General features: G+C 67.1%; 106 protein-coding genes and 1 pseudogene (2 of these 107 only partly in view). 43 read left to right on the top strand and 64 right to left on the bottom strand.

The genetic code is table 11. The features are described from left to right. Positions 1–3,548, bottom strand: partial view of an AAA domain-containing protein gene (locus J2S53_RS06135; protein WP_456240166.1) — the 5' portion only. The gene continues 1,870 nt to the left of window position 1, outside the view; only the first 3,548 of its 5,418 coding nucleotides appear in the window; its start codon is at positions 3,546–3,548; its stop codon lies off the left edge, out of view. Positions 3,549–4,029: 481 nt separating this feature from the next. On the opposite strand from J2S53_RS06135, the gene J2S53_RS06130 reads away from it, so the two are divergent. After that, on the top strand, positions 4,030–4,272 hold the full coding sequence (locus tag J2S53_RS06130) for a hypothetical protein (RefSeq protein WP_456240165.1): 243 nt from the start codon (positions 4,030–4,032) through the stop codon (positions 4,270–4,272). A gap of 119 nt (positions 4,273–4,391) precedes the next feature. Here the strand turns inward: J2S53_RS06130 and J2S53_RS06125 are convergent, their stop codons facing one another. Both J2S53_RS06125 and J2S53_RS06120 read right to left on the bottom strand, forming a co-directional pair. After that, positions 4,392–4,883: an Imm1 family immunity protein gene (locus J2S53_RS06125; protein ID WP_456240164.1), complete on the bottom strand. Its 492-nt coding sequence runs from the start codon at positions 4,881–4,883 to the stop codon at positions 4,392–4,394. 14 nt (positions 4,884–4,897) lie between these two features. Further along, a complete protein-coding gene (locus J2S53_RS06120) occupies positions 4,898–5,353 on the bottom strand; it encodes an Imm1 family immunity protein (RefSeq protein ID WP_456240163.1) in 456 nt (151 codons plus the stop codon). A 684-nt stretch (positions 5,354–6,037) separates the two neighbouring features. On the opposite strand from J2S53_RS06120, the gene J2S53_RS06115 reads away from it, so the two are divergent. Next, positions 6,038–6,451, top strand: a complete 414-nt coding sequence (locus J2S53_RS06115; RefSeq protein ID WP_456240162.1) for a hypothetical protein — start codon at positions 6,038–6,040, stop codon at positions 6,449–6,451. Positions 6,452–6,540: 89 nt separating this feature from the next. On the opposite strand, the gene J2S53_RS06110 is transcribed toward J2S53_RS06115, so the two are convergent. Next, complete coding sequence (locus J2S53_RS06110) at positions 6,541–6,786, bottom strand: hypothetical protein (protein ID WP_456242714.1); 246 nt, start codon at positions 6,784–6,786, stop codon at positions 6,541–6,543. 23 nt (positions 6,787–6,809) lie between these two features. After that, a complete protein-coding gene (locus tag J2S53_RS06105) occupies positions 6,810–7,298 on the bottom strand; it encodes an NUDIX domain-containing protein (RefSeq protein WP_456240161.1) in 489 nt (162 codons plus the stop codon). Positions 7,299–7,321: 23 nt separating this feature from the next. Here J2S53_RS06105 and J2S53_RS06100 point away from each other — a divergent pair, with 23 nt between their 5' ends. Next, on the top strand, positions 7,322–7,504 hold the full coding sequence (locus J2S53_RS06100; RefSeq protein WP_456240160.1) for a hypothetical protein: 183 nt from the start codon (positions 7,322–7,324) through the stop codon (positions 7,502–7,504). A 75-nt stretch (positions 7,505–7,579) separates the two neighbouring features. After that, positions 7,580–8,431, top strand: coding sequence for a hypothetical protein (locus J2S53_RS06095; RefSeq protein WP_456240159.1), 852 nt, complete (start codon positions 7,580–7,582; stop codon positions 8,429–8,431). Positions 8,432–8,744: 313 nt separating this feature from the next. Here J2S53_RS06095 and J2S53_RS06090 read toward each other — a convergent pair whose 3' ends face one another. Genes J2S53_RS06090 through J2S53_RS06080 form a run of 3 tightly spaced genes read right to left on the bottom strand, consistent with a single transcriptional unit; the run spans position 8,745 to position 9,505 of the window. Further along, complete coding sequence (locus tag J2S53_RS06090) at positions 8,745–8,888, bottom strand: hypothetical protein (protein ID WP_175496884.1); 144 nt, start codon at positions 8,886–8,888, stop codon at positions 8,745–8,747. Further along, positions 8,885–9,181, bottom strand: a complete 297-nt coding sequence (locus J2S53_RS06085; RefSeq protein ID WP_456240158.1) for a hypothetical protein — start codon at positions 9,179–9,181, stop codon at positions 8,885–8,887. The genes J2S53_RS06090 and J2S53_RS06085 overlap by 4 nt, the downstream gene beginning before the upstream one ends. A gap of 6 nt (positions 9,182–9,187) precedes the next feature. Next, positions 9,188–9,505, bottom strand: a complete 318-nt coding sequence (locus J2S53_RS06080) for a hypothetical protein (RefSeq protein WP_456240157.1) — start codon at positions 9,503–9,505, stop codon at positions 9,188–9,190. Between the two features lie 36 nt (positions 9,506–9,541). On the opposite strand from J2S53_RS06080, the gene J2S53_RS06075 reads away from it, so the two are divergent. After that, positions 9,542–10,639 (top strand): XRE family transcriptional regulator, encoded by a 1,098-nt coding sequence (locus tag J2S53_RS06075; RefSeq protein WP_456240156.1) that lies wholly within the window; start codon positions 9,542–9,544, stop codon positions 10,637–10,639. 1,515 nt (positions 10,640–12,154) lie between these two features. Further along, positions 12,155–12,391: a hypothetical protein gene (locus tag J2S53_RS06070; RefSeq protein ID WP_456240155.1), complete on the top strand. Its 237-nt coding sequence runs from the start codon at positions 12,155–12,157 to the stop codon at positions 12,389–12,391. Positions 12,392–12,434: 43 nt separating this feature from the next. Here J2S53_RS06070 and J2S53_RS06065 read toward each other — a convergent pair whose 3' ends face one another. Together J2S53_RS06065 and J2S53_RS06060 are read right to left on the bottom strand one after the other, a co-directional pair. After that, on the bottom strand, positions 12,435–13,484 hold the full coding sequence (locus J2S53_RS06065; protein ID WP_456240154.1) for a trypsin-like serine peptidase: 1,050 nt from the start codon (positions 13,482–13,484) through the stop codon (positions 12,435–12,437). Positions 13,485–13,922: 438 nt separating this feature from the next. Continuing rightward, complete coding sequence (locus J2S53_RS06060) at positions 13,923–14,669, bottom strand: DUF427 domain-containing protein (protein WP_456240153.1); 747 nt, start codon at positions 14,667–14,669, stop codon at positions 13,923–13,925. Positions 14,670–15,112: 443 nt separating this feature from the next. Here J2S53_RS06060 and J2S53_RS06055 point away from each other — a divergent pair, with 443 nt between their 5' ends. Both J2S53_RS06055 and J2S53_RS06050 read left to right on the top strand, forming a co-directional pair. Continuing rightward, positions 15,113–16,030 (top strand): AurF N-oxygenase family protein, encoded by a 918-nt coding sequence (locus J2S53_RS06055; RefSeq protein WP_092972997.1) that lies wholly within the window; start codon positions 15,113–15,115, stop codon positions 16,028–16,030. A 3-nt stretch (positions 16,031–16,033) separates the two neighbouring features. Continuing rightward, positions 16,034–17,734 carry an FAD-dependent oxidoreductase gene (locus J2S53_RS06050; protein ID WP_456240152.1) on the top strand — a complete coding sequence of 567 codons (1,701 nt, stop codon included), beginning with the start codon at positions 16,034–16,036 and terminating at the stop codon, positions 17,732–17,734. Between the two features lie 46 nt (positions 17,735–17,780). Here the strand turns inward: J2S53_RS06050 and J2S53_RS06045 are convergent, their stop codons facing one another. Then, the gene (locus J2S53_RS06045; protein WP_456240151.1) at positions 17,781–18,425 is read right to left on the bottom strand and encodes a TetR/AcrR family transcriptional regulator; all 645 of its coding nucleotides are present in this window, start codon (positions 18,423–18,425) and stop codon (positions 17,781–17,783) included. A 94-nt stretch (positions 18,426–18,519) separates the two neighbouring features. On the opposite strand from J2S53_RS06045, the gene J2S53_RS06040 reads away from it, so the two are divergent. Next, positions 18,520–19,737 (top strand): FAD-dependent oxidoreductase, encoded by a 1,218-nt coding sequence (locus J2S53_RS06040; RefSeq protein ID WP_456240150.1) that lies wholly within the window; start codon positions 18,520–18,522, stop codon positions 19,735–19,737. Positions 19,738–19,769: 32 nt separating this feature from the next. Here J2S53_RS06040 and J2S53_RS06035 read toward each other — a convergent pair whose 3' ends face one another. Continuing rightward, on the bottom strand, positions 19,770–20,759 hold the full coding sequence (locus J2S53_RS06035) for a DUF4185 domain-containing protein (RefSeq protein WP_456240149.1): 990 nt from the start codon (positions 20,757–20,759) through the stop codon (positions 19,770–19,772). Between the two features lie 99 nt (positions 20,760–20,858). Between J2S53_RS06035 and J2S53_RS06030 the strand changes: the two genes are divergently transcribed. Continuing rightward, positions 20,859–21,863: a DUF2332 domain-containing protein gene (locus tag J2S53_RS06030; protein ID WP_456240148.1), complete on the top strand. Its 1,005-nt coding sequence runs from the start codon at positions 20,859–20,861 to the stop codon at positions 21,861–21,863. A gap of 325 nt (positions 21,864–22,188) precedes the next feature. After that, on the top strand, positions 22,189–22,821 hold the full coding sequence (locus tag J2S53_RS06025) for a DUF4360 domain-containing protein (RefSeq protein ID WP_456240147.1): 633 nt from the start codon (positions 22,189–22,191) through the stop codon (positions 22,819–22,821). Positions 22,822–22,857: 36 nt separating this feature from the next. Here the strand turns inward: J2S53_RS06025 and J2S53_RS06020 are convergent, their stop codons facing one another. Beyond that, positions 22,858–25,881 (bottom strand): alpha-mannosidase, encoded by a 3,024-nt coding sequence (locus tag J2S53_RS06020; RefSeq protein WP_456240146.1) that lies wholly within the window; start codon positions 25,879–25,881, stop codon positions 22,858–22,860. Positions 25,882–26,096: 215 nt separating this feature from the next. Between J2S53_RS06020 and J2S53_RS06015 the strand changes: the two genes are divergently transcribed. Beyond that, the gene (locus J2S53_RS06015; protein WP_456240145.1) at positions 26,097–26,564 is read left to right on the top strand and encodes a universal stress protein; all 468 of its coding nucleotides are present in this window, start codon (positions 26,097–26,099) and stop codon (positions 26,562–26,564) included. Positions 26,565–26,598: 34 nt separating this feature from the next. Here J2S53_RS06015 and J2S53_RS06010 read toward each other — a convergent pair whose 3' ends face one another. Both J2S53_RS06010 and J2S53_RS06005 read right to left on the bottom strand, forming a co-directional pair. Beyond that, positions 26,599–27,579, bottom strand: a complete 981-nt coding sequence (locus J2S53_RS06010) for an Acg family FMN-binding oxidoreductase (RefSeq protein ID WP_456240144.1) — start codon at positions 27,577–27,579, stop codon at positions 26,599–26,601. Positions 27,580–27,619: 40 nt separating this feature from the next. Further along, on the bottom strand, positions 27,620–28,450 hold the full coding sequence (locus tag J2S53_RS06005) for a universal stress protein (RefSeq protein WP_456240143.1): 831 nt from the start codon (positions 28,448–28,450) through the stop codon (positions 27,620–27,622). A gap of 207 nt (positions 28,451–28,657) precedes the next feature. Between J2S53_RS06005 and J2S53_RS06000 the strand changes: the two genes are divergently transcribed. Continuing rightward, positions 28,658–29,644 (top strand): Acg family FMN-binding oxidoreductase, encoded by a 987-nt coding sequence (locus J2S53_RS06000; protein ID WP_456240142.1) that lies wholly within the window; start codon positions 28,658–28,660, stop codon positions 29,642–29,644. Positions 29,645–29,742: 98 nt separating this feature from the next. Here J2S53_RS06000 and J2S53_RS05995 read toward each other — a convergent pair whose 3' ends face one another. After that, entirely contained in the window at positions 29,743–32,163 is a 2,421-nt protein-coding gene (locus J2S53_RS05995; RefSeq protein WP_456240141.1) for a glycoside hydrolase family 65 protein, read from the bottom strand. 126 nt (positions 32,164–32,289) lie between these two features. Then, complete coding sequence (otsB, locus tag J2S53_RS05990) at positions 32,290–33,855, bottom strand: trehalose-phosphatase (RefSeq protein WP_456240140.1); 1,566 nt, start codon at positions 33,853–33,855, stop codon at positions 32,290–32,292. A 172-nt stretch (positions 33,856–34,027) separates the two neighbouring features. Here otsB and J2S53_RS05985 point away from each other — a divergent pair, with 172 nt between their 5' ends. Genes J2S53_RS05985 through J2S53_RS05970 form a run of 4 tightly spaced genes read left to right on the top strand, consistent with a single transcriptional unit; the run spans position 34,028 to position 36,323 of the window. Then, the gene (locus J2S53_RS05985; RefSeq protein WP_456240139.1) at positions 34,028–34,345 is read left to right on the top strand and encodes an SAV_915 family protein; all 318 of its coding nucleotides are present in this window, start codon (positions 34,028–34,030) and stop codon (positions 34,343–34,345) included. After that, positions 34,342–34,629 (top strand): hypothetical protein, encoded by a 288-nt coding sequence (locus J2S53_RS05980; protein ID WP_456240138.1) that lies wholly within the window; start codon positions 34,342–34,344, stop codon positions 34,627–34,629. The genes J2S53_RS05985 and J2S53_RS05980 overlap by 4 nt, the downstream gene beginning before the upstream one ends. 3 nt (positions 34,630–34,632) lie before the next feature. After that, positions 34,633–35,796: a hypothetical protein gene (locus tag J2S53_RS05975; RefSeq protein ID WP_456240137.1), complete on the top strand. Its 1,164-nt coding sequence runs from the start codon at positions 34,633–34,635 to the stop codon at positions 35,794–35,796. 53 nt (positions 35,797–35,849) lie between these two features. After that, complete coding sequence (locus J2S53_RS05970; protein ID WP_456240136.1) at positions 35,850–36,323, top strand: GNAT family N-acetyltransferase; 474 nt, start codon at positions 35,850–35,852, stop codon at positions 36,321–36,323. Between the two features lie 7 nt (positions 36,324–36,330). On the opposite strand, the gene J2S53_RS05965 is transcribed toward J2S53_RS05970, so the two are convergent. The 4 genes from J2S53_RS05965 to J2S53_RS05950 all read right to left on the bottom strand — a co-directional run bounded on the left by J2S53_RS05965 (position 36,331) and on the right by J2S53_RS05950 (position 40,202). After that, positions 36,331–37,170, bottom strand: coding sequence for an SDR family oxidoreductase (locus J2S53_RS05965; RefSeq protein ID WP_456240135.1), 840 nt, complete (start codon positions 37,168–37,170; stop codon positions 36,331–36,333). 113 nt (positions 37,171–37,283) lie between these two features. Next, positions 37,284–38,039 carry an ANTAR domain-containing protein gene (locus J2S53_RS05960; protein WP_456240134.1) on the bottom strand — a complete coding sequence of 252 codons (756 nt, stop codon included), beginning with the start codon at positions 38,037–38,039 and terminating at the stop codon, positions 37,284–37,286. Positions 38,040–38,195: 156 nt separating this feature from the next. After that, the gene (locus J2S53_RS05955; protein WP_456240133.1) at positions 38,196–38,717 is read right to left on the bottom strand and encodes an STAS domain-containing protein; all 522 of its coding nucleotides are present in this window, start codon (positions 38,715–38,717) and stop codon (positions 38,196–38,198) included. Positions 38,718–39,989: 1,272 nt separating this feature from the next. Further along, positions 39,990–40,202 (bottom strand): transposase, encoded by a 213-nt coding sequence (locus J2S53_RS05950; protein ID WP_456240132.1) that lies wholly within the window; start codon positions 40,200–40,202, stop codon positions 39,990–39,992. 607 nt (positions 40,203–40,809) lie between these two features. Between J2S53_RS05950 and J2S53_RS05945 the strand changes: the two genes are divergently transcribed. Then, positions 40,810–40,971, top strand: coding sequence for a hypothetical protein (locus J2S53_RS05945; RefSeq protein WP_456240131.1), 162 nt, complete (start codon positions 40,810–40,812; stop codon positions 40,969–40,971). 31 nt (positions 40,972–41,002) lie between these two features. Next, a pseudogene (locus J2S53_RS05940) lies at positions 41,003–41,232 on the top strand (FMN reductase); the annotation flags it as partial. Positions 41,233–41,339: 107 nt separating this feature from the next. Here J2S53_RS05940 and J2S53_RS05935 read toward each other — a convergent pair. The 6 genes from J2S53_RS05935 to J2S53_RS05910 form a co-directional block, all read right to left on the bottom strand. After that, a complete protein-coding gene (locus J2S53_RS05935; RefSeq protein WP_456240130.1) occupies positions 41,340–43,115 on the bottom strand; it encodes an MAB_1171c family putative transporter in 1,776 nt (591 codons plus the stop codon). A 7-nt stretch (positions 43,116–43,122) separates the two neighbouring features. Continuing rightward, the gene (locus J2S53_RS05930) at positions 43,123–43,695 is read right to left on the bottom strand and encodes a hypothetical protein (protein WP_456240129.1); all 573 of its coding nucleotides are present in this window, start codon (positions 43,693–43,695) and stop codon (positions 43,123–43,125) included. A gap of 98 nt (positions 43,696–43,793) precedes the next feature. Next, positions 43,794–45,053, bottom strand: a complete 1,260-nt coding sequence (locus tag J2S53_RS05925; protein ID WP_456240128.1) for an amidohydrolase family protein — start codon at positions 45,051–45,053, stop codon at positions 43,794–43,796. A gap of 158 nt (positions 45,054–45,211) precedes the next feature. Next, positions 45,212–45,910 (bottom strand): hypothetical protein, encoded by a 699-nt coding sequence (locus J2S53_RS05920; RefSeq protein ID WP_456240127.1) that lies wholly within the window; start codon positions 45,908–45,910, stop codon positions 45,212–45,214. After that, positions 45,907–46,809, bottom strand: a complete 903-nt coding sequence (locus J2S53_RS05915; protein WP_456240126.1) for an ATP-binding cassette domain-containing protein — start codon at positions 46,807–46,809, stop codon at positions 45,907–45,909. Before J2S53_RS05915 ends, J2S53_RS05920 begins: the two co-directional genes overlap by 4 nt. Continuing rightward, positions 46,806–47,165, bottom strand: a complete 360-nt coding sequence (locus J2S53_RS05910) for a GntR family transcriptional regulator (protein WP_092928423.1) — start codon at positions 47,163–47,165, stop codon at positions 46,806–46,808. The genes J2S53_RS05915 and J2S53_RS05910 overlap by 4 nt, the downstream gene beginning before the upstream one ends. Before the next feature lie 326 nt (positions 47,166–47,491). On the opposite strand from J2S53_RS05910, the gene J2S53_RS05905 reads away from it, so the two are divergent. Beyond that, complete coding sequence (locus J2S53_RS05905; protein ID WP_092972960.1) at positions 47,492–47,923, top strand: ester cyclase; 432 nt, start codon at positions 47,492–47,494, stop codon at positions 47,921–47,923. A 134-nt stretch (positions 47,924–48,057) separates the two neighbouring features. Here J2S53_RS05905 and J2S53_RS05900 read toward each other — a convergent pair whose 3' ends face one another. Beyond that, positions 48,058–49,146: an LLM class flavin-dependent oxidoreductase gene (locus J2S53_RS05900; protein ID WP_456240125.1), complete on the bottom strand. Its 1,089-nt coding sequence runs from the start codon at positions 49,144–49,146 to the stop codon at positions 48,058–48,060. 141 nt (positions 49,147–49,287) lie between these two features. Continuing rightward, positions 49,288–49,500: an RNA-binding S4 domain-containing protein gene (locus tag J2S53_RS05895; protein ID WP_456240124.1), complete on the bottom strand. Its 213-nt coding sequence runs from the start codon at positions 49,498–49,500 to the stop codon at positions 49,288–49,290. Positions 49,501–49,956: 456 nt separating this feature from the next. On the opposite strand from J2S53_RS05895, the gene J2S53_RS05890 reads away from it, so the two are divergent. The 5 genes from J2S53_RS05890 to J2S53_RS05870 all read left to right on the top strand — a co-directional run bounded on the left by J2S53_RS05890 (position 49,957) and on the right by J2S53_RS05870 (position 54,453). Next, positions 49,957–50,454 carry a hypothetical protein gene (locus tag J2S53_RS05890; protein WP_456240123.1) on the top strand — a complete coding sequence of 166 codons (498 nt, stop codon included), beginning with the start codon at positions 49,957–49,959 and terminating at the stop codon, positions 50,452–50,454. Positions 50,455–50,743: 289 nt separating this feature from the next. Next, positions 50,744–51,550 (top strand): pyrimidine reductase family protein, encoded by an 807-nt coding sequence (locus tag J2S53_RS05885; protein ID WP_456240122.1) that lies wholly within the window; start codon positions 50,744–50,746, stop codon positions 51,548–51,550. Positions 51,551–51,684: 134 nt separating this feature from the next. Then, a complete protein-coding gene (folP, locus tag J2S53_RS05880) occupies positions 51,685–52,554 on the top strand; it encodes a dihydropteroate synthase (RefSeq protein ID WP_092972952.1) in 870 nt (289 codons plus the stop codon). An 80-nt stretch (positions 52,555–52,634) separates the two neighbouring features. Then, entirely contained in the window at positions 52,635–53,633 is a 999-nt protein-coding gene (locus tag J2S53_RS05875; protein WP_456240121.1) for a glucosyl-3-phosphoglycerate synthase, read from the top strand. A 73-nt stretch (positions 53,634–53,706) separates the two neighbouring features. Beyond that, positions 53,707–54,453, top strand: coding sequence for a class III extradiol dioxygenase subunit B-like domain-containing protein (locus J2S53_RS05870; protein ID WP_456240120.1), 747 nt, complete (start codon positions 53,707–53,709; stop codon positions 54,451–54,453). Between the two features lie 32 nt (positions 54,454–54,485). Here J2S53_RS05870 and J2S53_RS05865 read toward each other — a convergent pair whose 3' ends face one another. Next, on the bottom strand, positions 54,486–55,823 hold the full coding sequence (locus J2S53_RS05865; protein WP_456240119.1) for an NAD(P)/FAD-dependent oxidoreductase: 1,338 nt from the start codon (positions 55,821–55,823) through the stop codon (positions 54,486–54,488). A 317-nt stretch (positions 55,824–56,140) separates the two neighbouring features. Here J2S53_RS05865 and J2S53_RS05860 point away from each other — a divergent pair, with 317 nt between their 5' ends. Beyond that, on the top strand, positions 56,141–56,539 hold the full coding sequence (locus J2S53_RS05860; RefSeq protein WP_165400628.1) for a carboxymuconolactone decarboxylase family protein: 399 nt from the start codon (positions 56,141–56,143) through the stop codon (positions 56,537–56,539). Positions 56,540–56,543: 4 nt separating this feature from the next. Continuing rightward, on the top strand, positions 56,544–56,768 hold the full coding sequence (locus J2S53_RS05855; RefSeq protein ID WP_456240118.1) for a hypothetical protein: 225 nt from the start codon (positions 56,544–56,546) through the stop codon (positions 56,766–56,768). A 105-nt stretch (positions 56,769–56,873) separates the two neighbouring features. Here J2S53_RS05855 and J2S53_RS05850 read toward each other — a convergent pair whose 3' ends face one another. The 4 genes from J2S53_RS05850 to J2S53_RS05835 form a co-directional block, all read right to left on the bottom strand. Continuing rightward, positions 56,874–57,596, bottom strand: coding sequence for a YqeB family protein (locus tag J2S53_RS05850; RefSeq protein WP_456240117.1), 723 nt, complete (start codon positions 57,594–57,596; stop codon positions 56,874–56,876). Positions 57,597–57,650: 54 nt separating this feature from the next. After that, positions 57,651–58,910: a hypothetical protein gene (locus J2S53_RS05845; protein ID WP_456240116.1), complete on the bottom strand. Its 1,260-nt coding sequence runs from the start codon at positions 58,908–58,910 to the stop codon at positions 57,651–57,653. A gap of 217 nt (positions 58,911–59,127) precedes the next feature. Then, complete coding sequence (locus J2S53_RS05840; protein WP_456240115.1) at positions 59,128–60,225, bottom strand: carboxylate-amine ligase; 1,098 nt, start codon at positions 60,223–60,225, stop codon at positions 59,128–59,130. Between the two features lie 118 nt (positions 60,226–60,343). Beyond that, positions 60,344–62,263 (bottom strand): FUSC family protein, encoded by a 1,920-nt coding sequence (locus J2S53_RS05835; protein ID WP_456240114.1) that lies wholly within the window; start codon positions 62,261–62,263, stop codon positions 60,344–60,346. Positions 62,264–62,638: 375 nt separating this feature from the next. Between J2S53_RS05835 and J2S53_RS05830 the strand changes: the two genes are divergently transcribed. From J2S53_RS05830 to J2S53_RS05815, 4 genes are all read left to right on the top strand, one after another. Next, positions 62,639–63,307, top strand: a complete 669-nt coding sequence (locus tag J2S53_RS05830) for a trimeric intracellular cation channel family protein (protein ID WP_456240113.1) — start codon at positions 62,639–62,641, stop codon at positions 63,305–63,307. Between the two features lie 267 nt (positions 63,308–63,574). After that, positions 63,575–64,486, top strand: a complete 912-nt coding sequence (locus tag J2S53_RS05825; protein ID WP_456240112.1) for a metal ABC transporter solute-binding protein, Zn/Mn family — start codon at positions 63,575–63,577, stop codon at positions 64,484–64,486. After that, positions 64,483–65,244: a metal ABC transporter ATP-binding protein gene (locus J2S53_RS05820; RefSeq protein ID WP_456240111.1), complete on the top strand. Its 762-nt coding sequence runs from the start codon at positions 64,483–64,485 to the stop codon at positions 65,242–65,244. Before J2S53_RS05825 ends, J2S53_RS05820 begins: the two co-directional genes overlap by 4 nt. Continuing rightward, complete coding sequence (locus J2S53_RS05815; protein ID WP_456240110.1) at positions 65,241–66,077, top strand: metal ABC transporter permease; 837 nt, start codon at positions 65,241–65,243, stop codon at positions 66,075–66,077. The genes J2S53_RS05820 and J2S53_RS05815 overlap by 4 nt, the downstream gene beginning before the upstream one ends. A 142-nt stretch (positions 66,078–66,219) precedes the next feature. Here the strand turns inward: J2S53_RS05815 and J2S53_RS05810 are convergent, their stop codons facing one another. Both J2S53_RS05810 and J2S53_RS05805 read right to left on the bottom strand, forming a co-directional pair. Beyond that, positions 66,220–66,645, bottom strand: coding sequence for a pyridoxamine 5'-phosphate oxidase family protein (locus J2S53_RS05810; protein WP_456240109.1), 426 nt, complete (start codon positions 66,643–66,645; stop codon positions 66,220–66,222). A gap of 247 nt (positions 66,646–66,892) precedes the next feature. Next, positions 66,893–67,777, bottom strand: a complete 885-nt coding sequence (locus J2S53_RS05805) for a sigma-70 family RNA polymerase sigma factor (protein WP_456240108.1) — start codon at positions 67,775–67,777, stop codon at positions 66,893–66,895. A 76-nt stretch (positions 67,778–67,853) separates the two neighbouring features. Here J2S53_RS05805 and J2S53_RS05800 point away from each other — a divergent pair, with 76 nt between their 5' ends. Further along, entirely contained in the window at positions 67,854–68,306 is a 453-nt protein-coding gene (locus tag J2S53_RS05800) for a carboxymuconolactone decarboxylase family protein (protein WP_456240107.1), read from the top strand. A 195-nt stretch (positions 68,307–68,501) separates the two neighbouring features. Here the strand turns inward: J2S53_RS05800 and J2S53_RS05795 are convergent, their stop codons facing one another. From J2S53_RS05795 to J2S53_RS05785, 3 genes are all read right to left on the bottom strand, one after another. Then, the gene (locus J2S53_RS05795) at positions 68,502–69,713 is read right to left on the bottom strand and encodes an MFS transporter (protein WP_456240106.1); all 1,212 of its coding nucleotides are present in this window, start codon (positions 69,711–69,713) and stop codon (positions 68,502–68,504) included. Next, positions 69,710–70,420, bottom strand: coding sequence for a GntR family transcriptional regulator (locus tag J2S53_RS05790; protein WP_456240105.1), 711 nt, complete (start codon positions 70,418–70,420; stop codon positions 69,710–69,712). The genes J2S53_RS05795 and J2S53_RS05790 overlap by 4 nt, the downstream gene beginning before the upstream one ends. 81 nt (positions 70,421–70,501) lie before the next feature. Beyond that, a complete protein-coding gene (locus J2S53_RS05785) occupies positions 70,502–71,296 on the bottom strand; it encodes an IclR family transcriptional regulator (RefSeq protein ID WP_456240104.1) in 795 nt (264 codons plus the stop codon). 152 nt (positions 71,297–71,448) lie between these two features. Here J2S53_RS05785 and J2S53_RS05780 point away from each other — a divergent pair, with 152 nt between their 5' ends. The 3 genes from J2S53_RS05780 (at position 71,449) to J2S53_RS05770 (ending at position 73,683) form a co-directional block, all read left to right on the top strand. Continuing rightward, positions 71,449–72,147, top strand: a complete 699-nt coding sequence (locus J2S53_RS05780; protein WP_456240103.1) for a CoA transferase subunit A — start codon at positions 71,449–71,451, stop codon at positions 72,145–72,147. A 146-nt stretch (positions 72,148–72,293) separates the two neighbouring features. Next, complete coding sequence (locus tag J2S53_RS05775; protein WP_456240102.1) at positions 72,294–72,938, top strand: 3-oxoacid CoA-transferase subunit B; 645 nt, start codon at positions 72,294–72,296, stop codon at positions 72,936–72,938. Between the two features lie 136 nt (positions 72,939–73,074). Further along, positions 73,075–73,683, top strand: coding sequence for a dihydrofolate reductase family protein (locus J2S53_RS05770; RefSeq protein ID WP_456240101.1), 609 nt, complete (start codon positions 73,075–73,077; stop codon positions 73,681–73,683). Positions 73,684–73,807: 124 nt separating this feature from the next. Here the strand turns inward: J2S53_RS05770 and J2S53_RS05765 are convergent, their stop codons facing one another. The 9 genes from J2S53_RS05765 to J2S53_RS05725 all read right to left on the bottom strand — a co-directional run bounded on the left by J2S53_RS05765 (position 73,808) and on the right by J2S53_RS05725 (position 84,736). Next, the gene (locus J2S53_RS05765) at positions 73,808–74,362 is read right to left on the bottom strand and encodes a dihydrofolate reductase family protein (protein WP_456240100.1); all 555 of its coding nucleotides are present in this window, start codon (positions 74,360–74,362) and stop codon (positions 73,808–73,810) included. Between the two features lie 50 nt (positions 74,363–74,412). Further along, complete coding sequence (locus J2S53_RS05760; protein ID WP_456240099.1) at positions 74,413–74,895, bottom strand: helix-turn-helix domain-containing protein; 483 nt, start codon at positions 74,893–74,895, stop codon at positions 74,413–74,415. A 496-nt stretch (positions 74,896–75,391) separates the two neighbouring features. Then, the gene (locus tag J2S53_RS05755) at positions 75,392–75,892 is read right to left on the bottom strand and encodes a TspO/MBR family protein (RefSeq protein ID WP_456240098.1); all 501 of its coding nucleotides are present in this window, start codon (positions 75,890–75,892) and stop codon (positions 75,392–75,394) included. A 509-nt stretch (positions 75,893–76,401) separates the two neighbouring features. Beyond that, positions 76,402–77,637, bottom strand: coding sequence for a right-handed parallel beta-helix repeat-containing protein (locus tag J2S53_RS05750; protein ID WP_456240097.1), 1,236 nt, complete (start codon positions 77,635–77,637; stop codon positions 76,402–76,404). Positions 77,638–77,999: 362 nt separating this feature from the next. After that, a complete protein-coding gene (locus tag J2S53_RS05745; protein WP_092972914.1) occupies positions 78,000–78,644 on the bottom strand; it encodes a LutC/YkgG family protein in 645 nt (214 codons plus the stop codon). Next, complete coding sequence (locus J2S53_RS05740) at positions 78,641–80,095, bottom strand: LutB/LldF family L-lactate oxidation iron-sulfur protein (RefSeq protein WP_456240096.1); 1,455 nt, start codon at positions 80,093–80,095, stop codon at positions 78,641–78,643. Before J2S53_RS05740 ends, J2S53_RS05745 begins: the two co-directional genes overlap by 4 nt. Continuing rightward, positions 80,092–80,829, bottom strand: coding sequence for a (Fe-S)-binding protein (locus J2S53_RS05735; RefSeq protein WP_456240095.1), 738 nt, complete (start codon positions 80,827–80,829; stop codon positions 80,092–80,094). The genes J2S53_RS05740 and J2S53_RS05735 overlap by 4 nt, the downstream gene beginning before the upstream one ends. A gap of 154 nt (positions 80,830–80,983) precedes the next feature. Then, complete coding sequence (locus tag J2S53_RS05730; RefSeq protein ID WP_456240094.1) at positions 80,984–82,480, bottom strand: rhamnulokinase; 1,497 nt, start codon at positions 82,478–82,480, stop codon at positions 80,984–80,986. A gap of 105 nt (positions 82,481–82,585) precedes the next feature. Beyond that, complete coding sequence (locus J2S53_RS05725) at positions 82,586–84,736, bottom strand: bifunctional aldolase/short-chain dehydrogenase (protein ID WP_456240093.1); 2,151 nt, start codon at positions 84,734–84,736, stop codon at positions 82,586–82,588. Positions 84,737–85,030: 294 nt separating this feature from the next. On the opposite strand from J2S53_RS05725, the gene J2S53_RS05720 reads away from it, so the two are divergent. Both J2S53_RS05720 and J2S53_RS05715 read left to right on the top strand, forming a co-directional pair. Next, positions 85,031–86,077 (top strand): substrate-binding domain-containing protein, encoded by a 1,047-nt coding sequence (locus J2S53_RS05720; protein WP_092928387.1) that lies wholly within the window; start codon positions 85,031–85,033, stop codon positions 86,075–86,077. Positions 86,078–86,546: 469 nt separating this feature from the next. Next, positions 86,547–89,291 carry an exo-rhamnogalacturonan lyase family protein gene (locus J2S53_RS05715; protein WP_456240092.1) on the top strand — a complete coding sequence of 915 codons (2,745 nt, stop codon included), beginning with the start codon at positions 86,547–86,549 and terminating at the stop codon, positions 89,289–89,291. Between the two features lie 143 nt (positions 89,292–89,434). Here J2S53_RS05715 and J2S53_RS05710 read toward each other — a convergent pair whose 3' ends face one another. The 3 genes from J2S53_RS05710 to J2S53_RS05700 all read right to left on the bottom strand — a co-directional run bounded on the left by J2S53_RS05710 (position 89,435) and on the right by J2S53_RS05700 (position 92,909). After that, a complete protein-coding gene (locus J2S53_RS05710) occupies positions 89,435–90,445 on the bottom strand; it encodes a glycerate kinase (RefSeq protein WP_456240091.1) in 1,011 nt (336 codons plus the stop codon). Between the two features lie 476 nt (positions 90,446–90,921). Then, positions 90,922–91,749, bottom strand: coding sequence for a sugar phosphate isomerase/epimerase family protein (locus tag J2S53_RS05705; RefSeq protein WP_456240090.1), 828 nt, complete (start codon positions 91,747–91,749; stop codon positions 90,922–90,924). Beyond that, the gene (locus J2S53_RS05700) at positions 91,746–92,909 is read right to left on the bottom strand and encodes a dihydrodipicolinate synthase family protein (protein ID WP_456240089.1); all 1,164 of its coding nucleotides are present in this window, start codon (positions 92,907–92,909) and stop codon (positions 91,746–91,748) included. Before J2S53_RS05700 ends, J2S53_RS05705 begins: the two co-directional genes overlap by 4 nt. Positions 92,910–93,168: 259 nt before the next feature. On the opposite strand from J2S53_RS05700, the gene J2S53_RS05695 reads away from it, so the two are divergent. Further along, positions 93,169–94,200 (top strand): LacI family DNA-binding transcriptional regulator, encoded by a 1,032-nt coding sequence (locus J2S53_RS05695; protein WP_456240088.1) that lies wholly within the window; start codon positions 93,169–93,171, stop codon positions 94,198–94,200. Between the two features lie 201 nt (positions 94,201–94,401). Here J2S53_RS05695 and J2S53_RS05690 read toward each other — a convergent pair whose 3' ends face one another. The 12 genes from J2S53_RS05690 to J2S53_RS05635 all read right to left on the bottom strand — a co-directional run bounded on the left by J2S53_RS05690 (position 94,402) and on the right by J2S53_RS05635 (position 108,001). Further along, positions 94,402–95,490 (bottom strand): ABC transporter ATP-binding protein, encoded by a 1,089-nt coding sequence (locus tag J2S53_RS05690; RefSeq protein ID WP_456240087.1) that lies wholly within the window; start codon positions 95,488–95,490, stop codon positions 94,402–94,404. 37 nt (positions 95,491–95,527) lie between these two features. Then, a complete protein-coding gene (locus J2S53_RS05685; protein WP_456240086.1) occupies positions 95,528–96,679 on the bottom strand; it encodes a Gfo/Idh/MocA family protein in 1,152 nt (383 codons plus the stop codon). A gap of 74 nt (positions 96,680–96,753) precedes the next feature. Further along, positions 96,754–97,365 (bottom strand): hypothetical protein, encoded by a 612-nt coding sequence (locus J2S53_RS05680; RefSeq protein WP_456240085.1) that lies wholly within the window; start codon positions 97,363–97,365, stop codon positions 96,754–96,756. 7 nt (positions 97,366–97,372) lie between these two features. Then, positions 97,373–98,239 carry a carbohydrate ABC transporter permease gene (locus tag J2S53_RS05675; protein WP_456240084.1) on the bottom strand — a complete coding sequence of 289 codons (867 nt, stop codon included), beginning with the start codon at positions 98,237–98,239 and terminating at the stop codon, positions 97,373–97,375. Positions 98,240–98,241: 2 nt separating this feature from the next. Next, positions 98,242–99,219, bottom strand: coding sequence for a carbohydrate ABC transporter permease (locus J2S53_RS05670; RefSeq protein WP_456240083.1), 978 nt, complete (start codon positions 99,217–99,219; stop codon positions 98,242–98,244). Beyond that, on the bottom strand, positions 99,216–100,523 hold the full coding sequence (locus J2S53_RS05665; protein WP_456240082.1) for an ABC transporter substrate-binding protein: 1,308 nt from the start codon (positions 100,521–100,523) through the stop codon (positions 99,216–99,218). Before J2S53_RS05665 ends, J2S53_RS05670 begins: the two co-directional genes overlap by 4 nt. Beyond that, a complete protein-coding gene (locus J2S53_RS05660) occupies positions 100,523–101,266 on the bottom strand; it encodes a cupin domain-containing protein (RefSeq protein WP_456240081.1) in 744 nt (247 codons plus the stop codon). The genes J2S53_RS05665 and J2S53_RS05660 overlap by 1 nt, the downstream gene beginning before the upstream one ends. Before the next feature lie 9 nt (positions 101,267–101,275). After that, positions 101,276–102,196, bottom strand: coding sequence for a DUF6807 domain-containing protein (locus tag J2S53_RS05655; RefSeq protein ID WP_456240080.1), 921 nt, complete (start codon positions 102,194–102,196; stop codon positions 101,276–101,278). Further along, positions 102,193–103,284, bottom strand: coding sequence for a Gfo/Idh/MocA family protein (locus tag J2S53_RS05650; RefSeq protein WP_456242713.1), 1,092 nt, complete (start codon positions 103,282–103,284; stop codon positions 102,193–102,195). Before J2S53_RS05650 ends, J2S53_RS05655 begins: the two co-directional genes overlap by 4 nt. A 515-nt stretch (positions 103,285–103,799) precedes the next feature. Further along, positions 103,800–105,194 (bottom strand): alpha-amylase, encoded by a 1,395-nt coding sequence (locus J2S53_RS05645; RefSeq protein WP_456240079.1) that lies wholly within the window; start codon positions 105,192–105,194, stop codon positions 103,800–103,802. Between the two features lie 238 nt (positions 105,195–105,432). Continuing rightward, positions 105,433–107,265, bottom strand: a complete 1,833-nt coding sequence (locus tag J2S53_RS05640) for an NB-ARC domain-containing protein (protein WP_456240078.1) — start codon at positions 107,263–107,265, stop codon at positions 105,433–105,435. Positions 107,266–107,560: 295 nt separating this feature from the next. Continuing rightward, positions 107,561–108,001, bottom strand: coding sequence for an ArsI/CadI family heavy metal resistance metalloenzyme (locus J2S53_RS05635; RefSeq protein WP_456240077.1), 441 nt, complete (start codon positions 107,999–108,001; stop codon positions 107,561–107,563). 85 nt (positions 108,002–108,086) lie between these two features. Between J2S53_RS05635 and J2S53_RS05630 the strand changes: the two genes are divergently transcribed. The 3 genes from J2S53_RS05630 (at position 108,087) to J2S53_RS05620 (ending at position 110,106) form a co-directional block, all read left to right on the top strand. Beyond that, positions 108,087–108,449, top strand: coding sequence for an ArsR/SmtB family transcription factor (locus tag J2S53_RS05630; protein WP_456240076.1), 363 nt, complete (start codon positions 108,087–108,089; stop codon positions 108,447–108,449). Positions 108,450–108,617: 168 nt separating this feature from the next. Beyond that, entirely contained in the window at positions 108,618–109,676 is a 1,059-nt protein-coding gene (gene arsB / locus J2S53_RS05625) for an ACR3 family arsenite efflux transporter (RefSeq protein WP_456242712.1), read from the top strand. Positions 109,677–109,707: 31 nt separating this feature from the next. Then, the gene (locus J2S53_RS05620) at positions 109,708–110,106 is read left to right on the top strand and encodes an arsenate reductase ArsC (RefSeq protein WP_456240075.1); all 399 of its coding nucleotides are present in this window, start codon (positions 109,708–109,710) and stop codon (positions 110,104–110,106) included. A gap of 76 nt (positions 110,107–110,182) precedes the next feature. On the opposite strand, the gene J2S53_RS05615 is transcribed toward J2S53_RS05620, so the two are convergent. After that, positions 110,183–110,668: a DUF7144 family membrane protein gene (locus J2S53_RS05615; RefSeq protein WP_456240074.1), complete on the bottom strand. Its 486-nt coding sequence runs from the start codon at positions 110,666–110,668 to the stop codon at positions 110,183–110,185. A gap of 369 nt (positions 110,669–111,037) precedes the next feature. On the opposite strand from J2S53_RS05615, the gene J2S53_RS05610 reads away from it, so the two are divergent. After that, the gene (locus J2S53_RS05610) at positions 111,038–113,146 is read left to right on the top strand and encodes a glycoside hydrolase family 3 C-terminal domain-containing protein (protein WP_456240073.1); all 2,109 of its coding nucleotides are present in this window, start codon (positions 111,038–111,040) and stop codon (positions 113,144–113,146) included. 141 nt (positions 113,147–113,287) lie between these two features. Next, on the top strand, positions 113,288–114,061 hold the 5' portion of the coding sequence (locus J2S53_RS05605; protein WP_456240072.1) for an ROK family transcriptional regulator. The gene runs 477 nt beyond the window's last position; only the first 774 of its 1,251 coding nucleotides appear in the window; it begins with the start codon at positions 113,288–113,290; the stop codon falls past the right edge of the window.

Genomic DNA, 114,061 nt, shown 5'->3' with positions numbered 1-114,061 from the left:
GCGATGTACTGCCCCGCGAGCTTGCGCAGGTCCTCCTGATCCAGGCCCACGCCCATCGGCGAGACCTGCTTGTCGTCGCCGATGACGACCATCTTCGGCGCCAGGTACTGCAGGAACACCGCCTCCAGCCCGGCCTGCGAGGCCTCGTCCACCACGACCACGTCGAACATGTCCGGCTGGATCCGGAACTGCTCGGCGATCCGGTAGATCGGCATGATCCACACCGGCACGGACGGCCTGCAGCGCATCATGGCCTCGCGGATCTCCGAACGTCGCCGTTCGGCGTGCGTGCCGGTGCCCTTGCCCAGCCGCCGGACGAGGTTGGAGTAGTTCCGCAGGTCGGCCCGGGCGCTGCCCCCGAGGCGTTCCGGGGCGACCGCGTGGCTCCACGCCCGCGTGGCGCACAGCCGCTCGCTCTGCTCCCGGATCACGTTCTCCAGCCCGTTGATCCTGGCCTGCAGCTCGTTCTCGTCGACCGTGTGCTGCCGCAGCACCCAGTCCCGCACGGCCAGCCACCGCCAGGCCGCCTCGAAGTCCGCCAGCCGCTCGGTCCAGAGATCCGTCGCGGAATCGGCGGCCTCGACCTCCGCACGCAGCTCCGGCAGGGATTCGGTCAGCCGCTGTTCCAGCTCGTCGCGCCGCCGGACACGTCGCCTTATCTCCAGCAGGTGCAGCAGCCCGCGGTGGTGCGCGGCGTAGTTGTCGATGTCGCGTGCCCGCACGGCCTCCAGCAGCGCGTGCACGCATTCACCGGTGTCGGACCAGCGCGTCTCGCTCACCAGTTGGTTCTCGAGTTCCCGCAGCGGTGCGCTCGTCGCCGCCGTGGTTTCCACCGCTGCCGCGGCATCGGCCAGCGAGGCGTAGCGCCGCACCGACGCGAGGTCGCTCCAGTCCGGTTTCGGCAGTCCCTTCCGGGACAGGTGCTGTTCCTCGGTGGCCAGTTCGTCCCCGAGGCGCAGTACCCGCTTCAGCTGGTTGGCCTGGGCGACGTGCCAGTCCAGCCGTTCGCGGAACGTGTCCTCGGCGGTGATCGTCATGTCCTCGGGCCATGCCTTGTCCAGCGCGATCAGCGCTCGGTAGGACTCTGTCCAGTGCAGGAACGCCCGCAGCTGTTCGACCGTGGTGGGGGAGCGGCCGTTGAGCCGAACCTGCCGGAAGAGCGGTTCGGCGTGCTTGATCCACTTTGCGGTGAACATCCCGAGCTTGACGCTGCCGTCGGACCGGGTCTTGATCCTCCCACCGTTGTTCAGCTGTTCGAGTACTTCCGTGGCCAGGCTCGTCAGCGTGGGGATGTCGCCCGCGACCTGTACCTCGACCAGCGGGTCCAGCTGTTGCAACGCGGTTTCGCAGCGTTCGGCGAGTTCGTCGATCCGACTCGCGCGGGAACGCCAGACCTCACCACGGCCCGACAGCACGTCGTCCAGGGCGGTGTTCAGCCACGCATCCGAACCTCCCGCGATTTCGTCGGCGGTGTCGGCCAGCCCCCGCAGCCGCTGCCGCAGCGATTCCCGCGTCCCCTGGTCCAGCGCGCGCACCACGTCGAACGCGGCGTGCTCCTTGAGCTCGTCGTGCCGCTGTTCCTCCTCGCGTGCCTTCGACTCGGCGGCGACCAGGTCGGCGAACCTCTCGGGTGCGGCGATCCCGGCGGGATCGACCAGTCGTTGCCGTGCCCACGGTTCCTCCGCCGACGTCTCCCGGTCGTACAGCGCACCGCGCCACTCGTTGATCTCGGCGTTGTTCAGCGGTGGTGCGCTGTCGGCCGAGACCGAGGCGAACCCGGCCAGCCACTCGTAGCGTTCCGCGTCGGCGGCGTGCCGCTGGGCGATCGTCGACAGCGTGCCCTGATAGCCGCCCACGGAGTGTTCCCTGGTCTCGTGCTGCCTGGCCTCGACCAGCTCGTGGTGCAGCCTGGCGCGTTCGCGCCGCGCCTCCCCGATCCGGTTCGAGCACTCCGCGACGATCTCGGTGGCGCGCTCGTCGTCGTACTCCTCGGTGTTGTCGGCGATCGTGTCCACGGCCACCCGCAGGTCCGACATGTCCTGCCGCGAGTTTCCCACCACCGCCACCGACAGCGGTTTGATCTCCTCGGGGAGCTTGTCCCGCACCTCCTGCAGCGCACGGTCGGTGTGCGCGGTGACCAGCACGCGCTTGCCCTGCGCCAGCAGGTGTGCCAGCAGCGCGGCCGTGGTGTGGGTCTTGCCGGTGCCGGGCGGGCCCTGCACCAGGGTCTGCGGTTTCGAGTCGACGTGCCGCACCACCCGCAGCTGTTTCTCGTTGACCGGCAACGGGAGGAAGGTCTCCTCGTCGACGTTCTCCCGCCCGCCGGAGCCGGGGTTCTCGGAGCCGACGGGCTGCTGATCGGGATCGACCAGCGGACGCACTCCCGAGGGGACGACGCCGCTCTCGGCGAGCTGCTCGGCGATCGACTCGAAGATCCGCACGATCCCGCGCTGCGAGCGCTTCCGGGTGATGATCGCGGGGGCGAAGGTGGCGACGGGGTGGGACTGGGCTCGGGCGGGTTCGTCCTCGTCCCGGTACTGGCCGTCGGCGTCGAGGGTGTGCACGAACCGGCGGATCACTCCGGCCAGCTGTTCCAGGTCGAGTGGGTGCGCGTCCAGCGCGGCGGCCTCGGCGGCCAGTTCGTTGAGCTTCTCGGTGTCGGTGAGCAGCTCGGGTGCGAGCATGTCCCGTTCGAGGGTGAACTCGTCCGCGCCCTCCTCGGAACGGACGACGCTGAGCGTGCCGGAGTCGTCGTCGAGGTGGATACCGGCGGCGGTGGTCAGCAGGTGCCGTTTGATCCGGGTGCGGCTGTCGGGCTGCCAGCTCAGGCAGCCGATTCCCAGCACCAGTTCCAGCGACTCGGGGTTGTTGCCGATCTCGGTGTAGGTGCCGAACAGCTCGTTGTAGAGCTCCCGCACCGGTCGGTCGGCCAGTTCCCGCTCGGCCCAGGAGTTCCAGTCCGCGAGCCAGTCCTCGTGGTCCTCGTCGATCTCCGGGTGGTCCTCGCGTCGCAGTCGTTCCGCACCGCGTTCCTCGCTGCCGCGTTCGGTGGTCGGTGCGGCGGCGGCCGGAACCGTGTCGCGCGGCCTGGGCGTTTCCGCCGGGTCGTCGACCGAGCCGTCGAGCCACTCGGCCAGCCGCGTCGACGGCTGGGGCGGGTCCTGTTTGGGCAGCCGTTCGACGCTGAGCACGTGCTCGCTCTCGGCGGGGTCGCTGTCGCGTCCCGCGAGCGAGACGGCCGGGTGCTCGGGGACCTCACTCGTCCAGCGAACCGACTGGTACTTCTCGACGGTGTGGATCGGGGTGGTGCGTAGTCGTTGGGCCTCGCCGAGGAACTGGAACAGCCGCCGCGCGCGGTCGGCCAGCGGGTCGCTTTCCCGGATCGGCGGTTGCGCTCCGTCTTCGGTAATCGGGTCTTCGGTGTTCGGTTCCGCGGTCTTCGGGTCTTCGGTGCCCGAGCTCTCGGAGTTCGAGCCCTCGAAGATCGGTCCCTCGGTATCCGGTTGGTCGGGGGAGTCGGAGTTCGCTTGCTCCCTGCCGATTGTCAAAGTTGTTCTCCTCGCGGGGTTCGCGTCGTCGGGAAGGGCGGGCGACGTCCTGTCGCGCGGGTGCGTCGTCGATGCTCGGACGACAGTGCTTTCGAACTGGGCTTTCGAACGGGGCTTTCGAACGGGGCTTTCGAACGGGGAGCCGTCGATTTCCGGCGTATCGTGTTCCGCCGCTGTTCTAGCACCCGCCGTTCGGGTTCCGGCAGGGCAGGTGGGTTGTCGGCGTTCCGGGAGGGGCGGTTGCCCCGGGGTGAGCGAGCGGAACGGGCAGCCGCCGTGGGGCTCGACCGCCCGTTACCGGGTTGTCGCCTCGGGTCGCCCGGGCGGGTGCCGCTGTTTCCGTCGTCGGAATGGCAACCGAGCCCTGCCCTCCCGGATCGCGGTAGTCAGCCGTGATGGCCTGCGCGTTCGACCAGCCCGATCAGCTCGCGCACCTCGGATTCCGGTTCCGTCGTGCGCACCCTGGGAACGGATGCCCAGCGTGCGTCGACGCCGTGTACATCCCTCCAACCAGAAATCCAGGTCGGCACCTGCCTCGCCGTACAAGGTGATCGAACGCGGTGAGGACAACACCAAGTTCCTGCGGAAGTTCCTGGACGACCAGGAGGCGCGGGACGACTACATCCGAATGGCGCGGCGATTTCGCGAGAAATTGACGCCGCGCGGGAGTCGGGTGGTGGAATCTCACGGCTCGTCTCGCTGGGATTGCCCCGACATCGGGTAGCTACTGCGCGACCTCGGGCCTTCCTCGCGAGAGCCGCACGAGAGAATCCTCCGGCTCCGCAAGCGCTACACCGCTCGCGAACTCCTCCGAACACTGACCACCAGCACCACTCGACGTACCTAGGCGACGACGTCCGGCAACGGTTGCAGGATGGCACCGGTGAAATCGCCGCGTACCCAGGTCACCGACTGCGGTCGTGCGCCGCCTGTGCGGCAGAACTCTCGGACGGCGATGCGGGCCTGTTCGAGGGGGAGCGCGCTGTGTGGGTCATGGTCGTGCGGGTAGCCGGGATCGATGACCAGGCGAGGTGGGGTGCGCAACGGAGCGTCCGTGCCGAAGGAGACGAACGTTTCCATCGTGGCTTCCCCTCGGAAACCTACCCAGGTCAGCGCGGCATAGCCGGCGGAGGGGTCGCTGGCGAGCTGGAGGAAGTTGTCCGGCGCCCACTCACCGACCTCATCGGTCCAGGGCTGGGCGGCGCAGTAGAACTGGGCCACCTCACCGAGTGGAATCGGCGCCTCCGCCGATCCAGGCAGGGAGCGATCGATGGCCTCATCGATCACACGGTCAACATCGTCCCAGCGCTCCACGTGGTGGAACTGGTCATGCACGAGTGCGCTGATGATCATAATGAGTGAACAACAGAGGGGTTGACCTGCTCACGCCATGTGACTAGCTGAGGGAGTTCACCCGTCTCCAGGAATTCGGTGACAAGGCGTGTCAACGTAGGAAACGAGAGCCCGTTTCCGGCACGCATCGTGTGCGAACGGCTGGTGTGGTACTCCGGCGAGGCCGGGTCTCCCACTGCCTGGCACCAATGCCCCGGGCCGGTGTACTCGGCGTAGCCGTAGCCACCAGCGACCGCGATCTTGAGCGAGTGATCAGGGGTCAACCGGCCCGGCCGTGGGTGCTGTTTCATCGGTCGGGAATCGTGGGTCAGTATCGCTTCGTTCGCATTCGGGTCCGACAGCTCCGCCAGGAATGTCTCCACCTCGCTGTCCGTCACCAGAGTTGACTCGCGAAGGTTCTCAGTCACCGTGCTATCCGGTTCTAATTCGAAGTGCTTGGCACGAATTGTCACGACGGTTCCCTCCCCACGTAGCGCGCTCGTTCCCCGTTGTCGCATGGCGCGACGGTAGCGCCGCCAACCGACAGCGGAGGCGCTCCAATGGACGAAGCCGTTGCGAAAGATCCTCTCCCGCGTCAAAAGTCAGCCGATCGGGCCGGAATCGCCATCTAGGCAAGTCACGCCGGTCGCGGTGTAGTGCTGTCCGGTGTGGGCGATCAGCGCGTTGGGGCTCAGGAGCGCGGCCAGCACACGCTGCCCGTCCGGGGCGGTCCCAACCGCTGATTCGCCGTCTCACGCCGCCCAGCCGCGAGCCGCACCAGCGTCGACACTCCCGGCGACAGCACCTTCCGTTCGCGCACCCACGCCACGGCCGCATGAACAGCGCCTTCGGCCCCTCTCTGGTGGTCCAGGCGCGGACCTCGATCCACTCGCCCAGCTCGCCCTCGACGTCGGAGAACTCCCGCCACTTCAAACAAATGGCGGATCGTAATCACCCGTCCGAAGTATGTTTCTATGCATTTGACTGAATTGCATTTTCGCTTGGATGCTGTCAAATGAAAAATGGGCACTATGACGGCCGTCATAGTGCCCAGTGTGGATTGTGTGTGCGCTGTGGTTATCGTTCCTGCGATTACATACATCGATTGTGGTAAGGTTTTGGTGCAGTGAGTTGTGCCGGTAGTATCATCTGGAAATATGTCTGATACACAACACCGGAGTGTGGCTACGAAGTTCGAGGACTTCTTCGGCGGGCCACGTCTGGCCATCACGGGGATCGCTGTCGTTTTGGCACTGGCCGCGGTGATTGCGCTGGGCTGGGTCGGGGTGTCGGCGTTCGTGTGTGCCGCTGTATTCACCGGCGTGGAGGCGATCCTCGTGACAGGGTGGGTCGCGATCCGCTCGGGTGGGAGTGATGCGCTGCGTGTTGGCCTGGCGGGTCTTGGTGGGCTGATCGTCCTGTTCGCGTTCGGCGCTACCGGCATATTCACCTTCGCTGAACAGAATGTCTGGTCCGGGCTCAGCGGAGTTATCGGTATAGTGACCGCGACCTTGCTCCTGCGGGTATCTCTGCCCCGTCAGAACCACGGCATCCAGTCCCAACAGCGGTAGTTGGCCTCGTGCTCCCAAGACTGACCTGAGGCGGGTGCAGACAAGATACGCACGAAAGGCACATTGGGACCGGATAGGCCAGCCCGCACTCACGGGAACACGCGCCGGAACCCAAACAGTCCGGATCGTTCTACGGTGCCCGCAAAGCGACACTCAGCCTCTCTGGCTCTGTGAACAGCAGAAACGACCCATTCCTTTCCGGGTTTTCCCGGTCGGGAAGGGGTGTTTTCGTGTCTGCCGCCCAGAGCGGCATCGTTCAATTGTCCTGCCAGAAGGTCCAACACCGCAGCGGGAACCTCCAACGGATCCGCCAGAAACGTGCCCGAATAGTGCACCGTACCCAACCGCAGAGCAAACCCTAGCTGTAGGTGCTTGCGGGGTTGTTCAGTGTGTGTAGGCGGTGTGCGGGGTTGGCGAGGTGGGCGTCGATGAGTTGTTGTACTTCGGCGCTGACCGGATGCTGGTCGGTGGTGACCACCCAAGCGGACTCGTCGTGTTCGCTGAGGTGTACCTCGGCGGGGTTGGCCACGGTGACGGTCCAGGTGTGTTGGCGGGTGTGCTTGCCGGAGCCGGAGGTGTAGTCGAACGCGCCCAGGTAGCCGGTGATGGTCGAGATGGTCAGGCCGGTTTCTTCGGTGACTTCGCGGTGTAGCGCGGCATACAGGTCGGTATCAGTGGGTTCGACTTTGCCGGAGGGCAGTTCCCAGGTGCCGCCGCGGAAGTCGTCGGCGGGCCGTTTGAGCAGGAGGAGCGTGCCGCCGTGGTCGATGACGGCGCCGACGACGTGTTGGTCGACGCCGTCGGCGGTGTCGGCGCTGGTGAGTTCGTCCAAGCCGGGTGTGTTCATGCGAGTATGCCTTCTTTCAATTCGTGACGGTGGGTCCAGATTTCGTCGAACGCGGCGAGGTAGCACTCGGCGAGGGCATCATCGTCGTGGGGGACTGGCAATCCGAAGTGAACCCGATGAAGGCCGTAATCAAGCTCGGCTGCGCCGCCGTCGTTGCCACCATGTCGGCACCGACCGCTGGTGACGACCCGATCGACGCCCGGTGAGTCGCGTGCACCGCCACATGCTCCGACCTCCCCGAGGTGTCCGACGTTTGAGGGTGCGGTGGCTACAGTGCGGGGATGCACACCTCTGTGGCGGGTCCGGCGGTGACGGTGGATCTGCGTCAGCAGCCGCACGCGCACGCGCTCGAACGGGCCGAGCGATCCCTGGGAGTGGTCGTGGACCGGGAATCGGCCGTAGTCAAGCGGCGCTCCGTCGGCGCCCGCAGTGACCGGGAGACGTGGGTGCGTCTCGAGGTTCAACCACGTGAGTCGCTGGGCACGCGAGGGTGGAACGGGGTTGAAGCCGCCGAAGTGCTGCGGGGTGTGGCCAAACCCGCCTGGTACCGGGGAGTGTCCTGGCTCGACCGGGACGCGGGGCTGATGTGGCGTGCCGATGAGACGCAGCTGGTTACCGCAGCGCCGGTCCCGGCCGCAGGCGTGCTGCGACATGCCCCGGAACTGTCCGAGTCCTGGTGGGAGACGTTCAACGCCTCGTTGGACGCGCTGGCCACGCACCGTCCGGCGCATCCCGCGACCCGGCACACCGCGTTTTTGACCCAGCAGCGCATCACGAACCTGATCACGCGGATGTTCGGTGCCGATGTGGATACGACCATCGACGAGTGGGTGGCCGTCCACGGCGACTTCGCGTGGCCCAACCTCACCGCGCCGGAGTGCTGGCTGCTGGACTGGGAGGACTGGGGCGCGGGACCGCGCGGTTTCGATGCCGTGTGCCTGTGGATGGGGTCGCTGGCGGTGCCGGAGCTGGCCGAGCGGATCGCCGCCGAGCGCGCCGTCGATCTGTCCACGCGCTCGGGGCGACTGTCGTGGTTGTACGCCTGCGCCGGGATTCTGGACACCGAGACAGATCCGGTGTTCACCGAGCCTGCCCGGCACCGGGCCGAGACCCTGCTGGGCCGGCCTCGATAGTCGGCACCTGCCCCGTCCTCGGAGCGAGGGTCTCTCCGCTGTACGGGTCCACGCGGTTCCCGAGCCGAGATGTCGTCTGCGGCTCGCCAGGAAAGCCGGACGGCGGCCTGGTTCCGGGCTGCTGAAGGTTGTCGGTGATCGCGCTCCGAGAGCAGCATCGAATCGGCACAACCGGGGAACCATTGGAAAACCGCGATGGCCGACAGCTGATTCACAGCGGGTAAGACGGTGCCTTACCCGCTGGTTCGGTCGCTGTATCCAGGGTTGACGAGGACGCTCGCTTGTCGCGTGCTCGTTTCCCTGGCGGGCGTTCTCAGAGTTTGTGGAGCCCGTCGAGTACTCGTTCCAGGATCGAGTGCGGCACTGTTGTTCGTTTTCTCGGTGGTTCGTGCAGCTCGCCGGAGAAGGCGGGGACGTAGCCGCGTAAGCGGTTCGGCTCGCGGGGCTGTCTGGTCACTGTTCCCCCTCGGCGCTGCCGGTGTCCGATTGCTCGGGGCTCGCGGTGCGCGGCTGTTCGGTACTTCCGGTGTCTGACTGTTCGGCGATCAGGAGTTCGGTGCAGTCCGGGCAGGTGGGAGCTTGGAACCAGTCGAGTTCGCTGGGTTTGGCCATGGCGCAGGACTTGCCGCACACCGAGGTGTCGGAGGCTCGGCCGTCCCAGTACTTGCCCCGGAAGGCGTGCCGGTGCCACTTGAACCCTGTCCTGTCCGGCACGGGCAGCCAGTAGTGCTGTCGCTTGGTGGTTTCCACGCTCGTTCACCTGTTCCAGCTCGGTTGTCCACGGTCCAGCCGCGGGTATTCGTTGAAGCAGTCCTCGCAGCACGGCCGAACATGGTTCATGCGCCGGCCTTCGGCCGGGGGAGCTTCGGCGTAGTCGTGCCCGCCGAGCGTGCTCACCCCACCGCCCTCGGTCGGCAACGCGTCCACCGTGGCGTGCTGGTAGCGATCTCCTTCCGGGGTGAACCAGTACACCGCGATGCGCTCCGTCTCCGCACTGATCTCCACAAAGCTCCCCCGCTCCACGGCAGACCGGCCCAGATCGCGGCCGGGCTGCATGGCACTGCTCGCATTCATTACCCAAAGCATCGGCGTAGTTTCGTTTCGCGCACAGTGGCGGAACAGGGGTCACCTCAGGGGCAGCTCGGTGGCAGACTGGCGAGCATGGTCGGCAACGATCACCTCAAGGCCGCACGGCACGCGGCGGAGTCGGCTCGCGTGCCCGGTGAGCACATGAGCCGTGCCGAGTTGGCAGAACGGGTCAACGCGTGGCTACTCGACAACACCGGCAGGTCGGGGGCGCTGGACCGGCATTATCTCGGCAGGCTTGAGCGCGGGCAGGTTCAACGGCCGGGGCGGGACTACCGGGCGGCCTTCCGCGCGGTCCTACAGGCATCCGATCGCGACCTCGGGTTCGCACTCGACCCACGCACCGAGCGGCTTCGCCGGGCCGCACAGCATCCCCGCAGGGCCGACACCACGGCCCTGTCCCAAGCAGCCGACATGCTCTCGACCGTGCGCAGGCTCGAAGACGAAACGAGCGCGAGCGCAGTGCTGCCCAGCGTCGCGGCACACGCCGAACTCGTGAACCACCTGGCCGACCAGTCCAAGCACACGGCTGAGGCGGTGGGACTGGCCTCGGAGATCAGCCAGTATCTCGGCTGGCTCAAGATCGCACGGGACGAGTACGGCGACGCGCAAGCCCACTTGGACCGTGCGGCGCGGCTGGCGCTGGAAGCCGACGACCCGCAACGGCTCGCCACCGCGCTGAGCTTCGCCGCGTATCGCGCACTGCTGCTCGGAAACTACGGCCAGGCGGCCAACCTCAACCGAGCGGCGATGCGCGATAGCCGGGTCGATCCGGGACTACGCGCATACGGGCACTTGCAGGGTGCCGAGATTGCGGCCTACGACGGGGATTCCCATACCGCCACACGGATGCTCACCCAAGCCGACCGCCTGATCGAGAACGCTCCCGATCCCCAAGCACTACCGGACGGTTCGTACTGGCACATACCGCCTGTCCTCAACGGGCACAAAGGGTTCGTGCTCCACGCCCTCGGAGATACCGAGCAAGCCCGCCAGACCGCGAGGGAATCCTTGGAAGCCATGCCGGAAGCCTGGACCCGCGCCGAGTGGGCAGCGGACCACCGTGCCCTCGCCGGATGGGAGGGTGACGCTGCCACACAGCGGATTCGCGAACTCGACTGAACCCCGGTTCGACTGATCCTCAGCCGAACAGTTTCGCACCCTCGGATTCGTTCCGGGGGTGCTTTTTATGCGCGCACCCTCGGTCACGGACAAAAAGAGTCCCCTGATCGTGACCAGGGGACTCCGTGTTATTTTGTATCCGCCAAGAAGCAAAATAACAGTGCTGAGCGTAGCACGGAATACGCTTCCCGCCACGCGCACCCCAGGCAGCGTGTGGGTAGGGCCGTAAGTCCTGGCCACGGTTCACAGCCGTGCGGCTCCCGGTCAGAGCGGGTGAAGTCCGCGCGTCAGGCAACGCACGATCTAGGCGAACCCGGCCGTGTCCTTGGTAAGCCCTGGCGCTCATGCTCGTGCACCCCGGCCATCATCCCGGCACTGCGCGTAACCCCCGGCTCGGCGAGCCCTTAATCCGGCTCGCGGGGTGAAGCTCCAAAGTCACAATTCCGGTATACCGAGAAGCTTCACCTCCCCCTCGAACCCGGCAGAAGTGTGTCGAACACACGACACACCCGAGATCGAGGGGGACTCGCAGCCTTACGGGTCCACGCGGTACCCGAGCCCCGGCATCGCCTCCGGCTCAGAAGAAAAAACGGACGGCGACCTGGCACCGGGGTCGGGTGAGGCTGTCGGGGGCCGCGGTCCGAGACCAGCAACAGCCCCGATGCCTGGGAGGTCTCTGGACCCCAGAGGAGCCGGTGCGCCGCGAACTCGAAGCAGAGCCTCCGAGGTTCGGCTGAACAGCGTCCGGCGGTGGCTTCAGCCGAAGAGCTTGGCGATGAACCACCCGAGACGGCTCACCTTGCGGACACGGGGGTTGTCGGCGACACCGTGGATCTCCCACTGCTGCCCGCACTCCGCGCAGCGCCACAATCCCATTCGTGAAGTGTCCGGTTCGCACGGGTGCCCGTTGCGTCCTCGTCGCATACCCCGATCACACCACGGATCCAGCCGGATGTCCGGGGATTGGGGCTTGAGCCTGGTGAGCTCTTGTAATCGAGTGAGCTGAATTCGGTTGGGGTGTGGTGGGGGCACTGGTTGTGGTGGCTGGGGCGTAGCGGTTCCAGGTTCCTCCGGCTTCGCTAAGGACGCGGGTGGCGTGTTTGTCGTGGAAGCCGAGCATGGTGGCGACGACGGGTGCTGGGGCTTGAAGCATGAGGTGGCCCAGGGCTGAGGTGCGTCCGGTTTGGATGGGGATGCCGTTGTGGTGGAGGGACTCGCTGAGGCTGCGGTGCTGGAGAGGTTGGCCTGGTTTGCGGACGAAGGAGGCTGTGCGCCAGTCCGACAGTCCAGCCGGTGGACGCCGCAGTCGGGCACTCGTCCCGAAAGGCCGTCATCGATCTACTCGCATGCCTCGGCATGCTGGGTAAGTGATGCGTCACGTCCCCGCAGGAACCTTTTCGTCGAGTGCAGTCGAGTAAGAGCATTGGAAGATGGTCGGACTTACCGGCACGGACCGTTGTAACTGTGCAACCATGAGATGGTGGCGTCGCGTCCCTCTGAAGAGGAGGTAGTGCCATGCGACGTGGAATGTGGTTACTTGGCAGCGTAGTCGCTGTCGGGGTTCTGGTACTCGGAGGTTGGGGGGTCGTGCGTATGGATGGCTCCTCGTCCGAGTCCGAGCCACCGGGGGGAACCCCCGGAACGGGCGTGGTTTCCACCGAGGTGGAACGGAATGAGGGCGTTCCGTGGAGACGGTTGAAGGAAGAAGGAGCCACGTTCAAGGATCCCATCGAGGACCTGCGGGACGGCTGACCGTGCCATCCCGCGGACGTATCAGTACGAGCCGAGTGGGAGCTCAGTAGGTCGAGGCGTCCTCGTAGACATTTATCGCCGCGTCGCCGTGATTGGACGAGAAAAAGTAGTTGTTGATCAAATCGCCAGTGTCAGGGTCGGTTTGTCGGTGGCTTGAGGCCCCGATGACGTAGCCGAGACCGTTCGAGTTCATGTCGTCGATCCACGGTCCACCGCTTGCCCCGCTGTGCATGTCGCAGTCGGTGCGCACCTTTTCGTTCAGGGGGTTCCAGGAACTCGCATCGACTGTGTCGCCACGGCAATACCACAGCAGTTCACCATTGAAATCGGTGCGTTGGTAGCCCGCTGCGGGATAGCCGAACACACGCACATCCGTGAATTCCTGGCCCGCGTTGAATCGGTATCCTTGCGATCCGACTCTGTATTCGAGGTCGGAAGATTGCGGAAAGACAGCGAACGCGGCGATGTCGTATTCCCAGTCTCTGTTTTCGGCCCAGCCTGTGGTCGTCACCATGTAGCTGGCATTCCACTCACCGTGGGGTGCAGTCCCATTGTCATAGGCTGGCACAAACGTGATGTTGCTGTAGAACTGTCCGTTTCCGTCGTGGAGACAGTGCCCGGCGGTCCAGACCGTGTTCTGATTGTCGGCAGTGATTACTGAACCGCTGCACCGGTAAAGCTGACCCTGAGGACCTTCGGCGAACATCTTGCCCGTGGTCGAGGCCGGAATGCCGGACTCTGTCCACCGCTGAGCTCGGGATACCGCATTCGCCCGCAGATCGGTCGACGACTGCGGGGTAGAAACTCCTCGCGGGAGGCTTCCCCGCTCCGACTGCTGCGGCAGAACGTTTTCCTGCCCCTCCGGGCCGGAAACCTGGCCACCACTCGGCCGCGGCATCGGCGCCGGCACAGCCCGTCGCATCCGTTCCTTCGTCCAAAAATCAGCGGCATTCGAGGTGCTGACCACTTCCTTGGCCACCGTCTCAGTAGCTTCGGACGGAGCTCTCTCTGCTGTGGGGGGTTGATCGGCGACGGCGATCGCGTTGCTACCGATCGCCAGCGCAGAGACCGCAGTCACCAGCCCCGTGACCATGCGTCGCGTACGCATCTCACCCCGTGTCTTTCCTGCCTACTAGCGGCATTGTCGTCGTGCGATGTGCGCTTGTGATCATCGCGATTCACGAACGGGACAAACACCGCCAAGCGGCCAAACGTTCACAGCACCCAGAAGCAGGGTCCATCTGCCCACAACGGCTTATCGAAGCAGTGGTCGTTCGCATTAACGCCGCGCCGGCCGACATGCCTGCGGAAGGATCAGCGCAGCTGGTTACTCACAACGCTGTAGTAGTCAACAAGGCAGGAAGATCTGCAACGACTGCGGGAATGTCTGACGCCGCTGCTGGTCGGGGCTTGAGTCCGGTGAGCTCTTGTGATCGAGTGAACCGAATTCGGTCGGGGTTGTGGTGGGTGGTCACTGGTAGTGAGAGCCGCACGTCTCCGACCTCATCCGGCCACTGTGGTGGGTCCGCCGTCAGGAGAACGGAGTCTCGGGCCGCCGCTGCGGCTCGCCGTCGAGGAGGACATCCACGCGTTCGTCGTAGAAGCAGGCCAGCCCGGCGATCTTGTGGCTCTCCGGCAGCGGGGTGCGGTAGGTCCACACCGTGTCGGGGTGCTCGGCCTCGCCGGTGCGCACGTGCCAGTAGCCCGCGGTCCCCTTGTACGGGCATTGGGTCTCGTGGTCGCTGGGCCGCAGCAGGTCCATCCGCACGTCGGGCAGCGGCAGGTAGTAGCGGGGCGGCAGGCCGGTCTCGAACAGGATTCGCGAGTGGTGCGAGTCGGCCACGGTGACGCCGTCGAGCCGCACCTGCACGTGCCGCGAGCTCTCCAGGATGTCCACCCGCTTGTACGGGTCGCGCGGGTGGACGTAGACCGGCTCGTCCTCCTCGAACCACTCGTCCATCGAGTTCCAGTCCAGCCGGACCAGCTCCCGCAGCTCAGCGACCGGGGAGTTCCGGTAGCCGATCGCGGCCACAGGGGCCGTTGTCGAGTCGGTGACCACGTCGTGGATCGTGCCCTCGCCCAGCCGCCGCGAGTGCCGCACCTCGCCGGTGTCGGCCAGCTCGGCCCGCACGTCCGCGCGCGGCACGTAGTAGGTGGGGTAGTAGGGGTGCTCCCAGACCAGAACCGCCTGCCTGGTGTCGGCCACCACGTGCCCGCCGAGCATCGCGCGCACCCGTTTGCCGGAGGTCTCGACCCGGATCTCCTCGTCGCTGTGCATGGCTTTTCCGCCCCCGCGTGATAGCCGTGGCACCTCGGTCCCACCCCACTCTGCACCGTCGGGGCGAGAGCCTGAAACTCGGTGCGCCGGTATCGCTCCGGGTCGAGCTTTCCGGAACGTCCACCGACCGGGCTGAGGAGTGTGCGAGCCGGTGGTTTTCCGCTGTGATCACCCCTTCCGCCACGTTCTCGACCTGGCGCAGCGCGTGACGCTTCGGTGCCGGAGGTGTCCGGACTTTCGGCCGGGAGTTTCGTTTCGGCGTTCTCGCTCGTTGGGCACGAGAGACGCGTTCCTGTGTGCAGCGCGACGCGTTCGCTGTTGTGATATAAGTCACACATGTAGCGTATGTCGCACCCTCGCGGCTACCCATGAGTAGCTGTTACCTTCAGTAACACTATTTCGGCGGCACCGAGATATCGTCGTCATTTCGGTAGGGAGTGCCCATGACCAGCAGTATCACCGGATCCGACGCCACCGCGGCGGCGTCCGAGCGTGAGGACGTCGCCCGCAGGTTGCTGGACTCCTCGGAGACGCTGTCCTACGACCCGGCCCAGGAGGTCGACTGGGAGACACCGCTCGACACCGACCACCACGGTGCGAGTCCGGAGTGGAGCACGCTCTACGGCACCGCCTACTGGTCCGAGATGAGTCCGGAGCAGCAACGCGAGCTCACCAGGCAGGAAGCGGCCTGCGTGGCCAGCACCGGCATCTGGTTCGAGATGATCCTGCAGCAGATGGTGCTGCGGGACTTCTACGCCAAGGATCCGGCCGACCCCGCTTTCCAGTGGGCGCTGACCGAGATCGCCGACGAGTGCCGACACTCCATCATGTTCGGTCGCGGCGCCGCGAAGCTGCGCGCACCCGCTTATCGTCCGCCCCGCCCGGTGATCGAGCTCGGCCGCGCGTTCAAGACGCTCGCCTTCGGCGAGGCGGCATACGCCGCGATCCTGGTCGCCGAGGAGGTCCTCGACGTCATGCAGCGGGACTGGATGCGCGACGAACGGGTCGCCCCCTTCGTCCGCACCATCAACAACATCCACGTGGTCGAGGAGTCCCGGCACATGAAGTTCGCCCGGCAGGAGACCAAGGAGCGTCTCCGCGGTGTGGGGCCGGTGCGCAAGCAGATCCAATCCGTGGTGGTCGCCGCCGCCTCGTACTTCATCGTCACCAGCATGGTCAACAAGAAGGTCTACGAGAACGCGGGACTGGACGTGGACCGAGCCGTCCGCGAGGCCAAGGCGAACCAGCACTACAAGTCGCTGGTGCGTTCCAGCTGTGCCGGGCTGATGGAGTTCCTCGACTCGGCCGGACTGCTCACCAAGCCCGCCATGTGGTTCTACAAGCGAGCGAACCTGATCTGAGCCATGGCCTACGCGATCACCCAGACCTGCTGCACCGACGCCTCCTGCATCGCGGCGTGCCCGGTCAACTGCATCCATCCCACCCCGAACGAGCCGGACTTCGGCACCACCGAGATGCTCTACGTCGATCCGAGCACCTGCATCGACTGCGGAGCGTGTGCCGACGCCTGCCCGGTCGACGCGATATTCCCGGTGGACCGGCTGACCGGCTCGCTCCGGGCCTACGCCGACATCAACGCCGCGTACTATGCCGACCGTGACGCGGCCGCCGAACCGGATTCCGGTACTTCGGGGCTCGATCTCACTTCGGAATCCGACGGCCTGCCGGAGTCGAACGGTGCGGAATCGAACGGTGCGGAATCGAAGGAGGCGGGGCAGAACGGCGCGGAGTCCAACAGCGCCTCGGAGGCGGGCACCACCGGTTCCTCGCCCAACTTTCACTCCTGGGGACCGCCGGTGTTCGAGCACTCGATCCCCAGCGATCTCGCACCGCTGGACATCGCGGTCGTGGGCACCGGCCCCGCCGGGATGTACGCCGTCGAGGACCTGCTGCTGCACACCAACTGCCGGGTCACCCTGCTGGACCGGCTGCCCGTGGCGGGCGGTCTCGTGCGATACGGCGTGGCGCCCGATCACCCGTCGACGAAGCGGATCGGGGAGACCTTCGCGCGGTTCCACACCCACCCCCGGATGCGGATGCGACTCGGCGTGGAGGTCGGCAAGGACGTCTCCGTCGAGCAGCTGGGCACTCGGCACGACGCCGTGATCTACGCGGTCGGGGCCTCCTCGGCCCGAAACATCGGTGTTCCGGGAGAGGAGCTGGCGGGCAGCGTCAGCGCCACCACCCTGGTTTCCTGGTACAACGGCCATCCCGACGCCGTCGCCGAGGCAGTCGATCTGTCCGCCGAGCGGGTGGTCGTGGTGGGCAACGGCAATGTCGCGCTGGACGTGGCACGCATACTCAGCACCGACCCCGAACGGCTCGCCGACACCTCGATCTCGCCGCGAGCGTTGGACCTGCTTCGTTCCAGCAGGGTCCGTGAAGTGGTGCTGCTGGGACGTCGTGGTCCCGAGCACGCGGCCTTCACCAGGCCCGAGTTGCTCGAACTCACCCAGCGCGAGGACATCGAACTCGTGGTGGACACGCACGATCCGCGAATCGCACCCACCATCGACGCCGCCGGGGACGATGACAAGGCGGGGCTGCTGCGGGACGCCACCCGGCAAGCCGTCGACTGGTCCGCTCCGGCCGGGGAGACCGCGGTGAACGGGCGGAGCCGTATCGTGTTCCGGTTCCACTCTTCCCCGGTGGAGCTGGTGGGAGAGAGCGCGGTTCGGGGCATCCGCGTCGGCGATGCCAGCGCCGACGACGTCGAGATCCCCGCCGGACTGGTGGTGCGCGCGGTTGGTTACCGGGGAGCGCCGTTGCCCGGCCTGCCCTTCGACGAGGGAACCGCGACCGTGCCGAACTCCGGTGGCCGGGTCACCGACCGGCCCGGGACCTACGTGGTGGGCTGGATCAAGCGTGGTCCCTCCGGCGGGATCGGAGCCAACCGCAGCTGTGCCAAGGAGACGGTCGGGACCCTGCTGGACGACGCGGTGGCGGGTCGGCTGCCGGAGCCGAGCACCCGGGAGTCCGGTTCGGACGGACCGTTGGCGCGGCTGCGTGCGAAACTCGCCGACAAGGTCGGCAGCATCGGGTAGCGCTTTCGGCGGGTGGGTACCGTCGCCGGGATGAGCCGGCGCGGGCCTACCCGCTCTCCGAGCCACTGGCCAGCACGGAGTCAGGGGCCAGCATCCGGTGCAGCGTCCGCAGCTGCGCCCGGGCGAGCCGCTCGCGTTCCGGTGCCGAGTACTCCCGCAGCTGGTGCAGTGACCAGTCGTCCAGGGACCGCAGCACCGCGAACACCAGCGATGCCTGCAGCGAACTCGGCAGGTCGTCCCGTACCGCCCCGCATTCGCGGCCGGTTTCGAGCGCCCGAGCGAGCCAGTCCCGCACGGCCGCGATCGCGTCACGCAGGGCCGGACTGTGCTCGATCGGAGTGTCGGAGACGTAGAACAGTTTTCCGGCCTCGGAGGTCCAGGTTCCCCGCTCCGCGAGTTCCCGCAGCTGGGTGGCCAGTCGCGTGACCCGTTCCCAGAACTCGGGTCCCGCCAGCTCGCGCGGATCCGGCACGGCCAGCTCGCTGCCCAGTGCGCGCATCGCTTCGGTCACGACGGTGTCGAACAGCTCCGCCTTCGAGTCGAAGTAGTGGTAGAACGAGCTCTTGCTCATGCCGCACGTCCGGATGATCGAGTTCAGCGAGGCGTGTTCGTATCCCCGCCGGACGAACTCGCCGGTCGCCGTCTCCAGTACGCGCGTACGCCGTTCCTCGTCGAGGTCGTGCAGTGCCATAGCCGCACCCTAAATCATTGGACCGGCCGGTCCACAGGGTGTTACCGTTTCGAATGGACCAGCTGGTCCACTCGAAATCCGGAGGTAATCGGGAATGTTCGTTCCAACGGCCGTGACCGAGCAGCTCGCCGCAGTCGGTGAGCACGAACCGCGGGTGCTGATCGTCGGCGCCGGCGTGGCCGGTCTGACCCTGGCGCGGTCGCTGCGTGCCAAGGGGCTGCACCCGGTACTGGTCGAGCGTGCGGGACAGCGGCAGGACTCCGGGTACATGCTGGGTCTCATGCCGTTCGTCGACCCGGTGCTGGCCGAACTCGGTCTGGAACGGCACTACCTCGAGCAGAGCGTGGCGGTGCGTCACTACCGGCTGTGCTCCGCCACCGGCGCGGCGCTGCGGAACTACTCGGTGGACACCGCGCTGGGGGAGTTCGGCCACTATCGGGGGATCGAACGGGGCAGGCTGCTGGAACTGCTGGCCACCGGCGGGACACCGGTGGCCTTCCGAACCGCTCCGCACGCGGTCGAGCGAGCCGGGGAGACGGTTCGCGTCGACCTGACCGAGAACGGGACGGAGTTACGCGCGGAGTTCGACGCCGTGATCGCCGCGGACGGGGTTCACTCCACAACCCGCGACCTGGTACTCGACGCCGAACGGGTGCACACCCACGACACCACCTGGGGTGGTTGGGTCACGTGGGCCGATCCCGACGAGTGGCCCGACACCTACCAGGAGACCTGGGGACCGGGGTGCTTCGTGGGGCTGTACCCCGTCCCCGGCAGGATCGGCGTCTTCGTCGGCGGACCCCGTGCCGACACCACCCGCGGTCCAGCGGCGTTCGCCCGGCTCGTCCGCGACAGGCTGCACAACCTCGACCCTCGCTCCTCCCGTGCGCTGACCGAGCTGGCGAACACCCCGGAGAGCCACTACTGGCGCCTGTCCGACGTGCGGTGCGACGGTTGGACGGCGGGTCGCTTCGCGTCGCTCGGCGACGCGGCGGCCGGTTTCCTGCCGACGGCAGGAGTGGGCGCGGCCATGGCGATCGAATCCGCGGGTGCCCTGGCACGCCGCCTCGCCCCGGCCGACAGGAACACGGTGCCCCGGGCACTACGGGACTACGAACGCGCCCAACGGCCCCGAGTCGAATCGGCACAGCGCAACTCACGCCAGCTGGCGGCCCTGATGCTGCGTCGCGGCAGGTTGACCTCCCGCGCCCGGGATTTCGCCACCGCGCTGGTCGGGGTGAACACCGCACTCGGGCCGATCCGAAAACTGCTCGCGCAGCGGGACGACGAGCACACCGCGCCCGTCTCCTGACCGGCGGTTCATCCCGTCCGGTTTCCGAGTCCCTACCTGGCTTCGCGGGGCAGCGCCCCCGCGAACTGCATCGCCCGGTAGGGCCAGTTCCGCCCGGTGTTCCACTGGCTTATCACCAGATGAAGGTCGTCCAGCGTGGATCCCGGGACGATGTAGGCGCCGTATAGCTGGGCGACTCGCCCGGTCGCGTGGTTCTCCTCGTGCCAGGCCGTGCCACGCAGCACCGTGGTGCGCGGCACCTCGTAGAGATTCGAGGTGGGGTGGACGAGCGACAACACGTCGACGCGGTAGTCGCCCGCGTCGAACAGGCACAGCAACCACCGGTCCTCGACGCGACGCAGGCACAGCTCACCGTAAGCCCCGGTCAACGCGACCGTGGGCGGATTTCCCCAGGCCCACGCGCCCCGCCGAAAACCCCATCCCTGCCACGCACCGGGTTCGGTGATCAGCTCGGCCGGAACACGGTGCAGCAACAGTCCCTTGTCACGCTGGAAACCGGTGGAGAAGCAGTAGACGTAGCCGTCGTCCCCCGGCTCCCAGGTCAGCATCTGGAACAGGCCGCCGTGGTGATCGCCGGGCCAGCTCGCCCCGGTGCGGGTCCAGCTCTCCCCGTTGTCGGTGGAACGGTGTATCTCGGTCCAGTGCACCCTGCCGATACCGGCGCAGACCATCACGTGCAGATACATCGTCCCGCCGATCGTGATGACGTCGGTGGGAATCACGGTGCCCACCCGCCTGCCGCGAACGATCGAGTCGTGCCGATAGGGCAACGCCTGCTCGGCGTAGCGACCCCGGCCCGACGAACCGGTCCAGACGATCCCGGTGCGCGCCGTGGCCGGATCCCCGAAGAGCACCACCGGTGAACGCCACCCCTTACCACCCACACCGGCGCGTTCGAAGGTGTCACCGAAGACCGCCACCAACCGGCCGTCCGGCGCGGTGGTCATCACTCCCAGATCGGTGCCGCCGATCCCGAAATCGTCGGTCACGCCGGGGCCGGTCAGGTTTCGTATCTTGCGCACCGCTGTTCCTCCGTTCGCCGCCCTCCGATCGTGCTCCGGTGACGCGGGCGACGGAAATCGGTCATCGTCTTTCCCGCCGTTCTCGGGCATGCTTTCGGCATGAGCGACGGAAGCAAGGGCAGCGACTCGGGCGAGCGCGGCATGACCGGGCTCGAATCGGGGGTGAGCACCGCCGAGAACTACCGGAGGTTCGGGGTGGCGGTGGCCGAGAAATCCCCGCTGTACGGCGCGCTCGCCGAGGCGGTCGCCTCCGACGTGGAGATCCTGGGCCTGCTGGAGACACTGCCGAGCGAGAAACGCCAACCGAACCTGCTGTTCGCCGCCGCCCGGTACCTGCTCGGCCGCCCCGCCGATCCCGAAACGCTGCGCGAGCTGGTGCGGGAGCGTACCGCGGAACTGACCTCGGTACTGCTGGCCAGGCGCACCCAGACCAACGAGGCGGGGCGGTGCGCCACACTGCTTCCCGCGCTGGCTCGGCTCCCGGAACCGCTGGCGTTGCTGGAGGTCGGTGCTTCGGCCGGGCTGAACCTGCTGCCCGATCTCTACTCGTACGATCTCGCCGGGCACCACGTGGCCGGTACCGATCCCGAAGCGCCGACGTTGCGCTGCCGTCCCATCGGGCCGGTTCCGCTACCCGGCAGGGTACCGAGCGTCGCGTGGCGCGCGGGTCTCGACACCTCCCCGCTCGACGCGACGGAGAACGATCACGCGAACTGGCTGGAATGTCTGCTGTGGCCGGGGGAGACCGAGCGGCGGGACCGGCTGCGCGCGGCGTTGCGCCTCGCGGCGCGGCACCAACCAGTGGTCCACCGGGGTGATCTCCTCGAGGATCTCGGGCGGATCGCCGCGAGCGCACCGAGCGGGGCCACTCTGGTGGTGTATCACTCGGCGGTGCTGGCCTACGTTCCCGAATCCGTTCGCCGCGAGTTCGCCACCGCCGTGCGGGAGCTCGGTGCGGTGTGGCTCTCCAACGAGGCCGCCGGGGTGATCGGCCCGGCGGAAGTCGCCGCGGGTCCGGAGAACTCGTTCGTTCTGGTTCGGGACGGGCACGAGACGCTGGCCGAGACCGACTCACACGGTGCCTGGATCCGGTGGCGTTCCTGATGCCCGGCGGAGTCCCAGGGTGGCGAAACTCCGCTGCGGCGTCGAGAAGCCCGAAATCGTTCGAGTGAACACGTTTCGGGAGGGAATATTCCGCACGATTTCCCTGTCAGGAATAGTCTGTCCGGGCAATTCGGTTCATCCCATCATTGGCCCTGTCGTGCGGCCGTTACTCCTGGTTGTTCGGAAATTGCTCCGAAAGTGTCTATAGTTTTTGGGAGCGCTCCCATAAACTCGTTTCCGGCCGTTTCCCGAAATGGATCGGCAAGTTGTCCGAACAACGGAAACGAACAGCAGCGTGGTTTTTCACCCGAACAGGAGAAACAGGATGCTCAACGGTCTGATCGCGTCCGGAATGGCGCTGTCCACTCTTCTCGCGCCGACGTCGGGTCCGTTCGACTCCCCACCCTCGGACGAGATCGTCATCGACGTCGCCACCGTGAACGGTTCCGGATGTCCCGAAGGCACGGCGGACGTGGCCGTCTCGCCCGACAACAAGGCCTTCACCGTCACCTACAGCGACTATCTGGCGGAGGTGGGGCCCGACACGGATCCCACGGCCTTCCGGAAGAATTGTCAGCTCAATCTGGTCGTGCACGTTCCCCAGGGGCTCACCTACGGGATAGCCCGGGCCGACTACCGCGGATTCGCCCACCTCGCGGAAGGAGCCACCGGTACCCAGCAAGCCAGCTACTACTTCCAGGGTGATTCCCGGACCACCCATTCCAGCAAGACGTTCGAGGGAGCATACAGCGACAACTGGCAGGTCACCGACGAGACCGAGATCGCCGACATCGTTTACAAACCCTGCGGTGTACAGCGCAACTTCAACATAAACACCGAACTGCGGGTGGACGCGGGGGACTCGGACTCCGGCGAGACCAGCTTCATGACGATGGACTCGACCGACGGAAGCATCGAGACCACCTACCACTTCGCCTGGAAGGAGTGCGCTTCCTGATTGGAGATCGCCGAGTGGTCGAGCTTTGGAATCCGGTCACGCCCGCTCCAGCCGCAGCGTGCGGATCTCGAACGGACGCAGCGTCAGCCGGAACCCCGCTGGGGCGTGTTCGATTTCCCCATCGGCCCACGGTCGTTCCAGCAGATCGGTCTCCCGCACACTCACCGGGGCGAAACCGGTGGTGACCCGGCTCGTGGCGCGGCCACCCGAGGATTCGTACAGTCGCATCACCACGTCTCCGGAGCCGTCCTCGGCCAACTTCACCGCTTCGAGGACCACAGTGGGGTTGTCACTGGTGACCAGCGGTTCCACCGGTGACTCGCCCCGCACGGTTCGGGAGGGCAGATTGAGGCGGTAGCCCTCCCGAACCGCGTCACCGATCTCGGCTCCCGGGACGAGGACGTGCCGGAAACGGTGCGTCCCCTGGTCGGCGTCCGGGTCGGGAAACCGCGGAGCGCGCAGCAGCGATGCACGCACCGTCGTCGCGGTACCGCCGCCGTTCTTGGCCCAGCGGGTCACGTCGTGGCCGTAGGTGGTGTCGTTGGCGAGGGCAACGCCGTAGCCCGCCTCACCCACGTGGACCCAGCGGTGGGCACACGTCTCGAACTTGGCCGCGTCCCAGCTGGTGTTCTCGTGAATCGGCCGGTACAGGTGTCCGAACTGGGTCTCGGCCGCCATGCGATCGGTGTGCACGTCCACCGGGAAAGCGAGTTTGAGCAGCGTCTCGGACTCGTGCCAGTCCACCTCGGTGTCGATCTCCAGCCGCGCGGCGCCGCCCCGCAGCGTCAACTCCTGGGTGATCCGCGAGTCGGAGAAGGAACGCACCACGCGCACCGTGACATGATCCGCGGCGTTCTCCAGCACCGCCACTTCCTCGGCATCCAGCAGTTCGGTGACGTTGTTGCGGTAGAAGGCGTCGATGTCCCAGGCGTCCCACCGGTTCGGCAGGTCCGGATGCGCCCGCGGCACGTTGCCAGCCGAACCCTCCGGAACGAGCTCGCGGTCGGCTGTCAGGTCGTACAGCGATGTGACGGTGCCCCGACGGTCGATCGTGACCCGCAGTGATTCGTCGCGCAGCACGAATCCCTCGTCCGTTTCGGAGAGTTCCACGACCGTGTCCGGTGCGGCCGACGGTGCCGCGCCACCCGCCGGAACCCCGTCGCGCTCGTGCGGAGCGCCGTTGAACACCAGCGGTGTCGAGCCCGATCCGGCCAATTCTCGCTGGGCCCGATCGATGATCTCCTCCAGTTCGTTCCGGACGAGTTCGTGCTCCCGCTCCGCCTCGTGGTGCACCCGGGCGATGGACGATCCGGGCAGGACATCGTGGAACTGGTTGCGCAGCACGGCCTTCCAGAGCCGGTCCAGTCGCTCGTGCGGGTAGGGGAGACCGCGGTACACGTTCGCCGTCGCCGCCCACAGCTCGGCCTCGCGCAGCAGGTGCTCGTTGCGCCGGTTCCCCCGTTTGGTGCCCGCCTGACTGGTGTAGGTGCCGCGGTGGAACTCCAGGTACAGCTCCCCGACCCATACCGGTGGCGCCGTGTACTCCGCACGAGCCTCGCGGACGAACTCGGCGGGGGACTCGACGGTGACTCGTGGTGATCCTTCCAGATCGGACAGACGCTCGGCCCGTGCCAGCATCTCGCGGGTGGGACCGCCGCCCCCGTCACCCCAGCCGAACGGGACCAGCGAGCGATTGGCACCGCCCTTCTCGGCGAAGTTGGCCGAGGCGTGCGCCAGTTCGGCCGCGGACAGCTCCGAGTCGTAGACATCCACCGGCGGCAGGTGGGTGAGGATTCTGGTGCCGTCGATCCCCTCCCAGTGGAAGGTGTGATGCGGGAACTCGTTCGTCTGGTTCCAGGCGACCTTCTGGCCCAGGAACCAGCTCGAACCGGACAGGGCGATCAGCTGCGGCAGCGCCGCGCTGTAACCGAACGAGTCGGGCAGCCACACCTCGTCGGTCTCCACGCCGAACTCGTCCAGGAAGAACCGCTTGCCGTGCACCAGCTGCCGCGCCATCGCCTCACCGCCGGGCATGTTCGTGTCGGCCTCGACCCACATGCCGCCGACGGGGACGAACCTCCCCGCGGCCACCTCGGACCGAACCCGTCGGTGGAGTTGTGGATAGTGCCGCTCGAGCCAGGCGAACTGCTGTGCCTGGGACATGGCGAAGACGAACTCCGGATGGTCCTTCAGCAGCCCGAGCACGTTCGACACCGTCCTGGCCACCTTGCGCACGGTCTCGCGGAACGGCCACAGCCACGCCGAGTCGATGTGCGCGTGGCCGATCGCCGACACGCGATGCGCGCTGGCGTGCGCCGGTTTCCGCAATGCCGGGCCCAGTTCCTCGCGCGCACGGTCCGCGCTACCGCTCACGTCGCGCGGGTCCAGCGCGTCCATGCAGCGGTCGAGGGAGCGCAGTATCTCCCAACGCCGCGGATCGTCCGTGCTGAGCTGCCGCATGAGCTGGTCGAGTACTTCGATGTCGTGGACCAGCCGCTCGACGCGGTGGTCGAAGACGGTCAGCTCGGCACGCTCGACGCGGTACAGCGGCTCCGTGCCCGCGGTGGCCGGATCGCCCAGCTCGGTGGGGGTGAACGAGTGAACGCCGAGGATCACCGGATTCGCCGCCGCTTCCACGTGGAACTCCAGCGGTTCACCACCGGTGGCGGCCTCGCTCACGCGTACCCACTCGTTGCGTGGGTTCAGCCCCTTCACGATCGAACCGTCCGGTCGGTACACCAGTCCTTCGCACTGGAAGCCCGGCCGTCGGTGGTCGAATCCCGGGTCGAACACGAGCTCCACGGCACGTCCCGCCCATTCTGTGGGGACCTCCCCGCGCAGCCGGAACCAGGTGGTGCTCCACGGCGGTCCCCAGCGGTCGCCCACCTCCGCCCCGCGGTACTCCCCGGACGAACCGCTGTTCGCGACCGGTACCGGCGCGCTCGTACCGTGCCAGATGTCGAGCGTGACCGGCGTGGCCTCCGGTCGGAGAGCGGGCCGGACGCGGTCGCGCAGCATCCGGTCGATCCGTTCCTCGGTCAGTTTCCTGCCGTCGTGCACCTGCTGCTCATTCCTCGTCGGCGGGTCGGTGGTTCCCGTGCTGCGCGTTCGGTCGGAAACGACGATCGTGTCCCCACGGAGCATCCTCGGGGGTCGGTGGACATCGGCTCCCACCCGGTCGGGATCCGGCCGCGTGCGAGGAAGTGACCACCGGTCAACCTCCGGGACGGGCTTCGTGTTCGTTCCCGGTGACAGTCTCGCTGGGGGAGGTAGTCGTGTCGGAGGAGTACCGCGTCGTCGTGGGAGTCGACGGTTCGGCCCGTTCAGAACAGGCGCTGCGCTGGGCGCTGTGGCACGCGGAACTCGTCGGCGATTCGGTCGTCGTGGCGGTGCGTGGTTGGGATTATCCCGAGCTGTACGACAGACCGGTGGCCGGGCCCGAGGCGGTGGCCCACCGTACGGCGGCGGCGTTGGACGATACGATCGCGCGGCTCGTTCCGGGGGACTGTTCGGTTCCGGTGCGTCGGGAGGTCGTCTACGGCCACCCAGCCAAAGCGCTGCTGGATGTGGTGCGACGGGTCCACGCCGATCTGCTCGTGGTGGGCAGCAGGGGATTGGGCGGTTTCGCGGCCGCCCTGCTGGGATCGGTGGCCCAGTACTGCGTACGGCACGCGCACTGCTCCGTGCTCGTGGTCCGGGGAGAACACGACGGCGGCTCGGCCCCATCGGGTGGCGAGTCCTGAGCCCCGAGGCGTGCGGCGGTGATGATCTCTCGGGCTACAGCAGCAGCTCGCGTGGCTCGTGCCGCGGTGTCGGTGCGGTTCGCGAACCGTGGCCGACCCGGAGCAACACCTGGGGGCGCAGGCTTCCCCCGAGCATCCGCCGCAGTTCCTCCCTGGTCTCGTCGATCTCGATCACCTGCGACATCAGGGAGGACACCAGGCCGTTGGCAGTGGCTGTCAGCAGCATTCGTTGCAGCGCCTGTCCCGCGCGCAGCTCCGCCGCTCGACCCTCGTGGTAGGAACAGATCACCAGTAGCAGCGGATCGTACTCGAAGTCCTTGCCGGGCACGCGCGGTTTCGCCTTGCCCGCCGAGTAGTCCCGCAGCACCCACTGGTCCTGTGGTTCCCGTTCGGGACCCGCCGCAGAGGCGGGCACTCCCTCGCTGACCTCGGCGGCGTGTCCGGTCCATTCGGCCAGCTCCTCCCGGAATCGCGGATCGGCCAGCTGCGCCCGGTGCGCGCGGTGGACCATGCCCTCCAGTCGTCCCAGCTCGCCGCGTTCCACGATGTGCGGCCAGCACCCCTCCCGCTCCACCGATTCGAGCAGCGAGTGCCGTTGCTCCACGGGTACCGGGGTTTCCCGGAAGGGACGTCTGTTCGTGTGCCGATCGGCGATCGCCCGATACAGCACCCGTTGCTGCGGTGACATGTTCGACGAGCCCTCGCCGCGTATCTCGGCCAGGGCCGATTCCGCGTCGGTGCTGGGCAGCAGGGTCACGGTCGGGCTGATCCCCTCGTGCTCCAGGGCGAGCCGCAGGTTCAGCAGCGCCGCGCCACAGCCGACCCGCAGTTCCCGCTCCCGCGGGTCAGTGGCGGGCAGCCGCGCTCGCGGATCGTAGTGCAGTTCGATCGAACGGGGTAGCAGCCGGAATCGCCACGGTTGTCGGTTGTGCAGCGAGGGCGCCTCGCCCGCGATCCGGACCACTTCCTCGGCCTGTTCGGCGGACAGTCCCAGCGTCGGTGTGAACTCCGCCATCTCCGTCACACCTCCCGGCGGGTGGAGCGGTTCCGTCGCATCATTTCTGCTCACCCGCCTCGGGGACCATCGCCACGGGACAGGAGGCCCGGTGCAGCACGCCACGGGCCACCGAGCCCAGCATGAGCCCGCTGAAGCCGCCGCCCCCGCGACGGCCCACCACGACCAGGCCCGCACCTTTGGAGAGTTCGAGCAGGGCGGTCACCGGATGCTTGTCCACGTCGATGCGGCGCGCCGTCACCTCCGGAAACCACGCGCCCCAGCGCTCCAGCCGTTTCGCGAGGTCGTGTTCGACTCGTTCGGCGGGGGACTCCCGCCGCGACGTCGGCTGCCGGGTCCGCGAGCTCCGGGACATCGCTCGCATCACCAGCAGCTCCGAGGCCCGGTTCCGCGCGCTGGTGAAGCCGAACTCCAACGCGGCCTCGCTCCGTGCCGAATCGTCGACCCCCACCACGACCTCGTCTCGGTGTTCGCTCTCGTCACCCCGGACGATCACGATCGGGCACCTGGTTCGTCGCGCCACCCCCACGCTGACCGAACCGAGCAGCGCGTCCGCCACCGGGCCGTACCCACGCGAACCGAGCACCAGGAGGTCAGCTGTCGAGGAACGTCGTACCAGCTCCTCGATCGGGTGTCCCTCGGCGACCTCGTGGCTCACCTCCAGCGAGGGCCACGCCTCGCCGCACCTCCCGGCGATGTCGGCGACGGCCTCTCGGACGTAGCTCTCCCGAGCCGGATCGTCGTTGATCAGCACGAGAGTCAGGGAGGCCCCGGTGCGCCGCCGAGCCTCCGCTGTGGCCCAGTCGGCTGCCCGTAGGGCGGAATCCGAGCCGTCCACCCCGACGACGATGTCGTATCGCGAGGTGTCCATGGCAAGCACCTTGTCCGAGGATCAGGGTTGTCGACGCTTCATCCGTTCCAGATTGCCCCTCGGTCGTGCAGATCGCAGTGCCGAAGCCGCGTCCGGGGCCCGACGCTGTCGCCTCCGACCCGCGAGTCCTTTCGGCTCTTTCCTATACGTATGGCGCAGCGCTGTTCGACGGACAACACGGGCCGTAGAGTGTGGGTGGGGTGCCGTATGACCGGTAAGAGTGAGCCCGCGATAGCCACGATGCGTTCCGCGCTGGTCGTGGCCTGCCGAGCACCTTCGTTGCACAACATCCAGCCCTGGCGCTGGGTGATCGGGCCCCGTTCGGTTCACCTGTATCTGGATCGTTCCCGTGTCTCACCCGTGCTCGATCCAACCGGGGAACAATCGGTGATCGGCTGTGGTGCGGCGCTTTACCAGGCTCGTATCGGTTTCGCCGCCGAGGGGTGGAAGGCACTGGTACATCGCCTGCCCAATCCGGACCAGCCCGACCACCTGGCTTCGATCGAGTTCAGCAGACTCGCCGACATCGACTCCGAGGCCGTGGTGCTGGCGGGGCTGGCCGCTCGACGTCGCACGGACCGCAGACCTTTCCTGCCCGAGCCCGTTCCCCCGGAGTTGTTGCGGGAGTCGCGGGAGGCCGCGGCAGCCAAGGATTGCGTGCTCGATTTCGTGCTGTCGGAGCCGGCCAGACAGCAGCTGTCCTACGCGATTCGCCAAGCGGGCAGGGCACGCGAGGACGATCCGGAGTACCGTCACGAGCTCGCGAAGTGGTCGACACGTCATGTGAGTTCGGACGGGGTGCCCGCTCGGGACATCCCCGAGGCTCACGCGCCGAGTGCCTTCGAACGGGATTTCGGCGCCGGTGAGCTGTCGATCCCGGTGCTCGACGACGGTGCGGAACTGGCGTTGTTGTACACGCTGGAAGACACCCTCGAAAGTGAGTTGCTTTCGGGTGAGGTGTTGGGCGAAGTGACGCTGTCCGTGGCCCGTGAGGGGCTGGCCAGCTGCGTGCTGAGTCAGTTCGGCGAGGTGTTCTCCGCTCGAGAGTTCGTACGCGACCAGGTGCTCGGCGGTACGGGAGTTCCCAGGTTCGTGCTGCGGCTGGGATGGCCGATCACCGAGCGGTTCCCCGCGCCGCCCACGCCGCGCCGACCGATCGCGGAGTGCGTGGAGAATCTGTTCCCGCACTACTGATAACTCGGGTTCGGTCGGGCGAAGCGCGGCCGGACGTTTCCCGGACGCTCCCGTTTCCGGGATCGTCTTCCGCGTCGGATTACGGAAACGGATAATTTTCATTTTTCGGCGTGCTCCAGCGAGAACACGGTGGTCTCGCCCGGATCCAGCATCACCGTGCGGGAGCCACAGGCGCACCGGATCGGCGACTTCCCGCTGCCCGGCGCGGTGCGTACCGCCGCTGTCCGGCCGGTGATGGTGATGTCGACCGGGTGGCCGCGGAATCGGATCGCCAGCTCCAGCGCGCCGAGCTCCTCGGGCCAGAGCGGATTCAGCACGAGGGTGTGATCCTGTACTTCGATGCCCGCGAAGCAGCGTTGCAACAGATCGATGCTGCCCGCCATGGCGGCAAGGTGGATCCCCTCGGCGGTAGTGCCCCGTTGCACGTCGTGCAGATCACCTGCGAGCACGTTGTCGAAGAACTCCAGCGCCTGACGTCGGTTGGCGCGGGCCAGCACCCATGCGTGGACCACGGCGCTGAGCGTGGACCCGTGGCTGGTACGTCGAAGGTAGTAGTCGATGTTGCGCGGGATCGTGTCCCGAGGCATCGCGTAGCCCAGCGTGGTGAGCAGTCTCTCCAGTTCCTCGGCCGAGAGCAGGTAGAACAACATCAGTACATCCGCCTGTTTCGACGCCCGGTAGTGATTGGGGGAGTCGTTCTCGGCTTCCAGGATCCGGTCGAGTCGGCTGATGTCGCCGTAGCGGTGTCGGTAGTCTTCCCAGTCCAGTTCCGCCAGCCGTTCGTAGCCCTCGAACTGGCTGATGATCCCGTCGTCGTGGAAGGGGACGTACATCCGCCGCGAGAGGTGCTTCCACCGGTCGGTCTCGCTGTGGTCGAGATCGAGCTGGTCGGTGAGTTCGGCTCGGCGCCTGTCGTCGAGCTCGTCCAGGGTTCGCAGCGCGGTGCGGCACAGCCACGCCGCCATGACGTTGGTGTAGGCGTTGTTGTCGATACCCGGAGAATCCCGGTCCGGGTAGCCGGTGTGGTACTCGTCCGGCCCCACGATCCCGTTGATGGTGTAGCGGTCGCGTCCGTGTTCGTAAGTGGCCAGCGACGCGAGGAACCGGGTGGTCTCCAGTATCGTTTCCGCGCCCTGCTCGGCGAGGAACTCCTCGTCGGCGGTGGACTGGTAGTAGTGCCACACGTTGTGGGCGATCGCGATGCCGATGTGACGTTGCAAATGCGTGTGATCGGCCAGCCATCGTCCCGAACGCGGGTTCAGGTGCCACGACTGGCTCTCCTCGCGCCCGTTGCTGCCGCTCTGCCAGGGGAACATGGCGCCGGACAGTCCCGCTCGCCTCGCCGCGCGCCGTGCCCGCGGCAGCCTGCGGCAGCGATAGCGCAGCAGCGCTCGTGCCACCCGCGGCATGCGCAGCGTCAGGGTCGGCAGCACGAACAACTCGTCCCAGAAGACGTGGCCCCGGTACGCCTCACCGTGCAGCCCGCGGGCCGGGACACCCACGTCCAGGTCCGCCGTGTTCGGCGAGACGGTCTGCAGCAGGTGGAACACGTGCAGCCTCACCGCCTGCCGAGTGGCCGCGCTCGTGGACAGCCCGCAGTGGAAGGTATCGCCCAGCCGGGCCCAGGCCGCGACGTGGGAGCTCAGCAGTTCGTCGAATCCCTCGGCCTCGCGGGCGGCCTCCACCGCCTCGGATACCGGCTCCACGATCGCCGAGTCCCGCGAGGTGTGGAGCGCCACGATCTTCTCGAGCCGTACCTCGTCGAGCCGGTTCGAATCGACGGTGAACTCTTGGAAGACCGCCTGCTCGTCGTGAACCGTTCGGCCTCCGCCCGCCAGCGGTACCTCATCGCGGAACAAGCGGGATCTGGCCGCCTCGGCCACCCGGATGTCCGATCCCGAGGTGCGTGCGTGCAGCACCACGAGGTTCTCTCCGACCTCGCTGCCGTGGGTGTCGACCAGATGCCGCCCGTTCAGTTCCCCGTAGCGTTCCACACCGTGGTTGCCGACCCGCCCGTCCAGGCCGCAGCGGAACGTGATGGTTCCTGACCAGTCCTCCGGCACGAGCGTGGTCTCCAGTCCCGCCAGATGAGGTCGGCTCATGTGTACGAACCGGCGCTGCACCATCCTGGTGGTTCTCCCCGAGCCGTCCCGCAGGCGCGCCCTGCGTACCAGGATCCCCCGTTCCAGATCGATTTCCTGTTCGTGTTCCAGCGGCTCCACCACCGTCGGCCCGAGCCAGGGGCCGCCGTCGATGCGGAAGGTAAGCGCCAGCCAGTTCGGCATGTTGACCAGCGACTCGTGTTCCAGTTCCCGCCCGGACACCGTCGAGGTGATCCGGTTGTAGCAGCCCGCCACGTAGGTTCCCGGGTAGTGCACGCCGTCGTCGTCGGCCTCGGGCGCGCTCCCCCTGGTGGCGAAGTAGCCGTTCCCCAGTGTGCAAAGCGCTTCCCGCCGCTTCTCGTCGGCCGGATCGAAGTCGGTGAAGACGAGTCGGTGTGGACTCAGCGGATCGTTCATGACCGTGTCCCTCGTGGGCACAGCGGCGGAGCAACGCACCCGAACCCGCGTGGCGATCGGTTACCACGCGGCGACGGGATTACCCGGTGAGGGTAGCCGGCCGGCGTCGGATACGCCGTTTCGAACTCAACGGATCCCACCCGCACGATTCGAGGAGATGTGCCCCAGCACGTCGGTGAGTTCGTCCTGACCGTCGACCACATAGTGCGCCCAGCTGAGATGATCGGCATGTTCCGAACTGCGCACGAATATCCCGACACCGCTGTCGTGGACCACGCGCAGCGCGTCCTCGTCCGTCCGGTCGTCGCCCGCGTAGAACACGACGAAGCCCGAGTCGTTCGCCGCGGCTCTCACCCGCTCCAGCAGCCGGTGCAGCGCGGCGCCCTTGTCCCAGGCCACATTGGGCACGATTTCGATCACACGGCGCCCTGTGGTCGGTTTCACCGTCTCCCGGTCGGCTGCCGCGTCGTACACCGGCCTCGTCACGTCCTCCACCTCCTCGTCCGCGACATCGCGATAGTGCACCGCCAGCGCGAACCGCTTCCGCTCCAGGAAAACCCCCGGCGTGACGAGTTGGGTTCGCAGCCGGGCCTCGATGGTGTCGAGATCGTCGACACCGGCTTCGCCGGCCCCGTGTACGAACACTTCACCGCCAGGTGCGGCCAGTTCGAAACCGTGGTTCCCGCCGTACCAGAGCTCGGACAGCCCTACCTTCTCCCGCACGTCGCACAGATCGCGACCGCTGATCACGGCTAATGTCGAGCACCCGGCGAGCCTTCGCAGCACCTCTCGACCGCGGTGAGGCAGCTTGGCTTCGGACGGGGTGCCGGCGATCGGTGCCAGCGTGCCGTCGAAGTCCAGCGCCACGAGTAGCGGTGCGGTGCCGAGCCGTCCGACGATCCGGTCCCGGCGCGACACGGCAGCGGGTAGCGTCCTGACGTCTCGTGGCTCGGTGGCTCCCTGTGCCGCTACATCGAACAGAGTCGTGACCACCTCGTCAGCCCCGGCGGAAAGCAGCGCCTCGGCATGACCGGTACGGTCCACTCCGATCACCCACCCGAACCCACCGGCTCTGCCTGCGCGTACCCCGGGCTCCGCGTCCTCCAGCAGTACGCACTCCGACGGTTCGGCTTCCAGCAGCCGAGCTGCCTCCAGGAAGATCGCCGGGTCGGGTTTGCCTGCCAACCCGAGTTCATCGGCCCGCAGTCCGTCGAGAACGACGTCGAACAGCTCGCCGAGGTCCGTGTGCCGCAGCGCCCACTCGCAGTTGCGGCTGGCCGAGACGAGGGCCGTGCGCGTCCTCCGCTGCCGCAGGGACTCGAGAAGTCCACGAGCGTCCTCGTGAACCCGAACACCGTTCGCCTCGACGAGTTCGCGGAAGTAGGCGTCCTTGCGGTTGCCCAAGCCGTGAGCGGTGTTCCGATCAGGACCGTCGTCGGCGTAGCCCAGTGGTATCTTGATCCCCCGGGAGCGCAGTAGTGCCAGCACGCCGTCCGTCCGGCGTTTGCCGTCCACGTGACGCCGGTAGTCCTGCTCGGTGAAACGATCGTGCGAGTCCGACGAGGTCGTTCGGGTCGCCAGGTACTCGTCGAAGAGCCGTTGCCACGCCGCGAAGTGCACCCGGGCGGTGTCGGTGACCACACCGTCCATGTCCAGCAGTGCCGCCTCGTACCTGGCCGGATCGATGTTCACAACCCCATGATGGCTCCCCTACCGTGGCACCGCAGACCGTTCGGATCGGGCACGGTGGTCGCACAACCCTGCCGCCGGGGCGGGCGTCCCACGAGTGCCGAGCGAATCGGTGCGTGGTGCACGGTGCTCGGTTGCGGCGGTATCCGTACGTGTCGGTACGAGGAGTGGTTCGGTGGCCTGGACTACCGGCGGATCGGGAGAGACGCGACTCCCCGAGGACTTTCCGCCCATGGTGTACCTGCCGTGCGAGACCCACGTGGCTCGGGCGGAGGACGCCGTGGTGCAGCTGCGCGAACTCGACGACGGCAGGCTGGTACTGCCGGTCTACTCGGCACTCGACCGGCTGCACTCCTGTTGTGGAAGGCGACAGCCCTGGTTGGTCATGCCCGCCACGCAGTTGGGAAAACTCGGGCGGATCGCCCACTTCGATCTCGTGGTGCTCGACATGGACATCCCTGAGCAACAACGCGTCCAGGAGGTGAACCGATGAGTTCCGGTTTCCGAATCGACCCGATGATTCTGGGCGAGATCACCGGAGCACTGCGGCAGGCGGGCGACGAGCTGCACCGCACACGCGCCACGGCACCCGCCGAACCGGATGCGGGTGAGGCGCGCACCGCCGTGGCCGCATTGCTCAACCAGCTCGTAGAGGAAACGGATCGGCTCTCGGACACCGCCTCGGCAGCCGGTGACGCGGTGGCCGACAGTGCGGCCGCCTACACCGAGGCCGATCGCCAGGCACGCGAAGTACTCCTCGGATTACGAGGGCGGTAGGACATGCCTATCCGGACCACAGTGAGCGGTGACCCTTCCGCCGTGTTCGCCGCGGCCGAGTGGATACGCGACACGTTGGCCAGGGCCGTCACCGACACCGCCGACCGGGTGTTCACCGCCCGCAACCGGGCGGACTCCGGCTGGCAGGGCACGGCGGGGGAGGCGTTCCGCGACACGTTGACCCGAGGGGGTCACCTCGCGGACGAACTCGCCGGTGACGCCGACGGGATAGCCGCCAGGTTCGACCAGGTCGCCGCCAGTCTGCGGTGGACCCAGCGGGAGATGCGCCGCATCCGTACCGAAGCCCGGACGGCGGGACTCCCGGTCACCGAGCACACGGTGGAGGAGCCCGGTCCCATGCCACCCGACCCCGGACCCGCACCCGGGGGGAGCGCTGCGACACCGGACGCGCTGCGGGCACACGCCGAGGCCGTGACCGCGAGGCAGAATTTCGTGGCACGGCAGCGGGTTTACGAGAAACTGCGTGTCGAGGCCGAGGTCGCGCACGCGGAGTGGAGCGCCACCGGTGCCGACATCAACAACACGGCAGGGCGATTTCTCCGGAAGAACTGGCCAGCCATCGGCAGCTCCGTGTTCGCGGCCGGTGAGAGCGTCGCGAACTACGACCGGTCCATCAAGTCCGCACAGGCCGGGATGCTCGGTGACGAGGCGGCGCTGCGCGGCAGCTGGGCGGAACGCGCTTGGCGTACCGGCAACCGCGGCGAGTTCGAACGCCTGCTCGGCCGGTCCGATGAGTTCGCGGCGAGGGCCGGAACCACTTCCGACGACGTGGCAGCCTACGGCAAGACGATCGGTAGAGCGGGGCTGGCATTCAGCGGTGCGCTGACAGTCGGAGCGGTTGCCTACGACATGTCCAACGGCGAATCGGCAGCCCAGGCGGTGTCCTCCAACGGGCTCGGGCTGGCTTCCTCGGTGGTCGTCAGCTCGGCCGTGTCGGGAGCGTTGGCCGGGACCGCGGTGGGCGGTCCGGTCGGGTTCGCGGTCGGCGCCATCGTCGGTGTAGCCGCCGGTGCGATCACCTCGGGCTCCGTGGACTACGCCTTCGAGAACGGCAGTGACGATGTCCGGCGGTTGGCGGACGACGCGGGTGAGGCACTCGACTCGGGGCTCGACAACGCACGAGGCATCGTCAGCGGACTGGTCTGAGCCGTCCTGTTCGCATGTCCCCGAATCGGTTCGTCGGGGCGTATCCTGGCCGAGTGATCCCTTCGGAGACGGGTTGCCGACTCGGTGGGAGTGCCGAGGCCGATGAGATAGCCGGACTGCTCCACCGCTTCCAGCTCGAGTTCGACGAGTTCACCCCGGGCGCGGGGCCACTCGCCGAGCGGATCCGCGCTCACGTCGCGTCGGAGATCAGCGTTTTCGTGCTCGCCGAGCCACCTCACGTGGGTGCGGCCCAGCTGCGGTTCCGCGATCACCTGTTCACCGCGAAGCCGGTGTGTCTGCTCGAAGAGTTCTACGTGGTGCCCGAGCACCGCGGGTGGGGTTATGGAGCCGCCGTCCTGGAGGGCGCGATCAGCCTCGCCCGGCAACGTGGTGCGGCCACGATGGAGCTGGGTACGGCACAGAACGACACGGCGGCACGCAACCTGTACGAGAAGTACGGTTTCACCAATCTCGAACGCGAAGGCCGTCCGGAGACGCGGCTGCTGTACTACGAGCGCGAGCTGTGAGCCCGCTTCAACGGTGTCGTGCGCCCCGCTCGGCCAGCACGGCCCGGTAACCCGCGCGGTAGTCGGGATAGGTGAACCGGAAACCAGATTCGAGGAGTCGATCGTTGCGGCAGCGCTTGCCCGTTCCGCCAGGCTCCGCTGAGTCACGTACGGCGGGAGGGGCCGTGCCGAGCTCCTCGGCGAGGAAGCGCAGTATTCGGGCCCGGTCGACCGGCTCGTGATCCACGCCCATGTAGACCGGTGCCGGGCTCTCCACCGCTGTCGTGAGATGCACGATGGCCGAGGCCGCGTCGTCGCGGTGGATGCGATTGGTGTACTTCGGGCCGGGATCGACAGTGGCGGTGCCGTCTCGTACCCGGTCGATCAGTGAGGTACGGCCGGGACCGTAGATACCCGCCAGCCGCAGGGCTATCGCCTCGGGAAACCTACTGTGCAGCCTCTCCTCGGCGGCCACGAGCATCTCGGCCGTCGCCGAGGCCGGGGCGGTCGGGGTGTTCTCGTCGATCACGCCGTCGATGTCGCCGTAGACCGCCGTCGACGACACGAACAGGATCCGTGGCCGGATTCCCCTCTCGTCGATCGCGTCGAGAACGTTGGTCAGACCGTCGAGATACGTCGAACGGTAGCCCGCGGCCGTGCGCCGATCGGCGGTGAGCACGATGACGACGATGTCGGTGTCGCCGGGCACGGCCGGACGCTCTCGGGTGAGGTCCACGGCCTGCCCTTCGATGTTCTCGGGAAGCAGGTCCGGAGTGCGTCGCAGACCGAGCACGTGGTGTCCGGCGGCCGCGAAACGCAGGCCGGCCTCCGTACCCAGATCACCACATCCGGCGAGCAGCACCCTCATCGTCGTCGCTTTCGATCGTCGTCAACCCGTCACTTGCCTGCCGGTACCCTTCGACACCTCACGGACGAGCGGCCCTCACACCCGAAGCGCCCGTGAAGGCGCGAGCGTGCGGTTCACCTCGTCGTGTCGGTGCTCGCGGGACCGACCGCCTCACTGATCATACGCTCGGCGACTTCACGCAGTTTGGTGTTGCTGCGCTGGGAATAGTCGACCAGGGTGGCGAAGGCCTTCTCGGCGCTGTAGTTGTGCAGCACCATGAGAATGCCCTTGGCCTGTTCGATCATCGGACGCGACTCCAGGGCGGTACGTAACTGCTCGGTGAGCCTTCGAGTCGCGAGGTAACGCTGCCAGGTGCGCAGATAGCCCTCGATCGCGGTGGTGTAGAGGTCCAGCACGGTCGCGTCCAACTCGCGGTATCCGTGGTCCCGTCGCGAGTAGAGGTTCATCGCCCCCTGGTACTCGTGGTCTATGAACAGCGGCGCGGACAGATAGCTGCCGAGCCCCGCGTCGGTGGCCGCGCTGGTGAACTCCGGCCAGCGCTGCTTCGCCTCCGTGAGCTCGACCCGGACGATTTTTCCGGTTTCGGCGGAGTGCAGCGAAGGCCCGTTGCCCGCCCGGTACTGCTCGGCGTCGACCTCGATCACCGTTTCGTCGGTGCAGACGAAGGTTTCCGGCCCATCCTCCCGGTGTAGTGTGACTCCGGCCATGTCCACATCCGGTATGGCTCGCAACACCTGCTGGCACACCCGATTCAGCAGCTCCTCGAGTTTCTCCTCGCGTTCCAGGGAGTCGGTCACGGTCTCCAGAGCCCCGGTGATCTCCTCCAGCTGGGCCTGCCACTCCGTGTCCTGCGTCGGATACTGCTGCATTCGGGCCTTCCTTACCGTGAGCCAACCGAAGGCGATCCTACTTGCGCGGCCATGATGGCTCCCCGGGCGAACCGCGTGCTCTCGGCACACGACGTTCCACGCGGACACGGGGTTCCGTGGCAGCGGAACCGGCCGGTCACACGGTCGCGGTTCCCGCTACCGCTCGCCGTTCGACAGGATTCCGGCGGAATCGGCGGCACCGGTGGAACCGACTCCTTCGGGCACGCGTGCGGTCGGGAGGGTTTCCAACGCCGATGTCACCGTCGGATGCCTCTCCACCACGGTGTCCAGCCCCGCTTGCCACACCGCTCGCCGAACCGCGTGCGTGTTCACGACCAGTCGCAACAGCATACCCCGGTTGGAGGCCTGCGAGTGAGCGTAGCGCAACAGCTCCAGGCCGGAAACGTTCAGGAACTCCACTGCGCCGAGATCGATCACCAGGAGTCGGGCCGTGGCCGACAGTCGAGGAAGGAGCACGTCCCGGAACCGTGTCACGGTGGTGGAATCCACCTCACCGACGGCGGTGAGCAGAATGGTGTTCGGTCCCGGTCGTGCGATTCGCAGCCGCAGCCTTTCGGACTCCTCGATCGACTCCTGCCAGGCAGGTTCGGGGGTCGGAGGTGTTCGTCGGTCCGCGCCGGAGGGGACGGGGTGTTGTTCGAACGGTTTCGGTGTCATGGTTTCTCCTCCATCTGCATCGACGTGTGTCGTCGACCCAGGCGTGGGAACCCGATGTGGAACCGATCGAAAAGAGGCTTGAGGCCGTGTCCGGTCGTGAAAGCAGTCCTGCGAGCCTGGATCCAACGACACTGTGCTCGGATCTGATCCAAGCTCGAGTGTGGTCCGGCTGACTGCTCAACCTCCTCCCACCATAGCAGTAACCGCTCCAATGGAGCACATGTCACAAGGGTGGCCGTGACCCGGCTCACCCGGTTCGGTCGCGGAGCTCCCTCGAGGTGTGTTGTGGAAGGAGGTGCTGGGCAGTGCTGTGACTCGTCGTAGCGGGCCCGCTGTGAAGGAAGGGTGTCCCCGCTGCTGGTTCGAACGGGAACACCTCTGCTATCCCCGGGACGACGTGGCTGTGGGTTCAACCCCGCATCCCTCGGTCAGGTATGGCCCGGGCACACCGATGACCTCCCGACTCGGGTTACCGGGAAAGACCCGTTCCACACGTGGTCGGCGGTGCTGATTCGGAGTCCGGCCGACCCGTGAGGTGGACGCTTGGCCCGCTCGCGAGAGATGGGAGGCGCTCGACAATATCGTGAACTATTTTCGTGAGTGCTGTCCTGGCGGTGGTCCTCGAAATCTTCGTCGCGGTGTTAGTAGCTCGTTCGTGTGTTTCACGGAGTGAGCGTTTGTCGATGCCCACATTCGGTGTATAAGCTTTTGATCAGCGAGTGCGATGCAAGCTTTCCGTAGTGTTCGTCGGGACTGGTGCCGCCGGCTCGACCTCGTTTCGGGCGGAACGGGCGTTGGCAGGGGCATGACTGACCGGAGGGCGCGATGGAACAGCGTGATTCCGCGAAGGGGGTGTGAACATATGTTGCACGGTTTATAGCATCGCTGGTTACAGGGAAAAGCTTTCCCGTCCGGATGGACACCGCGCATCATCGGTCAGGATCAGGCTTGGGGGCGCATGCGATGACGATCACCGGTCGTTTCTTTTTCTGCTGATGTTTTTCGTCGTGTAGCCGACTGGCATGGCGCTTCCTGTGCCGGAAGTACCGAACATCCACCTTGGGATCCTTTCAGGAGCAAAGGCTCTTCGAGGACACTGTGTTGGCTCGTGTGTTCATCCTGATCCGGTCGAGTGGTTCCGGTGCGTGAGTCGCGATGCACCGTAGAGGAGCTGGGCACGTGACCGGCAATCGGCGCAAGTTCCGGCCTTCGGGCCGGAGCTTGCGCCGATCAGGTGTGTTCGTGGTCGGAAAGGTTAAGCAGGGCAACGTTTTAAGCAGGGCTGCGTTTTACGCGGGCCCATTGGTTCTGCGCTTGCTGTCGGATGATATGCGGCGGTGCTCCACCGCAGGAGTTGACAAAATACGAGGGCGGGTACAGGAGTCCTCGGTGCTTCCGGGATCGAAAGTGTTGCTTACCTCGTCGTGAGGCCTCCTCTGTGAGGCTGTTTACCGGTTTCGATACCGTCAAGTGCGCTGCGGGCACTCCACGAATGGGTGCGGGGTTCGTTCTCCCCAATGCGGTAGCTGAGTATCGCCCCCGAAAACGCGGTGTCGACCAGTGCGACAGTCATCGGCCCGTAGGCTGGCAACGATATTTTCGGTATTGAATCGTTACTACTGTCGGTTGTGTTTGAACCGAAAATCCTACAGATGTCCGGGGGATTCGGGGGCGTGGCAGCGGAGTGCGAATCCGCGCCGTCGCATTCCGCAACCGAATTCCTCCGCGCATCGGTTACCGCTCGGACTCCCACTCTCGTCATGCGTGTTCGGGGTGCCGTGGTCGCTGGACGCATACCGTGCGAGGCACCGGGACGATCTCTCGTGAGACATCCGGCTCGGGTGGGCGGGCCAGGAGTCGTGTCATCCGAGCACTCCGACCGGACGAATCCCGCCACTGGTGGTCCGTCCGTATCTATGGCGTGACCAGCACGAAATCAAAATTGAAGTTTTGCTAAAAGGTTTTGTAGAAAGTTTCACTTGTTCTACTGCGATCTCGTCCGCATCGTTGAAGGGGACAACGAACCGCGACCGTCGGACCCCTGCCGGGATCCGACGGTCGCGGTGACCGAACCGGGAGCGGTGAGACGACGATGCACGAGCAGGACGTTCAGAGCGAGACGATCACTTCCGAGCTCCGAGCACAAGAAGGAGCCGAGGTTGCCGAGCCGGCTGTCACCGGGGTCGATCCCACGTGGAAGCCACGTTCCTGGTTCGCCGAGATCGGGCGCTGGCGTGCTGATGTAGCCAAGTGACATCGCCGGGAATTCGTGCGGCATCTATGAACTCGGGACTGCTGGAGGTGTGACTGATGGAGTGTTCACGGTGTGGGCCCAGGACGAGGCCCGCAGGGCCGCGGGAATCGCGGGGGAACCGTAGTCGACGACGTCAGGCTTTCCGTGCCGGGATCACTGGCGCGGTTCGCCGAGACACATCCGGTCGACGATCCCGAGGTCGCCGAGCAGCTCTCCGACGCGATCGCTCGGTTGAGCGAGGGAGTGACCGCGCAAACCTGAAGTGTTCCCGAGCCCGGCCCTCGACTGTCCGTTCGGTGTGACTACCGGTTCTTCCGGTGTCGAGACCAGCGGTTCCTCGAGCTGTGCTGTTGTGGGAAGTCAAGGCGTCACACGAGCAGCGCGTAGCCACCACCGGCCAGCAGACCGGCGATCGTTCCCGCCGTGACCTGGGCCGTGGTGTGGTCGTTCACGGCGACCCGCGACCATCCGATCGCGGCGAGCAGCGGGGCGGAGGCCCACCAGCCGGGGCCGAGCGTGACGGCGAGGATAACCACCGCCCCGGCGGCCACCGCGGTGTGCATGGAGATTTTCCATCGAATGGTGATCACCCCGGTGACCAGTAGCGTCAGTACCATCGTGATGTCGAGCGCGATGAGCAGCCAGGGACTGCGCAACACGATCAGCAGCCCGAGCCCCAGCCCGCTGGAGCCGAGCAGTACCAGGAAGGGAATCAGCCTCCCAGCGCGGTCCCGGACGTGGTGACCGTCCCAGCGACCGGTCCGGGCGCCCCAGACGATGACCCCCATCGGTAAGAGGCTGCTGGTCAGTGCCACGAGTAACCCCCACAGCAGCGTGGCGATCAGTGAGTCGGTGGCTCGCCAGGCAACCATGAGCGGAAGTAGTAGAACCAGCACCCACGGTGCGAACACCTCGGTCAACAGGTGAGCGCATGTCGTGGTGATCGTGGCCGTCCTCGACTGGACTCTGACTGGTTTCACCGGGGCCTCCGGTTCGGACGTGTACACGGTCGGAAGACTACGGGCCACTCGTTTCAACCAGGCGATCTCGGTGTCGAGGTCGTCGATTTCCGTCGGCTCCGGCACTCGCGGCGCCCGGACCATCGGGGATTCGCCGGAGTGCCACTTGCGCAGGGCTCGGACGATGCCGACGGCTGCTGCTGAGGCTTCCGGGTCCGCGGGGTGAGCTAGGAGAACTCCGGTGACCTCGTTCGGTGCCGGACGGTACGGAGCGAGGAACAACAGCGCGTCGCGAATGTCGACGACCCGTCGGGTCAGGCGCCACTCGATCCTTCGCGACCCGGGTATGGGAGAGCTGCTCGACGAGCTATCCGCCTCGGCGACCACCGGACGCAGCACGGACCACAGCGGTGCGAGCGCACGGTGCGCGTGATGCTGTCGTATCCGGCACAGCGAACCAGTGAGCAGCGGTCCCCAGCCGGGCATGGTGGCCCCGAACGCGACCAGTCCCACGCACGTCGCCGAAAAGAGCGTGGACAGGCTCGCCTCGATACCTGTCGAGTCGCCGTGGCGCGCGAACACCAACACCGAGGCCGCGCTCTTGCTGAGCGCCCAGCCCAACGCGCTGGCACAACCGAGCTGGATCACGGTCAGTCCGGCACGCAGCCACGGCCGATCGCTGAGCCGAATGTAACGGCGGATCAACCGGATGAAACTCAGCTGACTCCAACCGATGTAGCCGCAGAAAACCACGATGTAACCCAGCACCGCGGGAACGTCCGCATAGGTGGCCACGAACTCCGGATCGTAGGGGACCGGCTCCACTGTCAACAGCGCGCTCATGGTGCCGATACCGATGACCAGCACCACGGTTTGACGGCGGAGCGCGGCGGAGGCACGTTCGGGTGGCAGCACCAGATGCAGCAGCAGTCCCTGTACGCACCACGCCGCCACCATCGCGAGATCGTTGGCCAACAACCGTGTGACGTTGGGTATCGGCTCGATCGGTGCCGCCGCGGCCAGTGTGCTCGGTGCCGAGAGCACGGCGGACAACCCCACACCGGCTATGGCGCCACACAGGTGGACCACCCCGGGAGTGCGCGCCCCGCGAGCGCTCCGGAACCGGTACGCCGCGGCCAGCAACGCGGTCGTCCCGACGCCGTACATCAGCAGGCTGGACAACATGTTCCCGTCAGAGTTGATCGAACGCCGAGGTCAACCTGGCAAGCGTAGCGGCTGTCCGGTCGTCCGGTGCTGCCCCTGTCCTCCTGCTGTTACGACGTCTCCCCGTGCGGCGTGTGATCCGGGCGAAGATCAATGTGGCTATGGTTTCGGCCTCGTGCTCCTCGGTGGTGACGTCGCCCCGGTGCAGCAGGTGGGCGAAGGCGGTCGGGGAGAGATCCGGGGCCCGGCGCTGTGCTTCCTGGACGGACAGTACGCATCGCCCGTGGTGGCCGGAGATCATGTGCCCGATCTCGTGCAGGATGATGTAATCTTGGTGCATCGTGCTGGTGTTGTCCGGGTAGGCGATGACGTCGTGATCGTCGTTGCGTTGCCAGGCACCGGTGCTATCGCCCAAGTGCCAGGACACCGCGCACAGGTCGACATCGCGTCGACGATGTCTCTCCAACCCGTCGATGAACTCGTCGATGTCCCACGGATCCGGCAGTTCGACCGAGCGCAACAGGCTTTCCACCCGGCGGTCACAACGGGCGCGCAGCTCGTGCCAGGCTGCCCTTTCCGCCGAAGAACTCGTTCGCCACACGCTGTACGTCCTCGATGGTTTCGGTACCGGTGATTCCAGGGCCGGACGACTCGACCGAACTGACCGGGATCCCCGTTCGGCGTCGCCTCCGCCGCTCGCTACGAAGCGGAAGCCGCCTTGTTGCTGAGCGTGTTCTTGCGGATCTCGCCTGCCTGTGCGACGAGGACCACGGCGGCGGGGTCTGCCAGCCCCGCGATGTCGCGCAGCGGGTCGACGTCGGTCACCACGAAGTCCGCGAGCATACCGGGACGCAGCGTTCCCACCCGGTCTCGCACCCCCAGCAGTCGTGCCGACTCCCCGGTTCCGGCCGTGATGGCCTCCAGCGGGCTCAGCCCGATCTCGACGAGAAGTCGCAACTCGTCCAGGTTGCTCGCGTGCGGGCCGATCCCGGAATCGGTTCCCAGCGCGACCGGGACACCGGCCGCGACGGCTCCGGCGATGTTGGACCTGCAGTGCTCGGCCCAACGGTGCTTCTTCTGCCACAGGTAGTCCGGCACGGTGCCGCGTTCCGGCATCCGCAGCGCCGCCGACAGGGTGGGCACCAGCACGGTCCCGTTGCGCAGCATCAGCTCGTTGCCCTGCCGGTCGAGCCCGTAGCCGTGTTCGAGGCTGGTCACGCCCGCGCGCAGCGCGTTGTGGATCCCGACGGTTCCCTGCGAGTGCGCGGCCACGCCGTCCCGGCGGCGGTCAGCGGCCTCGCCGACCACGATCCGGATGGTTTCCTCGTCCAGTCCCACGTCCTCCGGGTCGTCCGAGGGGGTCGTCATTCCGCCGGTCGCGCACACCTTGAGCCAGTCCACCCCGTCGCGGAGCAGTGTTCGTGATTCCCGCCGGGCCTGTTCCGGTGTGTCCACGACGCTTCCCAGCCCCGGATCCGGGCACGAGCCGTCGGGGAGGGTGAAATCGGAGTGCCCACCGGTCGGGCCCAGCATGCGGCCCGCCACCCGCAGCCGTGGTCCTTCGAGCAGCCCTCGTTGCTGGGCCTGTCGATATCCCGCGTCGATACCGCCGAGGTCCCGTGCGGTGGTTATCCCCGCGTGCAGCGTTTCCCGCATCCGGTGAGCGGTCTCGAAACTCCGCAGGCTCGGGAGTGCCGCCATGTCCCGCAGGGACGACATCATGTCCCCGCCCAGCCCGAAGTGCACGTGGCAGTCGAAGAACCCAGGCAGCAGCGTGAGTCCCGACAGGTCGACCACCGGTGTCGCGTCCCGTGGCGGGGCCGCGTCGGCCGCACCGGCGTAGCTGATCACCCCCTGATCGTCGACGAGCAGCACGGCGTCGGTGACCGGCTCGTCACCGGTGCCGTCGATCAGTACCGCACCCTCGTAACGTGCGCTGACCCCGTTCGGCGCTGTCATACGGTCACCGTCCCCGGGCTGATGTGTGGTTTCGGCCAAGCTGCCACGAGCCGTTCGGCCGTGCACTCCGGACGAGTGACACCCGGTCTTTCCGCGCTCGTTCGGTCGGGACCGGGTGTCCTCGGTGGTTTCGCCGTGCGTCTCCGCCGTGGTGGTCGCTACGGAATCGCGCGGCGGATCGTCAGGTATCCGGCAGCGGCGAACACCGCTGCCAGCCCCAGCGGGTAGGCGAACAGCAGTGCCAGCGGTGGCTGTTCGACGAAGAAGGCTCCGACCGAGGCCCACCATTCCCGCCAGGTAACCAGGAAGGCGAACAGCACGGCCAGCAGTCCGACGCTGATCACGACCGTGTAGACCCCCGGCTGGCCCCAGCGCTTGAACACGATGCCGACCCAGACGCCGATGAACGACATGAGCAGGAACGGCGCGGTGTAGATCAACAGCTGCAGCAGCGGATTGTCCTGAACGAGGAAGGGGAGACCGAAGAACCTCAGCCCCATTCCCCAGCCGTCGGTGCCGGACTCGACCAGCTTCAGCAGGGTAAGCAGAATTCCGTAGAGCAGTGACTGTCCCAGCACCACCAGCGTCGTCGCACCGAAGAACGTGCGGCGGGTGACGCTGAGACCGGCGGCGAACGGAAAGAACTGGGTCATGGTCTGCAGGTGCACCGACAGCAGGACGAAATAGATCGACATTATCGCCCCGCTGGCCGGTTCGCCCTGCTGAGCCGAGTCGCTGATCATCGCGAAGATCGCCAGATTGGCGAGGAACGCCAACCCGAGTACCAGCAGTGGCAGGCCGAACACGGCGGGAACGTTGACCAGTTGGATCCGGCTGACGTTGAGCAGGCGTCTCATGAGCGGGTTTCCTTGTCGTTCGCGGCACCGAGGAACGTCTGCTCACCGGTCGCCTGTCGGGTGGTCTGTACGACGAGTTGCTGCAGGGAGACCGGCTCCACGTGCAGATCCTCCGGGGTTCGCTCGGGGAGTGCGCCGCTGAGTGTGACCCGCAGGAAACCACCGAGCTGTTCCCGGTGAAGTTCGGTGTGGTTCGCCGCGAACTCCTCCACTGCCCGTGCCGGTCCGGTCACCGTGACAGCGCTGGCACGAAGTTTGTCCGTGTCCTCGTCGAGCAGTACCCGGCCCTTGTCCACGAGGGTGACGTGTTCTATCAGGTCACTGATCTCGTCGATGAGGTGCGTGGAAAGCACGATGGTGCGCGGATGCTCGGCGTAGTCGGCGAGCAGGCGGTCGTAGAACCGGTGCCGCGCCACCGCGTCCAGCCCCAGGTACGGCTCGTCGAAGAAGGTCAGCGGTGCACGTGAGGCCAGCCCGATGATGATGCCCACCGTCGACATCTGGCCGCGGGAGAGTTTCCTGATACGTCGTTTGAGTGGCAGCGCGAACTCCTCGACCAGTTCCTCGGCGAGTTCCGCGTCCCAGTTTTCGTAGACCAGGCTCGCCGCGGTCAGCGCGTGGTGGACCGCGAACATGTCGGGATACTTCTGCGATTCCTTGATGAAGCAGACGTCGCGCAGCACTCTGTCGTTCTCGTAGGGGTGTTCACCGAAAACCTCCACATTTCCGGAGGTCTCGAAATTCTGTCCGGTGAGAATCTGCATGATTGTTGTTTTGCCCGCTCCGTTGCGGCCCAGCAATCCGTGAATCCGGTTCTCGGTGAATCCCAGTGACACGTCCTCGAGTGCGACGGTGTCACCGTAGCGTTTGCTCGTCCCGCTCATGCCGGCTACCGTCATGCCTCTTCCCTCCAGGCGTCGATCATCTTCTTCAGATCCTCGGCGTCCATCCCCAGCTTCTGTGCCTCGCCGAGCAGCGGCGCGATGAACTTCTGTCCGAAGTCCTGCCTGCGTCGTTCCAGCAACTGCTCGCGTGCCCCGCCGGCCACGAACATTCCGATCCCCCTTCGCTTGTAGAGCACCCCGTCACTGACCAACTGGTTGATCCCGTTCGCCGCGGTCGCTGGGTTGATCCGGTGGAACGCGGCGAGTTCGTTGGTGGAGGGAACCCGTGTTTCCTCGGGCAGTGAGCCGTCGATGATCGAGCCCTCGATCTGCTCCGCTATCTGGAGGAACAGCGGGCGACCGTCGTCCATCACGTCCACCACCGTCGTGCGAACCAGTTAGTTGGTTCATTAGTCATGTGGGTAACCATGTCACTAGGTCACCCGAGAGTCAACCCACGGAACCCGAACCGGTCCTGCCGCGGGACAGGCCCCCGCGCGAACAGCACGTGAGACGAGACGGGGAGTGGTGGGAGTCTTTGGACTCTGGCGGGGGACGACCGAGGGGAGCAGGGTCGGAGGAGGAATTGCCCGGGCTGTCGTCGACCACGCGCCCGGCGCTTTCGACACCGTGTGAATCAAGGCGGGAACAGCGGAACCGGAACTCCGGTTCCGGGCACCAGGAACAGGAGAAACCTATGACACACGCCGAGACGCACCTGAAGATGCACCAACTGTTCAACGAGCGTCGGTTCGACGACATGGACGCCTACGTCGGTGAGCAGTACGCCTATATCGACCACGCTCGGGGAATCACCATGCACTCGCTCGACGAGTTCAAGGACTGGATGAGGGAGTGGTCCACCGCCTTCTCCGACGCTCGTGTGCTCGGTGAGTCGTTCGTCGAGGGCGAGTACGTCTCCGTGGCCTACTTCCACGGCCGTGGTGAGAACGACGGCCCGATGGGGTCACTGCCCGCGACGCGACGGCAGATGGACATTCCCTTCTGCGAGACGCTGCGCTACGACCAGCAGGGCAGGGTCATCGGCGGCGAGGTCTACTACGACCAGCTGAGCATTCTCACCCAGCTGGGACACATCGAGAGTTCGAAACTGACCGGAGCCTCCTGAACCGACGAGGCGCTGAACCGACCGGGTGCTCCGAGTTCTCGCGATTGGTCCGCGTGACCGGGCAGCCGTTCCGATCGGCCGCTCGGCCGCGCGTGACCTGCCAGGGCGGGATGCCGCCCCGTCCGGCGGGACAATCAGTGCACCGTCTCGCCGCTCCGCGCACGCAGCCTGGACTCGTGCGTGGGTGCCTCGGGTACGTGTGAGGGCTTGAGCGCGTCGAACTCCTTACGCAGTACCGGGATCACTTCTTCACCGAGCATGTCCAACTGCTCCAGCACGGTCTTGAGCGGCAGCCCCGCGTGGTCGATGAGGAACAGTTGACGCTGGTAGTCACCGACGTAGTCCCGGAAGGACAGGGTTCGGTCGATGACCTGTTGCGGACTGCCGACGGTCAGCGGAGTCCGCGACGTGAACTCCTCCAGCGAAGGCCCGCCGCCGTAGACCGGGGCCTCGTCGAAGTAGGGCCGGAACTCGGCCACCGCGTCCTGGGAGTTGCGGCGCATGAACACCTGGCCGCCGAGCCCCACGATCGCCTGGTCGGCCGAGCCGTGCCCGTAGTGCTCGAACCGTTGCCGGTACAGCTCGACCATCTGCTTGGTGTGCTCCGGTGGCCAGAAGATGTGGTTGTGGAAGAAACCGTTGCCGTAGTACGCGGCCTGCTCGGCGATCTCGGGGCTGCGGATGGAACCGTGCCACACGAAGGGCGGCAGATCGTCCAGCGGTCGAGGCGTGGCGGTGAAACCCTGCAGCGGGGTGCGGAACTCGCCCTGCCAGTCCACCACCTCCTCGTGCCACAACCGGTGCAGCAGGTGGTAGTTCTCGATCGCCAGCGGGAGTCCCTGGCGGATGTCCTGCCCGAACCACGGATACACCTGTGCCTGATTGCCCCGCCCCAGCATGAGATCCACCCGGCCGTCGGCCAGGTGTTGCAGCATGGCGAAGTCCTCGGCGATCTTGACCGGATCATCCGTGGTGATCAGCGTCGTCGAGGTCGAGAGGATCAGCCGTTCGGTCCGTGCCGCGACATATCCCAGCATGGTCGTGGGGGAGGAGGGCACGAACGGTGGGTTGTGGTGCTCACCGGTGGCGAACACGTCCAGCCCGACCTCCTCGGCCTTGCGGGCGATGGTCACCATCGCCTTGATCCGTTCGTGCTCGGTGGGCGTTCGGTTCGTGGTCGGGTCCGGCGTGACGTCGCCGACGGTGAAGACTCCGAACTGCATAATCCCGACCTCTCGGTGCGCTTGGACAACGACTCGCGTGGTGGAAACACGGTGGTTTTCGCGGCGGAAACACGGTGGCGGGCCCGGTTGTTCCGGGGTGTCGCCTTCGTTACAACGCCGTCTTCGTCACGACACCGCGACTCAGGCCGAGGTGACCCGCACCGTCTCCCCTCCGACACTGACCTCGTCACCCGGTGACAACTGCCGCCCACGTCGTGTCTCCGGCTCGTCGTTGACCAGCACCTCGCCGTCCTGGATCAGGCTTTTCGCCTCGCCGCCGTGCTCGACCAACCCAGCCAGCTTCAGCAGCTGCCCGAGCCGGATGGTGCCCTCGCCGATCTCCACGTGCTCCATGCTTTCGATTGTCCCCGACCCTCTTGGCCGTTCGACGAACCGTTCCGGGAGGTTTCGAGGAGTACACCACTGTGGGCTCCGCTCGGTGGATCGACCGGCTCGAGTCCCCGGGTGCGAACCTGGCCGAGTGGATAGGCCGCTCCTGCTCGATGTTCGTCGGAGGTTTCCGCGTTTTGCCGCACGAACCGTTTTCATTCCTGCTCGGAAGCACGAAAAATTTTGCCGATTTGCCGTGTTTCGGTTTGGTGTAGACTCTCGGATTTCGAGTGTCTTTCTGGTTGTCGGGGTTTTCCGGTGATCGCGGATGCGAATTTTTGTCGTTCTGCTCGGTGGGGAATGAATTGTTTTTCCTGTTGTCCCCGGAAAGTGTGTAGAATGTGGGGTCGCGCTGCGGGGGGAGAAGGATTCTGTTTCGCTGTGGACGGCTCGGAAAGAGTCGGACAACAGGAGGTTTTCGTGACCATCACCACCAAGACTCTGAGTGCGTTGAGTCTGGCCGCGCTGACGCTGACCGCTCCGGCCGCCGTGCAGGCCGCCGAACAGACCGCCGAGCGGCCGCCCTCCCCGCAACGGGGAGTCACCGCGCTGATGAGCGTTCACAACGAGAGCTACAGCGCCAAGTACCTCAACATCAACAACGTCAAGTGCCTCTACGACGACGGAGAGCAGGGCTCCAACGTCAGCATTTTCGAGGGCTGGTACGGAGTCAACGAACGCTTCCCGGAGTCCGGGCCGGGCCAGTACATCGAGAAGAAGCTCAGCGGCAAGTGCGCCAAGAGCTCCGCTTCGTTCAAGGTGAACTTCGCCAAGGTGGGCTGGGTGAAGATCAAGACCAGCGAGACAAAGGGTTACCACGTGGTCAAGAACACCAACAAGAAGCGCATTGATGTCGACATCACCCCCTACAGCGGTTACCCGCACTACACGCAGCGGATCGAGGTCTCGGTCGACTGATGCGGTGACCGTGTGATCGGTCGAGCGGCGCCCACCGGAGACCACGCTCCTCCGGTGGGCGCCGCTGTACGTGTTCGACCCCCGGATTCGGGTTCGCCGCGGTTCCCGGTGCCGTTCCGCCGGGCCGGTCCGAGAGGTGATCGGTTCGGGAATCGTGTTGTGTGAATTCCGCTGTGTGATCGGGCGGGCCTTTTCCCGTAGCGGGATCGTAATCGGTGATGCCCCTTTCTCGAATACCGCACGAGCGAGCGAACCCTTTCGTTCGGTCTCCGAGTAGGATCGTGTCGGTGTGAACGGCACGGACGTGCCGATGAAAGGGGCCTCGATGTTCGTGCGGGACGTGGAACGCAGTCGCGACCTCGAAGTCGAGGAACTCGCTTCGAGCTATGCCTATCCCGAGTCGTTGACTCACCCGTGGACGAGGGTCAATTTCGTGACCAGCGTCGACGGTGCTTCCAGTGTCGAGGGGCGCAGTGGCGGACTGGGGCATCCCGCCGACGGGGTCGTCTTCGAACTGGTGCGGGACCTCGCCGATGTGGTGCTCGTCGGTGCCGGTACCGCGGTGGCGGAGGGCTACAGCGGTGTATCCCGAACCGCAGAACGTGTGCGACGTCGCCGTGCGCTGGGACGTTCCGATGTGCCACCGCTCGCCGTGGTCACTCGCGGAGCTCTGCCTCCGGACGCCGGGGTGCTCACCGACACCGAGGTGCCAACCGTGGTGGTCACCTGTGCCACGGCGGGCAGGGAACGCATCCAGGCTTACCGCGCGGCGGGTGCCGAGGTGCTCGTGGCAGGCGAGTGGGAAGTGGACCTGTCGTGGACCGTCGCCGAGTTCGGCAGGCGCGGCTGGTGCCACGTCGTCTGTGAGGGCGGACCCGGGCTTTTCGGCGGAATGGTCCGCAACGGTCTCGTCGACGAGGTGTGCCTGACCGTTTCTCCCATGCTGGCGGGCTCCGGTGCGGGGCGCATCGTCAGCGACCTCGCGGAGGACACCCACAGGCGACTCCGGCTGTGCTCGGTCGTGCGCGCCGAGGACGCACTGTTGCTGCGGTACTACACCCAACAGGCGGTCCGCAGACTGGACGAGGTGTGTTGATCACGTCAGTGCCTCGGTGTAGAAGTAACCAGGGCCGCTGTTTCGAGTGGCGCACGACAAACGAGACCGTGGTCGGCCCGTTCGATGTGGCACATTGGTCGGGGTGATGGCCCCGACGAAGCGGATTGGTGGATATGCGGACGACCGTGCGCTTCCGGGGACGTGACCTCGGTGCTCAGCGGCCACTGGTGATGGCGATCGTGAATCGCACACCGGACTCCTTCTACGACAGGGGCAGGACCTTCGAGTTCGACGCCGCGTTGTCCGCCGTCGACGAAGCCGTGGCCGACGGTGCCGACATCGTCGACATCGGCGGCGTGAAAGCCGGCCCCGGGACTCTCGTAGATGTGGACGAGGAGATCGAGCGTACCGCTCCGTTCGTGACGGAGGTGCGGCGGCACTTCCCCGACCTGGTGATCAGCGTGGACACCTGGAGACACGAGGTGGGGCGTGCGGTGTGCGCGCGGGGAGCCGACCTGCTCAACGACACCTGGGCCGGGGCCGATCCCAAGCTGGTCGAGGTCGCGGCCGAGTTCCGGGCGGGTTATGTGTGTTCGCACACCGGCGGTGCCGTGCCGCGCACCCGTCCGCACCGCGTGCGCTACGAGGACGTGGTGCGTTCCGTGGTGGACGAGACCACGCGGCAGGCGGAACGCGCCGCCGAGATCGGTGTTCCCGAGGACGGCATCCTCATCGATCCGACCCACGATTTCGGCAAGAACACCAGGCACAGTCTGGCTCTGCTGCGGCACACCGATCAACTGGTGGCAACCGGATGGCCGGTGCTGATGGCACTTTCGAACAAGGATTTCGTCGGTGAGACGCTCGGCACCGAGCTGTCCGAGCGTGTGACGGGCACGCTGGCGGCCACCGCGCTGGCCGCCCGTGACGGAGCAACCGCGTTCCGGGTACACGAAGTACGGCAGACGCGCCAGGTACTGGATATGGTCGCGGGCATCGCAGGGGAGCGAGAACCCGCCTCGACCGTGCGCGGCCTGGCCTGACCGCTGTGCCGTTCCCGCGCGGACGAGGTGTTCGGGGCGGCAGGAAGCAGCCGAGCTGCTGGGAGCAGTGACCAAGAAACATGACACCCGAGGCCGAGCGGTGGTTCGCCGCTCGTAGCTGGCAGGACCCGTCCTGGTCGGTCGAGGAACTGACACGACTGAAAGGCGCTCGTCGGGTCAGTGTCGTGCTGCCCGCGCTGAACGAGCAGGAGACGATCGCTCCCATCATCGCCGAGCTCCTGCCGCTGGCGGAACCGGACGGGAGGGGAGAAGCCCTGGTCGACGAGATCGTGGTGCTCGACTCCGGTTCCACGGATCACACCCGCGAGTTCGCCCTGCGTGCCGGCGCACGTGTGGTGGCCCGCGAGGACGTGCTGCCCGAGTTCGAGCCACGAACAGGCAAGGGTGAGGTGCTGTGGCGCTCGTTGGCTGCCGTTTCCGGCGATCTCCTCGTGTTCCTCGACTCGGACCTGGTCGATTTCGACGCCCGGTTCGTTCCGGCATTGCTCGGTCCCCTGCTCACCGGTGACGAGCCGGTACTGGTCAAGGGTTTCTACCGGCGACCGTTGCGGTTGCCGCGGGAAGGTGTGCGGCAGGCCGAGGGAGGCGGGCGCGTCACCGAGCTGCTGGCTCGCCCCGTGCTTTCCGCTGTGCGCCCCGACCTGGCGGGCGTGGTTCAGCCCCTGGGCGGCGAGTACGCGGCCCGCCGCGAGTTTCTGGAGTCCGTCCCCTTCGCCCCGGGCTACGGTGTGGAGACGGGACTGCTCATCGACGCCTACGATCGCCACGGCCTCGCCGGACTGGCCCAGGTCAATCTCGGAGTGCGCAAGCACCGCAATCGAGGACTGCTACAGCTCGGGGTGATGTCCCGGCAGATTCTGGCCACCGCCCTGTCCCGCACGGAGGGGGACTCCTTCCCGGAAGGAGTTCTCGACGATTCGCGCGATGAGGTCTCCTGTCCCCAGGAGGTTTCCTACACCCAGTTCGTCCAGTCCGACTCGGAGTGGGTGCCGCACGATCAGCCGATTCCGACGGCGGAGCGTCCACCGCTGCGTAGCCTGCGGCGGAACTCGACGTGACGAACACGGCAACGATCTCCGCAGAGCACGAGTGACGGGCACGAGTGACGGGCACGATTGAGACGAGGCGAACATGCTGGTAGCGGCCGGAGTATTACCCCACCCCCCGGTGCTGGTTCCCGGGGTGGCCGGGCAGCGGGCGGCGGATCTCGACGGGATGCGAGCCAACTGCGATCTGGCTGTCACCCGGCTGTTCGACAGCGACCCCGATCTGGTCGTGGTGCTCGGCGGGGACGATCGCACCGCGTGCCACGGCTCGGACGTCACGGGCACGCTGGCCCCGTACGGACTGGACAAGACCTTCGGCGACGGAAGTGCTCGACTGCCGTTGTCGCTGACGATCGGACGCTGGCTGCTCGAGTCGCACATCGACCGGGCAGCCCGCGAGTTCCAGTCGGTTGCCTGGAACTCCACCCCGAGCGAGTGTCTCCGGCTGGGGGAACGGATCGCCGACCGTGCCGCACGGGTGGCACTGCTAGTGCTGGGGGACGGTTCGGCGTGTCGCACGGAACGCTCGCCGGGGTTTCTGGATCCGGACGCCGTCGCCTACGACGACCACGTGGCCGAGGCGTTGCGCTGCGGGGACACCACCGCGCTCGCCGCGTTGCGGCCGAAGACCGCCGAGCGGTTGCTGGTGGGCGGACGCCCGGCCTGGCAGGTGCTCGCCGGGGCCGCTTCCGAACGCTCACCGATCGGTGAGCTGCTGGACTACAGCGCGCCCTACGGAGTCGGGTACTTCGTCGCCACTTGGCTGTTCGACAGCGCTTTCCCACGTTCGGGCCATCCGGAGCGGGAGCAGGCGGAAACCCTCGCCGAGTGAGCGTCTCGACGAACCCCGTCGACGGGCTCCGGTCAGGTACGGACCGAACTCTGTGCCTCCTGCTCGCCACGCAGGTTCGGCAGCTCGGGTGAGGAGGTGTCCAGGGGAACCGTGCCGGAACGGACCATGCCCAGCTGCACGCACTGCCGTTTGGTGGTGGCCTCCAGCAGCCAGTCGATGGCCACCCGCAGCCGGTTCGTCGGCATCGCCATGAGGTGATAACCCCTGGTGACCGCCTTGGCAGTGAACCCGGAAAGTGGGATGCGCAGCGGATTGGCGGCTGCCTCGCGTGCCCCGAGGTCCACGACGAACCCGAGGTCGCGGTGGTGGTAGCCGTTGAGCCGTTCACCCCGCAGCGAGGCGAGCACGTTGCTGCCCGCCAGCTTGCCCTGCCGCGTGGCGTGCTGGGCGGTCATGGCCGTGAGCCGGCCGGGGTTGGCGCGGTCGGGAACCCCCGCGGCGTCGCCGCAGGCGAAGATGTGCGGATACCCGGGTACCGTCAGCGTCTCGTCGACCGTGAGCCTGCCTTCCGTGGTCTCCAGGCCCAGCGACTGCACCAGTGGGTCGGGACGGACACCGACGCACCAGATCAGTGACCGCGTCGCCACCTGTTGGCCGCTGTCGAGGGTGACACCGTTCTCGGTGGCTTCGCTGATCGAGGTTTCGGTAAGCAGCTCCACCCCCCGTTTCCGGAGTACGTCGGTGGCGGTGCTGGACAGCCGCCGATCGAGCCCGGGAAGTACCCGGGGAGCCACGTCGAGCAGCTTCCACCGAATCTCCTGGTCGCGCAGCTCCGGGTGGCGTTCCGCAAGGATGCGGGTGAAATCGGGGCCCTGCGCCGCGATCTCGGTTCCGGTGTAGCCGGCTCCGACCACCACGAACGTGCAGCGGGCGTCCCGCTCGGCCTGGTCGTTGGTGGCGGCCGCGAGCTCGATCTGCCTGGTGACGTGATCCCGGAAGTACAGTGCTTCGGGTACTCCTCGGAAGCCGTGTCCGTGCGTGGCCAGCCCGGGGATCGGCAGAAGCTTGTTGACGCTGCCCGCGGCCAGGATCAACCTGTCGAAGTTCACCGACCCCGTGTTGTCCTCGGGATCGGTGTAGGTGAGGTACCGGGCTTCCGGGTCGATCCGGTCCACCTCGCCCAGTACCAGCCGAACGGTGGGCAGTGTGCCCGCCAGCGAAACCGTGATCGCGCGCGGGTCGAGGATCCCGGAGGCGACCTCGGGCAGCAGCGGCAAGTACAGAAAGTAGTCGGTGGGGTTGACGAGGATGATCTCGGTTTCGTCCGGGCCGGTGTTCTTGGCGAGCTGTTCGGCCGCGTGGTAACCGGCGAATCCGCCCCCGACGATCACTACTCGAGTGTGTCCCATCGCGTTCCCAACTGGTCGGTTCCTCTCCGTTCCCGCTTACCCGGGACAGGACTCGATCAAACCGGCGATGCTCTCCGAACCGGCGGTGCTCTTCAGGAGCGTCGTGTCCGGCACCGAAAGACCGAAGACTCTAGTGCCGGCGGTGGCACCGGCCGCACGCTGGAAGGGTCGAAGCGGTAGCGAGCGGCTCGGTATTCCGCGATGTCCGGTGCTTTCACCACCACTACGGTGCCGCGACATTCACAGGGCACCGGGCATCGCGCGGCGGGGTTCGCTCGTGGGCCGCCCACGTGACGGGAAGCGCAGGTGCGGCAATCATGACCACCACCACACTGACCCGGACCGAGGTGGAGGCCGACATCAGGGACACCCTCGGCCTGGTACCCACGTTCTTCTCCCGGATCCCGGACGAGCTGCTGGCACCGGAGTGGGAGATCTTCAAGCGCCTGGAACTCGACCAGACGTTGATTCCCAACAAGTACAAGGAACTGATCGGGGTAGCGCTGCACGCCGAGACCAAGTGCTACTACTGCACCCTGTTCCACACCGAGGCGGCGAAACTCTTCGGCGCCAGTGACGAGGAGATCCAGGAGGCGGTGCACTACGCCAAGAGCAGCGTGGGCTGGAGCGCCTACCTGAACGGTATTCGGGAGGACTACGACAACTTCGCAGCGGAACTGGCCCGTATCGGCGAGTACCTCGGTTCTCGGGGTTGAGCTCATGCGTCTGGAACGGATTCGCCCGACGGTGCTGCGGATGGTGCTGCACGCACACGAACTGGCCACGCTGATGACGGCCGCGCGCTGTGTCGCGGAAGCGAATCCGGCGGAGGTGCCCGACTCGGCGCGGGAAGAGCTCCGTGCGCTGCTGCGTGACTACGACCAGCAGCTGCGGTGTCTCGACACGACGGTGTCAGACGAAACCGATCGGTCGCGATCCGGGTGACAGAACTTTCCGCCGGTGCAGTCGGCGGTCAGGAGCGGGAAGTCGATCCCCTTCCGGGAGTCCGCGGAGGTGGAGTTCGGTGGCTCCGGCTGATCCGGACGGGAGTCACCGGCCGTGGGACAGTCGCCAGTACTGCTTCTTGTCCGAGTCCCGCACCACCACGCCGATCCGGGCGAGTTCGTCCCGCAGTTCGCGGGCGTCCTCGCCGGAATCGCCGTGACGCAGGGCCTTCGCGCGTGCCTTGAGCAGTGCGTCCGCGCCCGTCGGCATGCCGGGAGTGTCGGGGACCCAGCGGCGGAACTCGTCCGCACAGGGGTCCTCGTCGGCCCAGCGGTATCCGTGAGTGCGGAAAGCGGTGGCCAGCCTGTCGGTTTTGAGGTCGAACTCCTCCCGCGCCAGTTCCGCCGTGTCGCCGTCCAGCAGCACGAGCTGTTTGCCGTCGCGACAAGCGACGTCCACGGTCCCGCCGGGCCATTCCCGGGTGCTGCCCCGTCGGTGCAGCGCCACCCGATCGGCGGCCACCGTCACGGTGAGACTGTCGTGGTAGGCGTGCAACGCGAGCGTGATCCCGCCCAGCGCCCCGAGTGCGACGAGACCGAGAGTCACCCACGGTTCGGGCAACGAGTTCACCAGTTCCGCCGGGCCTCGCATCGGTGCCCAGGGCAGGCTCACCAGCCAGTCCGCGAGCAACCGCACGCCCCAACCCAACCCCGCCCCGAGCACGGTGAACACGACTCCGACCGCCGGGTACGTCCACGACGGTTCGGCCACCACGGTGGGACCGGTGGGTTGTGGCTCGGGGTTCAGCGGCGAAGGAGTGTCGGTCACCCGCGAAATCCTACTGAACGCCTCTCGTCGCACGTGGGCTGTTGACCGTTTCCGTCAGCGGGGATGACCGATGTCGGCCGCAGGCTCGCTCCGCCCGAATTGGTTACCGGAGGCCCACACGTGCATCCACTGGTCGTTCTCCTGACGGTAGGCGTTGCCCTGCTCGTTGACCGCGACGGGTTTCGAGTCGTGGTAGAACCAGTTGTTGTCGATGTCGCAGCGGTTCGCGGGGACTCCCCGGATCGCGATGGCCTCCTGATCGCGATTGGCGGGGGAGACGTCGGTGGTGAACCGGAAGGTGTTGTGGTGGATGTTGATGGTCCCACCCGCCACTTCGGTCTCGCTGCCGTCGTTCTGGGCACGCCCGTGCATGTCGAAGGCGTGACTGATCGGGTGCTCGCCGACCAGGTTGTAACGAGCCGTGTATCCGTTGGAGGAGTAGCCGTAACCGGCGATGGAGTGCCGGTTGTAGTCGAAGTAGTTCCACTCGATCACGGACTCGCCATTGTAGAGGTTCACGCCGTAGCCGAAGTGTTCCATCGGGTTGTTGTGGATACTGTTGTGATCGATCCGGGACGAAACCGGGTAGCCACCGGCGCCGACCGAGATGGCCGCGTGGGTGAAGCCGTACAGCTGGCAGTTGTCCACCCGGCAGTCCTCGCCCAGGAAGTGGATACCGCCGATGAGGTAGTTGTCGTAGGCCGTGTGGTCGGAGAGATCGCCGTCGAAGCCCTCCGGGTCCCAGTAGTTCGCCAGCCGAGGGCCCTGGATCCGCAGACCGGTGAACCGGACCCGGTCTCCGTAGGTCTTGAACATGGGCAGCGCCTTGTCGGCCACCGGATTCCGGTTCCTGGTGGTGTAGATCAGTCCGCCGAGGCTGCCGTTGTTGCCGCGACCTCCCGAAATGATGACACCGGTGCTGATCGGTAGCGTGTTCTCCGCGCCTGTCATGTCGATCGCAGCGTCGTCGGCGACGCGGATGATGTCGCCGTCACCGGCGTTCTCCAGCGCGTTCTTGAGCCCGTTGAAGTCGTTGACGTGGAACTCAGGAGTGTCGCCGGGACTGGCGTGATATGTCACGCCGCCGCCTTGCTTCAGGTCCACCGGGGCGGGATCGGGCATCGTGTTCACCGCCGCGGCGGTGTTCACCGAGGTGGGTACGGCCGTGGCCCTGGAAGACGCCATCGCCGTGCTCGCGGTGGCTCCCGCCAGCGCGAGTCCCGCGGCTCCCGCGGTACCCAGTTTCAGGAAGTTCCGTCGGCCGAGTCCGTTCTCGGTGCTCCGATCCGTCCCGTTCGTTCCGTCCGGACTCATGGTGATCCTCCCGTGCCTTGTGGGCTTGTTACGGACGATCGTGATCAATCCGGCGGGATGATCGGTTACCTGCCGAATCCGCGTCAACACCCGATGTGTCGATCGTGGTTCCCGATGATCCCGTTCCGGTCGGTGGAGCGTCCCGATGGGGGCCGGAGTTCGTCCGGTCTCCCGTGCTCCGGCCGTCACGTTCCGACACCGGTTCCGTAATGCTCGCTCAGCCCTCGCCGTGGGTAACGGTCATCGCAGTGAGCACGTCGTCCAGGTTGCCCCGCTTACGGAACGCGTCTCGCTGCGCGGCCACGCTCGTACTTCCGCTCAGCAGCCGGGATACCCAACCGCGAACTCGCTCGTTGTCGCCGTGGGCGCGCAACGACGCCTCCGAGTAGTCCAGCATGCGTCGTACCTGCTGTTCGGCCGGCCGGGCACGCGCCGAGATCGGGTCGACCAGCTCGCCGGAGAGTCCGGAACGGGCAGCCCGCCAGCGAGCCGCGTGCTCCAGTTCCGGTCTGGGGACACGCGGTGGTACTCGGTCTCGTCGCTCCGCAACACACCGCTCGGTCAGTGCTCGGGCGATCCCGGCCAGCACCACGGTCTGTTCCGGACGTGGATCCACGTCGCACATCCGGAATTCCACTGTGGAAACGTGCTCCGAGGGGCGCACGTCCCAGTAGAGCATCTCGCGGTCCCGCAACACCCCGACGTCGACCAGACGCTGCGTCGCGGCCACGTAGTCGGCGTAGGAGTCGAACAGCCCCGGCATACCGGCGCTCGGCCACTGCCACCAGATCTGCGCCCGGTAGCTGGCGTAGTCGGTGTCCTCGCCGCGCCAGAACGGTGAGTTCGCCGAAAGGGCCAGCAGCACCGACATCCAGGGGCGAACACGATTCATAACCGCCACGGCGTCCTCGGGGTCGTCGACTCCGACGTGGATGTGACAGCCGCAGACCAGCTGTTGCCGTGCCACTACGCCGAACCTGGCCATAGTTTCCTCGTAGCGTGCTTTCGGGGTCACCGCTACCCGTTGGGTTCCCGGATACGTACCACTGGCGATCAGACTGTTCTCCCGCTCGTCCGCCGCGGTTACCAGCTCGCCACGGAGACGGAGCAGTTCCGAGTGGAGTTCGCCCAGTTCGGTGCACACGGGTGTGGACAACTCGATCTGCGAGGACAGCATTTCCGGATCCACCCGTCCCGGCGCCACACCCGTCAAACGTTCTCCCGCGAGCCGGGGACCGGCGTCGGACAACTGCCCGGTGGTGGTGTCGACGAGGTGGAACTCCTCCTCCACACCCAGTGTGAGCGCATCGTGCACACCATCACCTCCGGAAACTCCCACTCCCATCCTTGCTGGTCGCTCGCGAAGCCGCCATCCGGAGCACCGGACCGGACGCCGTCGTATGACCAGCATCCCGATCGGCGGTGCGCGGGAGTCAGCGGTGTGCGGCCTCGGCGCGTGTCCGTTGCCGGGCGGGTAGTTCCCGCTGTCGTTCGTTGATCTCGTCGCCGAGCTCGGCGAGTCGGTCGGGAAGGGTGGTGGGGGGATCCACCGCCCCGGTGCTGGCGACCTCTCGCAACTGGCGTGCCGTCGATCGCATGCTCGACACGATCCGCTGGGTGTGCTGCAGGCTGAACGCCTCCTCGCCCCGTTCGATGTGAATGGCGCGTTCGGTGGCGCCGTCCACGAGTCGTTCCAGCACGATGATCGAGGTCCACCACTTCTCCGCGGTGCTCGCCGAGGTGGGTTCCACCAGGCGTTGCCGCAGCGCGGCACGCAGCTCGGACAGTTGCCGGTAGCTACGACGGCGTGCCGTCGACCGCCCCTGCTCGAATCCGGCCAGCGACAGCGATACGTATTCCGAGACCGTCTCCACAGCCGCGGCGAACCGTCGAGCCAGTGGCGCCTGCCGCTGCAGCGGGGAGAAGAGGAGGCCGACCACCAGCAGAATGGCGCAGCCGAGCAGCGAGTCGATCAATCGCACCGCGGGCAGTGCCGGTGTCGGTTCCACCTGGACCATCTTCAGCAGTACCAGGCACGTCACCACACCGGTGAACAGGCCGTAGTGTCGGCTCAACGAGTCGGGCACCAGTGCGGCCAGCAGCACCATGAACGGCAGCAGCCACCAGCCGTGCGGCACGAGGGCCAGCAGTGCGGCCGCGGCGACTACGCCGAGCACGCTGCCGATGCCGCGCAACATCGCGCGCGCGAACAGCGACCCCGAATTGGGCTTCAGGATCAGCGCCACGGTGAGGGCGACCCAGTACGGTTGTTCGAGCGGCAGCGCCAGCCCCACCACCTCGGCCACGGCCAGGCACAGCGCCATCCGCGATGCCAGCAGCCAGCCGCTGCGCCCCACCGCCAGGCCCTCTCGCCAGGCCCGGAACCGGGCGCGGCGGTCCCGCCTGTCGGCCAGCTCTGTGGGGTCGGAGAGCTTCGCGGTGCGCAGCGAGTCGATCAACCCCGCCAGGGACTGTTCCAGTGCTCGTACGGCCGTGGCGGTCTCGTGCGTCGTCGGTCGGGACGGTGACGGGGTCGCGCCGGAGCGTACGCACCGTGCCAGGGTGCGCATCGTGGTCAGGGTGCGTTCCGGGGGTCTACTGCCCGCGTGCGCGAGGGCCACGGAGGCCTCCACCATCGGTGTGGCCTGTGAGAGCACCATGTGGAGCCGATCGTGCACGCGACTGCGCGCGGTGGCTCCCGCCGTGACCGCGATCAGGGTGTCGTGCGCCTCGTCCAGTGCTCCGGTCAGGGCCTGCCGCGCGTCGGTACGGGTCCGGGGGCTCTCGGCGGTGAGCATCCGAACGGTCGTGTCGAAGACCCGCGCCACCGCTTGTCGTGCGGGTGCGGTGCGACGGAACGGCCAGGTCGCGGCGATCAGCGCGAACGCCATCAGCTCACCCGCCACGAACCACCACAGTTGTCCGGTAGCGCTCATCGTCTCGGCGGGGTGGCCGGTGGCCACGATGCAGAACGTCAGCATCTGGGTGCCCGCCGCCGCCCAGAGGTCTCCCATCCGGCTCGCCAGCACCGAAAGCACCGAAACCGTCACCACCACGACCGCGGCGGCCCACGGTCCGGGGGCGTGAATGCCGAGTGCGAAGCCGACACCTCCCAGCAGCACGGTCAGCCCCACACGGTGCAGCCGGTACCGGTAGGAGCTGGTCAGGTCGGAAAAGCTGATGCACAGCGCTCCGAGCGAAAGCAGGATCGTCTCGGCGATCCGTCCGCTCGCCAGCCCCACCGCCTGCGGACCGGCTATTCCCAGTGCGGCCACACCGACCCGGCTCCAGTCCACCGGTATCGGGGCCGGGCGCAGCATTCTGCGCAGCCAGGAAGGCACGACGATTCGCAATACATACAGTAATCCGCTCCACCGCGGCCGTTGTCGGGTGACCGCACCGACGGAGAACACTCCACCTCCCGATGATCATGAGTACGCCGCTCGGACTTCCGCCGCGTCTCGGGTTTCACTCCCATTATTGCCCGATTCGGCCACGCGAAGTCCGGTTCACCACGCACATCACACCTTGTCGTGTGTCACTCCGGGACATTCGGTGAATGTCCGGTAAAAACGGTGTGTCGGGTGTTTCGGCGCGGTTTTCGGTGTTTCCCGCGAGCGAGTGAATGCGGTTGTCGAATTCCGGAAAGTGCGAATTCTCTCTCACGTTCCGGGGATCGCCTCGCCCGCCATACCGGGAACTCCCGAGGTGCCCGGCACACTGGGGCGATGACCCAGACACCGTTGCTGCTGGCCCTCGACCTGACCGGAACATTCGCGTTCGGTCTCAACGGCGCGCTTACCGCGGTACGCGCGGTGCGGCTGGATCTGGTGGGTGTGTTGACGCTGGGAATAGTCACCGCGTTGGGCGGCGGTATCGTTCGGGACGTTCTCATCGGTTCACTGCCACCGGCCACCTTCAACGCCCTCAGCTATCTCGGAGTTGCCGCGGCCGGTGCGTTGCTCGCGTTCTTCCTGAGCCTGCCGCTGGAACGGTTCTCCGCGCTGATCACGGTCTTCGACGCGGTCGGACTCAGCGTTTTCTGCGTAACCGGTGCGAGCAAGGCCCTGGAATTCGGACTGGACGGGGTGCAGGCGGTTCTGCTCGGCGCGATCACCGCCGTCGGTGGCGGAACGATGCGCGACGTGCTGATCCGTCGCGTTCCGACGGTGCTGAGCAGTGATTTCTACGTCGTGCCCGCGATGGTCGGAGCCGCGGTGACCGTGTTCGCCGAGCGGATGGGAATTTACGGCCTGGCCAGCGCGCTGGTCGCCGCGGCCGTTTGTTTCGTCATCCGAATGCTGGGGTTGCGATTCAATCTCTACGTGCCGAGCACACCGCGTCGGACCAGTCGTCGAGACGGGGAGGCCGCCTCGCCGGACTCCGGGAGCGAGTGAGGGCTCTGTCCTGACTCCGCTTCGGTTAGTGACGGTTCGTAACCGGTGGCCGGTTCGATGACCGGAAGTCTTACCGGGAACGGGTCCCACTGCCTTCGACGTCGCTTCGCGCAAGCATTCGGGGCAGTGATCTTTTACACACTCGTAAGTCTCGTCGGGCGATTGACACATTCTGTTGGTAACGGTTTTCATTTTCATGTCGCTGGAGAGTGGGAGTTCCCACCCGGCCGATTACTCAACGTGTCCAACTTCGAGGTGAACCGAGACTTGTTCGAACAACGGCGAAAGCCCCGCGGCGCACGGAAGTCGTTGGCGCTCGTGCTGGCGGTGTCCGGCGTGCTGGCCGGTGCCTGCGGCACCGGGGGAAGTGATCAGAGCTCCGGTGGAGACGCCGCCGAGCCATTGCGGGCGTTCGTGAGCATCCCGCCGCAGCGCTACTTCGTGGAGCACATCGGAGGTGAGCACGTCGACACCACCGTGCTGCTTCCTCCCGCTGCCTCGCCCGCGCTGTACGAGCCCAAGCCGTCCGAACTGCGGTCCCTGTCCGAGGCGGACGTCTACTTCGGCGTGGACGTGCCCTTCGAGCGCTCCATGGCCGACCGGATCAAGGCGGCCGGTGGTGACGACATGCGATTCGTGCGAACCTGGAAGAACGTCGATCGGGAGCAGCTGGCGGGCGGCAAACCGGATCCACACATCTGGCTCTCCCCGCAGCGGGTCAAGACCCAGGCCGAGACGATCGCGGCAGCACTGAGCCAGGTCGACCCCGCTCATGAGGAGGACTACCGGAACAACCTGCGGCGGCTCCAGGAGCGCGTCGACACCGTCGACGCCGACATCACGCGCGAGCTCGAACCCGTCGCAGGAAGTACTTTCATGTCGTTCCACCCGGCGTGGAACTACTTCGCAGGCGATTACGACCTGAAGATGCTCCCCATCGAGTCCGGTGGCAAGGAGCCCAGCGCCGCGCGGTTGCGCGAGATCGTCGGGCGGGCCGAGGACCGTGACATCCGAGCCGTGTTCGTCCAGCCCCAGTTCTCGAAGGACGACGCGCGCACCATCGCCAAGCAGGTGGGAGCGACGGTGAAACCGCTGGACCCGCTGGCACGTGACTGGGAGAAGAACGTGCGTCACGTCGCGACCGAACTAGCGAACGCGTTGCGGGACGGCTCCCGATGAGTTCGACGAACGCCGTGACACTGACCGGGGTCCGTGCGGGATACGGTGCCACCCCCGTGTTGTCCGAGGTGAACCTGACGCTGGCGGCAGGTGAATTCCTCGCGGTGACCGGTCCCAACGGCGGGGGAAAGTCCACCCTGCTCGGACTGCTCGTCGGTCTGCTGCGCCCGTTCGCCGGGGAGGTCGAGATCCACGGTCGGCCGCCGCACCGGGCTCGGGGGCGGATCGGCTATCTACCCCAGGCAGCGCGGCTGGATCTCGAGTTCCCCATGACGGTCCGTGACCTCACCGCGATGGGGCGTCTCCGTTCGACCTGGTTACCACAACGACTGCGTGCCGCCGACCGCGCGGCGGTGACGGAGCTCCTGCGGTGGGTCGGGCTCGCGGAGCTCGCCGCACGTCCCGTGGCGGCCCTGTCGACCGGACAACGCAGACGTGTCCTGCTCGCCAGAGCACTGGCCACCGAGCCGGACCTGCTCGTGCTGGACGAGCCCGAGGCGGGCATCGACGCGGAGTCGGCCGAGCGGCTCCAACAGCTGTTGTCCTCGCTGATCGGCAGCATGACCGTCGTCGTGGCCTCCCACGACATCGAAGGCACCGCCTCCCTGGCGACGTGCGGCGTCACGGTCGATCACGGCCTGACGCCGTGGTCCGGCAACGGGGAGCAGGACGAATCGGTGCGGCGAGTCGGGGATCCGCCGTCGAGTACCGGTGACCGTGTTCCGGAACACGCGAGTCCGATCGGAGGTTCGATGTGATCGAGGCGCTGCGCCTGGAGTTCATGCAGAACGCCGTCATCGCGGCGGTACTGGCCAGTGTGGTGCTCGGCGTGGTCGGTTCCCTGGTGGTGGTCAACCGGGAGGTCCTGGTGGGCGGTGGTATCGCGCACGCCTCCTACGGCGGGGTCGGGCTGGGCTTCCTGCTCGGGCTCGACCCGTCCGTGACGGCCATGCTCTTCGGAGTTCTCGCCGCTGTGATCATGGGTGTGCTGCGGCGTTACGTCCGGCAACGCAACGACACCCTGATCGGGATGCTGTGGGCCGTCGGCATGTCGCTGGGAGTTGTCTTCGTCCAGCTCACCCCGGGATACACCGCCAACGCTCGCAGCTTCCTGTTCGGCTCGCTGCTGTCGATCCCCCGTGGCGATCTCCCATTGCTCGGCGCGGTCGCGCTGGTGCTCGTCGGTTTCGTCGTGCTGTACTACCGGCCGCTGCTGGCCCACTCCTTCGACCGCGACTTCGCGCTGAGCCGCAACCTGCCGGTCTTCCCGCTGGAACTGGTGCTGCTGGCGGCCATCGCCCTGGCCGTGGTCGTGCTCATCCAACTGGTCGGTGTGGTCCTGCTTATCGCGCTGCTGACCATCCCGGCCGCGACGGCGGGACTGTTCACCCGCACGCTCGCGACCATGATGACAACCACCGTCCTGGTGGGCGTGGTCGTCACCCTCGGAGGGTTGAGCGCCTCCTACACGTTCGACCTGCCCTCCGGGCCCGCGATCGTGCTCAGCGCCTGCGCGCTCTTCGCTCTCGGACGGGGAGGTTTCCCTACGCTACGGGCGGTCCGACGGCGTCTCCGGTCTCGAACGGCGTGATCGGGTGGGCAGGGGGCAGCGGGTGTCGGCGCGGTGGTGGAGCCGCGCGTTCCCGGACAATGCCGGAAGGGCGGCGGATTCCGCTGTTTCCACGTCGCTTGTCACCTTGGCGGCGAACTGTGCTTTCCGGCCGTGGAACCGGTCATGCCCGCCACGTGTCACGGCCTGCCATGCCGTACTGCTTGAGTACGAGGGCTTGGCGGGGCCGGACTGCCACGAAGCACGCTTCCGGAGATTCCGGTCCGTCGGGGACGAAGTCGTTCAGGTCATAGGAGAATACGTCGGTCCAGAGTCGTCGTTTGGTGTCGATGTCGGTGTGCACGGTCGCGGTGCCCCATATCTCCACACCGTCACCGCTCTCGTCGACCTGCCAGTGCAGGGCGACGTTGGGATTGTGAGCGATATTGCGGACTTTGACGGATCTCGCACCGGTCGAGATCCACATCGCGTCGTTCTGCCAAGCCGGCCAGATCGGCACGACATCCGGATTGCCGTCACGTCCGACCGTGGCGATGTGCGCCCAGTTCGACAACCGGGCGGTCTCGGCCTTTACCTCGTCGAGTTCCACAGCATCCTCCGATCCGTCCGACGCAGGTCTGGTGAACCACGGTCCGCGTATCCAACTTAACCCTGCCGTGACAGTAGTGCTCGGTCATTCCGCTGACTGTTGCGGCACTCGAGGTTGTCCCTGAACATTCACCACGTTCGAAGACGGATCGATTTCACGACTCGGCGCACGTTATCCACTCGGTGCGTTCCCGGGTAGCGGTGCGCTCGGTTCGTGGTGTCAGTTCGACGAGCTCGCGCACTCCCGTTCAGCTCGGTTTCCGATCGAGGTCTTGTCCCGTGACGTTCGTCAGGCGTCGCGGATCGGTCAGGATATCGATCTCGACTATCCATCCGTCACTGATCGTGAACGCCAGCACCGCTGTCGGTCGTCCATTGCTGGTGGCCAGGATGCCGGGATCGCCGTTGACCACCACGAAGCGCGCGTGCAGTCCGGCCGCTCGGTACATCGTCGCTTGTTCGGCGATCTCGGCAGGGCCTCGTACGAGCTTCGAGCCGGCACCTCCGGTGTCGACGCGCAGTAGGGCGTCCGGGTGCAGGAGTGTGACCAGCCCGGCGAAGTCACCGCCGCGTGCGGCCGTGAGCCACGCATCGATGATCTCGCGCTGGCGTGCGCGGTCGGGCTGCCCAGTGGGGTTCGACCTCTGGACCCGCTGCCTGGCTCGGCTGGCGAGCTTTCGAGCCGCCGCCGGTGTTCGGTCCACCATCGGGGCGATCTTCTCGAAGGGCACGGCGAACATGTCGTGCAGTACGAACGCGAGCCGCTCCGCCGGTTCCAGCGTGTCCAGCACGACCAGCAGTGCCAGGCCGACGGAGTGGGCGAGGACACCCTGTTCGGCCGGGTCGGCCGTGTCGTCGGACTCAACGACCGGATCGGGTACCCGTGCGTCCAGCGGTTCTTCTCGTCGGTTCGCCCGTGCGCGCAGCATGTTCAGACACTGTCGGGAGACGATCGTCGTGAGCCAGCCGCCGATGTTGTCCACGTCCTCGCCCGACGCGCGTGAGACTCGCAGCCAGGTCTCCTGCACCGCATCGTCGGCCTCGGTGAACGACCCCAGCATCCGATATGCCATCGCCCGCAGGCGTGGACGGTGTTCCTCGAACCTCGCGGCCCAGAATTCTGCGTCCCGCACTGTCACAACCTCTCGTTCCGATGGGTCATCCCTGTGACCCGCTCCGACGGGGCGGATGTGACACCGGGAGGACATTATGCAGGCTCGGATGACCAACCCCGTGATGGTGCTGCCCGACGCCATGCGGGCACTGCTCGAACTCGGCAGGGTCGCGCAGTCGGGCACCGTACCCGAAACCACCCACAGGTTGATCCACCTCCGCGTCAGCCAGATCAACGGTTGCGGCATGTGCGTCGACATGCACTCCAGAGAGCTCAAGGAGTCCGGTGAGAAGGACGAGCGGATCTGGGGCGTCGGTGCGTGGCGGGAGTCGCCGTACTTCAGCGACGCTGAGCGTACGGCATTGGAACTCGCCGAGTGCGTGACCCGCATCGCCGACCGTGCCGAGGCCGTGCCGGACGAGGTTTGGAACAGGGCGGCCGAGTACTACGACGAGGAGGAACTCTCGTCGCTGCTGTTGTCGATCGCGGCGATCAACGTCTGGAACCGGATCAATGTCGCCACCCGGCAGCCCGCGGGCTCTTCCTGATCTCGCCGGAGCCGCCGGACCAGGTGTGCGAGGTCGTGTTCCCGTGATGGTGTGGCACGGCCTTCGCACCCTGGCCGCCCCGCTCGTGTTGCGTACGCATCGCATACCTCCGCACTGCCGAAACCGGCCCCACCCCTGTGGGACGAACGTGCTGTCATCGCCGTACCGCGGCGAGCGCGGTCCGGCCGGACCCTGTCATTCGCCCGGGCCGAACCGGGCCAGCCCGCCGGTGGCGAGGAGCAACACCGCGGCGAACAGCAGGGCGCTCGCCGCTCCCAGCGAACCGGACACCGCGCTCGCGCAGGCGGGCAGCGCCACCTGGCCCGCGCGGTTGGTCCACAGCCGCAGCGCGAGTCCGGAACCGCGGTTGGCCGCGCCCGCCGTGCGCACTACCGCGGTCATGGTCAGCGGTTGGCCGATTCCGAGCAGGAATCCGCCGATTCCGAGCGCGGCGGCCATCGCCACCACTCCCAACCCGGGTGCGGTGACCAGTGCCAGGCACGTTCCGGCGCCGAGGCAGCTGGCGACGATCAGGGTGCGTCGCTGCCACCGCGCCGCCAGGTACCCCAACCCCAGTCGCGACAGGATCGAGGCCGCCGACCGCACCGCCAGCAGCACACCGGCCAGCGCGGGGGCGATGCCGCGGTTCTCGGCGATCAGCGGCAGATAGGCCGTGAGCAGGTCGACCGCGCCGAGCAGCGCGAGGCTGGTGAACAATCCGGTGGCCATCCCCGGCCTGCGCAGCAGGCTGAGCGTCCCCCGCCGGTCGCCGGATTCAGGGACTCGGGTAGTACCGGAAGTGCCGCGACGCAGCAGCAGGGCGGGCAGCACACCGACGGCGGCCGTGATCGCCCCGACCAGGAACGCCTCGCTCGTCGCCCCGGTCAACGCATCCCCGGAGGCCTGCCCCAGCAGCAGCCCCGAGCCCAGCGGGCCGAGCATCTGCCCGACGGACACGGCGGCGGTGAACAGGCCGAAGTTACGGTCCAGCGCGTCGTCGGCGGAGACCGTGGTGATGAAGCGCTGACCACCCATCATGAACACGATGTGCCCCAGGCCGAGTACGGCCGAACCGACGGTCACCCCCGGCAGCGAGGTCGAACTCGCCAACCACAGCGGGGCGGCGACGAGCAGGCAGGTTCCGGTGAGCAGTACCGGCACGGTTCCGCCGTGGCGGTCGGTGTAGCGGCCCAGCGGTAACGCCACCACGAGCGACAGCACCGCGTAGGCGGCCGTAATGAGTCCGACCGCGACCTCGCCACCGCCGAGGGAGATGGTGCGGTACGAGATCAGTGGTCGGGCCAGGTTGAGGGTGGTCTGGGTGCAGACGACGCACACCAGCAGCAGTGCCAGTCGCGGGGAGAGGCCCTTCGGGAGCGAGACGCCCTTCGTTCTCGTCGGGCTCACGTGGTCGGGCCGATCTCGACGTCGAAGGTGCCCGCGTTGATCCCGGTGGTGAGCTGCTCGATGATCGCCTCCCGCGTGCGGGAGAGGTGCTCGGTGAGTGTGGCCGCGGCCTCCTCGGCGTTGCCGTCGAGCACCGCACGGCACATCCGCCGGTGTTCGCGCGCGGATCCGGGCAGCCGCCGGGTCGCCGAGTGCGCGACTTCGAGCAGCCGTGCGGACTGACCACGCTGGTGGGCGATCGTCCGGGCGAGCTGCTCGTTGTGGCATGCGGCGGTGATGGCCAGGTCGAACCGTTCGGTCAGCCGGTGGAAGGGCGGTGCCAGCTCGGCGTGCGGTGTCGTTTCGATCCGTTCGGCCAGGGTGTCGAGTTCACCTGCGATCTCGGTGAACTCGGTGAGCAGTTCGGGGCGGTTCCGGCCGTCCTCGGTGACCATCCGCACGGCCGCGGGCTCCAGGATCATGCGGAACTCGAACAACGTCCGGACACCGTGCAGTGAGATCGGTGCGACGCGCGCTCCCGAACCCGGGGTGAAACTGATCAGCCCTTCGTGCGAGAGCTGTCGAATCGCCTCCCGCACCGGCGTGCGGGAGGCTCCGAGGCGCTCCGCCAGGCTCGTCTCGCTCAGCTGCGTCCCGGGCGGTAGTTCCATCTTCTCGATCAGCTCGCGCAGGCGCAGGTAGACGGCGTGGGTCTTACCGGACGACATCGCTCTCCTCGAGTGGGATACAGGGCAGTATACAAGCCGGTGTGCACGAGGTCCGCCGGTGTCGCGAGCGGCGGTTTCGGCTCAGTGCGCTGTCCGGTGCTCCGGGACGTCGAGCGTGCGGCCGAGGACGTGGGCCTCGTGCAGCAGCAGGGCGCCGAGTTCGGGGCGGCGCTCCGGACGGAACCGGGTCTCGACACCGGTCAGGGTCAGTGCCCAAGCGGGTCGGCCGGACCGGTCGAAGACGGCCGAGGCCATTCCCCAGCTTCCCTCTACCACCAGTCCCGGGTTGACGGCGTAGCCGTCGCGACGCGTGCGGGCGATGCGCTCTCGGACCGCCTCGGGAGAGTGCGACGGGCCCCACCGCTCGGTCAGGTCGGTGCGTCCGAGATAGGCGTCGATCTCGGCGTCGTCGAGAAAAGCGAGCAGGGCCAGCCCCGCCGAGACGACTCCCAGCGGGAACCGGGCTCCCTCGTGGAGCACGAACGAACGGATCGGGAAGTCGCCGTTCTCCCGGACAAGGCACACCGTTTCCTCGCCCCGAAGTGCCGAGAAGAACGCGCTCTCGCCGGTTCTGGCCGCCAGCCGGTGCACGTGGGCGCGGGCGTGGTGCGTCACGTCGTAGCGGGTGCCCGAGGTCTGACCCAGCAGGTAGAGCTCGGGACCGAGGAACCACCGCCCGGTTCGACGGTCGCGATCGACGAATCCCTCTTCGGTCAGCGAGCTGAGCAGTCGGTGCACCGTCGGTCGTGGCAGTTCGGTTGCCCTGGCGAGCTCGCTGGTGGCCGCGCCTGCCTCGTTGGCGGCGGAGAGCGCGCGCAGCACGGAGCCGATCCGGGGGACCAGCTGGGCGTTCGGACCGTCGTTCACGGCCGCCATCCTAGCGTTCGCGGAGTGGACGCACTGTCGGTGCGGTGGTCGATCGGCGAGCGATTCGTGGCTCGTTCGTCGTGAATTCTTGTGGCGGAGAGCTGATGGCCCTTTTACTGCCGTCTGTTCGTTCAGTGGACTCGAGATCACGAGGTGACGAGTTGTCCGAGTTGTGTACCGATGCGCGACAGGCACTGGCCGGGTTGCTCACGGACGGGATGACGGTCGCGGTCGGTGGCTTCGGACTGTGCGGTATCCCGAACGACCTGATCGAGGCCGTCCGTGACAGCGGGGTCACCGGTCTGACGGTGGTGTCCAACAACATGGGTATCGACGGCAAGGGCCTCGGGCTGCTGCTGGAGGACCGCCAAGTGGACAGGGTGATCGCCTCATACGTGGGTGAGAACAAGCTGTTCGCCCAGCAGTACCTGGACGGGACGCTGGCCGTCGAGTTCGCGCCACAGGGGACGCTGGCCGAGCGGCTGCGAGCGGGCGGGGCCGGGATCGCGGCGTTCTACACCCGAGCCGGAGTGGGCACCCCGGTGGCGGAGGGAAAGCCCTCGGCCGAGTTCGACGGGCGGACCTACGTTCAGGAGCGGGGGATCGTCGCCGACGTGGCACTGGTGCACGCCCACACCGTCGATCCCGCCGGCAATCTCACCTATCGGGCCGCCGCGCGAAACTTCAACCCGGTCGTGGCGACCTGCGGAAGAGCCACCGTGGTCGAGGCCGAGAACCTCGACCGGCGGTACCTGGATCCGGAGCGGGTGGTAACTCCCGGGATTTACGTAGACCGCCTGGTTGGCGCCGAACCGCGCGTCAAGGACATCGAAAAGCGCACCGTGCGTCCGATGCGCTGACCGGGCCCGCGGAGCGCTCGCGGGGCTGCACACGCCCGTTCGAACCACCTCCCCGACGTCGCGTCCCCGGAGCGAGAGCCGGTGGAAGGTTCCGCCGAGCGATCCTCCCGACAACCCGACCGGAAAACTTCGAGCAGGAGGTAACCATGGCCTGGAGCCGTGAGCGCATGGCGGAGCTCGCCGCCGCCGAGATCGGCGACGGCGACTACGTCAATCTCGGGATCGGTATCCCGACGCTGGTCGCCAACCACATCCCCGACGACGTGCGTGTGACGCTGCAGAGCGAGAACGGCATTCTCGGCCTCGGCCCGTTCCCGGAGGAGGGTGCGGAGGACGCCGATCTCATCAACGCGGGAAAGCAGACCGTGACGGTCGCTTCCGGCGCGAGCTACTTCGATTCGGCGTCCTCGTTCGCGATGATGCGCGGTGGCCACATCGACATCGCCGTCCTGGGAGCCCTGCAGGTCGGTGAGAACGGTGATCTGGCGAACTGGACGATCCCGGGCGCCATGGTCAAGGGCATGGGCGGTGCCATGGATCTCGTAGTCGGTGCCCGGCGGATCGTCGTGCTCACCGATCACGTGGCCAAGGACGGAACCCCGAAGGTCGTCGAGGAGTGCACGCTGCCGCTGACCGGTTCGGGGGTGGTCAACCGGATCATCACCGATCTGGCGGTGCTCGACGTGATCCCGGACGGGCTGGAACTGGTCGCCATCGCTCCCGGCGTCACCGAGGAGGAGGTTCGCGACAGCACGCGAGCCCGCTTCCGCCAACGGCTCCCGATCGGATGACGTCGCGACCTCCTCGGTGTGCGAGGAAACGCCGGTGGGAGGCAGAATCGGGGTGTCCAGGGAAAATCATCGACCGAACCGGGCCACGTCGCGGCCGGCCCGGTTGGTTCCCCGATCCCGAGAGCCAGGACTGCTCATGCGTGAACTGGTGGTAACCACATTCGTGAGTCTCGACGGTGTGATGCAGGCACCCGGTGGTCCCGAAGAGGACCGGGAGGGGAGCTTCGAGCACGGTGGGTGGGTCGTCCCCTACTTCGACGACGATCTGGGCAGGTGGATCGACGAGTGGTTCGCCGGGGCCGAGGACTTCCTGCTCGGACGCGGGACCTACGAGATCTTCGCCGCCTACTGGCCCTACGTGCGCGACGAGGGAGACACCGTCGCCCGGGCACTGAACACATGTCCCAAGCACGTCGCCTCGCGGACGCTGCGGCGGGTCGACTGGGAGGGGGCGTCCCTGCTGGGATCCGATGTCGTGGGCGCCGTCGAGGAGCTGAAACACCGGGACGGGGGTGAGCTGCAGGTGCACGGCAGTCACGGACTCGTCCAGACGTTGTTGGAACACGACCTGGTCGACGAGCTGCGGTTGATGACTTTCCCGCTGCTGCTCGGCAGCGGGAAACGACTGTTCGCACACGGGACGGTCCCGACCGGACTGCGGCTGGCCAAGTCCTCGCCGACGAGCAACGGTGTCCTCGTCACGAGTTACGAACGCGCCGGGGGCGTGCGCACCGGTTCGTTCTGACGAGGTTCGAATACGGCTGCCCCGCCAGGCGAGAAAGCGCATCCGCCGCAGCGTGCTGCTGGGATCCATGCCACTGCCGCTACGACCGGCGGAATCGATACGACGGTGATCGTTCTGGTGCTCATCACTTCGGTCGATAGGTGGCGATGATCGTGCCGCTGCTGGTCGAACTGGAATCCACCAGCTCGAGATTCTGCAACGGACTGTTGTCGGCGAACAACTTCCTGCGGCCGCCACCGGCGATCACCGGATGAATCAGCAGCTGCAGCTCGTCGAGCAGACCCCGATCCAACAGGGACACGACAAGACCGGGGCTGCCCGCCACGGTGATCCCCTTCCCGGGAGCGGCTTTGAGTTCCTTGACGGCGCTCGCCAGATCGGCTTCGAGCAGGAAACTGTTCGGCCACTCCGCGACGCTGTCCAAAGTGGTTGAAGCGACGTACTTGGGCGAACCGTTGATCCACCGGGCGAACTCGGAGTCCTCGTCCCCCTCGTCGTAGGACGGCCAGTACCCGGCCCACTCGGTCCAGGTCACCCTCCCCAGCAGCACCGTGTCAGTGGTCTCCAGAGTGGTGGCCAGCGACGCGCCCATCTCCTCGTCGAAGTCGTGCTGCCATTGGTCCGGCGATTCGACGACGCCGTCGAGCGAGATGAACAGACTCGAAACAATCTGGCGCATACTCTCTTCTCCGATTCCTCGTTCCTGAGTCACATGTTGCGGTCGAGAGGCTATGCGCTTGCCAACGTTTCCGTCTTGTACAGCAGCGACAGCGGCTCGTCCGGTTCCGCCGAGGGACGCAACCGCGTCGCGCTCCGCCCGACATATCGCTTCAACGAACGTGCCAAGTGCGGTTGATCGAAATATCCGAGCCGATCGATCACGTCGTGAGCCGACCCGCCCTCCTGGAGCAGTACCGCAGCCTGCCGGGCACGATCGATCTGCCGAACGTCGCCACGGGTCAGCCCGGTCGCAGCCACGAAGCGCCGCTGGAGGGTGCGCTCGGACACCTTCGGCGAGGCCCCGGCAAGCACATCCGTCACGAGCGGATCAGCGCCCAGCACATCCTGGCTTACCAGCCGCTCCACGAACGCCTCGGCATTGTCGTAGGTGGGAAGCGACCACCACCCGCCCTTGAGCCAGAACGAAGCACTCGTCGCGTCGGGAATCTCCACCGAGCTGTCGACCAGCCTGCTGGTCGGAAGATGCGGCATCGACGTGCCGAGCGCGAAAACAATTCCGAAGAATGTCGTATCCACGGGAACCGGGGCTCGGCTCGCTTTCGGTTCGGGCCCACGAACAGCCACGTTCACCTGGCCGCGCTGCTGCCAAATCACCAGCTCCGCTCGCGAGGTCGCGACCGACATCATCCTCGAGACCGCAGTAGAACTACGGCTGCGCCACACTCGCTCGATCCACGGCGACTCCGACGCCCGACTCTCGATGGTCAAACCCACCCCGGCCGATTCCCTTCCGCTGTCGAACAACCCGCTGTCGAGCCACAACCTCACCCCCGCCGAGGGCGCCGCGAGAATTGTGGTGACCGCTACCTCGTTACCGTACGGACGACGCGCGGCGTCGTGCTCGTACTCCCGAACCGCAACGAGCCGGACACTACTGTTGGCCGAGACGGGACGCGACGGTCAGGTCCCAGGGGGTCGAACCCAGCGGATCGGCAACCGCCGTGCCGGAGTGGGGAAACCGGACGTTTCACGTGTTGAGCAGCCATATTGATCCGTTCAACGCGGTGGCGAACAACGTCCAGCCCGCGTAGGGGAGGAGCAGCATCGCAGCCGGTACATGAATGCGGGCGAACAGCACGATCGTGATCACGATGCTGACCAGCAGCAGGATGATGGCGGCGAATGCCGTGCCGTAGAGCCCCGCTCCGAAGAACAACGGGGTCCAGGACAGATTCAGCAGGAGTTGTAGCGCATAGACCCCGAGCGGGATACGTGCCATGCGCACCGAACCGGAGCGACGCCACACGAGCCAGCCGGACAGGGTGATCATCGCGTACAGGACGGTCCAGACGGGTCCGAACAACCAGGACGGCGGTGCCCAGGTCGGTGCGCGCAGCGCCGCGTACTCCTGCCCGGCCGACCCCGCTGCCAGTGTCCCCACCACGGCCACGACCGCCACACAGCCCACGAAAACCGCGGCCCCAGCGAGGTCACGCAACGCGTGCCTGGTCGAGATCGGCCTAGTCATCGTCTCCCCAGTTGCTTGCTCGGCCGGAGAACCTCACGGTCGGGGCAGCCGCGCCCCGTCGCCGAGGTACAGAGCGGCCAGCGTTGCATTCATCGATCGTGTCCAGGATATGCCCACCGGGGCACAGTGCCATTCAGCAATCCGCGGCGTGTACCGAATCGGGCTCCGCGCGTGTCCGGAGCTGCCATGGTGAGCCTTGTCGTGGTTGTTCGGGAGGGATGCGGTCTGCATCGAGTTGCTATGTGAAAGGGGTGTAATCGACGGGCCTCTCCCCTGCACGCTGAACTGGACGAGAACACCGCCGAGGATCTGATGCTGCGGGCGGCGCGCAACCTGGTGGCCATGGAGGAGATCGCGAAGGAGCTCGACGGGTTCACCGACTGATCCGGGATACCGCGGGTTTGTCGCGGGTGGCAGCGTCGAGGCGCGGGAATCGAACTCGTGGGACTGCCGCTCGGCAGCCCCACGAGTGATCGGCCTCGACCGGACATCGCCGTGTCCGGCGTGGATCAGCACACGTCGCGGTAGGAGTTGTCCAGCGTGTTGTTGGTGATGGTTATGTTGTCACCGCACGGGTTCTCGACAATGGCCGAATCGGTGACGGTGAGATTGTGCAGGGTCACGTTTCTGGTCACCGGGAATTCCGATCGCGCGGCCAGCCGGATCGTTCCCGGCCCGGTGACCTGGCCGCTTTCCGCGGCGATTTCGACGTTGTAGCAGTTCTCGACGAGGATCGCGTTGTTCCCGGTGTTGGCGATGTCGATGTTGTCGATCACGGCTCCGCCGCTCTCGGAAACGCAGAACACGCCCCGACCGCCGCCACGGGCGATCACTTCGCCGACGTGGATGTTGGTCGGATAGCTGCCGTTGACGCGTCCGTTCCGGTTGGCCATCCGGAAAGCGGCGTATCCGGTGCCGGTGCCCGCGTTCTGGGCATCGACCGTTCCAACGGTGGCGTTGGTGGTGTCGTTGAGCAGCAGCCCCGAATAGGCGACGTCGCGAGCCACCACGGTGCCCACCGTCAGTCCGTCCACACCGTAGGTCTCCACGCCGTGGTTGTCGGTGCCGGAGACGTAGACGTCGTCGATCCGCACGTTGGTGGTGAGTTCGCCGCGGTCACCGTGGTTGTCGATGCGGATGCCGAGTCCGCCGGACAGTCGCAGGTCGATCTGGCCGAGGTGGATGTCGTTGCCGTTGCGGAAGAAGACCCCGAAGTAGGGCGCCCCGGTGACGCTGAGGTGCTGCACCTCGACGTGGTCGGCGTCGCGACCCCGGACCACGGCGTTGTTGGCGGAGACACCGCCCGTCACGTCGATCGTGCCGCAGGAGTCCAGCACGGTGTAGCTGGGCAGGTCGATGGAGCTGCTCGCGCTCATGGTGCCCGAGTTCCACAGCACCACTCGTTCCTTGCTCTGCCTGCCCGCGGTCAGGCTGTTCACGGCCGCCTGGGTCGCCGCGCGCATGTCGCCGCCGCTGTAGACCCTCGTGGAGCCGTTGCGGGCGACCCAGCTGCCGTCGTTCGTGTACACCTCGGCGTCGTAGGACCCGCTGCCGCAGGTCGCCTGGACCGAGGCGGTGCCGGTCGCCGCGGCCGAGGTGGACACGTCGCCGGTGGTTTCGCTCGCCGTGCTCGGGCCGCCGTCGGCGTATGCCGGTGCCGCGAAGGTCAGTGTCGCCAGCAGGGCCATTCCCAGGATCTTCGGGGTTCGGCCGCGTTCACCGGCCTGTGAGGTGCCGATTCTCATTGTTCGTTCCCGTGGTTGTCGGAAGTTTCACTGCACTGTGTCGGGGCAGCAATCGCCCGGATCTTCCAGTCGGGTTCGTCGTTGAGTGGCTTCTTGCGGTTTCCGCGGAAGGGAAATCGGATTTTCCCACTTTTGGTAAGCGCTTACCAAGTAGACGACGAGTGTATAGGTAGCACGGGTAACAATGTCAAGAGAGCTTCGATGAAACCCCGAATAACACGATTAGCGTTCTGTGAACTGTTTTTCCCATCGGTACGAATCCGAAAAGCGTAGTGGGATCCTCGGTTCGCGCCGGGGAGGTGACGCAGGAAACCGGCACGGCATCGTCGGAGCGACACCGTGCCGGTTTCGGCGGGAAAGGTTCACACGTCGCCTACGATGACGACGTGAAGGTCCCGGGGGCCGTGCACTCCCTCCACCCTTTCCAGCTCGATGTCGCTGGTGGCGGACGGCCCGCTGATGAAGGTCATCGGTCCGGCCGGATCCAGCTCCGCCAGCGCGGCGGGAACGTCGTCGACGATGCGGGAGGCGGCGACGAGGCACACGTGGGTGTCGGGAAGCAGGGTCAGTGCCCTTCGCCCCTGGCCGGGGCCGTGATCCAGCACGATCGTGCCCGTGGTGGCGATGCCGACCGTGCAGGTGGTCAGTACCGCGTCCGCGTTCTCCAGCGTCGTCGTCGACAATCGAGGACGGTCCCCGAGCGTGTCGTGGTGTTCCGCCACCGGATCCGACCACTGTGCGGGCAGACCCTCAGGTACGACCACTCGCCGCGCATCGGCCCGTTCCAGGACGCCCAGCACCGTTTCCGGTGCCTCCGTCGAATCGGTGGTGTGCACCGCGGCACGGTATTCGGCAACCCGTTCCCGGAACAGCTCCGGCAGGGCTTCGACGTGGCGCTGTCCGCGGTACTCACGGGGTATCGAATCGGCCGAGCCACGTTGACCACCGGCGAGCGCGGAACGCACGGACCCGAGTACCGCCTCGCGTGCGTCAGAGGATCGTTTCAACGCTCGTCACCGCTTCCTGTCCGGTTTCGTTCCCACCACTGGCGGAAGGACTCCGAGGCGGGTGCGGGAGCGTCTCGTGCGTCGGTCCAGCGCGACATCGGCCACGGCAGCCTGCCGATCCCACGTCTGCCGAACAACCTTCCGCCCAGCGAGGCGATCCGTTGCGCCCGACCCAGCCGTTTGCTGTCGCCGAAGACCCACCCCAGGCCCCGCATCGCCGTGCCGGTCAGCCGATCGAACCAGCCCTTCCGCTCCCGTGTCGTCCTGTGGCGCAGGTGCACCAACAGTTCTGGGATCTCGATGGCCACCGGGCAGACGTCGTAGCAGGCTCCGCACAGCGTGGACGCGTAAGGCAACGAGGCGGTGTCCTCGGACTCCACGCCGTACAGCTGTGGCGTCAGCACCGCTCCGATCGGTCCCGGATACACCGAGCCGTAGGCGTGGCCCCCGGCGCGTTCGTAGACCGGGCAGACGTTGAGACAGGCCGAACAGCGGATACACCGCAGCGCCTGACTGCCGACCTCGTCGGCCAGCGCCTCGCTTCGCCCGTTGTCCAGCAGCACCACGTGGAAGTTGCTCGGCCCGTCCTCCTCGGTCACGCCGCTGAGCACGGAGGTATAGGGGTTCATCCGTTCGCCGGTGCTCGATCGGGGAAGCAGCTGCAGGAACACCTCGAGATCCCGCCAACTCGGCACGAGCTTCTCGATGCCGACCACGCTGATCAGATTGTCCGGCATGGTCAGGCACATCCGCCCGTTGCCCTCCGACTCGACCACCACGAGACTGCCGGTCTCGGCCACCGCGAAGTTCGCCCCGGAGATGGCCACGTTGGCCCGCAGGAACTTCTCCCGCAAGTGGTGGCGGGCGGCCTCCGCCAGCTGCACCGGGTCGTCGGTGAGGTCCGCCGGTGCGGGGGCGCCGCTCCCCGACATCTCACGCCGGAAGATCTCGCGTATCTCGGAGCGGTTGCGGTGGATGGCCGGAACCAGGATGTGGCTGGGACGGTCCTCGTCCAGCTGGACGATCAGCTCGGCCAGATCCGTCTCCCACGCCGAGATCCCGGCCGAGGCCAGCGCCTCGTTGAGCCCGATCTCCTGGGTGGCCATCGACTTCACCTTGACCGCTTCGGTCTCGCCGGTCTCGCGGACGAGCTCGGTGACGATGCGGTTCGCCTCGGCCGCGTCGCGCGCCCAGTGCACCGTTCCACCGGCAGCCGTGACGGCGGACTCGAATCGCTCGAGGTAGGTGTCCAGCCGGCTCAGGGTGTGTGCCTTGATCGCCGCGCCCGAGGCGCGCAGCTGTTCCCAGTCGTCGAGTTCGTCGACCACCGCGGCGCGCTTGTTCCGGATCGTGCTGGTCGCCCTGCCGAGGTTGTGGCGCAGCTGGGCGTCGCGCACCGCCCGGTGCGCCGCGTCCGGAAAGGTGGGCATCCCCAGATCGACTCCGCTCATCGGTCCTCCTCGGTTCCCGCCAGGATCTCGGCCAGGTGCATCGTGCGAATTCCCTCGCGTTGCCTGTCGAGCAGCCCACCCAGGTGCATCAGACAGGAACTGTCGCTCGCGCACAGGACCTCGGCGCCCGTCTCACGCACGTGCCTTGTCTTGTCGGCCCCCATCGCCACGGAAACGTCCGGGTTCTTCAACGCGAAGGTGCCGCCGAAGCCGCAGCACTGCTCGGCCTCGGGAAGCTCGAGCAACCGGATACCGCGGACCTCGCTCAGCAACCGCCGCGGTTTGTCACCCACCCGCAGCATCCGCAGCGAGTGGCAGGTCGGGTGGTAGGTCACCCGGTGCGGGAAGTAGGAGCCGACGTCGGTCACTCCGAGCACGTCCACCAGGAACTCGGAGAGCTCGTAGACGTGGGGCGAGACCCGGTCGACCGCCTCGGACAGCTTCCGGTCCCCGCTGCGCTCGGCCACGATGTCGTGCTGGTGCCGAATCGAGCCCACGCAGGAGCCGGAGGGGGCCACCACGTGATCGTAGCCCTCGAAGGCGGTGACGAAGCTCCGCACCGCCGGGACGGCCTGCTCGTGATACCCCGTGTTGGTGTGCATCTGGCCGCAGCAGGTCTGTCCCGGCGGGAAGTCCACCGTGCACCCCAGTCGTTCGAGCACCCGTAGCGTGGCGCGCACCGCCCCCGGAAAGAGCGTGTCCCCGAGACAGGTCGCGAACAGCGCTACTCGCATAACAGCGGTTTCCTTCCTGGTAAGCTCCCGCGACGGCCCCGGTTCCCGTGCTCGGGTCCCGATCGCGCACCCGAACCGGACGAGGGGGCCGTCGCCGGTTCCGGAGATTCGGCGACAGTGCGGGCATCCGAAAGACGCCGTCGGAGAGCTGTCCTCATTCGACTGTCGCACGTGTGCTGGTGCCCGTGCGATCACGGACACGGCGGTCCACAGTATCCCACGCGTCGGCCGAGTCGCCGGGTTCGAAACGCCGCAGCGGTTGTGTGGCCGCCACGAGCGCGCGCAGTTCGGACAGGTCACCGGCCATGCCGTGCGCGCGTGCCTGGATCAGCACGTTGCCCAACGCGGTCGCCTCGGTGGGGCCGGCGACAACCGGAAGCCCGCAGGCGTCGGCCGTCAGCGAGCACAGCAGCTCGTTGCGGCTGCCGCCGCCTACCAGGTGGACGACCTCGACCTCCCGGTCGGCCAGTTCCGCGACGCCGCGCACCGTCCGGCGGTGGGCCAGCGCGAGGCTTTCCAGCACACACCGAACCGTGGCCTCGGGGCTTTCCGGGACCGGCTCACCGGCCGCGGCGCAGGCCGCGCCGATGGTGGTGGGCATGTCCTGCGGCGCGATGAACGCCGGATCGTCGGTGTCGAGCACGCTGCGGAACGCCGGTTGGCGGGCAGCGCCCTCGAGCAGTTCGTCGAGATCCGCGCGCAGTCCGCGTTCCCGCCAGCAGCGCAGGCACTCCTGCAACAGCCACAGTCCCATCGTGTTGCGCAGGTAGCGAGTGGTGCCGTCGACGCCGCGTTCGTTGGTCACGTTCGCCGCGCGGGAGCGTTCGGTCAGCACGGGTGAGTCCAGCTCCAGCCCCACCAGGGACCACGTGCCGCACGAGATGTAGGCGAATCGCCGATCGGTCGCCGGCACGGCCACCACCGCCGAGGCCGTGTCGTGCGAGGCGACGGATGTCACCCGTACCGACGGGGAGAGCCCGGTGTGAGCGCTGGCCGCGGCCCGCGGCGTTCCGGCGAACTCCCCCGGAGAGCGCAGCGGCGGGAGCACGTGACTCGGAATCCCCAGCCGCCGTGCGAGCTCGTACGCCCAGTCCTCGCCGCGGACGTCGAACAGCTGGGTGGTGGAGGCGTTGGTGATCTCCGCACCGATCTCACCGGTGAGCCAGTAGGTCAGCAGATCGGGGATGAGCAGCAGGGTTTCCGCCGAATCCAGCTCGTCGTCCTCCAGGGAGGCGACGAGTTGGTACAGCGTGTTGATGGGAAGCTGCTGCAGCCCCGTGATGCCGTAGAGCTCGGCGTCGTCGACCCGTTCCCGGACCCGTTCGATCATTCCCGAGTTGCGGGGATCGCGATGGTGCCGTGGATCGGCCAGCAGGGTGCCGTTCCGGTCCAACAGCCCGTAGTCCACTGCCCAGCTGTCGATGCCGATCGAACTGGGGGAGTGCTCGGCGGCGCGGCGCAGCCCCGCCAGCACCTCGCGGTGGATCGTGCCGATGTCCCAGCGCCAGCCGGAGTCGTCCCGGGAGGGACTGTTCCCGAACCGGTGCAGTTCGGTCAGTTCCAGCAGGTCGCTGCCCACCCTGCCCAGCACCACACGGCCGCTGGAGGCTCCCAGGTCGACAGCGGCGCAGTTGAACTCGTTGCTCGTCATCGCGATCTCGTTCCCAAAGGTGTCGACGGGTGACCGACGGGACGGTCCGGGTGGTCGGGCAGAGCGGGGGTGCGTGACACGGTGCTCGCACCGGAAGGAGCGCCGTCACCGCAGGAAAGCGGCGGGCACTCCACTGTCGACCGGAACGTGCATTCCCGTCGTGTTGTTCAGGTCGCCGCCGACGAGCGCGAACACCGCCGCGGCCACGTGCTCGGGCAGTACCTCCCGCTTGAGCAGCGTGCGCTGGGCGTAGAACTCGCCGAGCTCGGTTTCCTTCACCCCGTAGTGGGCCGCTCGCTGCGCGCCCCAGCCACCGGCGAAGATTCCCGAACCACGCACCACGCCGTCCGGGTTCACGCCGTTGACCCGGATCCCGTGTTCACCCAGCTCGGCGGCCAGCAGTCGCACCTGGTGCGCCTGGTCGGCCTTGGTGGCTCCGTAGGCCACGTTGTTCTGCCCGGCGAACACGGAGTTCTTGCTGGCGATGTAGACGATGTCACCGCCCTGCCCCGCCGCCGTCATGCCGCGTGCGGCTTCCCGGGACACCAGGAACGAGCCCCGCGCCATCACGTCGTGCTGGAGGTCCCAGTCCGCCACGGTGGTTTCCAGCAGCGGTTTGGAGATGGACATCCCGGCGTTGTTGACCACCAGATCCACCCCGCCGAAGGATCGGGCCGCCACCGCGAACAGCTCGCCGACCTCGGACTCGTCGGTGACATCGACGCCGACCGCCACGGCCTTGTCCGGGCCGCCGAGTTCGGTGGCCAGTTCCTCGGCCGATTCGGTGTCCCGGTCGGCCAACACCACGCAGGCACCCTCGGCGTTGAGTCGGCGAGCGGTTGCCCTGCCGATGCCCGAGCCACCGCCGGTGACCAGCGCGACGCGACCCGCCAGCGGTTTCGGGGCGGGCATGCGGGCGAGCTTGGCCTCCTCCAGCGCCCAGTACTCGATGCGGAACTTCTCGGATTCCTCGATCGGCTGGTACCGCGACACCGCCTCCGCGCCGCGCATCACGTTGATCGCGTTGACGTAGAACTCACCGGCGACCCGGGCGGTCTGCTTGTCCTTGCCGAAGGAGAACATGCCCACGCCCGGCACCAGCACGATCGCCGGATCGGCTCCCCGCATGGCCGGCGAGTCGGTGTCGGCGTGGCGGTGGTAGTACTCGCTGTAGCGCTGCCGGTAGGAGGTATGCAGCTGCCGCAGCCGTTCGACCACGTCCTCCAGCGGTGCGGTGGGTGGCAGGTCCAGCACCAGCGGGCGCACCTTGGTGCGCAGGAAGTGGTCGGGGCACGAGGTGCCGAGGTCGGCCAGCTGGGGGTGTTTCTCCCGTGCCAGGAAGTCCAGTACTTCCCGTCGGTCGTCGTAGTGGCCGACCTGCGTGTTGTCGGTGGAGACCAGTCCCCGGATCACCGGTGCGAGTGCGGCGGCCCGTGCGTGCCGCTCGGTCTCGGGCAGTGCCTCGTTGGCCGGGACCGGGGGTCCGAACGGTTCGGGATCTCCCCGCTCGGCGAGGAACTCCTCCGCGGTGCGGATGAGCCACAGCGAGTTCCGTTCGCACTCCTCACTCGTCTCGCCCCAGGCGGTGATGCCGTGTCCACCGAGGATCACTCCGACCGCCCGCGGGTGCCGGTTCCGGACCTCGGCGATGTCCAGTCCGAGTTGGAATCCCGGGCGTCGCCAGGGAACCCACACGACCTTGTCGCCGAAGCACTCCTCGGTCAGTTTCGGACCGTCGGCCGCCGTGGCGAGTGCGATCCCCGCGTCGGGGTGCAGGTGGTCGACGTGTTCGGCCTCGACGAGCCCGTGCATGGCGGTGTCGATCGAGGGCGCCGCGCCGCCCTTGCCGTACAGGCAGTGGTCCAGGGCCGCGACCATCTCGTCCTCGCGCTCCACACCCGGATACACCTCGGTCAGCGCGCGCATCCGTTCCAGCCGCAACACGGCCAGACCGGCCCCGGACAGCGTGCCCAGGTCACCGCCGGACCCCTTGACCCACATCAACCGTTCCGGTGCGGCGGTGACCGGGTCCCGACCGGTGCCCTTGGCCGAGGTGTTGCCGCCCGCGTAGTTGGTGTTGCGCGGATCCGCACCGAGCCGGTGGGACCGGTTCAGCAGTTCGTCGGTCACGTTCTCGGATGGCTGCTCGTTCAACGAATCGGCCCTTTCGTGCTTGGTGAGTGACTCAACTGGTGTGCTTGCTCGGTGTCGGGAGCCCGCTGCGGGAGGTGGTGGGAGTCCCCGCCGACAGGGCATCTCGCCGGGGGCGAGCGGAAGACTCCGATCACGCGCCCCAACCCGCTTGTCGCTTACTCCGTCGTTCGACTGCCGGTTTCTCCTGGTGCCCGTGGACCCGGGAAGGGGCCTCGATTCGCTGGTGCTTCAAGGCCGCCTTGACGGCGTTCTCGTCCGGCATCGCTGGTTGCTCCGATGGTTGAGCGGTGGGGAGGAGGGGGGCCGTTCCGCCAGTGTCGAGTTCGTGGGCGACAGCCGTGAAACGTTTCACTCAGGCGAAGGATAAGATGGGGGGACATCCGAGTCAAGGGAGGTGTGGTGTCGACCGGCGGGAGCAACCGCAAAACCACCGGAGAGGTCAGCATCAAGGACGTCGCCCACCGGGCGGGCGTCTCCATCGGGACCGTCTCCAACGCACTCAACCGTCCTGACCGGGTATCGGCGGACACCCGGTCACGGGTCCGTGCGGTCATCGACGAACTCGGTTACGTGCGCAGCGAGTCGGCTCGCCAACTGCGTTCGGGCGACAGCCGCATGGTCGCGCTGCTGGTGCTCGACATCGGCAACCCGTTCTTCGTCGCGATGTCCCGCGGCGCGGAGCGCGCCGCGCGTGAGCACGGACTCGGCGTCATGATGTGCCACAGTGCCCAGGACTCGGAGGCCGAGTCGCTCTACCTGTCGATGTTCGCCGAGCAGCGGGTGCGTGGTGTGCTGGTGACCCCCGCCGACACCACCGGGGCGAACCTGCTGGCCTTCCGGCGCCACGGGATTCCCTACGTGTTCGTCGACCGGGTGGTCGACAGCGACGACGCCTGCTCGGTCTCGGTCGACGACGTCGCCGGGGGAGAGCTGGCCGTGCGTCACCTCGTCGAGAACGGCCACGAGCGGGTGGCCTACATCAGCGGCCCTCCGAACCTGGCGCAGTGCACCGACCGGCTCGTGGGGGCCCGACGTGCGATCGAGGCGGGCGGCCTGGGGCCGGAGAGTCTGACGGTGCTGGAAACGGCCAAACTCGACGTCGCCTCCGGCCGGGACGCCGGGGCGAGACTGCTGGGGCTGCGACCGCGTCCCACCGCGGTCTTCTGCGCCAACGATCTGCTGGCGCTCGGGTTGTTGCAGGCGATGTTCGACGCGGGCGTGCGGGTGCCCGAGGACGTCGCCCTGGTCGGTTACGACGACATCGAGTTCGCGGCGGCCGCCGCCGTTCCACTGACCTCGGTGCGTCAGCCCGCCGAGCGGATGGGGTCCACCGCCGCCGAGCTGTTGCTGGGGGAGACCGAGGGCGACCCCGCGCACGAGCACGAGAGTGTCATCTATTCCCCCGAGCTCATCGTCCGGCGTTCCACTCTGCCGCGACGGTAGTGGTGGGCGGTCCCGGGCGCGTTCACGTCATGTGTCCGCTCGGGCTCGCTCCCGCCTGCTCGCGATGTTCAAAGATCGTCCATTCCCCGGTTGAGCCGCACTGTCCCGTCGTCGCGGGGTTGGTGCCGTGATTCGGCCGCGTCGCCGGAGCGTTTCCCGGCTGTTGACTGGACCACACTTCGGCTCTACGGTCTCGCTTTATAAAACGTTTCATCAACTCGGGTTCAGGAAACCGCCGCGGCCTGTTCCGCGCGGCACCGTTCGACACGTGCGGGAAACGAGATCGGAGAGTATGGCGGAGTTCTTCGTGGACACCGGCGGTGCCGATCCGGATCAGGCGATGGGCGTACTGGAAAAGACCTTCCATCTCGACTGATCCGGGGTGACCCACCCGGGATTCCAAGGGTTGGCGCCACACCCGTTCTTCGCGTTCAGCGACGGTTCCGAGACCCTCGTTCGGAGGTTGTTCGTGTCAGCGAGTTCCGAGTTCGCGCGTCGTGGATTTCTGGCCGGGGCGGGAGTAACCGCCGCGACCCCGTTGTTCGTCCGTGGTTCCGAGGCCGCCGCTACGCCATCCGGTGGTTCGGACTCCGACCAACCGACCGAGCTGCACTGGCTCGGCAAGGCACCCGGTGCCCCGGTCAACACGACCTGGGGTGTGCCGTGGTCCCGCGGCGAGATGTCGGCGAAAACCTCGTTCGCCCTGACCACGGCCGACGGCGATCCCGTCCCGGTGCAGTCCTGGCCGTTGGCCTACTGGCCCGACGGCACGCTCAAGTGGAGTGGGCACACCGCCGCCGCGAACGCTGCCGCCGAGGGATACCGGTTGAAGCCGGGAGAACCGGCCGCGCCGGACAACGCGGTGAGCGTGTCCGAGCACCGCGACGAGATCCGGCTGAGCAACGGCACGGTCGAGATCGGGCTGGGCAGACACGGAGCCCACGTGATCCGGTCGATCGGACGCGGTGACCGGATCACCGCCGAGAACGGTCGGCTGGCGCTGCTGGTGCAGGACCGCCCGGACGGGGAACACGCCGAACCACGGCGGACCGAGTGGTCCGGGGTGGTCGAAAACGCCGAGGTCGAGCAGCGCGGTCCGGTGCGCGCGGTGGTCAGGCTTTCCGGGCGCTACCGGCGCGACCACGGTCGCAACCGTGGCGCGGGAGGTCGGAAGATGCTGCCCTGGACCATGCGGGTGTATCTCGCGGCAGGCGACGAGTCGCTGAGCCTGGTGCACAACTTCTACTGGGACGCCGACAGTCAGCACGTCTTCGTCCGCGGTATGGGACTGCGGCTCGGCGTTCCGATGGCCGACGACGCGCACAACCGGCACATCCGGTTCGGCACCACCTCGGGCGGAGTGTGGGGTGAGCCCGTGCGGGTGCTCACCGGGTTGCGGCGCGATCCCGGCGAGGCGGTGCGCCACGCGCAGCACGCGGGCGACGCCACGCCGCCACCGGCCGAGTGGTCCCGGGAGGTTCGGGAGGGCTACCGGGATCTGGCGCTGTGGAACGACTTCGCGTTGTTCCAGAGCTCCTCCGAGCACTTCGAGGTGTGGAAACGCACCTCCGCGGAGTCGAGCTGGCTCAAGAACGCCGGTAGGGGAGGTCGAGCCTCGGGGTTCGGTTACGTTGGCGGCGTTTCGGGCGGGCTCGGGGTGGGGATGCACGACTTCTGGCGGCGTTTTCCACGTTCGCTCGACGTGCGCGGTGCCGCGGGGGACACGGCTACCGTGACGCTGTGGTCCTACTCGCCGCACGGCGAGGCCATGGACCTGCGGCACTACGACACCGAGGCACACGGGCTGGGACTGGCCTACGAGGATGTACAGGAGGGATTCAGCACCCCGGAGGGGATCGCGCGTTCCACCGAGATGCGGTTGTGGGCACTGGAATCCACTCCCTCGCGGGAACGGATCGTCCAGCTGTCCGAAGTGGTGGACTCGCCGCCGCAGCTGATCGCCCGTCCGGAGCGCTACCACCGTGCCGGTGTGTTCGGCCGGTGGAGTCTGCCCGACCGCGGCAGCAGTGCGAAGTCCGCGCTGGAGGACTCCCTCGAACGCGACGTCGCTTTCTACGCGGGACAGGTCGACCAACGCCAGTGGTACGGCTTCTGGGACCACGGCGACGTGATGCACACCTACGACGCGGACCGGCACGAATGGCGCTACGACGTGGGTGGTTACGCCTGGGACAACGGCGAGCTCGGCACCGACGCGATGCTGTGGTACGCCTTCCTGCGTTCCGGCGATCCCAACGCCTTCCGACTGGCCCGGGCGATGACCAAGCACATCAGCGAGGTCGACACGCACCATATCGGCCGGTTCGCCGGGTTGGGCTCACGGCACAACGTCTCGCACTGGGGCGACGGTGCCAAGGAGGCACGGGTGTCCGAGTCGTTCACCAAGCGGTTCTGCTACTACCTCACCGCCGACGAGCTGCTGGGAGAACTGATGCGTTCCTCGCTGCGGGCGGACGAGACCATGGTGCGGGTCCCGCCGCTGCGTAACGTGCTGTCCTCGCAGGACCGGGTGCCGACCCGGTTACGCATCGGCCCGGACTGGTACGCGCTGGTCAGCAACTGGCTGACCGAATGGGAACGCACCGGCGAGACCCGTTGGCGGGACCGGATCGTCACCGGTATGCGGGACATCGCGGGCTTTCCCGCCGGGCTGTTCACCGGTGAGGCGGGTGGGGCCGTCGGGTTCGATCCGGAGACGGCACACCTGACCAACCTCGACAAGGGGGATTACCAGAGCAGTTACAACCTGTCGATGGCCTTCTGCGGGGAACAGATCCTGTGGGAGACGCTCGACCTCGTCGACGTTCCCGAGTTCCGGCGGACCCTGCTCGACTTCGCCCGTTACGTGCAGGCTCCCGCCGAGGAGAAGATCGACAGGTTCGGGTTCGACTTCGATCCCGGTGTGTTCAAGACGATCTACTCGCGGGTGACCGCTTGGGCGGGCGAACAGCTGGACGAGCCGTGGCTGCGTCGTCGCGGCTGGCAGCGCTTCACTTCCGATCCCAACGGGCAGCCCTGGCCCGAAGCGGTCAGGGTGGACGGTGCTGCGGTGGCCTCACCGGTGGACGAGATCCCCACCGGCCGCTCGCACAACCAGTCCGGCGACTTCGCCACCTGCGCCACCAACGACGCCGCCCAACGCGGGCTGGCGATCATCTCACTGTTGGCGATCGCCCCGGACGAGGCGCCCTGATTCGCTCCTCGGCCGCCGTGGGTGGGACGGTGCCGGTGCCGTCCCACCGCGTACCGAGAATCCACGGCGGAACCCGTCGCCGTGGCCGGTTACCGACCGGGCGAGCGAGTTCCGCCGTGAGCTCTCCCGGACGGTTCTTCGCGTCAGCTCTTCGCGGTGGGGCCCAACCGGTCGATCACACATCGCCGCACGCACTCGGTCGTCTCGTGCCAGGCACGAGCACTTCCGAACTCCGCGGTGATGTCGCGCGTGGCGATCCGGGCCGCGGCCTCGGCGCCGGCGGTTCCGACCACAGCCAGCACCGCCACATCGTGTCGTCGCGCCTCGCGCGCGACACCGCCGACCACTTTGCCGTCGAACGAACCGAGATCGAGCTTGCCCTCGCCGGTTATCACCAGGTCCGCTGTCCCCAGCGCGGCCCGTAGCCCCAGCTCCGTCGCGATCGTGTCGAAACCGGACACCGGGCGCGCTCCCAGCGCGGCGAGACCACCCGCCAGTCCACCGGCCGCGCCGCCGCCCGGAATCCTCGAGACGTCCACTCCGAATCGACGTCGGTACTCGGTGGCGATCTCGCGCAGCCTGTCGGTCAGGTGCTCGATCAGTTCCGGCCGGACGCCTTTCTGCGGCCCGAAGATCCGCGCCGCGTCCGAGAACACGGTCTCCACATCGCAGCAGACCAGTACTTCGGGGTTTCCGTTCGACCCGTCCAGCGGTGCGAACTCCGCCAGCTCGGCGACGGCCCCCGAACCGCCGTCGGTGGTCGCCGAACCGCCCATGCCGACCAGTACTCGCTCCGCACCCTCCCGCAGGGCGGCGGCAATCAGCTCTCCCGTGCCTCGCGTGCTCGCTTTCTCGGGGTCGTTTCCCGCTGCGCCGCCGACCAACGCCAGGCCGGAGGCACGGGCCATCTCCACCACGGCTCGCCCGTCGGCATCGAGCCGCCAGCCCGCCTCGACCCGTTCGCCCGACGGGTCGGACACCTCGGTCCACCGGTTGGCCCCGCCGAACGCGTCGAGCGTGCCCTCGCCGCCGTCCGCCAGCGGCAGCTCGACGCACTCCGAACCGCAGGACCTCGCGGCCTCCGCGATGGCGGCTGCCACTTCGGCCGCGCTCACCGAGCCGCGGAACTTGTCCGGAGCCGCCAGTACCCGCATCCAATTCTCCTGTCCCCGAGAAAGTGCTGTCCCTATTTGCTTGGATGGTTGTCTGAGCGGAACCTCTCGCACGGCTCTCGCTGCGGGAGCCCCGACATCGAGTAGCCACTACGCCACGTCGGGCCTTCCTCGCGAGAGCCGCACGGGAGAACCCGCGGCGGTGCCGATTGCGAGGGTGGTCGGAGTGCGGCCTGCGGGAGTGATGGGAGTTCGGCACTGCGTCGAAGTGGCCCGGCGATTTCGTGGGAAATTGACGGAGCCGGGGCCACACCGCTGCTCAGAGGGCGTCAATTTCTCGCGAAATTGGCACCCCAGCACCACGCGACGGAAAGCGGCCATGAAAGCGGCGAGGCGCCGCCTCACGCACCGGCTACCCGACCACCCCGCCAGAGCGAACGGCCCAACAACACAGCGAGAGCCGTGCGAGAGGTTCCGCCACCCGAGCAACCTCGACAACCGACCCCGGAGCAGCTGTCTCAGACCAGGTGGAGGTAACGCTCGATCATGGTATCCACCACCTCGTCGGCGGGCGTGGCCCAGACTTCGTCGTTGAAGATCTCGACCTCGGTGTCGCCGGTGTAGCCCGCTCTCCGGACGGCTTCCCGGATCGGCGGAAAGTCGATGTGGCCGTCGCCCATCATCCCCCTGCCGAGCAGCACGTCCGCCGGTAGTGGGGTCAGCCAGTCGCACACCTGGAAGGACGCGATGCGCGAACCGGCTCGTTCGATCTGCTCGAACAGCTTCGGATCCCACCACACGTGGAAGGTGTCGACCACCACGCCGACCTGGTTCTCGGGAAAGGGATCGGCGATGTCCAGTGCCTGTTCGAGTGTGGACAGCACCGCACGGTCCGCGCAGTACATGGGGTGCAACGCTTCCAGCGCCAGCCGTACTCCCCGTCGTTCGGCGTAGGGGGCGAGCTCGGCCAGCGTGTCGACCACCCGTTGACGCGCTCCGACCAGATCCTTGGAGCCGTCCGGCAGGCCCCCGACCACGAGGACGAGGCAGGGGGCGCCGAGTTCGGCGGCCTCGTCGATCGCGAGCCGGTTGTCCCGCAGTGCTTCCGCGCGGGCCTCGGGCGAGTCGGTGGTCAGGAAACCACCTCGGCACAGTGAGGAGACCCGGAGCCCGTTCGAGCGCATCAGCTCCGCGGACTCGGTGACCCCGTACTCCTGCACCGGTTCGCGCCACAGCCCCATAGCCGGGATTCCGGTCCGGACGCATTCCGCGACGGCTGCCGGTAACGAGTACCGGTTCAGGGTCTTCTGGTTCAACGACAGCCGTGCGATACCGCCGTCGGTCATCGTGCCACCCCTGCGATCTCGAGCAGGCCGCGCATGCGGTCGGCGGCCCGATCGGGGTCCGGCAACGTGCCCGCCACGTCCGCGAGACGGAAGACCTCCGCGAGGTGCACGATGCTCCGTCCGCTCTGCAACCCGCCGACCATGCCGAAACCGGGCTGCTGACCGCGCAACCACGCGAGGAAGGCGATGCCGGTCTTGTAGTAGTAGGTCGGCTGGGCGAACAACTGCCGCGCCAGTGGGACGGTGGGGGAGAGGATCTCGTCGAACCTCACCTCGTCCCCCTCGTCCAGGGCGTGCAGCGCCGCCGCGGCGGCGGGAGCGATGGCCGCGAACACGCCGAGCAGCGCGTCGCTGTGGCTGCCCGCCTCCCCCTTGATCAGCCTCGGGTAGTTGAAGTCGTCGCCGGTGTAGAGCCGGACCCCTTCGGGCAGCCGCTCCCGCAACCGTATCTCGTGCTCGGCGTCCAGCAGCGACACTTTCACCCCGTCGATGCGCTCCGGATGCGCGTGCAGGATCTCCAGCAGGGAGTCCGCCGCTTCGTCGATGTCGTTCGAGCCCCAGTATCCCGTCAGCGCCGGGTCGAACGCCGGGCCCAGCCAGTGCAGGATCGCGGGTTGCTCCACCTCGGCCAGCAGCTTGTCGTAGACCTTTCGGTAGTCTGCGGGGCCTGTCGCGGCCGCGGCCAGTTGCCTGCTGGCCATCAGGATCACGCGTGCTCCGGCCCGCTGCGTGACGTCGAGTTGTTCGCGGTATCCCTCGATCAGCTCGTCGAGATCGGTGACCTGGGGTGACAGGTGATCGGTGCCCACTCCGGCGGCGATGCGTCCACCGACGCGGGCCGCTTCCTCACCACTGCGGCGGATCAGCTCACGAGTCGCATCCCAGTCCAGGCCCATGCCGCGCTGGGCGGTGTCCATGCCCTCGGCGACCCCGAGGCCGCACTCCCACAGGTGTCCGCGGAAGGCCAGTGTGCTGTCCCAGTCGATCTCGGCCGCCGAACCGGGGGTGTTCTCCCCGAACGGATCGGCTACGACGTGGGCGGCGGCGTAGGCGATGCGACTGGTGGGCGGTTCCGTCGGAAGGGATCGGTTGACCGGCTCGTGCAGGTGGTGACTGTAGAGCGAACCGTCCGAGCGGGGCAGTTGGATAGTGCGCGACACGGAGACCTCGTCGAAGTTTTCTGGTCGGGTTGTCGGGATGCGCTCTGTTCGCGGTGGCCGGTGCTGGCTTCGGTAGCTGGCCGCGCCGAAGGGGTCATACCGGCCGCCGACAGGACTGGGAGGCGTGCTTCAGGTAAAGGAAAGCGTTTTCCGAAAGCTTAGGACCAACCTCCCGGGAACGCAAGAAATCTCCGGGGAGCGTGCTGGAAAGAGCTTTCCAGCGGGTAGCATCGGATCACCCGAGGGTGAGGGAGGACGGATGCCGCGTGGTTCCGGCAAGGTGAACCTGGTCGACGTCGCGCGCCAGGCCGGGGTTTCACTGGCCACCGCGTCGCGAGTTCTCAACGGCAGTACGCGCAGCGTCGGCGCGGACCTGCGGGAGCGAGTCCGGCAGGCAGCCGCGAACCTGGACTATTCGCCCAGCGCCCCCGCGCAGGCCATGGCGCGGGGTGGCACCGATGTGGTCGGTCTGGTGGTGCCGGACATCTCCGATCCGTACTTTTCCACCATCGCCGCCAGCGTCGTTCGGCACGCGGAGCCGCACGGCCTGATCATTACCCTGGCCAGTACGGAGCGCCGTTTCGAGCGCGAGGCCGAGTACGTCGCCTCACTGCGCAGTCAACAGGCGCGCGGCGTCGTCCTGGTGGGCAGTCGCACCACCAACGAGGAGCAGCTGGAGGCGTTGCGGGCCGAGCTGGACGCCTACACCGCCGCTGGCGGGCGGGCCGCGGCCATCGGACAGCACATACTGCCCGCCGACACCGTGATCGTCGAGAACCGGAGCGGGGCCCGCGCGTTGGCGGAGGAACTCGTGAATCTGGGCTACCGAAAGTTCGCCGTTCTCGCCGGACCCGCCGATCTGCTCACGGCTCGCGATCGGCTGGCGGGTTTCCGGGAAGGGCTGCGTCAGCACGGCATCGAGGTGGCGGACAGGGATGTGATCAACGGTGAGTTCACGCGCGACGGTGGTTACGAGGCGGCCTCGGAACTGCTCGAACGCGACCGCGCTCCCGAGTGCGTGTTCGCGGTCAACGACGTCATGGCGGTGGGAGCCCTGTCGGCGTTTCGCGATCGGGGAGTCCGGTTGCCGGACGAGCTGGCAGTGGCGGGATTCGACGACATCGCCAGTCTGCGGGACGTGTGGCCGTCGTTGACGACGGTGCGGATCCCGCTGGAACGTCTCGGTGAGGAGGCGCTGGGCTTCCTGCTCGACGAGCCCGCCGAACGTTCCCGCACCCGCCGGTTCAGCGGTGAGGTGGTGGTGCGCGCCAGCACTCCGCCGGTGAGTTGAGTCCTGGGCGTGGACTACGGGCATTCCGGTGTGTCGTTGCCCGGAAATGGTGGTGCCGTCCGGCTGCTACAACGCCGGAACGGCCAGTCACCCGGCCCCGGGGCCAGGACGACCGGAACCGCCGATCACGGGAGTGGAGGCCGGTGACCGAAGGACATGCGGTCACCGGCCCGTGTGTGTCACGTTCGCGGAGCGCCGGATTCACTCCGGTCGGTTGCCGCTTTCCGCGTCGAACAGGTGGATCTCCTCGGGGTCGCGCACCACCACGTGCACCGTGTCGCCCAGCGCCGGTGGCCTGCGCCCGTCGGCACGTACGATCAGCCGTTTGCCGTCCACGGCGGTCCGGCCGTGAATCAGGCAGTCGGCCCCCAGCTCCTCGACGAGTTCCACGTGCAGTGCGAGGCCGTCAGGCTGTTCGTCGGCGACCAGCCGCAGTGATTCGGGCCTGATTCCGACGGTGACCTCGGAGCCGCCTCCCAGGGAGTCCATCGCCGCGCGGGGGATCGGCAGGGTCACCTCGTCCAGTCGGGCACCGCCGGTTGTCAGCGGCACGGTCTCCAGGTTCATCGCGGGTGAGCCGATGAAGCCCGCCACGAAGGCGTTGGCAGGGCGTTCGTAGAGCTCCCTGGGAGTGTCACACTGTTGCAGCACCCCGTCCGCCAGCACCGCCACACGATGTCCCATCGTCATGGCCTCGGTCTGATCGTGGGTGACGTAGATGGTGGTCGTGCCGAGTCTGCGCTGCAGCGCGGCGATGTTCGCCCGGGTCTCCACCCGCAGTTTGGCGTCCAGGTTCGACAGCGGCTCGTCCATCAGGAACACCGAGGGTTCCCGCACGATGGCCCTGCCCATGGCGACACGTTGCCGTTGCCCACCGGACAGCGCTCTGGGCTTGCGGTCCAGGTACTCGGTCAGGTCCAACAGCTCGGCCGCCTCCGTCACTCGCTGCCGCACGTCCTGCTTGGGTATCCGGCGCAGCTTCAGCGCGAACCCCATGTTCTCGGCCACGGTCATGTGCGGATAGAGCGCGTAGGACTGAAAGACCATCGCGATGTCGCGGGACTTGGGCGGCATCGAGGTCACGTCGGTATCACCGATGTGCACGCTGCCCTCGTCGATCTCCTCCAGTCCCGCCAGCATGCGCAGCGCGGTGGACTTGCCGGATCCGGACGGTCCGACCAGCACCAGGAACTCGCCGTCGTCGACGGTCAGCCGTAGGTTGTCGACCGCGCGGACAGGGGAGTTACCGGCGAACACACGTGCGGCGTCGTGATAGGTCACTCGCGACATCGATCGTCCTTTCGGGGTGTTTCGCGGTTGTTCGACGTCACTGTTCGAGGTTTTCCAGCTGGACCCGTTGTCCGGTGCTGGAGGAACGCAGCCCCGCTTCGGCGAGCTGGATGCCGCGCGCACCCGCGAAGAAGTCGTACGGGTGGGCCCTGTCCCGGAGTACGTCGTGCAGGAACCGTTCCCACTGGGCCTTGAAACCGTTGCCGAACTCCTCGTTGTCCGGAACCGGCGACCACTGCTCGCGGAAACGTTCGCCGCTGGGTATATCGGGGTTCCAGACCGGTTTCGGCGTCATCGACCGGTGCTGCACCCGGCAGCCGCGCAGCCCGGCCACGGCACTTCCCTCGGTACCGTCGACCTGGAACTCCACCAGTTCGTCGCGGTTGACCCGTACCGCCCACGAGGAGTTGATCTGTGCGATCACGCCGTCGGCGAGTTCGAAGATCCCGTAGGCGGAGTCGTCGGCGGTGGCCTCGTAGGCGTTGCCCTGCTCGTCCCAACGACGGGGGATGTGCGTGGTCGCCCTGGCCGTCACCGACTCCACGCGTCCGAACAGGTTCTCCAGCACGTAGTGCCAGTGACAGAACATGTCCGAGACGATCCCGCCGCCGTCCTCGCTGCGGTAGTTCCAGCTCGGCCGCTGCGAGCTCTGCCAGTCGCCCTCGAAGACCCAGTATCCGAATTCGCCGCGTACCGACAGCACCTGCCCGAAGAAACCCCCGTCGAGCAGCCTGCGCAGCTTCAACAGCCCGGGCAGGAACAGCTTGTCGTGCACCACGCCGTGTCGGATCCCGGCTTGTTCGGCGAGCCTGGCCAGTTCCATGGCGCCGGCCGAGGTCTCGGCGACCGGTTTTTCGGAGTAGACGTGTTTGCCCGCCGCGACGGCTGCCCGGATTCCCCGTTCCCTGGCCGAAGTGATCTGGGAGTCGAAGTAGATGTCCACCGAGTCGTCGGACAACACGGTGTCGAGCTCGGTGCTCCACTCGTCGATCGAGTGTTGTTGGGCCATCTCGGCGAGTTTGGCGGAGTTGCGGCCCACCAGGACCGGTTCCAGCATCACCCGCTCGCCGTCGGCGACCTCGAGACCACCCTGGTCACGCAGTTCCAGGATGGAACGCAACAGGTGCTGGCGGTACCCCATGCGGCCGGTGACGCCGTTGAGTGCGATGCGCAGTGTTTTCCGCGACATGGATTCTTCCTCTGCTTGTCTGGAACGGAGAGTGTTCGGGGTTCCCACGACCTCGCGCGGGGGTATCGACGGGGTCAGGGGGAGGAAGCACGCGCCTGGATCGCCGTGGCGGCCAGGATCAGCGGCCCGAGTATCAGCACGACGAGCACGGGCATCATCCACACGCACAGTGCTGCCACCGCCACGGCAGCTAGCAGCAGTACGCTGCCCAGCGGATCCAGCACGCTCGCCCGTGCGGAGCTCCGCAGGGCCGCCAACCAGCCGTGCTCGGACTCGGGCAGCGCGACCGCCCGCAGACAGACGGCCGCGAGTGTCGCCACCAGCAGTGTGAGTGTCACCGTGACGATTCCGGTTCCGGGAATCCCTTGGGTTCCGCGTATCAGTAGCAGGTCGATGATCAGTATTCCGCCGAGCAGTGTCATCACCAGCCCCGCCATCAGGTCGGCGGGACCACGTGCGCTCCCCAGCCGTCGTGCCAACGTGCGGAAGTAGCCGAGTCCGTCGGGAGTGCGGCGTCCCTCGGAACGCGCTCGCAATTGCCCGCAGCCGGTGGACACCGCCGCGGGAGCGGTGATCACCGGCAGCGAGGCCAACGTGGTGGCCACGCCGATGCCGAGCATGTCGGCGAACAGTTCGAACCCCGCGCCGAACGGGCCGCGCTGTCCAGCGGCGTCGGTGGCTGTCATCCGGTATTCACCCCTTCACTCCGGAGCTGGCCATGCCCTCCACCAGGAATCGCTGGAAGGCCATGAAGAACAGCACGATGGGAAGCAGCGCGATCACCGACATGGCGAACATCGGACCGTAGGCGGACTGGCTGGAGGTGTCCACGAAGGAACGCAGCGCCAGCGTGATCGTGAACTTCTCCGGCTCGAACAGATAGATCAGTTGCAGGAAGAAGTCGTTCCAGGTCCAGATGAAGGTGAAGATCGCGGTGGTGATCAGGGCCGGCCTGCTCAGCGGCAGGATGATCCGGAAGAAGGTTCGGAACGGCCCACATCCGTCGAGTGTGGCCGCCTCGTCGAGCTCCTTGGGAATGCCGCGCATGAACTGCACGGTCAGGAACACGAAGAACGCGTCGGTGGCCAGGAACTTCGGCAGCACCAGCGGCCAGAAGGTGTTGACCATCCCCAGCTGGTTGAACACGATGTACTGCGGGATCAGCACCGCGTGCTGCGGCAGCATGATCGTGGCCAGCATCAGCGCGAACAGCGGTCCCCGAAGTGTGAAGCGCAGTCGGGCGAAGGCGTACGCGGCGAGTGAGCAGCTGATCACGTTGCCCAGCACCGCCCCGGTGGAGATGATCAGCGAGTTTCCGATCAACCGCAGCACACTCACCCCGCCGACGCCTTCCAGCGCGGTGGTGTAGTTGTTCATCGCCAGCCTGCTCGGCAGCAGCCGCAGGCTCGAGATCACCTCGTCGGCCGGTTTGAACGAGGTCGCGATCAGCCACGCCAGTGGGTAGAGCATGACCAGCAACGCGGCCAGACACCCGACGTGCAGCCCGATCCGGGCCCAATCGATGCGGCGCCCCGGTAAGGATTCTCGGACGGCTACCATCGTCACCCCTTATCGTTGTAGAAGACCCAGGAGCGCGCACTGCGGAACAGCAGCGCGGTCACGATGCCGATGACCACGAGCAGCACCCAGGCCATCGCCGAGGCGTAGCCCATGTGCGAGGCGGTGAATCCGCGGTCGTACAGGTAGAGCGTGTAGAACAGCGTCGAGTCGGCGGGACCACCGCGACCGCCGCTGACCGTGAACGCCGGGGTGAACACCTGGAACGCCTGGATGGTCTGCAGCACCAGGTTGAAGAACAGCACCGGTGAGAGCATCGGCAGCGTGACCGACAGGAACCGCCTCATCCGTCCGGCGCCGTCCACCTCGGCCGCTTCGTACAGCTCATGAGGCACCTGCTGCAGCCCGGCCAGAAAGATCACCATCGGCGCGCCGAACTGCCAGATCGTCAGCAGCGCGACCACCAGCAGTGCCCAGCCCGGTTGGTTCACCCAGCCGCCCATGTCGAACCCGAACGTCGACAACAGGTCGTCCACCGTGCCGCCGTCGTTGAACAGCGCGCGCCAGACCAGGGCGATACTCATGCTCGCGCCCAGCAGTGAGGGGGCGTAGAACGCCGAGCGGTAGAACCCCTTGCCGCGCCCGATGGAGTTCAGCGCCAGCGCCACGGCGAGTGCCACCGCCAGCTGTAGCGGTACCGCCACCAGCACGTAGATCAGCGTGTTCATCGCCGATCTCCAGTAGCGGGGATCGGAGGTGAACATGTGGACGTAGTTGTCCAGCCCCACCCACTCCGGGGCGGTGAACAGGTCGTACTGGGTGAACGACAGGTACAGCGAGACCAGCATCGGGGTCAGCGTCAGTACCGCCGCTCCCAGCAGCCACGGTGACAGAAAGACCCAGGCGGCCCCCTCACGTCGTCGTGGACGATTCCGCCGGGTAGCGGAATCCGCGGCGGCGGACTCGGAATCCGGTCTCCCGCGCGGTGGACTCACCTGTTGATCAGGTGCTTCGACGTTCATCGCTGCAGCTCCGATCTCGCGTTGGTGAGGAACTGCTCAGCCGTTCTTCGTGGTGACTGCAGTTCGAAGCCGACATGGTCGTAGTCGCGCTGAAAGGCGGTTTGCAGCGCCAGATCTCCTTGCGGGGGAGCGCTCGGCGGTGCCAGCAGTTCGCCGTCCAGGCTTTCCTGGAACTCGGCGATGCGTTTGTCCAGCCCGCTCAGCGTGGGGGTGATGTCCTCGCGGATCGTCCGGTTGACGGGCAGCCCCCGGCTCACTCCCAGAATCTCGCCCGCCCGGGGATCGTTGATCAGAAAGTCGACGAGCTTCGATGCCGCCTCCGGGTGGGGGCTGTTGGCCGAGGCGCCGATCAGCATGGAAGGCTTGAAGTACTGCCCCGGTGTGCCGTCCGGCCCGACCGGCAGTGGAGCCAGCCGCAGGCTGTCGCCGATCAGGGCCTGGAAACCGCCCACCGCCGAGTCCCAGGTGAACCCGGACAGCGCGTTGCCCCGCCCGAACGGCATGTTCGCCGCGGAACCGTCGATCTGGGTGGTCTGGCGAGCCGGGCTGACCGCGCCCTGTTGGCTGAGCTCGTTCGTGGTGCGCCAGAACTGGGCGAGATCCGCCGCGTCGTAGTTCAGCTTCCCGCTGTCGGTGTAGAGGCTCTTGTCGCGGCCGCGCAGCCACACCTCGAACCAGTCCTCGCTCCACCCCGGATCGGTGGCCCCGGTCCTGTCGGTGGCCTCGCCCAGCTCGCGCATCGCGCGGCTCCAGTCCTGCCAGGTCCAGCCGTACTCCGGCTCCGCGACTCCGGCCCGCTGCCACCGGGCGGAGTCGTAGACCATCACCTGTGAGGTCCGCCCCATCGGGATGGCGTACTGCTCGCCGCTCGACTGGCCGGTACGCAGCATCGCCGAGGTGACGTTCTCGGTGTTGATGGCGGACTGCTCGTCTAGGTCGAGCAGCAGACCCGCCGAGGCGTACTGGCTGATCTGACGGTAGTCCAGCTGCATCACGTCGGGCGCGTTGCCACCGGCCGCCTGGGTGGCCAGCTTCTGGATGTAGGAGTTGTAGCTGGAGAACGAGGTCTGTACCTCGATGTCGGGGTTGCGCTGCTCGAACAGCTCGACGGCCTCGTTGGTGACCTCGGCCCGGTCGGCGTTTCCCCACCAGCTGAACTGCAGTTCGATCTTGCCGCCCGCCGCGCCGTCGGCGCTCGTGCCACACCCGGCGAGCAGGCCGCACAACAGCAGTACCGCCGTCGTCAGCACGGGGACTCTACCGGCCGGTGTCGGTTTCGGGGCTCTCGTCGCTCGCTGCCGCATCACTCGCCTCCGTACGCGACGGTCGTGCCGGGAATCTCGTACTCGTCGCGTCTGCCGCACATGCCGTATCCGCCGTGCCTGGACGGATGTGCCAGCCGCACCCGCGAGTTCGCTAGCTCGTCCGTGTCACCCGCGGCCAGCGCTTCCAGCCGTGCGCCGGTTCGTTCGGCCGCGGCCAGCGCCCCGCCGCGCCACAGCGTTTTCCAACGTTCCACCCGGGGACTCACCAGTGCCGCGGCCGCGCGATGGAACTCGCGCAACGGCTCGGGATCCCCGGCGTGCAGCGCGTCCCGCAGCGGCAGGTAGCCGGACACCGCCAGATCCCTGCGCCGTCGGGCCGCCTGTTCCGCTTTCGCGCCATCGGGCAACGCCGCGGCCGCGGCGTAGGCGTCCCGATCGGCCATGATCTCCGGTGGAAAGGTGAACACCGCGTCACCCGCCTCCGGCAGCCCGCTGTTCTGCATCAGCACCGTGACGCGCAGCCGCTCGTGACCCACCATGCGGTGTACCGTGCCCGGTTCGAACCACATGATCGCTCCGGCGGTGAGCTCGTCCTCGCGGTAGCCCGCCGAACTCAGGGTCTGCACCACGCCGCTGCCTTCGATGACCACATAGGCCTCCGTGCAGGCCAGGTGCATGTGTGGACTTCCGCCGCCGAGCCCGTCCGAGGCGGGCCAGTCGTAGCAGTCCACATGGGAGATGCCGATCGCTCCGGGAAGCGGTATCGGCCGGTCCTCGGTCATGCCGACCTCCTACCAGGAGTGTTCGTCGAGTTCTCGTTCGATCTGTTCGTGATCCCTGGCTCCGTCGGCCAGCAGGATTCGATAGGTGTAGGAGAAGTCTTCCCCCGGTGGGAGTGCGAACTCCTCGAAAAAGGCCCAGGAAAGCGCCACGGCGGGGGTGGGTTCCGAGCGCACGAACCAGTGGGACTCGTGAATGGCGTGATCGTTCGCCGGAGCGTGTTCGAAGACCACCGTGGAACAGCGGTCGACCTCGTCGTGCTCCCCGACGAATCCCAGCCAACGCGCCCGACGTCCCATCATCCCGGCCTCGCCGGAAATCCCACCCGGACCGAGCACGTCGCCGCCGGTGAACTCGCGCGGGCCGCGCCAGTGCAGCCCGGTGTAGCCCGCCATTTCCCGTCCGGCGGTGGTCGGGCTGCCGAACCGCAGCGGTTGCTCGCGCACGTTGACCAGGCGGATGGACCAGTCGAGTGCCCAGCTGCCCCGCTCCGGATCGACGGAGTGCACCCTGATGCTGCGGTGCTCTCGTGCCCAGGGGGTTCCGTCGTTGTGCAGCCAGTGCAACCGTTCGGTGAACCGCAGCTCGTCGGTCTCGACCTCGAAGGACTCGAACTCGTCGTGGCGCATCGAGCCGATCCGTTCCGGCAGTTCCCGGTAGCCCTCGCCGGTGACGTAGCTGTGCCCGCCCCAGAAGTTCTGGCCCGAAACGTGGCTGGCCGTCAGTTGCAGCCCCTTGTGCCAGCGATGGTCGTTCGGCCGGTATCCGGTGACGGTGCTTCCGGCGAGGGTGCGCAGCGGGTGCACGTACGGTTTCCGCGATTCGTACTCGACCGGGTCCGGTTTGTACACGTAGTTCAGGATCTCGGTCCCCGCCGCGGCGACCGTGATGTTCTCGCCGTGCCGATGGGTCACGGTGATCGGATGGCTCATGATCGCGTCGTCTCTCCGTTACCGGTCAGTTTCTCGGGGAATCCGCCGTGGATCACGGTGTGGAACGGGTCGTCGGGGCCGATCTCTCCCGAGTGCACCTCCCGGCCGGTGGCCGCGGACTTGTACAGCGCGGTGACCAGTTCCAGAATTCCGCGGCCGTCCCGTTCGTCGCAGGGTGGGCGTCCGCCCTCGCGCATCGCCGTGACCAGCTCCCGCAGCATGGCGCCGTGGGAGCTGGGCTCGTCGTGCTCCGGGGTGCGCCAGCGTTCGATCCGCGTCTCGTCGGTGACGTGCGGTGCCGGGGTGTAGCGCCAGTCCTCGTTGCGGTGGCCGTACAGGTGGGTGAGCTCGACGGTGGCTTCCGAGCAGTCCAGTCGGATCCTGCTCATCTCGTCGGGGGAGAGCAAGCTGTTGACCACGGTGGCCATCGCCCCGGACTCGAACCGCACCAGCGCGGTCGATACGTCCTCGGTGTCCACCTCGTGCCAGAGCCGTCCGGTCATGGCACGGACTTCGGTCCACGGCCCGAGCAGATGCAGTAGCAGGTCGAGCTGGTGGATCCCGTGGCCCATGGCCGGGCCGCCGCCCTCGGTCTCCCACTTGCCGCGCCACGGGGCCGCGAAGTACTCGGAATCGCGGTACCAGGTGGTCTGGCAGTGCGCGACGAGGGGAGTGCCCAACTCCCGCGTCGCCAGCAGTTCACGGGCGTGCCGCGCTCCCGAACCGAATCGCTGCTGGAAGACGAAGGACACGTAGGGACCGTCGGTTCCCTGCGCCGCGGTCATCTCCTCGTAGCCCGCCAGCGACAGGCAGGGTGGTTTCTCGCACCACACCCAGGCACCGTTGCGTAGGGAACTGGTGACGAGCTCCACGTGTGAGGCGGGTGGGGTGCAGACCGAGACGAGGTCGGGGCGTTCGGCCGAGAGCATCTCGTCGACATCGGTGTAGCCCCGTAGCTCGTACTCGCCGGAACGGCGGAAGGCGTTCAGCCGTTCGGGGTCGACGTCGACGGCTGCCACGGGTTCGACGTCGTCGTGTTCGGACATGGCGGACAAGTGGTGTGCGGCGACGGCGCCGGTTCCGATGATCGCGGCCCGTAAGCGGTGGTCGGCGGGGGACGTGGCTTTCTCCTCTCAGGTGTGTCGAGGCCCTGTCACCTCGACCGGAAAGTTGGAAAGCGCTTTCTTGTGTTGCGAGACATTAACCCGGCTGTAACGCCGACCACAAGGGGAGGATCGGATTTCGAGGAGAGGCGCAGGCTCCGTGGTCACTCCGGGAGTTGGCCTGCGGTGCGGCGAGAACGTCCCGTTGAGCGTTCCTCCGGCTTCGGCGCGATCGGTCGTCTTCGTGGCTACGCGCCGCGTGAGATGCGTTCGACGTAGCGGTTGAGTGGGGCTCGGTACGGAATCAAGAACCGGGGCTCACGCACTGTCCACGCGGACAGCTCGTGAGCCCCGGCTTCACCGAAGCGGTATGACCGACCGGAAGAGTGGTCGCGTCGTGGCGGACTCATCGGCCGTGGCTACTCGTTTTCGCTCTCGCGCTCGATTGACGAGGGGATTCGTCAGCCGGATTCATGATCCGTCCGGCAGGAAAACCTCCATCAGTTTCCGCAGGTCCGTGCGTTCACGTGCAACGCGAGCGCCGTGTTCGACCCGAGGGTTGCCGTGAACCGTCCCGCGGAGTCGACCGTGACGGGCGTGTCACGCTGCACGTCGCAGTACTCGCCCGCGGGCAACGAGGTCTGGAAGGTCCGGCTCAGCGAAGTGGCCTCGTGGTTGATGGCCACGAACCCACTGCTGCCTCGTCCGAACGCGATGGCATCGTCGCCGTTGTCCCACCAGTCGGTGACCGCCGCGCCGTCGGTGGCGTTGCGGAAGGCGACCATCGACTCGATCTCCGGCCAGGCGTGCTGGCACTTCCAGCCGTCCTGCCAGCACGCGTTGACCGTCCCGCCGTTGGGCGGCCCGGCGTCGGTGTCGCTGAACTCATAACCGGAGTGCACGTCGGGGGACGCGTAGGGCCAGGCCAGCATGAAGACGTTGGCCAGCGTGTAGTTCGCGCCGTCCTTGTAGTTGAGCGTGTCACCGTTGCGTTCAGTGTCGTGATTGTCTACGAAGACCGTCGCATGGGAGGAATCCATGTAGCCCCAGCTCTCGCCGTAGTCGTTCAGGTGCGCGAGCTTCTCCTCGTTGAACACGCGTTCGAGGTCGCGGGCGTAGCGGAACTCCTGAACGTCGCCGGTTCCGGTGTATTCGGTCGGTGAGACGACCTCGCCGGAGCCGTAGATCACTTCCTGCTTCCAGTAGACGTCCGGGTCGCTCAGCCGGGACTTGATGTCGGCGAGATCCGCGGCGGCCATGTGCTTGGCCGCGTCGATCCGAAATCCGTCCACTCCCAGCGACAGCAGATCGTTGAGATAAGCGGCGATACGACCACGCACGTATTCCTCACCCGTGTCGAGATCGGAGAGATCGAGCAGTTCGCAGTTCTGCACCCGCCACTTGTCGTTGGTGTAGTCCGATTGGTTTATCGCGGACGTGCAGTTGTCGAAATCGTAGTAGGAATAGATTCCGGGATAGTTGTACTTCTCGTAGGACGAGCCGCCGGTTCCGGTGCCGGAACCCGCGGACATGTGATTGATCACCGCATCGGCGATGACCTTCACCCCGGCCGCGTGGCAGCTCTCGATCATGTCGGCGAAGGCGGTGCGATCACCCAGTCGCGAGGCGATCCGGTAGCTCACGGGTTGGTAGGAGGTCCACCACTGTGACCCCTGGATGTGCTCCTGCGGTGGGGAGACCTGCACGGCGCCGTATCCGGCCGGGCCGATTCGGTTCGTGCACTCCTCGGCCACCGAATCGTACTTCCACTCGAACAGTACGGCTGTGACGTCCTTGTCGCCGGGTAAGTCGGCTCGGGCCTGTGTCGGCACGGCGACGGCCAGAGCGGTACTCGCCACAAACGCGAGCCCGACTCCCAGGTATTTTCGAAGCATGATTCCTCCGGCGCGGCGGAAACGGGGTTTCGTCGCTTCCGTCGCCGCGTAAAAGATCTTGATTATTTGCGTAATCGACGGTGCAGCGGATCACGGAAACGGTGCAGCTGATTACGCGAACAGTCAATATCTGAACGAATCTTGCTTTTTGACGTGCGTTTTCGGCGCGCACGTCGGCCCGTGGCCTCGAGTGGTGTGGCGACGGTTGGTGGGCGGCCGTCGGCTTACCGAGCGGCGCTCATCCGATGCGGTGGTTACCGGTCGTTTCGGCTCGTGGCGCGCGAGCACGTGAGAGCGCTGCGGAGGAGATTCGGACGATTTTCCGCTCACCGGGTCGTTCGTCCGATGTGTTCGATCCCGCGTCGTCGTGGCCGCTTCCTCGTCTCGCCGCACTGGTGAGTTCGGACAGTGTCGTGGACAGTTCCGCACTGTCCCAACCAGCCTCGGGCAATCGGGGCGCCGGAAGGCACACGTCCATGGCCTCGTCGAAGTGTTCCAGGTCCAGGTAGGCGAAGGCGAGCTGGCACCGGAGTCGCGATTCGGCCAACGGGTGACCCAGGCGTGACGCCGCCTCGATTCCGAGGCGGTGCGAGTCGATCCAGTCCCGGTAGTGCTTGCGATGGAAGAAGAACCCCCACATCGCTTCGCACAGTTGCCAGACCGGTTCGTCCCACTGGTTGTGGTGGGCTTCGATGATGACCGCCCGCAGATTGCCGCGTTCGCGCTCGAACCAGTCCAACGCCGACTCGGGACTGTCCCAGACGGGCCAGTCGTTGGCCCGGCTCGGGTAGTGCCTGCCGAACCTGGGGCGGCGAGGCGTGATGACCAGATCGGCTTCGACGGCGCGACCGATGTACCAGTCGATGACGCTGTGCAACGTGCGGCGCCTGACTGCCGGGGAGTCCTCGCCGAGGCTCATCGTCCGTGCGTGCGCGAGGACGAGGTCGTGGAACCAGTACCGTTGTTCACCGGCTCCCAACAGTCTGGCGTCCCGTAGCTCCGCCAATACCCGTTCGGAATCGCTGCCCTCGATCCCGGCGAGGTGATGGGTCAGCGCGACGGGGAGATCTCCCCGGGGGTGCTGTGCCAGTCTGCGGTAGAGCGTGGCGGCCTGCGGTGACAGGCCCTGGTAGCAGATGTCGACCACGCTGTGCGCCGCGAAGTCCTCGCTCCGGGGGAGCGTCGTCATCCGCTTTCGCTGTTCCCGCACCAGGTTGGCCGCGTGTGCCAGTGACCGGCGGGGTCGGGCGGCCAGCCACGCCGATATCTCAGTGGCGGCCAGGGGGGAGCCCGCGCACAGTTTGGCCAGCAGCCGGGCGTTGCCCATCTCGCGTGACACCCGCGAGCGGCCGAGCTTGCGGGAGAGTATGTGCACCACGTCCTCGGCGTTCAGCGGTGCCAGCTCCATGAACCTGGCACCCTCCATCGTCAGACCGACCAGGCGACTCCTGCTGGTGACCAGCAGCGTGCTCGTCGCCGATTCCGGAAGCAGCGGCCTTACCTGTGCGGTCGAGACGACGTTGTCCACCAGCACCGACAGTGATCGCCCCGCGGTGATCGAGCGGTACCAGCTCAGCCGTTCGGCCATCTCCAGCGGAACCCGTTCGGGCGGCACCCCCAGTGCTCGCAGCAGTCGCCCGAGCAGTTCCGCGGCCGCGATGGGGTGTTCGGCGGAGCGGGTTCCCGCGTCGACGTAGAGCTGCCCGTCCGGAAATCTCCGCTCGTGCTGCCGCAGCCAGTGGCAGGCCAGCGTCGTTTTCCCGATTCCGCCGGACCCGGTCAGCGCGACGAGCAGTGCGCGTTCGGAGTTCTCCCGATGCCATGCCTCCATGCGGTTGAGCTCGGATGTGCGTCCCACGAAGAGCCCGGAAGACGGCGGCAGCTGATGGGCGGCGACGGGCAACACGTCGATCCGGCCGGGGAGGCGTCCGGGAGAACGTCTGTCGAGAACTCCGGTGGTGCCGGTCCGGTCCGACGCTTCGTCGTGGCGCGTGGTCGGGACGCCGGTACGGGCCACATCGTTGGCAGCGCCGTGGGCAACGATGTCCCCGGTGGCGATCTCTCCTGTCACGCTCGTCTCCACACTTCGTGGCATACATCCGACTCCGCCCGTACGAGCAACCGGTCACTCGGGACAATCCCGCCGTTCGTCTCCCTTTCAGGTAAATGTGTTCGGCGGTCTCGAACAAGCACTTCCACCGGCGAGTCCGGAAATCGGTGCGATCTTCTTCCGCGCTGGTCGTGGTCGCTGTGCCCGGGAGTGGTGCGGCTTCCGGAGATTTCGCGAGAAATCGGCGCCACCGAAGGGTGTCGATCGGAACATCCCACCGACCGAGCACCTCTTCGGGAGCGAACGGAAACTTCGGTCACCCGGCGGCTTCCGCCGTGGTGCCGCAGCAGGCGGTTCCGCCACCACTCGGGCCGCTGTGCTCGGACTCGGGGGAGTCGTCGGTGACGGTGTACACCTCCCAGGGTTCCCGACCGGGGCCGTGCACCCACACCTTGTCCTGGGTGGCGTAGCAGCAGGTCGTGTCGTCCTCGACCCGGGTGAACAGGCCGAGTTCGGACAGCCGCCGCGTGGCGTCGTGAACGGTGTCACTGTCGGCCACCTCGACACCGAGGTGGTCCAGCACGGTGTCCTGCTCCGCTTCGCCTTCCAGCAGCACGAGCTTCAGCGGCGGCTCCGTCACGGCGAAGTTGGCATAGCCGGGGCGCAGCTTGGCCGGCTCGGTACCGAGCAGCCTGGTGTAGAACTCGATCGATCGCCGCAGGTCGCCGACACGCAGGGCGAGTTGAACACGGGACATGATCCCTCCATTGGTTAGATATTTATCTAATCAGTTGGACGACTCGTAGTTTGCGCCTTGGTTAGACATCTGTCAATGTAGAAGCATGTCGAATCAGGAGCGGGGTGAAGAGCGCTGGTGCTGTTCACCGGTGACGGGGGAGCCGCTGTCGGCCGAGCAGGCCGCGGACCTCTCGGCGGTGTTCAAGGCGCTGGGCGATCCGGTGCGGCTGCGGCTGCTGTCGTTGATCGCCGCCCACGCGGGTGGGGAGGCGTGCGTGTGCGACCTGAGCGGCGCGTTCGACCTGTCCGGGCCGACGATCTCGCACCACCTCAAGGTGCTGCGCGAGGCCGGCGCCATCACCGGTGAGCGGCGAGGCACCTGGGTCTACTACCGGGTGCTCCCGGAGACCCTGCAACAGCTGTCGGCGGTTCTCGGTCCGGCTCCGACCGTGTCCACATCGGCCTGAGCTCCGAACCTCGGACACCCCCGGACGGCAGGCTCCGCCGCGAGCACCGCGGCGGGCCGGGCCGCCGGATTCCCAGTACGACCACGATCAGGAAACCTGCGAGGTGACGCCGTGACGGACACGGCCCAGCGACCGTCCGAGACCACCGTGGCCCGGCGGTTGTCGGTTATGGACCGGTTCCTGCCCCTCTGGATCGGCGCCGCCATGTTGTCGGGCTTGCTTGCCGGTCGGTTCGTGCCGGGGTTGAACACGGCGTTGAACTCGCTGCACGTGGTCTCCGGAGTCTCACTGCCGATCTTCGTCGGGCTGTTGGTGATGATGTATCCGGTGCTGGCCAAGGTGCGCTACGACCGGTTGGACACCGTCACCGGCGACCGGCGGTTGCTGGTCAGCTCGCTGGTCGTCAACTGGTTGGTGGGTCCGGCCGTGATGTTCACGTTGGCCTGGGCGTTCCTGCCCGATCTGCCCGAGTACCGCACCGGGTTGATCATCGTCGGGTTGGCGCGCTGCATCGCCATGGTCATCATCTGGAACGACCTGGCCTGCGGTGACCGGGAGGCCGCCGCGGTGCTGGTGGCGCTGAACTCGGTGTTCCAGGTGATCGCCTTCGCCGGTCTCGGCTGGTTCTACCTGAGCGTGCTGCCCGGCTGGCTGGGGCTGGCCCGGGTAGGGCTGGACGTCTCGGCCTGGCAGATCGCCCAGTCCGTGCTGATCTTCCTCGGCATCCCGCTGGTCGCGGGCTACTTGTCGCGGCGTCTCGGCGAGCGCGCCAAGGGACGTGTCTGGTACGAGGCGACGTTCCTGAACAAGGTCGGCCCGCTGGCCCCGTACGGCCTGCTGTTCACCATCGTGGTGCTGTTCGCCCTGCAGGGCGGGGCGATAACCAGCCAACCCCTCGACGTGGCCCGCATCGCGCTGCCGCTGCTGGTCTACTTCGTGGTCATGTGGGCGGGAACCTTCGTCCTCGGCAAGGGGTTGCGGATGTCGTACGAGCGCTCGACCACGCTGGCGTTCACCGCCGCGGGCAACAACTTCGAACTGGCGATCGCTGTGGCCATCGCCACCTTCGGCGTGACCAGCGGTCAGGCGCTGGCCGGTGTGGTCGGCCCGCTCATCGAGGTTCCGGTGCTGGTCGGGTTGGTCTACGTCAGCCTGGCCGCTCGCCGCTGGTTCCGCGACGATCCGACCACCCCACCCGTCGCCGCTGGTGTCTCCCAGCAGCGCTGACCCCACTCGAACGCGATCCGAGGAGCGATCCGTGTCCGTCACACCCGAAGTGCTGTTCGTCTGCGTGCACAACGCCGGACGGTCCCAGATGGCCGCCGCACTGCTTGATCACCACGCCCGGGGCGCCGTGGCCGTCCGTTCGGCCGGTTCCACACCGGCCGAGGAGATCAATCCCGCCGTCGTCGAGGTCATGGAGGAACTCGGCCTCGACGTCTCCCAGCGGTTCCCGAAGAAGCTGACCACCGAATCGGTGGACGCCTCCGACGTGGTCATCACGATGGGCTGCGGGGACGCCTGCCCGGTCTTCCCGGGCAAGCGCTACCTCGACTGGCAGCTCGACGACCCCGCCGGCAAGACCGCCGAGCAGATCCGCCCCATCCGCGACGACATCGACGCCCGGGTGCGACAGCTGTTGAGCGAACTCGTGTGAGGGACGGGAACCACGCTTCGGTACCGGTTGCCGCGCTCGTGCTGTCGCCCGTGAGGCGATGCTCTTCGGAGAACGTTCAGCCGACGGCGTTTCTGGGCGGGACCACCAGCGAGTAGATCACCAGCACGCACAGCCCGATCGACACCAGTTCCCAGAACGGGAACGCGGCGAGGAAGGCCAGGTGAGCGATCGCGGCCAAACCGGCGAGAGCGATACCGGTCATCCGTGCCCACATCTGACCGGCCAGGCAACCCGCGCCTGCCACGACCTGCAGTGCGCCGAACGCGAGCCAGATCCAGCCCCAGGCGCCGAAGCCGAAGACCAGCAGCTCACCACCGGTTACCACGTAGTAGCCGGGCTGCAACAACGCGGTGAGACCGGCGATGACGTTGAAGACGCCGACCAGCGCGAGCATCCAGCCCCCGAAGGCCAGCCACCCGGACATCCCGGGCATCGGTTGGGCGGCCGTCATCGCCCAGCTGCCCCGGTCCTCGGGTGCTCGGCGTTCGGCACCTTCCCCGGCACCGGATGTGGACTGTGGTCCTGGTTGCGGAGTGGACATTTGAACTCTCCTCCCGTGCGAAGGGATGGCTGGTACCAGCGTCCTCCGGTTCGCACGTTCGCGCAGCGCAGCGGCGTGCCCACCGCGTAGCTGGACACCCGTTCCGTGACCGGGCCGATTCCCGCCGTCCCCCCGGTCGGGTAGCGCCTGACGTGCCGCGCACAGGTGATCTTGACCACTCTTCCGTCGAGCCTTAAATTATAGCGTAATTTAAGTCGCTCCGCGGTGGACGTGCCGCGCACGCCCACGAAGGGGTCAGGGCATGTCATCGGCCGTCGGCTCCTCGGCTCGATGATTCCCGTGCGCCCGGTCCACCCGATTCGCGCGTTAATTTAGATATTGAATTAATGGTAGAGCGGAGAGAACGACATGACCGTCACCGAGCTGGACTCCCGTGTCGAGACCACGATCGCCTGTCTGGACCTGCCGAGCAAAGTGGCCCTGTTGACCGGCTCGGACTCATCCGGTCTACCGGAGAACACGTCGATCGGGCTGTCCCGACTGCGCTTCTCGGGTGGCCCGAGCGGGCTGCGCGACACGGAACGCGCCGACGGCGGGACCGCCTCACTGCTGCCCAACCCCACGCTGCTCGCCCAGCACTGGGACGTCGCGGTAGCGGGTGAGGCCGGGGCGCTGCTGGCCGAGGAAGCCATCCCCCGGGGTGTGCACGTACTGCTGGGACCCTCGGTCAATCTGCACCGAACCCCGTTGGGGGGCCGTGTCTTCGAGTGCTTCAGCGAGGATCCGCTGCTGACCGGTGCACTGGCGACAGAGTACGTGCGGGCCCTGCAGCGCAGGGGAGTATCGGCCTGCCCGAAGCACTTCCTGGCCAACGAGTCCGAGTTCGAACGCACCACAGTGGACTCCGTGGTCGATGAGAAGACCCTGCGGGAGGTGTATCTGCTGCCGTTCGAGATGCTCGTGCACGACGCGTCCCCCTGGAGCGTACTGACCTCCCACAACAGGATCAACGGGATCAGCGCCCCCGAACACCCCCAGCTCGTCGAGCGACTGCTCAAGGGGGAGTGGCACTACGACGGTGCGGTCGTCTCCGACCCGTTCGCCGCGAGTCCGATCGCGGCCGGCACCGACGCGGGGCTGGATCCGGTCGTGCCGGTCCCGGACGGGCCGTGGGGTGCGGGCTTGGTCGCGGCGGTGCGTGCCGGTGACGTGGCCGAATCCACCATCGACGAACACCTTCGACGCGTACTGCGGCTGGCCGAACGAACCGGTGCTCTCGATGGTGAGTCGGAGGGCTTCGCAACAAGCCGTTCCGGAACGCTGCGACGCGCCTCGCGACCCGCACCCGACGCCCCGTTACCCCGTCGTCGGCTGCGCGCACTGGCAGCGGGCGGCATGACGGTGTTGACCAACCCGGCCGCTGTGCTGCCGCTCTCCGGTACGGAGTCCCTCGCCGTCATCGGTCGGCACGCCGTGGACACCGTGGCGCAGGGAGGTGCGACGTCCCGGGTGCGCCCACCACACGTGGTCTCCGTCGCCGACGGTCTCGTCGCGACGTTCGGACGCGACCGGGTCTCGGTGGTCGACGGTGTCGACGTGCGCAGTGGTCCGTCGTGCCGGTCGGAGTCGGCGCGCGATCCGGCGAGCGGGGGCATCCCAGGGCAGGCGATCCGGTCCGCTCCCGCGACCACCGCTGAGATCACCGAACGCGTGGCCCTGGCGGCGAGTGAGGTCGACGTTGCCGTAGTGGTCGTGGGGTTGACCTCGGAGCAGGAGACCGAGGGCAAGGACAAGTCCACCCTCGCGCTTCCCGGACAGCAGGACGCCATGGTCGCCGCGGTGGCCGCCGCGGCCCGGCGCACCGTCGTCGTGGTCAACGCGGCCACGCCGGTGCTGATGCCGTGGCTGGATCTGGTGGACGCGGTGCTGTGGGCCGGACTGCCCGGCCAGGAGGCCGGAGCGGCGGTGGCGGCGGCGCTCACCGGCGAGATCGAGCCCGCCGGACGGCTGGTCACCACCTTCCCCGCACGCGACGGGGACGGCCCCGCCTGGTCGACCTGTCCGGTCAACGGGGCGCTGGTCTACGAGGAGGGCACCGCGGTCGGCTACCGGGGTTGGTACCGGCACGCCGACGTGGAGCCGCTGTTCTGGTTCGGCCACGGCCTCGGCTACACCACCTGGCGCTACGACTCCCCAGCGCTGGTCAGGGATCTCAACGCGGTGCGCAGCGTCACGGTCGACGTCGCGAACACCGGTCCTCGGGCCGGTACGGAGACCGTGCAGGTCTATCTGCTGCCCGCGGCGAACTCCGAACCGGTGCGGCTGATCGGCTGGACCAGGGTGCACGTCGAGGCGGGGCGGCGGACCCGTGTCCGGGTGCCGTGCGACCTCCGGGCACAACGGGTGCGCGAGGTTTCGTCCGGAAGCTGGCGTTTTCTGCGCGGCGGGCGAATCATGCTCGGCCGGGGACTCGGTGACGTACGCACCACACTGTGGTGGGATCCGGAGTCGGACTGACGGGGGAGTCGGACTGGCTGGGACCGGCCGGACGGGGACCGGAGTGACAGGGGCCGGAGTGACAGGGGCCGTACCGAAGCACACTACTAGGCTCGCCTCTCGGGTTGCCGGTCGGCGACCGCCGGTATCGGAAGGAGCGACATGGGGGATCGGTACGGGCGGACGGTACGCGATCTACGGCGCGGCAATCGTGCCGCGGTGCTGCGCCGACTGTACTTCGGCGGACCGCTGAGTCGGCACCAACTGGGGCCCGCCACCGGTCTCAGCCCCGGTTCGGTGAGCAATGTGGTCGGTGAGCTGGTGGCCGACGGCCTCCTGGAGGAAGCGGGCTCGGTCGAGTCCGACGGGGGACGTCCCCGTACACTGCTGCGCGTCTCCCACGAGAGCGGACGCGTGGTGGGCATCGACATCGGCGAGACGCGGGTCCGCGTGGAGTTGTTCGACGTCGCCCTGACCGAGATCGCCCGCGCGGAACGACCCCTCGACGTCGGCAGACGCGACCCCGAGCACGTGATCGCACGGCTGGCAGAGGCGTTCGACCGGGTGGTGATCGAAGGGGGAGTCTCCCCCGAGTGGTTGCTCGGTGTCGGTGTCGGCGTTCCCGGCATCGTGACCTCGGACGAAGTTCACGGTGCCCTGGTGCACGGGCAGACCATCGGCTGGGTCGGGGTGGCCGTCGAGCGGCTGGTTCGCTCCGCCGCGCACCTGCCCGAACACGTGCCGGTCCTGGTCGACAACGGTGCCGAGACCCTGGGGCAGGCCGAGATGTGGTTCGGCCACGGTCGCGGTGAGCGTGACGTGGCGGTGGTGCTGCTCGGCTCGGGTGTCGGCGTCTCGGTGTTCGCGGACGGAAATTCGGCGGGGATCGGCGAGTGGGGTCACAGCACGCTGCGCGTGCGCGGACGGCGCTGCCGG

This window comes from Actinopolyspora lacussalsi, from assembly GCA_030803735.1.
Classification (GTDB): domain Bacteria; phylum Actinomycetota; class Actinomycetes; order Mycobacteriales; family Pseudonocardiaceae; genus Actinopolyspora; species Actinopolyspora lacussalsi.
The sequence above is the reverse complement of the archived record's forward strand: the minus strand, read 5'-3'. Positions and strand labels throughout refer to the sequence as shown.

Coding starts and splice junctions, on each gene's coding strand:
- J2S53_RS06115 (WP_456240162.1), top strand. CDS start 6,038: ATGTCTGATACACAACACCGGAGTGTGGCTACGAAGTTCGAGGACTTC.
- J2S53_RS06105 (WP_456240161.1), bottom strand. CDS start 7,298: ATGAACACACCCGGCTTGGACGAACTCACCAGCGCCGACACCGCCGAC.
- J2S53_RS06095 (WP_456240159.1), top strand. CDS start 7,580: ATGCACACCTCTGTGGCGGGTCCGGCGGTGACGGTGGATCTGCGTCAG.
- J2S53_RS06080 (WP_456240157.1), bottom strand. CDS start 9,505: ATGAATGCGAGCAGTGCCATGCAGCCCGGCCGCGATCTGGGCCGGTCT.
- J2S53_RS06070 (WP_456240155.1), top strand. CDS start 12,155: ATGCGACGTGGAATGTGGTTACTTGGCAGCGTAGTCGCTGTCGGGGTT.
- J2S53_RS06065 (WP_456240154.1), bottom strand. CDS start 13,484: ATGGTCACGGGGCTGGTGACTGCGGTCTCTGCGCTGGCGATCGGTAGC.
- J2S53_RS06060 (WP_456240153.1), bottom strand. CDS start 14,669: ATGCACAGCGACGAGGAGATCCGGGTCGAGACCTCCGGCAAACGGGTG.
- J2S53_RS06055 (WP_092972997.1), top strand. CDS start 15,113: ATGACCAGCAGTATCACCGGATCCGACGCCACCGCGGCGGCGTCCGAG.
- J2S53_RS06050 (WP_456240152.1), top strand. CDS start 16,034: ATGGCCTACGCGATCACCCAGACCTGCTGCACCGACGCCTCCTGCATC.
- J2S53_RS06045 (WP_456240151.1), bottom strand. CDS start 18,425: ATGGCACTGCACGACCTCGACGAGGAACGGCGTACGCGCGTACTGGAG.
- J2S53_RS06040 (WP_456240150.1), top strand. CDS start 18,520: ATGTTCGTTCCAACGGCCGTGACCGAGCAGCTCGCCGCAGTCGGTGAG.
- J2S53_RS06030 (WP_456240148.1), top strand. CDS start 20,859: ATGAGCGACGGAAGCAAGGGCAGCGACTCGGGCGAGCGCGGCATGACC.
- J2S53_RS06025 (WP_456240147.1), top strand. CDS start 22,189: ATGCTCAACGGTCTGATCGCGTCCGGAATGGCGCTGTCCACTCTTCTC.
- J2S53_RS06010 (WP_456240144.1), bottom strand. CDS start 27,579: ATGGCGGAGTTCACACCGACGCTGGGACTGTCCGCCGAACAGGCCGAG.
- J2S53_RS06005 (WP_456240143.1), bottom strand. CDS start 28,450: ATGGACACCTCGCGATACGACATCGTCGTCGGGGTGGACGGCTCGGAT.
- J2S53_RS06000 (WP_456240142.1), top strand. CDS start 28,658: ATGACCGGTAAGAGTGAGCCCGCGATAGCCACGATGCGTTCCGCGCTG.
- J2S53_RS05995 (WP_456240141.1), bottom strand. CDS start 32,163: ATGAACGATCCGCTGAGTCCACACCGACTCGTCTTCACCGACTTCGAT.
- J2S53_RS05980 (WP_456240138.1), top strand. CDS start 34,342: ATGAGTTCCGGTTTCCGAATCGACCCGATGATTCTGGGCGAGATCACC.
- J2S53_RS05975 (WP_456240137.1), top strand. CDS start 34,633: ATGCCTATCCGGACCACAGTGAGCGGTGACCCTTCCGCCGTGTTCGCC.
- J2S53_RS05965 (WP_456240135.1), bottom strand. CDS start 37,170: ATGAGGGTGCTGCTCGCCGGATGTGGTGATCTGGGTACGGAGGCCGGC.
- J2S53_RS05960 (WP_456240134.1), bottom strand. CDS start 38,039: ATGCAGCAGTATCCGACGCAGGACACGGAGTGGCAGGCCCAGCTGGAG.
- J2S53_RS05955 (WP_456240133.1), bottom strand. CDS start 38,717: ATGACACCGAAACCGTTCGAACAACACCCCGTCCCCTCCGGCGCGGAC.
- J2S53_RS05945 (WP_456240131.1), top strand. CDS start 40,810: ATGCACGAGCAGGACGTTCAGAGCGAGACGATCACTTCCGAGCTCCGA.
- J2S53_RS05935 (WP_456240130.1), bottom strand. CDS start 43,115: ATGTTGTCCAGCCTGCTGATGTACGGCGTCGGGACGACCGCGTTGCTG.
- J2S53_RS05925 (WP_456240128.1), bottom strand. CDS start 45,053: ATGACAGCGCCGAACGGGGTCAGCGCACGTTACGAGGGTGCGGTACTG.
- J2S53_RS05920 (WP_456240127.1), bottom strand. CDS start 45,910: ATGAGACGCCTGCTCAACGTCAGCCGGATCCAACTGGTCAACGTTCCC.
- J2S53_RS05915 (WP_456240126.1), bottom strand. CDS start 46,809: ATGACGGTAGCCGGCATGAGCGGGACGAGCAAACGCTACGGTGACACC.
- J2S53_RS05910 (WP_092928423.1), bottom strand. CDS start 47,165: ATGGACGACGGTCGCCCGCTGTTCCTCCAGATAGCGGAGCAGATCGAG.
- J2S53_RS05905 (WP_092972960.1), top strand. CDS start 47,492: ATGACACACGCCGAGACGCACCTGAAGATGCACCAACTGTTCAACGAG.
- J2S53_RS05900 (WP_456240125.1), bottom strand. CDS start 49,146: ATGCAGTTCGGAGTCTTCACCGTCGGCGACGTCACGCCGGACCCGACC.
- J2S53_RS05895 (WP_456240124.1), bottom strand. CDS start 49,500: ATGGAGCACGTGGAGATCGGCGAGGGCACCATCCGGCTCGGGCAGCTG.
- folP (WP_092972952.1), top strand. CDS start 51,685: ATGCGGACGACCGTGCGCTTCCGGGGACGTGACCTCGGTGCTCAGCGG.
- J2S53_RS05875 (WP_456240121.1), top strand. CDS start 52,635: ATGACACCCGAGGCCGAGCGGTGGTTCGCCGCTCGTAGCTGGCAGGAC.
- J2S53_RS05870 (WP_456240120.1), top strand. CDS start 53,707: ATGCTGGTAGCGGCCGGAGTATTACCCCACCCCCCGGTGCTGGTTCCC.
- J2S53_RS05865 (WP_456240119.1), bottom strand. CDS start 55,823: ATGGGACACACTCGAGTAGTGATCGTCGGGGGCGGATTCGCCGGTTAC.
- J2S53_RS05860 (WP_165400628.1), top strand. CDS start 56,141: ATGACCACCACCACACTGACCCGGACCGAGGTGGAGGCCGACATCAGG.
- J2S53_RS05855 (WP_456240118.1), top strand. CDS start 56,544: ATGCGTCTGGAACGGATTCGCCCGACGGTGCTGCGGATGGTGCTGCAC.
- J2S53_RS05845 (WP_456240116.1), bottom strand. CDS start 58,910: ATGAGTCCGGACGGAACGAACGGGACGGATCGGAGCACCGAGAACGGA.
- J2S53_RS05830 (WP_456240113.1), top strand. CDS start 62,639: ATGACCCAGACACCGTTGCTGCTGGCCCTCGACCTGACCGGAACATTC.
- J2S53_RS05820 (WP_456240111.1), top strand. CDS start 64,483: ATGAGTTCGACGAACGCCGTGACACTGACCGGGGTCCGTGCGGGATAC.
- J2S53_RS05800 (WP_456240107.1), top strand. CDS start 67,854: ATGCAGGCTCGGATGACCAACCCCGTGATGGTGCTGCCCGACGCCATG.
- J2S53_RS05790 (WP_456240105.1), bottom strand. CDS start 70,420: ATGTCGTCCGGTAAGACCCACGCCGTCTACCTGCGCCTGCGCGAGCTG.
- J2S53_RS05785 (WP_456240104.1), bottom strand. CDS start 71,296: ATGGCGGCCGTGAACGACGGTCCGAACGCCCAGCTGGTCCCCCGGATC.
- J2S53_RS05775 (WP_456240102.1), top strand. CDS start 72,294: ATGGCCTGGAGCCGTGAGCGCATGGCGGAGCTCGCCGCCGCCGAGATC.
- J2S53_RS05770 (WP_456240101.1), top strand. CDS start 73,075: ATGCGTGAACTGGTGGTAACCACATTCGTGAGTCTCGACGGTGTGATG.
- J2S53_RS05765 (WP_456240100.1), bottom strand. CDS start 74,362: ATGCGCCAGATTGTTTCGAGTCTGTTCATCTCGCTCGACGGCGTCGTC.
- J2S53_RS05760 (WP_456240099.1), bottom strand. CDS start 74,895: ATGCCGCATCTTCCGACCAGCAGGCTGGTCGACAGCTCGGTGGAGATT.
- J2S53_RS05755 (WP_456240098.1), bottom strand. CDS start 75,892: ATGACTAGGCCGATCTCGACCAGGCACGCGTTGCGTGACCTCGCTGGG.
- J2S53_RS05750 (WP_456240097.1), bottom strand. CDS start 77,637: ATGAGAATCGGCACCTCACAGGCCGGTGAACGCGGCCGAACCCCGAAG.
- J2S53_RS05740 (WP_456240096.1), bottom strand. CDS start 80,095: ATGAGCGGAGTCGATCTGGGGATGCCCACCTTTCCGGACGCGGCGCAC.
- J2S53_RS05735 (WP_456240095.1), bottom strand. CDS start 80,829: ATGCGAGTAGCGCTGTTCGCGACCTGTCTCGGGGACACGCTCTTTCCG.
- J2S53_RS05730 (WP_456240094.1), bottom strand. CDS start 82,480: ATGACGAGCAACGAGTTCAACTGCGCCGCTGTCGACCTGGGAGCCTCC.
- J2S53_RS05725 (WP_456240093.1), bottom strand. CDS start 84,736: ATGCCCTGTCGGCGGGGACTCCCACCACCTCCCGCAGCGGGCTCCCGA.
- J2S53_RS05710 (WP_456240091.1), bottom strand. CDS start 90,445: ATGCGGGTACTGGCGGCTCCGGACAAGTTCCGCGGCTCGGTGAGCGCG.
- J2S53_RS05705 (WP_456240090.1), bottom strand. CDS start 91,749: ATGACCGACGGCGGTATCGCACGGCTGTCGTTGAACCAGAAGACCCTG.
- J2S53_RS05695 (WP_456240088.1), top strand. CDS start 93,169: ATGCCGCGTGGTTCCGGCAAGGTGAACCTGGTCGACGTCGCGCGCCAG.
- J2S53_RS05690 (WP_456240087.1), bottom strand. CDS start 95,490: ATGTCGCGAGTGACCTATCACGACGCCGCACGTGTGTTCGCCGGTAAC.
- J2S53_RS05685 (WP_456240086.1), bottom strand. CDS start 96,679: ATGTCGCGGAAAACACTGCGCATCGCACTCAACGGCGTCACCGGCCGC.
- J2S53_RS05680 (WP_456240085.1), bottom strand. CDS start 97,365: ATGACAGCCACCGACGCCGCTGGACAGCGCGGCCCGTTCGGCGCGGGG.
- J2S53_RS05675 (WP_456240084.1), bottom strand. CDS start 98,239: ATGGTAGCCGTCCGAGAATCCTTACCGGGGCGCCGCATCGATTGGGCC.
- J2S53_RS05670 (WP_456240083.1), bottom strand. CDS start 99,219: ATGAACGTCGAAGCACCTGATCAACAGGTGAGTCCACCGCGCGGGAGA.
- J2S53_RS05665 (WP_456240082.1), bottom strand. CDS start 100,523: ATGCGGCAGCGAGCGACGAGAGCCCCGAAACCGACACCGGCCGGTAGA.
- J2S53_RS05660 (WP_456240081.1), bottom strand. CDS start 101,266: ATGACCGAGGACCGGCCGATACCGCTTCCCGGAGCGATCGGCATCTCC.
- J2S53_RS05655 (WP_456240080.1), bottom strand. CDS start 102,196: ATGAGCCATCCGATCACCGTGACCCATCGGCACGGCGAGAACATCACG.
- J2S53_RS05645 (WP_456240079.1), bottom strand. CDS start 105,194: ATGCTTCGAAAATACCTGGGAGTCGGGCTCGCGTTTGTGGCGAGTACC.
- J2S53_RS05635 (WP_456240077.1), bottom strand. CDS start 108,001: ATGTCCCGTGTTCAACTCGCCCTGCGTGTCGGCGACCTGCGGCGATCG.
- J2S53_RS05630 (WP_456240076.1), top strand. CDS start 108,087: ATGTCGAATCAGGAGCGGGGTGAAGAGCGCTGGTGCTGTTCACCGGTG.
- arsB (WP_456242712.1), top strand. CDS start 108,618: ATGGACCGGTTCCTGCCCCTCTGGATCGGCGCCGCCATGTTGTCGGGC.
- J2S53_RS05615 (WP_456240074.1), bottom strand. CDS start 110,668: ATGTCCACTCCGCAACCAGGACCACAGTCCACATCCGGTGCCGGGGAA.
- J2S53_RS05610 (WP_456240073.1), top strand. CDS start 111,038: ATGACCGTCACCGAGCTGGACTCCCGTGTCGAGACCACGATCGCCTGT.